The sequence below is a fragment of the Kocuria sp. HMSC066H03 genome, assembly GCF_001812045.1.
GTDB lineage: Bacteria > Actinomycetota > Actinomycetes > Actinomycetales > Micrococcaceae > Kocuria > Kocuria rhizophila.
In genome coordinates this window covers 55,876-171,218 of the sequence record NZ_KV807509.1, presented here as the reverse complement: position 1 = coordinate 171,218, position 115,343 = coordinate 55,876, and the positions used below count along the sequence as shown (strand labels likewise).

Sequence of the window (115,343 nt, the reverse complement as noted above, 5' to 3'; positions counted from 1 at the left end):
GCGCGCCACGGCCGTGACCGAGGCCGCCGAGACCCCGGACCGCGGCGGGCAGCCCGCCGACGGCCGCAAGGGCCGCCCCACGCCCACCCGCCGGGAGCAGGAGGCCGCGCGTCGTCGCCCCCTGGTTCCCGAGGACCGCAAGGCCGCCAAGGCGGAGTCCAAGCAGGCCGAGCGCCAGCGCCGCGCGCAGGCCCAGGCCGGCATGGCCGCCGGGGACGAGCGCTATCTGGGTCCGCGGGACGCGGGACCCCAGCGCCGCTTCGCGCGCGACTGGGTGGACGCCCGGTTCAACGTGGGCGAGTACGTGCTGATCTTCCTGCTGCTCGTGTTCCTCATCCTCTTCCTGCCGGTGCAGTCCCTGGCCATGACCCTGATCTGGGTCGTGTACGGGTACGTGGCGCTGAGCATCATCGACGCCGTGATCATGTCCCAGCGCATGCACAAAGCCATGCAGCGCAAGTTCGGCACCGTGCAGCGGGGCACACGCTGGTACGCGTCCATGCGAGCGTTCACGATCCGCCGGCTGCGCCTTCCCAAGCCGCAGGTGCGGCGGGGCGAACGTCCCGAGTGACGCCCGAACTCGAACGACAGGGGCCCGGACCACGGTGGTGGTCCGGGCCCCTGTCCTTCGCCGGGGCGGCGACGATCAGCGGGTGGTGCGCCGGGCCGCGCGCCGCAGGCCCTTGTTGATCCGTGCGGCCCAGAACGGCCCCTCGTAGAGGAACGCGGTGTACCCCTGCACGAGGGAGGCACCAGCATCCAGGCGCTCCACGACGTCCTCCGCCGTGGTGACACCGCCCACCGAGACGAGCACCAGACGGTCCCCCACGTGCGCCTTCAGCAGCCGGAGCACCTCGAGGGAGCGCCGACGCAGCGGGGCACCCGACAGGCCACCGGCACCGCAGCGCACGACCTCGTCCTGCTCCGTGGTCAGTCCCAGCCCGTCACGGGCGATCGTGGTGTTGGTGGCCACGATGCCGTCCAGCCCGAGGTCCATGGCCAGGTCCGCCACGGCGAGCACGTCCTCGTCCGCCAGGTCCGGGGCGATCTTCACCAGCAGCGGCACCCGCCGGGAGGTGACACGGTCCGCCTCGGCGCGCACGGCACGCAGCAACGGCCGGAGGGAGTCCAGCTCCTGGAGCTGACGCAGCCCGGGGGTGTTGGGCGAGGACACGTTGACCACCAGGTAGTCCGCGTAGGGGGCCAGCAAGCGCGTGCTGCGCACGTAGTCCTCGGTGGCGTGCTCCAGCTCCACCGCCTTGGTCTTGCCGATGTTCACGCCCACCACGGGACGACGCCGCCCGGTCCGGGCCGCCTCCTGCGCCAGGCTCTGCAGCGCAGCCGCCACGCGGGGAGCCACCGCCTGGGCTCCGTCGTTGTTGAAGCCCATCCGGTTGACCACAGCGCGGTCCCGCACGAGCCGGAACAGGCGGGGGCGGGGGTTGCCGGGCTGAGCATGCCCCGTGACCGTGCCGACCTCCACGTGGCCGAAGCCCAGATCGGTGAGGGCGTGAACTCCCGTGGCCCCCTTGTCGAAGCCGGCGGCCAGCCCGAAGGGCGAGGGGAAGGTCAGGCCCATCACGGTCACCTCGTTCCCGGCATCCGGGGCGGTGAACCGCGAGAGCACGCGGCCCAGTCCGCAACGACGGGTCAGCGAGATGCCAGCGAAACCCAGGGTGTGGGCAAGTTCGGGATCCATCCAGGAGAAGGCGGCCTTGAAGAAGGCGGGATACACGCGCATGGGTCCAGTTTCCCACACGGGCTCCGGGCCGAGATCGGTCTGCGTCGGACGGGGAGCCGCGGGAGCCACTGGGTGGCGTGATCGGTGCCTTAGTGCTTCAAGTTTCAGGTGAGTGTCACGGGTTGGCGCTCAAGTTTTGATGAAGACTTCCAGCATTGAGCCCGTCAGGATCCCTCCGGATTCACCGCCTGATCCACCGCTCCCCCGTAGCGCCGGTCCCGCTCCACGTAGTCCTGGACGGCTCGCCACAGCACCCGCCGGTCCATGTCCGGCCAGAGCACGTCCAGGAACACCAGCTCGGCGTAGGCGGACTGCCAGAGCATGAAATTGGACAGCCGCTGCTCCCCGGAGGACCGGAGGAACATGTCCACGTCCGGCAGCTGCGGCTCGTCCAGGTACCGCTGCACGGTGTCCTCCGTGATGGACCCCGGCTTGAGCAGACCCTCACGGGCGTCACGGGCCATGGCTGCGGCGGCGTCTGCAATCTCCGCCCGGCCGCCGTAGTTCACGCACATGGTCAGCGTGATGACGTCATTGCCCTCCGTTTCGCGCTCGGCGGTCTCCAGCCGCTTGATCACCGAGCCCCACAGCCGCGGGCGTCGCCCGGCCCAGCGGACCCTGATCCCCCACTCCTGGAACGTGGGCAGCTGGCGGGACATCACGTCCCCCGTGAAGTTCATGAGGAAGGCCACCTCGGACGGTGAGCGCTTCCAGTTCTCCGTGGAGAAGGCATATGCGGAGACGTTGGGGATGCCCAGCTCGATGGCACCGGCCACCACGTCCATCAGAGCCCGTTCCCCGGCCCTGTGGCCCTCCGTGCGCGGGAGCCCCCGCTGATTGGCCCACCTGCCGTTGCCGTCCATCACGAGCGCCACGTGCTGGGGAAGAAGGGCGGGGTTGATGTCGGGCGCGGTCTCCCCGCTGGAGTGCGGCGGCGGGGGGCTGAAGCGGTTCACGCGGTGGTCCTCTCGGAGCGACGGTCGGTACTCCCCCACCCTAGGACCTGGCACGGCCCACCCCGTGCGGGTCAGCGGTCTGCGGGGGCCTCCGGTGCTGCGTCCCAGGTTCACGCTCGCTCCACGAGAGCCAGGGCTCGCACGGTGCGCTCCATGTGCCACTGGACGTAGGTGGCCACGAACCCGGCCGCCGCACGCGCCGTCCGGGGATCGGCGGCGTCGATGGTGGGCCAGTGACCGCGCAGCAGACCGTCCAGCAGCTGGAACGTGGCGTCGCTCGGTGCGGCCGAGCCCGGGGGGCGGCACTGCGGGCACACGGCCCCGCCGAGTGCGGCGGAGAACGACCGGTGGGGCCCGGGAGCACCGCAGCGGGCGCAGTCCACGAAACTCGGCGTCCACCCCGCCAGGGAGACGGCCCGCAGCAGGTACGAATCGAGGATCCGCCCCGGTTCGTGAAGTCCCCGGGCCACCGCCGAGAGCGCTCCGACGAGCAGCTGGTAGTGCTGGGAGGAGGTGTCGTGGTCGTCCGACGTGAGTTTCTCCGCCGTCTCCGCCATGGCCGCCGCCGCCGTGTAGCGCTCGTAGTCGGTGGCGATCCGCTCCCCGTAGGACCGCTTGCCGATGGCCTGGGACACGATGTCCAGGGTGCGCCCGTGGACCAGCTGCACCTCGGCCACGTTGAACGGCTCCAGACGGGCCCCGAAGCGGGACGTGGTGCGCCGCACGCCCTTGGCCACCGCCCGCACCTGCCCGTGCTCGGCGCTCAGCAGGATCACGATGCGGTCCGCCTCACCCAGCTTGTAGGTGCGCAGCACCACGGCGTCGTCGCGGTAGCTGCGCGAGGCGAAGGTTGAACGGGACACGCGCGCCATTGTGCCACCACGCGCACCCTCCCGGCGCCCCAGCCTGGCCGGGTGGACCGCACGGGCGAGGCCCCGGCCAGCGTGACCGGGGCCTCGCCGAGGACGGGACCGGGGTGCCTGTGCACCCGGGAACGGCCGGGATCAGTCCTGCTCGGTGCCCTGGGCGTCCCGCACCGCGCGGTTGACGGCTGAGATCACGGCCTTGAGCGACGCGCGGGTGGTGTTGCTGTCCATGCCGGCGCCCCACAGCACCCGGTCCCCCACCGCCAGCTCCACGTAGCTGGCCGCCTGGGCGTTCGCGGAGGCGGACAGGGTGTGCTCGGTGTAGTCGAGCAGGCGCACGTCCACACCCTCCTGGTTGAACAGGTTGATCAGGGCGTCGATGGGACCGGTGCCCTGCGCGGTGCGCTCTCGGTGCTCACCGCCCACGTCCAGACCGATCTCCAGGACGGTGCCGCCCTCGTCCTCCGCGTGGGTGGAGATGGAGGTGATGCGGTAGTGGCCCCACCGGGAGGTGCCATCCGTGGTGGGCAGGTACTCGTCCGAGAAGATCTTCCACAGTTGCTGCGCCGAGACCTCGGAACCGGACGTCTCCGTGTACTTCTGCACGGCACCCGAGAACTCGATCTGGGCGCGGCGGGGCAGGTCGATCCCGTACTCGCTCTTGAGCAGGTAGGCCACACCGCCCTTGCCGGACTGCGAGTTCACGCGGATCACGGCCTCGTAGCTGCGCCCCACGTCCTCGGGGTCGATGGGCAGGTACGGCACCGCCCACTCGAGGTCGTCCACGCCCACGCCCTGCTGCTCGGCGTCGCGCTGCATGGCCTCGAAGCCCTTCTTGATGGCGTCCTGGTGCGAGCCCGAGAACGCCGTGAACACCAGGTCCCCGCCGTACGGGCTGCGCTCGGGGACGGGCAGCTGGTTGCAGTGCTCCACGGTGCGGCGGATCTCCTCGATGTCCGAGAAGTCGATCTGCGGGTCAACTCCCTGGGTCAGCAGGTTCAGACCCAGGGTCACCAGGTCCACGTTGCCGGTGCGCTCGCCGTTGCCGAACAGGCACCCCTCGATCCGGTCCGCCCCGGCCAGGTAGCCCAGCTCCGCGGCGGCCACACCCGTGCCGCGGTCGTTGTGGGGGTGCAGGGACAGGATGATGTCCTCCCGGTGGTACAGGTGACGGCCCATCCACTCGATGGTGTCCGCGTACACGTTGGGGGTGGCCATCTCCACGGTGGCGGGCAGGTTGACGATCATCTGCCGTCCGTCGCCGATCTCGAAGGTCTCGGCCACCTCGTTGCAGATCCGGGCCGCGAACTCCAGCTCGGTGCCGGTGTAGGACTCCGGGGAGTACTCGTACACCACGTTCGTGCCGCTGAGCTGCTCCTCGTACTTGCGGCACAGCCGGGCGCCGGTCAGGGCGATGTCCACGATCCCGTCCATGTCCTGCTGGAACACCACGCGCCGCTGCAGGGTGGAGGTGGAGTTGTAGAGGTGAACGATCGCGTTCTTGGCGCCGTCGATGGCCTCGTAGGTGCGTTCGATCAGGTGCTCCCGGGACTGGGTCAGCACCTGGATGGAGACGTCGTCCGGGATGTGACCGCCCTCCACCAGAGTGCGCACGAAGTCGAAGTCGGTCTGGGACGCGGACGGGAAGCCCACCTCGATCTCCTTGAAGCCCATGCGCACGAGCAGCTGGAACATCTTCAGCTTGCGGTGGGAGTCCATGGGGTCGATCAGGGCCTGGTTGCCGTCCCGCAGGTCCACGGCGCACCAGCGCGGCGCCGTGGTGGCCACCTTGTCCGGCCACGTGCGGTCGGACATGTCGAACGGGAAGTTCTGCTGGTACGGGGTGTACTTGTGGGCGGGCATGCCGGAGGGGCGCTGCAGGTTCTTCACGGGAGGGGCCTTTCGAGCTGTGACGTGGTGGCCGGCACCGGGCGACTCCGCAGCGGGTGCTCGGCCGTCGATCGTTGTGTCAGGCCCCGCTGCGGCACGTAAGCAGGAGTCGCTGCACGTTGGTCCGCATGTGATCCAACGTACCACCCGGGGTGGGCATCACCACAACGTCAGCCGTCCGCTGTGGCCTGGCACGTGAACTGCTCCGCCGTCTGGCCGTCGAGCCCGTCCGGCAGCTGCTGGTCCCGGGTCATCCGGTCCCCGCTCGTGAAGTCCTGCCCCACGGCCACCTCCACGCCCTCGACCTCGTAGGACGCCACCAGCTGACTGTCGGAGACGTTGAGCAGCCGCGCGACGTCGTCCGCGGCCACCGCCCAGTCCGGGTGGTAGAAGATCTGCGTGGCTGACAGCTGGGCGCCCGAGCGGCCGCTGCGGGTCTGCTCGTAGCCGGCCTTCTTCAGCACGGACACGAGCTGCGCGTCCCGCCCTCCCGCGTCCGAGCGGTTGATCACGGTCACGGGCACCAGGGCCGGGGCCACCGCGGGGGCGCTCGCGGAGGGCGTGGCGCTCGACGGCGCGGCGGCACCGGGTGCCGCCGGTGCGGCGTCGTCCGGTGTGGCGGGCGACGGCGCGGACGGGGAAGAAGAGCCCTGCGTGCCGCCCGTGACCCCGACGTCCTGCTGGAGGGTGGCGAACAGCTTCTGGGCCGGCTGCTCCTCGAGCTGCAGCCGGTTGGGGTCCTCCGGGTGCGGGTGCGTGGGGGCCGTGACGAACGCGATGCTGCCCGGGTCGATGCCGTTGAAGGTGCCCCCGATCTCCACGAGCGCGGGAATGGAGGTGAGCCCCTGGTCCACGTGCAGGTTCTGCGTCATGACCTCGGCGATGTGGTAGAGCTGCGGCAGGTTGGTGAGCGTCCCGTCCGCCTGGATCTTGCGTGTCAGGGACGCCAGGAAGGCCTGCTGGGAGCGGATTCTGGCCTCGTCCCCGCCGTTGCCGAACGCGGCGCGGGAGCGCAGGAACGCGAGGGCCTGCTCCCCCTCCACGGTGGAGATGCCGGCGGGCAGCTTCAGCCCGGACTTGGGGTCGTCCACGGCCTCGTTGACGCACACCTCCACGCCGCCCACGGCGGTGGAGAGCTCGGTGACGGCGTTGAAGTCCGCCAGCATGAAGTGGTCCACGTCCACACCGGTGAGCTTGTTGATGGCCGCGACCGTGCACCCGGGGCCGCCGCGCTCCACCGCGCTGTTGAGCATGTCCGTCCCGGCCGGGTAGACCTTCCCGGACTCGGGGTCGGTGCACTGCGGGATGTCCACCACGAGGTCCCGTGGGAAGGACACCACGGTCACGGCGTCCCGGGCCTCGGTGACGTGCACGAGCATCATCACGTCCGTGCGTCCCTCGGAGTCCTCGGCGCTGCCGTACTCGCTGTTGCCCTTGCCGCTGCGCGTGTCCGAGCCCATCACCAGGATGTCCAGCGGGCCACCCTCCACCGCCCCGGAATCCTCCGAGAGGTCCAGCGGGCTGGACGTCAGGTTGCTCGTGAGCCGTAGCGCCGCCACCCCGCCCAGTCCGATCACGCTGATCAGCGCCAGGACCACGAGGATCACGGCGATCCTGCGGGTCGAGGAGCGGTGCTCCCGGGCCCGGTGGTGGCGTCCCGTCTGACGGAGCTCGAACGGCTCCTCCGCCGGCGCGGCGCTCTGCGCGGGCTGGGAGGCCCACGGCGCCGCCGCACCGGGATCACGGCGGCTGCGGTGACTGGGACTGGGTTCCACCGGTGACTCCTGGGAAGTTGGTCTCGCGGGGTCGCGGCGCCGACGATCGCTCCGGCGCGGCGCGCCCCGCGGGGGACGGCGCGGACCGGGTCAGAACCCCAGCTTGGACAGCTGCCTGGGGTCCCGCTGCCACTCCTTGGCCACCTTGACGTGGAGGTCCAGGTAGATGCGGGTGCCGAGCAGCGCCTCGATCTGCTCACGGGAGCGCGTGCCGATCTCGCGCAGCCGCGCCCCCCGCTTGCCGATCACGATCGCCTTCTGGGACGGACGCTCCACGTAGAGGCTCGCGTGCACGTCCAGCATGGGGTTCTCGGGCGAGCGCCCCTCGCGCTCGGAGACCTCGTCCACCACCACGGCCAGGGAGTGCGGCAGCTCGTCCCGCACGCCCTCCAGGGCGGCCTCGCGGATGAGCTCGCCCATCATGGTGATCTCCGGCTCGTCCGTGAGGTCACCCTCCGGGTACAGCGGCGGGGAAACCGGCATGAGGGACACGAGCAGCTCGCCCAGCTCGTCCACCTGGTAGCCGTGCGCGGCGCTCACGGGGATCACGTGGGCCCAGCCGGCGTCCTCGTCCGACGCCGCATCCCGGCTCGGCGCGGAGGGGGGCCGTCCCGACGACGCGGCGTCGCGGCGTCGTTGGCGGGCCTCACGCTGGGCGCGCTCCGCGGTGACGACCTCGCGGCCCAGCTCGCTCACCGCGAGCAGCTGCTCCATGAGCCGGTCCTGCGGCACGAGGTCGGCCTTGGTCACGATCGCGACGACCGGTGTGCGCCCCACGGCGGCAACCACCTGCTGCGCGATGTAGCGGTCCCCGGGACCCACCTTCTGGTCGGCGGGAACGCAGAAGCCGATCACGTCCACCTCGCCGAGGGTCTCCGCGACCACGTCGTTGAGCCGCTGACCCAGCAGGGTGCGGGGCCGGTGCAGGCCGGGGGTGTCCACGAGGACCAGCTGTCCGTCCTGGCGGTGGACGATGCCGCGGATCGTGTGCCGGGTGGTCTGCGGGCGGTTGGAGGTGATGGCCACCTTCCGTCCCACCAGGGCGTTGGTGAGCGTGGACTTGCCCACGTTCGGGCGGCCCACGAACACCGCGAATCCGGCGCGGAAGTCCTGCTCGGCGGGGGTGCTGTCCTGGCTCATGCGACGTCCTCGGAAGATCGGTGCGTGGTGCGGTGCGGCGGGTGGGGGGTCATGACATCGTCTCCACGGGCGCGTCGCGGCCGAGGAACTCCTCGAGCAGTGCGCGCTGCGCGCGGAACATGCGCTCGCGCTCGTCCTCCTCCGCGTGGTCGTGGCCGAGCAGGTGCAGCAGGGAGTGGGCGGTGAGCAGGCACAGCTCGTCCTCGGTGCTGTGCCCCGCGGCCTCCGCCTGGCGCTGCGCCACCGGAGGGCACAGCACGACGTCCCCGAGCACTCCCAGGGAGGGCTCCTCCGGGGTGCCCTCCCGCAGCTCGTCCATGGGGAAGGACATCACGTCCGTGGCGCCAGGCAGCTCCAGCCACTGCTCGTGCAGCTGGGCCATCTGCTCCTCGTCCACCACGGCGATCGAGACCTCGGTGTCCGGGTGCAGGTGCCAGCGCCGGAAGGCGAGCTCCACGAGCGCGCTCAACTGGGCCGTGTCCACCGCGCGCCAGCACGGCGCCAGGACGGCCTGGTCCTCGGGGGTCTCCCACGGCAGGTCGAACGCGACGCTCACCGCGCGGACCCCTGTCCCGGACCGGCCTCCGCAGTCCCGTGGGCGGGGCGGGCGGCACGCCGGTCCTCCTTGCGCCGCGCGCGCTCCACGCGGTGCCTGTTGGTCGTGTCGAACTGGTCGTACGCGGCCACGATCTCCCCCACGAGCTCGTGGCGCACCACGTCCGCGGAGGTCAGCTCGCAGAACGCGATGTCGTCGATCCCGCCCAGCACGTGCTGGACCTGGCGCAGCCCGGACTTGGTGGCGCCGGGGAGGTCCACCTGGGTGACGTCACCGGTCACCACGATCCGGGAGCCGAAACCCAGTCGAGTGAGGAACATCTTCATCTGCTCGGGCGTGGTGTTCTGGGCCTCGTCCAGGATCACGAAGGCGTCGTTGAGCGTGCGCCCTCGCATGTAGGCGAGCGGTGCCACCTCTATGCTGCCGGCCTCCATGAGCCGCGGAATGGACTCGGGGTCCATCATGTCGTGCAGCGCGTCGTAGAGCGGGCGCAGGTAAGGGTCGATCTTGTCGTTGAGCGATCCGGGCAGGAACCCCAGCCGCTCCCCCGCCTCGACCGCTGGCCGCGTGAGGATGATCCGGTTGACCTCCTTGGCCTGCAGCGCGCGCACGGCCTTGGCCATGGCCAGGTACGTCTTGCCGGTGCCCGCCGGGCCGATGCCGAACACCACCGTGTGCTCGTCGATCGCGTCCACGTAGGTCTTCTGGTTCACCGTCTTGGGGCGGATGGTGCGCCCGCGCGTGGACAGGATGCTCGTGGACAGCGCGCTCGAGGGCCGCAGGTCCTGCGCGTCACGCATCATGCGGGCCACGCGCATCACGGTGCGCTCGGTGATCTCCGTGCCGCGCAGCGCCATGGCCAGCAGCTCCTCGAGCAGCGACGCCGCCAGGCGGGTGTCCGTCACGGGCCCCTCGAGCACCACGTCCAGGTCCCGCACGGTCATCCGCACGGCCGGGAACTGCTGCTCCAGCAGGCGCAGAGTGGTGTCCGCCTGGCCCAGGCAGCGGACGGCGGTGTCCCGGTCCGGCATGTGGACGCTCACACGGGTGGTCTCACGGCTGGGACGGGATGCGGTGGTCAGGGTGTTGTTGCCCTCGAGTGCTTCGGTCATCGCCCCCAGCCTATCCGCTCACAGCCCGGCCGGGGCCGCGGGTTGCAATCCGGTAACGGTCCCGTGCGCACGCGCGCAACGGTGGCACCGCACGTTTCTCCCCCGGTAGGTTGTGTCGTCGGCGGGACGCCCGCCACCACGACCACCGCCGGGCCGGGGACGGCAGCCACCGTCTCCTCGGTCCACGACGCCACCCGCGGCGTCGTACCGCCCGTCACGACCACTGCGACAGGCACCCAGGCGACGGAGAGGAACCCATGACGACCCGCATCCTGCACCGCGTCACCGCGCTCGCGGTGGCGGGCGTGCTCGCCGTCGGCGTCTCCTCGTGCGGCAATGCGGCAGACCGCCCGGACAACAAGTCCGCGGCCGCGCCGGGCATCGGCGCCGCGCCCGGCAGCACCAACGACTCCGTGGACGGTGTGGCCACGGAGCAGGCCCCCGTGTACTGGGTGGGCACCGGCGAGGAGTCGGACTACCTCCTCCGGGAGTTCCGCACCCCCGTGACGAGCGACATCGCAGATCCCGTGGCACGCGCGGCCCTCACCGTCACCGCGGCCGCGCCCTCCGACCCCGACTACCGCACACTGTGGTCCGCGGTCGACACCGTGGGAACCAGCGTCACCCCGGACGGCACCGTCACGGTGGACCTGCCGGCTGCGGCGTTCACCGCGCAGCTCTCCGAGCAGGACGCCCGGATGGCGCTGCAGCAGATGGTCTACACCGTCTCCGCCGCCGCGGTCACCGCGGGCCTGCTGGACTCCTCCACCGCCAAGGAGGTCCGCATCCTCGTGGACGGGCGCACGGGGTACCGAGCCTTCGGCGCGGTGACCCTGGACGACCCGCTCACGCGGGACCCCGCGCTCGCGGCGCCCATCTGGCTCATCGACCCCCAGACGGGCACGGATCCCGGCAGCCCGCTCACGATCTTCGCCCGCATCCTGCCCTCCGTGCACAACGTCCGGTGGGAGATCACCTCGGGCGAGCGGCGCGTCAAGGGCGACACCGTGGACGGACCCACGCCCGGCACCGATCCCACCACAGGAACGGAGCTGCGCACCGTCGTGGACCTGGATCCGGGGACCTACACCGTCCGGGTGAGCGGCACGGACGAGCAGGGCCACACGATCGCGGACGACCACGAGATCACGGTGTCCCCCGCGGACTGAGCACGGTCCGGAACCGTCCTCCTCAGTCCCACAGCCCCAGCACCGCGCTCAGCGCCGCGAGTGCCGCTGGACCGGCCGTGGAGGAGCGCATCACCGTGGCGCCCAGGCGCACGGGCCGGGCGCCGGCCGCGCACAGTGCTTCGAGCTCCCGCTCGCTGATCCCGCCCTCGGGACCGACGACCACCGCCACGTGCTCCTGCTCGCCCCAGGCGGCCACCTCGCGGGACGACCACGGGACGTTCGCGCTCTCGTGGAGCACGAGCCACAGCGTGCCCGGCTCGGAACGGATCAGCTCTGCCAGCCCGGCCGTGTCCACCCACGGTGCCAGTTCCGGCCACGTGGCCCTGCGGGACTGCTTGGCCGCGGTGGCCAGCAGCGACTCCCACTTGCCCATGGTCTTGGCGGCCCGCTCGGCCCGCAGGCGTACGATGCTGCGCTCTGCCTGCCAGGGCACCACCCGGGAGACCCCGAGCTCGGTCGCCGACTCGACGGCCTGAAGGTCCCGGTCCCCCTTGGCCAGTGCCTGCACCAGGCTCAGCAGAGGCCGCGGCTGCGGTTCACGCGCGACTGACTTCACGGCCACGGTCATCCGGTCCTTCTCACCGTCCCTGAAGGTGCACGTGGCGCGGGTGCCGTGGCCGTCCACGAGGTCGAGGAGCTCGCCGGCGCGAAGCCGGCGCACGGTCACCGCGTGGCGCGCCTCGGGCCCGTGCACGTCGAGGAGCTCCCCCGGACGGGCCCGGGAGAGCCCCTCACCGGGGTGGTGGAAGACGGGGTTGGTCACTGGTCGTTGAACCGCCCGCGCAGCCGGGAGAAGAATCCGCCCGAGCCGGTGGCGTTGACCGTGGTGCCGTCGTGGGCCTCCTCGTCCCGCAGCTGCGCCAGCCGCTGCACGAGCTCACGCTGCTCGCCCGTGAGGTTGCGGGGGGTCTCCACCTCGAAGTGGACTTGCAGGTTTCCGCGTCCCTTGCCGCGCAGGTGCGTCACGCCGAGCCCGTCGAGGGTCACGGTGGCACCTGACTGGGTTCCGGGCTCCACGGCCACGCTGCGGGTGCCGTCGAAGGTCTCCAGGGTCACGGTGGTGCCCAGGGCGGCCGCGGTCATGGGGATGCGCAGCCGGGCGTGGAGGTCGTCCCCCTCGCGGTGGAACGTGGGGTCCGGGTCCACCTTGAGCTCCACGAAGAGGTCGCCGTTGGGCCCACCGGCGGTGCCGGCCTCGCCCTGGCCGCCCAGGCGGATGCGGTTGCCGGACTGGATGCCGGCGGGGATCTTCACAGTGAGCGGGCGACGGTCACGCACCCGGCCCTCGCCGTAGCACTCGTGGCACGGGCTCTCGATCACGGTGCCGAAGCCGTTGCACTGCGAGCACGGGCCCTGAGTGGTGACCATGCCCAGGATGGACTGGCGCTGGTACTGCATGTGCCCCGAGCCGCGGCACATGCTGCACGTGGTGGGGCTGGTGCCGGGCTGGCAGCAGGAGCCCTCGCACGCGGGGCACACCACGGCGGTGTCCACGGTGATGTCCTTCTCCACCCCGAACACGGCGTCCTTGAGGGAGATGCGTACGTTGATCAGTGCGTCCTGGCCCTGCCGGGTGCGGGACTGCGGGCCGCGCTGGCCGCCCGCCCCCGCACCCTGGAAGAACGTCTCGAAGATGTCGGAGAAGCCGAACCCGGAGCCCGGGAAGCCACCGCCGAAGCCGGTGTCCGTGCCGTTCTCGTTGCCCGTGGCGTCGTAGACCCGGCGCTTGTCGGGGTCCGAGAGGACGTCGTTGGCGTGCGAGACGCGCTTGAACTCCTCCGCGGCCTCCGGTGACGGGTTGACGTCCGGGTGCAGCTTGCGCGCCTTCTTGCGGTAGGCGCGCTTGATCTCTTCGGCGCTGGCGTCACGGCTCACGCCGAGGGTTTCGTAGTGGTCGCTCACGATGTCGTCGCTTCTGCTTTCGTCGGGTCTGTGGTCTCGGTCGGGGCGGCGCCGGCGCGGCGCTCAGTCCCCCAGGTTCCTGGAGAGGTATCGGGCCACCGCGCGCACGGAGGCCATGGTGGTCGGGTAGTCCATGCGGGTGGGTCCCACCACGCCCACCTTGGAGGCGGCGCGCGGTCCGTAGCCGGTGGCCACCACGGAGGCTTCTGCCAGCGGGTCGTCGCACTCCTCGGAGCCGATCCGCACGGCCACCCCGCGCTCGTCCTGCTGCATCTCGGACAACAACCGCAGCATGGTCACTTGTTCCTCCAGGGCCTCCAGCACCGGGGAGATGCTCTGCGGGAAGTCGCCGCTGAACCTCGCGAGGTTGGCCGTGCCGGCCATCACCAGGCGGTGCTCGTCCGTGGCCGAGGCGAGCAGGGAGAGGGTCTCCCCGACGGCGTCCCCGGCCTCGCGCAGCTCCGCGGGCAGCGTTTCCCCCAGTCCGGCGACGGCGCTCGGCACGGCATCCAGCGCCTGTCCCAGTACCCGGGCGAGCACGCGGGCACGCAGCTCCAGCAGCTGGGGCTCGTCCAGCGCGGTGCGCAGCTCCACGGCCCGCTGCACCACGCGGCCCGAGGTGGGGATGAGGATGACCAGCACTGCCGCGCCCACGTCCACGAGCTCGACGTGGCGCACGGTGGTGCCCGTGCGCACGGGGTACTGGATCACCGCCGCCTGGTGGGTCAGCTGCGCGAGCAGGCGCACCGTGCGCTCCATGACGTCGTCGATGTCCTGCGCGTCCTCCAGGAACACCTGGATGGCGCGGCGCTGGGCCGGGCTCAGCGGCTGGACCGCGGCGATCTGGTCCACGAACACGCGGTAGCCCTGGTCGGTGGGGATCCGCCCGGAGCTGGTGTGCGGTGCCACGATGAGTCCGGCGTCCTCGAGGGCCGCCATGTCGTTGCGCACCGTTGCCGAGGACACGGGAAGCCGGTGGCGCTCCACGAGCGCCTTGGAGCCCACGGGTTCGCGGGAGTGGACGTAGTCCTCCACGATGGCCCGCAGGATCTGCACCCTGCGCGGATGGTCCATGGTCCTCACCTCCCGTGGCGTGTCGAGCAACGGGCCGTGCGCCCGTCGTGGCCGAGCACCAATTTTGGCACTCATCCAGTCACAGTGCTAATCCCCCAGTCTAGGGCGCAGGTGTCCCGGGGCCGCTTTGGTACGCTCGCGGCTGATCTGCCCGCGGCACCGAGGAGGAACCCGTGAACGCACCCGGCTGGGGCTGGGGTCCCCAGGACCTGGACAGCCCCGAGGTGTCCCGCACCCGGCCGAGGGCGCGCGAGGTCGCGGTGGCGCGCGACATGGTGCTGGAGGACGTCGAGACCGGGTGGGTGGGCGCCGTCGTCAGCGTGGAGGTGATCGGCGGCATGCGCGTGGTGGGGCTCGAGGACCGCCACGGCCGGGTCAAGACCTTTCCGCTGGGGCCGGGCTTTCTGCTGGACGGCGAACCCGTGCGGCTCACACCCCCGGCGCCGCGGACCGCGCCCACCGGCAAGCGCATCACGCGCTCCGGCTCCGTGGCGGTGGAGGGCCTCAGGGCGTCCGTGGCCAAGGAGTCCCGCGTGTGGGTCGAGGGCTACCACGACGCCGAGCTCGTGGCCAAGGTCTGGGGGCACGACCTCGCGGTGGAGGGCATCGTGGTGGAGCCCCTGCACGGCATCGACGACCTGCCCGCCGCCATCCGCGACTTCAACCCCGGCCCGCAGCGACGCCTGGGGATCCTGGTGGACCATCTGGTGGCCGGCTCCAAGGAGTCCCGCATCGCCGAGCAGGCACTGCGGGTTCCGGGTGCCGCGGACAACGTGCTGATCCTGGGACACCCCTACGTGGACATCTGGCAGGCCGTGAAGCCCTCCGCGCTGGGCATCCCCGCGTGGCCCGTGATCCCGCGCGGCGTGGACTGGAAGACCGGCATGGCCAAGGCATTGGGACTGCCCCACCGCACCCCGCAGGACGTGGGCCGCGCGTGGCAGCAGATCCTCACGCGCGTGAACACGTACGCGGACCTGGAGCCTGCGCTGCTGGGCCGCGTGGAGGAGCTCATCGACTTCCTGACCGCGGACCAGGGCACCGCGCGCTGAGCCGTCCCCGGACACGGGCGGCTGCAGGGGTCCCGCGGTGTGACGCACACCGTGGCAGGCTCCCAGACGGCCCCGGTATCATCGGGGGAACCAGACCCCCGCTCTCCCGTCTGGTCCGGCTACCGCCCCTGAAAGGGACACCCACTCGTGACTGACGTTGCCTCCACGCCCTCTGCCTCCGCCCAGGACTCCGCCGCGCCGTTCGAGTCCGTGCACCCGGTGGCCCAGCCCCTGGACGTCAACCAGGACCGCCAGTGGGCCACCCTGGCCCACCTCGGCGGCGTGGTGGGTGTGATCCCCAGCTACGTGATCCACCGCGTGTTCAAGGACCGCGGGCCGTTCACCGCGCAGGAGTCCCGCGAGGCGGCCAACTACACCATGCTCCCCAGCATCATCGTGCTGGGCGGCATCCTGCTGTCCCTGATCCCCGTGGTCGGCGGCGTGTTCTCCGTGGTCGCGGCCGTCACCTGGGTGCTCCTGGCGGTGACGTCGGTGCGCGCAGGCATCAAGGTCAACCGTGGCGAGCCCCACCAGTACCGCGCCAACACGCACCTCTACGACCGCTTCACCGGCCACCGCGGCTGACTCGGGGCACGTCCCGGCTGCGGTGGGCACGACGAGTGCCCGACGCCGCGTGGCGACCCTGCCGCCCTTGTCACCAGCCGAGCAGCCGCCGCGTCACGGCGTCGGCCATCAGGCGGCCCGCATCCGTGAGCACCGCCGTGCCCGCGAGGGCCGCGGGGCCGTCCAGCCAGCCGTCCGCAATCAGTCCGGCCACGGCACGGCGACCCTCCGGGCGCAGGGACGAGACCGGGATGCCCTCGCTGATCCGGATGCCGAGCATCACGTGCTCCACGTACTGGGTGTCGGCGTCCAGCGTCTCGCGACCCACCGCGGGTGAGACCCCCGCGCGCACCTTGTTCGTGTAGGGCAGCGGGTGCTTCAGGTTCCACCAACGCACCCCGTCCACGTGGGAGTGGGCTCCGGGGCCGATGCCCCACCAGTCCTGGTTGCGCCAGTAGGCGATGTTGTGCGCGCTGCGGTTCTGCTCCGCGGTGCGACCGTGCGCGTCCCGCGACCAGTTGGACACCTCGTACCAGGCGAACCCGGCACCGCGCAGCATTCGATCGGCGAGCGTGTACTTGTCCGCCTGGTCGTCCGGGTCCGGCTCGGGCACCTCGCCGCGGCGGATCTGGGCGGCCAGCCTGGTGCCGTCCTCGATGATCAGCGAGTACGCCGAGACGTGGTCCGGTTCCATGTCCAGCGCCGCCTCCACGGAGACCTCCCAGTCCCGCAGACTCTCCCCCGGAGTGCCGTGGATCAGGTCCACGCTCGTGCCCAGCCCGCGCTCCTTGGCCCAGCCGACGGCGCGCGGCACGTTCGCCGGGGTGTGCGTGCGTTCCAGCACCGCGAGCACGTGCGGCACCGCGGACTGCATCCCGAAGGACACGCGGGTCACCCCGGCCGCGGCGAGGACGTCGAAGGTCTCCTGCGTGACGGAGTCCGGATTCGCCTCGACCGTAACCTCCGCGTCCGGTGCCAGCCCGAAGCTCTCGGTGGCCTGCTCCAGCATGGCCGCGAGCTCCCGGGCGGGCAGCAGGGTGGGGGTGCCGCCGCCGAAGAACACGCTGTGCAGCGGCCGCGGCGGTGACCCGGCGGCGTCGAGCACCGAGCGTGCGAAACGGACCTCCGCGGCGGCGTCGGCGTGGTAGTCCGCGCGGGAGACGCCGTCCCCGAGCTGCTCCATGGTGTACGTGTTGAAGTCGCAGTAGCCGCAGCGCACGGCGCAGAACGGGACGTGGACGTACAGGCTCAGGGTGCGCTCCGAGGCGCGGGCCACCGAGGCGGCGGGCAGCGCACCGTCCTCCGGAGCCGGATCGCCCTCCGGTTGCGCGGGCACTACTTCTTCTTGTCCTTGCCGTTGTCCTCGTCCGAGGACAGTGCGGCCACGAAGGCCTCCTGGGGGACCTCCACGCGGCCCACCATCTTCATGCGCTTCTTGCCCTCCTTCTGCTTCTCCAGCAGCTTGCGCTTGCGGGAGATGTCGCCGCCGTAGCACTTGGAGAGCACGTCCTTGCGGATCGCGCGGATGTTCTCGCGCGCGATGATGCGCGAGCCGATGGCCGCCTGGATGGGCACCTCGTACTGCTGGCGCGGGATGAGCTTCTGCAGCTTGCCCGTCATCAGCACGCCGTAGGAGTAGGCCTTGTCCTTGTGGGTGATCGCGCTGAACGCGTCCACCTGCTCGCCCTGCAGCAGGATATCCACCTTGACGAGGTCCGCGGCCTGCTCGCCGTCCGCCTTCCAGTCCAGGGACGCGTAGCCGCGGGTCTTGGACTTGAGCTGGTCGAAGAAGTCGAACACGATCTCCGCGAGCGGCAGCCGGTAGCGCAGCTCCACGCGGTCCTCGGAGAGGTAGTCCATGCCCTTCATCTCGCCGCGCTTGGACTGGGAGAGCTCCATGACCGCGCCGATGAACTCGGAGGGCACCAGGATGGTGGCCGAGACCATGGGCTCGCGGATCTCCAGGATCCGACCCTCGGGGAACTCGGAGGGGTTGGTGACCTCCACCTCGGAGTGGTCCTCGAGCGTCACGTTGTAGGACACCGAGGGCGCGGTGGAGATCAGGTCCAGGTTGAACTCGCGCTCCAGGCGGTCCCGGGTGATCTCCAGGTGCAGCAGACCCAGGAAGCCGCAGCGGAAGCCGAAGCCCAGTGCCGCGGAGGTCTCGGGCTCGTAGACCAGGGCGGCGTCGTTGAGCTGCAGCTTCTCCAGGGCGTCGCGCAGCACCGGGTAGTCGGAGCCCTCCACGGGGAACAGGCCCGAGAACACCATGGGCTTGGGATCCTCGTACCCGCCCAGGGACTCCTGCGCGGGCTTCTGCTGGTTGGTCACGGTGTCGCCCACGCGGGACTGGCGGACGTCCTTCACACCCGTGATGAGGTAGCCCACCTCCCCCACGCTCAGCCCCTTGGACGGGATGGGCTCCGGGGAGATCACACCGATCTCGAGCATCTCGTGGGTGGCACCCGTGGACATCATCTGGATCCGCTCGCGCGGCACCAGGGTGCCGTCCACCACGCGCACGTAGGTGACCACGCCGCGGTAGGTGTCGTACACGGAGTCGAAGATCATGGCGCGCGACGGCGCGTCCTTCACGCCCTGGGGCGGGGGCACGTCCCGCACGATGCGGTCCAGCAGCTCCTCGACACCCTCGCCCGTCTTGCCGGAGACCTTCAGGACCTCCTCCGGCTCCACGCCGATGAGGTTGGCGAGCTCCGCGGCGTACTTCTCGGGCTGGGCGGCCGGCAGGTCGATCTTGTTGAGCACCGGGATGATCGTGAGGTCGTTCTCGATGGCGAGGTACAGGTTGGCGAGCGTCTGCGCCTCGATGCCCTGGGCGGCGTCCACCAGCAGGATGGTGGCCTCGCACGCGGCCAGGGAGCGGGAGACCTCGTACGTGAAGTCCACGTGCCCGGGCGTGTCGATCATGTTCAGCGCGTAGTCCGTGCCGTCCACGTTCCACGGCATGCGCACCGCCTGGGACTTGATGGTGATCCCGCGCTCGCGCTCGATGTCCATGCGGTCCAGGTACTGGGCCTTCATCTGCCGGGGTGTCACCACGCCCGTGGCCTGCAGCATCCGGTCCGCCAGCGTGGACTTGCCGTGGTCGATGTGGGCGATGATGCAGAAGTTCCTGATCACCGAGGGGTCGGTCGAGGCAGGTGCCGGTGGATTGACGGCCAACGGTGACACGGGCGGTCCTTTCGTTCTCAGGATGACTCCCCAGTTTCCCATGATCCCGGGCCGGGGGCGAACCGGTCCCCCTACGATGTCCCCATGGCCGACATCACTCGACTCCTGAACCAGGGGCTGCGCCTCGTCCGCATGTACCAGCGCTACGCGGGTTCCCGCGGTCCCGCCTCCCGTTCGTCACGCTCCGGGGGCACGACGCCGCCGCCCACCGTGGCCCACGAGAACGGCACCTCGAGCACCCGGCCGGGCACGGCGACGTCGCCCTCCGGCACCCGCGCCCCCGGCACCTCTTCGCCGTACCCCGGGGACTGGACGGGGCCCGTGAACCCGCGGTGGGCCGCGAAGCCGGACGGGCGGCCCGATCCCGGGGAGGTCGTGTGGACCTGGGTGCGCTACCAGGAGGACCACTCGCGCGGGAAGGACCGGCCCGTGCTGATCGTGGACCGCGCCGGCGAGCACCTGCTGTGCGTCATGCTGACCTCCAAGGACCACGACACCGCCCGCCACGACGACCCCTCGTACGTGGACGTGGGAGTGGGCGGCTGGGACCGTTCCGGGCGTCCCTCGGAGGCGCGGATCGACCGGATCATCCCGGTGCGGCCGGAGGACGTGCGGCGTGAGGGTGCGGTGCTGGACCGGTCGCGGTTCGACGCCGTGGCGGCGGAGCTGACGCGGCGGCGCTGAACCCGCCAGCGTCCTCGCAGCACCGAGACAGCACCCGGTGCCCGCCCTCGGACCGGCGCGCCGCGCCGGACATTCGTGGCGGCAGTCTGCTAAAGTAGTCCGCTGTGTGTCCGCGCTGGTCGTCGGGCACAGCGGATGGTTGCCACCGAGCATCCCCACTCTCACAACTCAGTCGATGACCATCCGTGAGCCCTCACTGACCTACTTCCGCAATCGTTCTAGGAGTTACACGTGGCCAACATCAAGTCGCAGAAGAAGCGCATCCTCACCAACGAGAAGGCTCGCCTGCGCAACAACTCGTACAAGTCCGAGCTCAAGACGCTCATCCGCAAGGTGGATGCCGCTGTGGAGTCCGGCAACAAGGACGCCGCTGCGGAGACCCTGCGCACCGCGTCCCGCAAGCTCGACAAGGCCGTGTCCAAGGGCGTTCTGCACAAGAACACCGCGGCCAACAAGAAGTCCGGTCTGGCCAAGAAGGTCGCCAAGATCTGAATCGGCTGACACCGTCTCACTGACGGAGCACACGGGCCCGGCACTCCTCGCGAGTGCCGGGCCCGTTGTCGTGTGCGGTGTGCTGCCGCTCGCTCAGCGGTGGCCGGACGTGGCGATCACCGTGATGGCGCGCTCCACCGCGAAGTACGGGGACCGGGACGCCCCCTTGACCTGGGCATCCGCCTCGGCGATGGCCTGCAGCGCCCGGGTGACGTCCTGGGCGGTGAACCGGCGCGCCTCGTTCTGGGCGCGCTCCACCTGCCACGGCGCGGCGCCGACGTCCCGGGCGATCTGCCCCGCTCCCCCGCGGGAACCGGCCGTGAGCGCGATCAGCCGCATCTTCGAGCCCAGCGTGGCCACCATGGGAACGGGGTCCACCCCCACGTCCACTGCCTGGCGCCACAGTTTCAGGGCCTGCTCGGCGTTGCCCGCCACGGCGGCGTCTGCCACGCGGAACGCGGTGACCTCCACGCGGCCGCCGTAGTACTTCTCCACAAGTTCGAGATCCACGGTCACGGGACCGTCCGCGATCAGCTGGGAGCACGCGGCGGCCATTTCGGCGGTGGAGGTGCCGACGGCAGCGGCGAGAGCGCGGGCGGCGTCGGGCTCGATGCGCTTGTTCTGCGCGCGGAACTCCGCGAGGACGAACGAGGACTTGTCCCGGTCGGTCTTGGGCGGGGTGCAGTCCAGGACGAGAGCCTTCTCCTTGAGGGCGTCCAGCAGCTTCTTGCCGCGGGTGCCCCCGGAGTGCTGCCACAGCACGGTGACGTCCGGGTCCGGGTTGGCCACGTAGGCCAGGGCGTCCGCCAGCAGGTGCTCGTTCATGCCCGCAAGTTCTTGGACGCACACGAGCTTGGGGTCGTCGAAGAGGGACGGGCTGGTGACCACGGCGAGCTGGCCCGGCTCGTAGTCCCCGGCCGCGATGTCCGTGACCTCGCACGCACCCCGGTCCGCGCGGATGGTGTCCCGGAGCGTCTCCTTGATGCGCTGCAGGATGTACTCGTCCGAGCCGGAGGCCAGCACAAGGGGTTGAGGTGTGGCCTCACGCCACGAGGTCTGCGGGGCCGAGGGCGCCTGGCGGCGGGAAGACGTGCGTGCCGGGGTCATGGTGCTCCTCGATCGTGGCCGACTGCTCGGGTGACGTCGCCGCCCGGGGCCGGGTACGTGCGCGCCGTTGCACCGGCATGTGCGGGGTCGGGACGCCGACGCTGCCTCCCCATGCTAACCGTGGGCGCAGACACCCCGGAGAGCCTGTGCAGGGCGGGCGACGCCGGGACACCGCGGGACGGTGCGGACGGGGCCCGGCAGCGCGCCGTCGTCCTTCGAACGTCGCATCCCCCGGACTCCTCGCTCAACTCCGCATCCCGGATCCGGTCGTGTCCCTCGAGCGCCCTGGCTCTCGTGCTCGGCGGCCACCGCCGAATCACGCTCAAGTCGCTGTCCGGCGAGCGCCCGGGCTCAGCGGGTGCGGGGCGGGCGGCGGTAGGCGCGTTCGTACTGGCCCGGGACCGGGAACTCCTGCACGCCCAGGGCACGGGCGGCGGTGAGCGCCACGTGGGGGTCACGCAGCGCTTCGCGGCCCATGAGCACCACGTCCGCGAGTCCGGTGGCGACGATCTGCTCGGCCTGCCAGGCGGTGTCGATCATGCCGACCGCGGCCACGGGCACCCCGGCGGTGGTCTTGATCTCGGTGGCGAGGGGCACCTGGTAGCCGGGTCCCACGGGGATCTCGGCGGGCACGTTGGCGGCGGAGGAGACGTCGATGAGGTCTGCACCGTGCTCGGCGAGCCACCCGGAGACGCGGGAGGTGTCGGCGACGGTGAGCCCGCCCTCGGTCCAGTCGGTGGCGGAGAGGCGCACGAGCAGGGGCATGTCCTTGGGGATCACGTCGCGGACGGCGTCGGTGACGCGCAGCAGCAGCCGGGCGCGGTTCTCCAGGGTGCCGCCGTATTCGTCCGTGCGCTCGTTGCTCAGCGGGGAGAGGAACTCGTGGAGGAGGTACCCGTGGGCGCCGTGGAGCTCCACGAAGTCCATGCCGGCCTCCACGGCACGGCGGGCCGAGGCGGCGAACGCGGCCACGACGTCGTCGATGCCCTGCTCGTCCAGTGCGACGGGCTCGGCGAGGCCAGGGAAGGCGACAGCGGAGGGGCCCACGGTCTGCCAGCCCCCGTCCTGCGGCGCGATGGACCGGCCGGGGTTCTCGGAGCCCCAGGCGGCCTCCGTGCTGGCCTTGCGTCCCGCGTGGGCGAGCTGCACGCCAATGGCCGCGCCCTGCTGGTGGGCGAAGTCCACGATCCGCACGAGGGCGTCCTGCTGCTCGTCGTTCCACAGTCCCAGGTCCCGGTTGCTGATGCGGCCCTCGGGCACGACGGCGCTCGCCTCCACCATCACGGCCCCCGCCCCACCGGCGGTGAGCGATCCGTAGTGCACGAGGTGCCAGTCGGTGGGCACGCCGTCCTCCCCGAACGCGGAGTACTGGCACATGGGCGGGATCCACAGCCGGTTGCGGACCGTGAGGCCGCGGAGGGTGATGGGTTCGAACAGGGTGGAGCGCATGGGAGTCCTTCCGTCGAGGGGCGCCACGCACGTGCCGCACCGGAGCGGTGTCCTGACGACGTACGGCCCCGGGGTGACCGGCGCGGATGCCCGGTGTTTCGTGGTGCACAACAGATCTTCCCCCCGCGATATTTCTGCTGGTGCTGCCCCGCTCAGCGTCGGGACACGACCATGCGCTCTCCTTCGCGGTGCACCCACAGGGCGCCGTTCTGGTCCGTGCGGGCCACTGCCGCGCCCACCTCCTGCAGCGCGGCAACCGTCTGGGGGTGCGGGTGGCCGTAGCTGTTGTCCTCCCCCACGGAGATCACCGCGAGCGCCGGGTGGGTGTCGTGGATGATGTCGGTGCCGCCGTTGCGGGCGCCGTGGTGGGAGACCTTGAGGACGTCCACGGTGGGTGGGTGCGCTCCGGGGAACGTGCGCAGGTCGCGGCGGTAGCCGTCCGCTTCGAGGTCTCCTGCACTGAGCCAGGTGGTGGTGCCGTCAGGGCCGTCGAGGGTCAGGAGCAGGACGAGGGAGGCGTTGTTCTCGTCCTCGGAGGTGACCTTGCGGTGCGCGGGGCGTGGTGACGTGCTGCCACTGGAGCCGGACGGCGCCGTGCCTGCCGTCGGGGTGCCATCGGGGGTGGTGGGCGGAGGTGCGGGAGCGAGAACCTCCACGGTGAGCGGCCCCACGTGCAGCTGCTCACCGGGAGCGGGGCGTGTGGCGATGTCCGCCCACTGGGTGAGCTCGTCCGGCAGGGTGTCCCCGGCGGCGGAGTACCAGACGCGGTCCACGTCCACGATCTCGGCGAGCCCCTCGAGCCCGGCGACATGGTCGGCGTGGTCGTGGGTGGCGATCACCGCGTCCAGGCGGGTGACGTCGGCGTCCCGGAGACACCGGGTCAGTGCGCGGGGGTCGGGGCCACCGTCCACGAGTACGGCACTGTGCTCCCCCGTGCGGTGCAGCACGGCGTCCCCCTGCCCCACGTCGCACACCACCGACTCCCACTCCGGGGGCGGGCGAAACCACCACATCACGGCGGTGACCAGGAGCATGACCAGGGCGAGGGATGCCGTGGCGGCGAGCAGGCGGCGTCGTGCCCGGAGGCGGTGTGCGCGGGCGCGCCACACGGCGTCCGGCACCGGGCGTTCGGCGGATGTGGGATCCGCGGTTCTGGCGGTTGGTTGCGGCCAGCGCATGCGCGCGTCCACCGTGTGCAGCACGGCGAGCGCGAGGACGGTCAGGACCGTGAGCAGCAGGAACCCCGGCACATCGGGTGGCCAGGGGACGTGCGCGCCGGGCAGGGAGGCGAAGGTGTCGGCGATCCACCCGATGGTGCGCGCCGGGTAGGAGGCGATGCCCACGGGCAGGCTCGCGGCGCGGTCCCAGCCCGCGAACGAGGCGGGGTCCGCCGCACCCGGCAGCGCCCAGGACAGCACGGGGTTCAGCAGGAGCCCGGTCAGCAGGACGCACACCGCGAGCAGTCCGGCCACGGTGACCACCGGCACCAGGGGTGCGGCGACCATGTTCGCGGGCAGGGAGTACAGCGGCAGGTCGGGGTTGAGCAGCAGCAGTGCGGGCCCGCACCACAGCTGGGCCACGAGCGGCACCGCGATGCACACGGCGAGCACTGTGGGCAGGCGGGTGCTGAGCACACGGGTGACGGGTCGGGCGCTGACCACGATGCCCGCGGTGGCCAGCACGGAGAGCACGAAGCCCATGTCCGTGGCCAGGTCCGGGCGCGCGAGCACCAGTCCGGTCACCGCCGCGCACAGGGCGTTGAGGCTCACCCCGGCGCGCCCGCTGAGCATGGCGAGCCCGCCCAGGGCCCCCATGACCCCGGCGCGCAGCACGGACGGGTCCGGGCCCACGAGCACCACGAAGCCCGCGAGAGCCACGAGACCCACCCTCACGCACGTGCGCCGGCCCGCCCCGAGGGACAGTGCGGTGAACCCGCTGAGGGTCATCACCAGGGCGCAGTTGGACCCGGACACCGCGATGAGGTGGGTGAGCCCGGTGTCCTTCATGCTCTGGGCGAGTGCGTCCGGCAGCTGGGAGGTGTCCCCCACGGTCATGCCGGGCACCAGGCCCGCACTTACGGCGCCGAAGCCCCCGGCGATGCGGGTGAGGTCCGCGCGGACGGCCTCCACCGGCCCGGGCTCGGGTCCGGCCTGTGCGTCCGTCACGGGCGGGGACGTGGCCCGGGCGAGCAGCCGGGCGGGGGTCGCGGTGCTCGCCACGGTCACGACGGCGCTCACGCGCTGCCCGTCGTCCAGGGCCTCCCAGCCGGGGTGGGTTGCGAACACGGTGAGCCCGGTGGCTGTGGCAGCGCCGTCCGCCGTTGCCACGCCCAGGGTGACCGCGACCCCGTGGGAGGCCTCCTGCTCCCCGTGCAGCGAGCGGGACGTGTAGGGGGACGGTGTCCCGGACACGCTCGCCTCCACCCGCACGACCGAGCCCTGCGGGTGCTCGTCCAGAAACGCCCGGGCCGGTGCCGTGGCGGCGAGCGCGCTCACGACTGCCGCCGCCCCCGCGAGGAGCACGAGGGCGGCCATGACGGGACGTGGAGGCGTGGGACGTCCGTTCGGGGCGGGGTGAGCGCGTCGTGACGCCCCACCACTCCCCCGGGACAGAGCAGAACGCGGGGACCGCGCGGTGTGAGGGGGCTGAGCGCTGAGTGGGCGCTGAGCATTGCGGTGAGACCGATCGCTGCGGTGGGGCCGACGAGCACGGCTCGGTGCAGTCCCGCCGCGGATCGCGCGGCCGAGGATCCCGGGGGTACCGACCCGGCGCACGCCCTGTGCCCACCCCCGCGTCATCCGGGCCCACTGTGGCACCCGGTCCACCACCGGGACCAGCACCGTGGCGATCAGCGCGCACGCCGCGCCCCCGGCCCACCCGGCGGCCATGGTCGCGGCGGCCGAGGCCCACACCGCGAGCGCCACGGGCAGCAGCCGCAGGTCCCACGTCACGCTCACACCGTGACCAGCGGCAGCAGTGCCTCCAGCATGGCGGGGCCCACTCCGCTGACGTCGTCCAGCTGCTGCGGGGCAGTGAAGGGACCGTGCTGGGTGCGGAACTCCACGATGCGCTGCGCGAGCACGGGCCCCACCTTGGGCAGCTCCTCCAGCTCGGCCTGGCTGGCGGTGTTGAGGTCCACCAGGGCCCCGGAGCCGGTGCCCGGTGCGCGCTGATCCCCTGTACCGGATGTCCGTTCCGAGGCCGACCCACCTTGCCCGGGCGCTCCGGCCCCCGCGGACCCGCCCGGAGAGGTCCCGCCCGCGGCGGATCCACCGGCAGTGGGCCCGGCAGACCGTGCCCCGGCACCCGGCGCGGCACCGGCGGCGAGCACCTCGTCCACGTTGGACCGGTTGGGAATCACGATCTGGGCGCCGTCCACCACGGGCTCTGCCAGGTTGATCCGGTCCTTCACGGCCCCGGGCGCAAACCCTCCGGCGGCCTGGACCGCGTCCATGACCCGGGCTCCGGGAGACAGGGTGACCACCGAGGGGTCTTTGACCTCTCCCACCACGTGGACGGTCACCACACCACCATCTGCGCCGGCCGAAGGTCTCGCGGTGCCGGTTCCACGGTCCGTACTGCTGCCCGGTCCGTTGGCTGCCCGGGAAGGCCCGGCGGACACGGTCCCGGCGTCTCCCGGGCCATCATCTGAGGCTTCAGCCCCCGTGGACGCGGTGGCCACCACCGCGTCCTCCCGCGACCCACCCGTGAGCAGACTCACGCACCCCACACCGAGCGCCACGAGCAGCACCACGCACAGCAGCAAGAGCGCCGGGCGGCTCAACCGGCGGCGCACGATCACGTCCTCGCGGTGCCGGGACCCCCCTGGGTCGGACCAGTCTCCGGAGTCGCCCGCGGATTCGGTCTCCGGGGCGGTTGGCGACCCGGGGCTGGAGTGGCTGGCCGCTGTCCCGGTGGAGGCGTGCGCCGCGTGACCCGCCGGCGCGCCCGACGACATGCTGGCCGCCCGCGAGACCGATCCGCCCGACACGTCCTCGTCATCCTGGTGGCCGGGCGCCGCCTGAGACGTCCCGCCCGCGCCGTTCTCGCGCAGCAGCGCGGTCAACCGCTCCGTGGCCTCGCTGTCCCGGAACCTGCGCCGCCCTCTGAACTCGATGCCACTCATGCCCCCACTCCACCGCGCCGCGCTCCCCCACCAGGGGCGTCACCGCGCCGATGTGGACCCGGTGCGGCACGCGGGAGTCAGGTGCCCGGCTGGGGAGCCCTCACACCGTGCGCGACCGGGCTGGAGGTGGGCCCCTCCACGATCGCCGCCTTCGTCCCCAGCCCCACGTGGGCGCTCAGCACCGGGGGCAGCTCGCTGACCACGAGCTCCGCGTCCGGGCGGTAGCGGTCCACGAGCACCTCCCCGATCTCCCGCGCCCGGTGCGGATCCGCCACGTGGTGCACGCACAGCACCGGGTGCTGCGCCTCGGAGTGCTCCAGCGCCTCCCCCACGAGCGTCATGAACCGCTGCTTCGCCCGCGGCAGGGACACCGGGCGCTCCACGGTCACGATCTTCCCCTCGGCCAGGCTCAGCAGCGGCTTGATCTGCAGCATGGTGCCCACCATCGCCGTGGTCGGGTTCACCCGCCCGCCGCGGCGCAGGGTGTCCAGGGAGCGCACCTGGATCAGCACCTGCACCCGTTCGGCCGCCTCGGTGGCCGCGCGGGCGACGTCCTCGATCCCCGCTCCCGACGCCGCCGCCCCCAGGGCCGCGCGCACGCCCAGTCCCTGCGCCAGACCGGCGCTGCGGGTGTCCACGATGCGCACCGGGATCCCGATGTCCTGCCGCGCGATCCTCGCCGCCCCCACCGTGCCGGAGAGCTCACCCGAGAGGTGCACGGACACGACGGCCTCGAAGCCTGCCTCCTCGAAGCTCCGATAGGCCGCGCGCAGCCGTCCCGGGGCGGGGCGGGAGGTGGTGACCGGGCGGCCCTCGGCCAGGGCGACCACCAGGGAGGAGAGCCGGTCCGCCTCGTCCTCGGTGTGGAGCTGCCCGCCGATGAGCACGGGCATGTCCACGAGCGCGAACCCGCCGGAGCCCTCCCAGTCCTCGAGCCAACCCTGCGGCGGGGCGGCGGCACTGTCGGTCACCACCGCGACCCTGCGGCGACCGCCCCCGCGCAGGCTCCTCCGGTCGGCCGGGTGAGCGGGGCTCCCCCCACTGACGCCAGCTTCCGCTCCGCGTCCCGCGCGGTGCTCCCGAGGACCGGCAGCAGCACCGTGTCCCCCGTCAGCGTGGCGCGGCGCGGCGTCGTCGTCCGGGCCTCCTGCGGGGGAGGCGGGCGGGGCGGGTGCGTCCCCCGCGTGCGCGCTGCCGTCCGTGCGCAGCCCCGGGAACGGACGGAGCCCGCCCTCCGGCTCGTGCGAGTCGGGGGACGGGCTCCGGGAACCGTGGGCGGTCATCAGACCACGATGTTCACGAGCTTGGGAGCGCGCACGATCACCTTGCGCACCGTGGCGTCCGCGAGCAGCCGCTGGACCGTCTCCGATGCCATGGCCGCGGCCTCCAGGTCCGCCTCGGTGATGTCCGCGGGGACCTCCAGGCGGTCGCGGACCTTGCCCTTGATCTGGACCACGGCGGTCACGGTGTCCTGCACCAGCAGCGCGGGGTCCACGGTGGGCCACGGGGCGCGCACCACGGTGTCCTCGTGGCCGATCAGGTGCCACATGTCCTCGGCGGTGTACGGCGCCACGAGGCTCAGCAGGATCGCGACGGCCTCCACGGCCTCGCGCACGGCGGGATCCGCCGGGCCGCAGCCGGTGTCGATGGCCTTGCGCACCGTGTTCACCAGTTCCATGGTGCGGGCGATGACCACGTTGAACTTTCCGGAGTCCAGCAGCTGCTCGGCGTCCGCCACCGTGCGGTGCGTGGCGCTGCGCAGCGCCTTGTCCCCGTCCGCGAACGACGCCGCCGGGTCCGCCGTGCAGTCCTGGGCCAGGCGCCACGCGCGGGCCAGGAACTTTTGGGAGCCCTGCGGGGAGACGTCCGCCCAGTCCACGTCGTCCTCGGGCGGGGACGCGAACACCATGGTGAGGCGCACGGCGTCCACGCCGAAGGCGTCCAGCTGCTCGCCCAGGTCCACGCCGTTGCCCAGGGACTTGGACATCGCCTTGCCGCCGTTGAGCACCTGGCCCTGGTTCAGCAGCGCCTTGAACGGCTCGGTGAAACCCACCAGGCCGAAGTCGTAGAGGGCCTTGGTGAAGAACCGCGAGTACAGCAGGTGCAGGATCGCGTGCTCCACACCGCCCACGTACTGGTCCACCGGCAGCCAGCGGTCCACCGCCGCACGGTCGAACGGGGCGGCGTCGTCCTGCGGGGACGTGTAGCGCAGGTAGTACCAGGACGAGTCCACGAACGTGTCCATGGTGTCAGTGTCACGCTTCGCGGCCCCACCGCACGCGGGGCAGCTGACGTTCACCCAGTCTGACGCCGCCGCGAGCGGGCTCTGCCCCTTGGGCGCGAGCTGCTCACCGCGCAGGTCCTCGGGCAGCCGCACGGGCAGCTGATCCTCGGGCACCGGCACCTCGCCGCACGAGGCGCAGTGGATGATCGGGATGGGGGCACCCCAGAAACGCTGCCGGGACAGCAGCCAGTCCCGCAGCCGGAAGTTCACGAAGCGCTCGCCGGTGCCCGCCTCGGTGACGATCTCGATGGCCTTTTCCAGGGCCTCCGCCTTGGGCAGCCCGTCCAGAGGACCCGAGTTGATCAGGGTGCCGTCCCCGACCGCGGCGACGCCGGAGACCGCGGGATCCTCCTCGCCGGTGTCCAGCACGGTGCGGATCGGCAGGTCGAAGGCGCGGGCGAAGTCCAGGTCACGCTGGTCGTGGGCGGGCACCGCCATGATCACGCCCGTGCCGTAGTCCGCGAGCACGTAGTCCGAGGCCCACACCGGCAACTTCTCGCCCGTCAGGGGGTTCACCGCCCAGCGGCCCAGGAACACGCCGGTCTTCTCGCGGTCCGAGGACTGCCGCTCGATGTCCGACAGCGCCTTGACCTGCTCGCGGTACTCGGCGAGCGCCGCGGCCTGCTCGGGGGCCACGACGTCCTGGGCGATCTGTGCGTCCGCGGCCACCACGCAGAACGTGGCGCCGTAGAGGGTGTCCGGGCGAGTGGTGAACACGGTGACGGTGCGCCCGGAGGTGTCCGAGGCGTCGGCACCCTCGGCGGGAGCGCCCTCGATCACGAAGTTCACGTGCGCACCCTCGGAGCGCCCGATCCAGTTGCGCTGCATGGCCAGCACGCGCTCGGGCCAGTGGCCCTCCAGCTCGCTCATGTCGTCCAGCAGGCGCTGGGCGTAGTCGGTGATCTTGAAGTACCACTGGTTCAGGGACTTCTTGGTCACGGGGGTGTGGCAGCGCTCGCAGGCCCCGTTGACCACCTGCTCGTTGGCCAGCACGGTCTGGTCCTTGGGGCACCAGTTGACCGGGGAGTCCTTCCGGTAGGCCAGCCCGTGGGAGTAGAACTGCAGGAACAGCCACTGGGTCCAGCGGTAGTACTCGGGGTCGGAGGTGTGGATCTCCCGGTCCCAGTCCGCGCTGATCGCGTAGCGCTTGAAGGACTCGCGCTGGGTGTCGATGTTGCGGTAGGTCCACTCCGCGGGGTGGGCGTCGCGCTTGATCGCGGCGTTCTCCGCGGGCAGCCCGAACGAGTCCCAGCCCACGGGGTGCATCACGTCGTAGCCGCGGTGCCACCAGTAGCGGGCCACCACGTCACCCATGGCGAACGCCTCGGCGTGGCCCATGTGGAGGTCACCGGAGGGGTAGGGGAACATGTCGAGCACGTAGCGCCGTTCCGCGGAGCCGTCGTCGGCGGGCGCGTAGACGCGGTTCTCGTCCCAGTAGCCGGACCAGGTGGCCTCGATGCGCTGGACGTCGTACTCGGTGCCCGCCTCCGGGGTGCTGTGCTCGCTCACGTGCCTCGCCTTCAGGTTCACGGGGCCGGGCGGGTGCCGGGGCCGGGGTTCCGGGGCGGCAGCGCGGTCCCCCGCGTGGATGTGTGGGGATCCCTCCCAGTTTAGACCAGCGGCCGTCACGGCCCGCGTGCAGGGGGCCCGGCTACCATGGGGGCGCCCGATGACGCACGGATGGAGGCCCGGTGGACAACCCCTACGCAGAACGCCGCAGCGTGGTACTGGACGGGTACCGCGTGCGGTACTGGTTCTACGACGCGGACAAGCAGCGCAAACCTCTGCTGGTCATGCTCCACGGCTTCCGCGGTGACCACCACGGGCTGCAGCTGATCGCCACCGCACTGCGGGAGAAGTACCACGTGGTGGTCCCGGACCTGCCCGGCTTCGGCCGCTCCGAACCCTTCCCGCAGCGCGAGCACTCCGTGGACGAGTACGTGCGGTTCACCCGGGACTTCATCACCGCCCTGACCGACGGCGCCGTGACCCCGGACTCCGGCACGGGCGTGGTGCTCGCGGGACACTCCTTCGGCTCCATCCTGGCCGCGCACTTCGCCGCCGAGCACCCCTCCATGGTGGAGCGGCTGGTGCTCATCAACCCCATCTCCCAGCCCGCGCTGAGCGGGTCGCAGAAGTCCCTGACCAAGCTCACCCGGCTGTACTACGGCGCGGGTTCCACCATGCCCCGCCGGCTGGGCACCCGGCTGCTGTCCTCCAACGCCGTGGTCAAGCTCATGACGGACGTGATGATCAAGTCCGAGGACCCCGAGATCAAGCACTACGCGCTGCGCCAGCACCAGGCGTACTTCAACACGTTCGCCAACCGGGACGTCCTCACCCAGGCCTACGACGCCTCGATCTCCCGCACCGTGGCCGAGGTGGCCATGAAGCTCACCATGCCCACCCTGCTGATCGTGGGCGAGCTGGACGACCTCGGCTCTGTGGACTCCCAGCGCACCATGGCGTCCTGGATCCGCAGCCACAGCCTGCAGATCATCCCCGGGGTGGGCCACCTGATCCACTACGAGGCGCCGCAGACCGCCGCGCGGATGATCGAGGACTTCCTGGAGTCCCCCGCCCCCGAGCCCCTCGAGGGCTACGACCAGCTGCCCCACGCGGACACCACCGTGTCCACCCCCGACCAGCTCACCGGCATGCTCCCCGCCGTGGACCCCGCGGCGAGCGCCGCGCAGTTCCGGCGGGAGACCCGGGCGCGTGGCCTGTCCGGGGAGTCCGAGCGGTGAAGCTGCTCTTCGACGCCCGCTACATCCGCACCGACCACCACGACGGCATCAGCCGCTACAGCGCGGAGCTGCTCGCCGCGACCGCCCGAGAGGTGCGGCAGGATCCGCGGGTGCGGCTGTGCGCGCTGGTCAGCGACCCCGCCCAGCGGGCGTTCGTGCCCGAGGACGTCGCCACGATCACGGGCCCCTCGGTCACCTCGCCCGCGGAGGTTCTCACGGCGCTCGCGGTCAACCGCTTCGACCCGGACGTGGTGTTCTCCCCCATGCAGACCATGGGCTCGCTGGGGCGCCGGTACCGGTTGATCCTCACGCTGCACGATCTCATCTACTACGAGCACCCGCAGCCCCCGGGCGACCTGCCGCTGCCGGTGCAGTGGGGCTGGCGCGCGTACCACAAGGCCTGGTGGCCCCAGCGGCTCACGCTCAACCGCGCCGATGCCGTGGCCACGGTCTCGCAGACCTCCCGGCAGCAGATCCTGGCCCGCCGCCTCACGAAGCGGGACGTGCGCGTGATCGCCAACGCGGCGCCGTCGGCGGGGATCCCCGAGGACGAGGCGTTCGCCCGGCTTCCGCGCCGCGGCACGGACCTGGTGTACATGGGCTCGTTCCTGCCGTACAAGAACGTGGAGACCCTGTTGCGGGCCATGGCCCACCTCCCCGGGCACACCCTGCACCTGCTCTCGCGCATCTCCCCCGCGCGCCGCGCCGAACTCCAGGCCCAGGTGCCGGCCGGGGCCCGCGTGGTTTTCCACGGCGGCGTGGGCGAGGAGCAGTACCGCGAGCTGCTGTCCTCGTGCGCCGCGCTGGTCACGGCGTCCCGCGCGGAGGGCTACGGCCTGCCGCTCGTGGAAGCCTTCGCCGAGGGTGCGCCCGTCGTGTGCTCCGAGCTGCCGATCTTCCGCGAGGTCGCCGGGGACGCCGCCGGCTACGCCCCGGTGGACGACGACGCCGCCTTCGCCGCCCGGGTGCGCGAGCTCACGGACCCGGGTCTCGCCCGGCAGCGCGTCCTGGCGGGGCTGGAACGGATCCGCGAGCACACGTGGGCGGACTCCGCGCGGGACCTGCTGGACCTCGCACGCGAGCTGCACCAGCGCGGCTGAACGCCCCGGGGAGATGGCCCGAGGACTCGCTCGTGGCACTTCTGGTGCCCGCGGGACCGCATCCGGCGGCAGATTCCCCGTTCTCCGGGACGGCGACACGAAAGCCGCCGCCCCGGACCGCTGGGCTCGCCGGGTGGTTCAGAGCAGGTCGGCGACGTCGCAGCGCACGTTCACGGGCGCGTGCTCCCGCAGGGCCGAGGCCCGGGCCTTCTCCGCGCGCAACGCCGCGGTGATCTTGGGCGCGATCCCGAACCCGAAAAACAGCAGGGCGCGGTACGGCCGGTCCTCGCCGGATCCTGCGCCCGCCCGGCCCGGGCGCGCGGTCTCCGCGGAACCCGCACGCGCGAGCCCGTCGAGAGTGCCATCGGACGTCTCCCCGGTCTCGTTCTCCGCGACGTCAGCGCCATTGCCGGGTGTGTTCTCGACCGGGGCGGGCCCCACCACGCGCACCCGCTCGGGCAGCTGGAGGTCCCGCAGGGTGGCCGCGAGCGCCCCGCGGGGACCCGTGAGCGCCGCGGTGCGCACCGCGGGGGGCAGGCCCAGCTCGTGGCGCTCGTGCAGCTCCCGCTCCGAGTGCCCGGCGGGGTCCCAGCGCACGAGCGCGGACACGGCGCGGTCCTGGTCCGCGGTGACCACCACTGTGCCGCCGTGCTCTGCCGAGCGCACGAGGGCGGCGGCATTGAACCACCGGCGCAGGGTCTGCTCCTCGGCGCGCAGCCACGGGCGGGCGAGCATCTGGTTGCCGTCCAGCAGCAGGGCCGCGGCGTACCCGCCCTCGGCCACCGGTTCCGCCCCGGGGGTGGCCACCACGAGCGCGGGAGCGGACCCCACGCGCGCCCGGACCGTGTGCTCGGAAGACGAAATCACAGGCACCTGCGGGAAGGCCCTCCCGAGTTCCTCGGCGGTGCGCCCGGCACCGACGGAACTCAGGCGCACCCTGGTGAAGCCGCACTCCGCGCAGCTCCACTCGTGCGCCTGGCGACCGCACCACGTGCACACCGGCACGGCGTTCGCCGAGGACAGGGCGAGCGGCCCGTCGCACGCGCGGCAGCGCGCCGGTGTGCGGCACCGCTGGCAGGCGAGGACCGGCGCGTAGCCCTTGCGGGCCACCTGCACGAGCACCGGTCCCTTCTCGAGGGCCGCGCGCGCCACCCGGAACGCCTCGTGCGGCAGCCGCGCGCGGGCCGCGAGCGGATCGCGGGCCGTGTTGTAGGAGTCCGAGGTCGCCTCGATCCGCGGGGAGCACCTGCGCAGCTCCGTCCGGTCCGGGGCCAGCCGCACGGCCCACCCCGTGCTCACGAGGCGCTGGGCCTCCGGGCTCACGGCGTAGCCGGTGAACAGCGCGGCCAGGTTCTGCTGCTGGGCCCGCAGCAGCAGGACGTCCCGGGTGTGCTGGTAGGGGGCGCGCTGCTCCACGAAGTTGACGTCCCCGTCGTCGTGGCAGCACACCAGGGCGAGGTCCTGCACCGGTGCATAGGCCGCCGAGCGCGTGCCCACGGCCAGCCGCTTGCGGCCCAGCGCGAGCTCCAGGAATCCGCGGTAGCGCGGGGTGGGGCCGTCCCCGGCGTGCAGCCGCACCACGGCGTCCTCCCCCACCAGCTCGTGCAGCGCGGTCTCGAGCCGTTCTAGAGCCTTGTGGTCCGCCACCACGCCCACAGCCCCGCGGCCGGCGGCGTACGCGGTGGCCATGGCATTCGCGGTCAGGCGCGCCCAGTCGTGGTCCTCGGCGGACGGCAGCACCTCGACGACGCCGCGCACCGGCCTCCCGGACGCCACCGCCGCGATGAACTCGGGGCCGTGCTCGTAGTGCTCCCAGACCTCGGGCGACGGGGCGACGGCGTCTTCGCCCTCCCTGTCCTGTTGCCCGGGTGACGGCTGCTCCTCGGTGGCGTTTGACGGTTCCTCCACCGGTGCGGGCGTGGCGTCCCCCGCGGCGAACTCCTTGTCCACGCGTGCCACCCGGGGCGCGATGGCCACGCGCAGCACGTCCGCTGCGGTCCCCGCGCAGCGCTGGGCCACGGCCTCCGCGAGGTCCACGATCTCCGGGGCGGCCACCGGCAGCGGTGAGAGCACCCGCCGGATGGGCAGCAGCCGTTCTCCCGGAACGTCGGTGTGCGCCACCCTGTCCACGACCCACCCGGACATCTTGCGCCCGGAGAAGATCACGGACACCTTGGACCCCACCACGGCCTGCTCGTGCAGGGCGGCACTCACGCGGTAGTCGAACACCCGGTCCAGGTGGGGGACGTAGGCCTCCAGCAGCACCCGGGCAACGGGGTTCTCGGCGGCCACGCCCTCGGAGCCCAGGGCGGCGCCCCGTGGGCGGGGCCCCGCCTCTCGCGTGCCGGCGGAACCACCCGAGCGCGCGGCGCGGGGCTCCGGCGCCGGGGAAAGGCCCGCGAGCGTGAGCTGCTCGCCGGAGGTGTTCTCCGGTTCCGAGGTGGCCCCCGGCCCGGGAGTGTGCTCGCGTTCCGGGGTCTCCGCTGCATCCGGGGTGCCCGCCGGGCCAGGAGGGTTTCCCACTGCGGGAGCCTGCTCCGGGGTGTCCCGCCCGGGGGTCACAGCCCCGCGGCGGAACGCAGCTCCTGCACCCGGTCGGTGCGCTCCCACGTGAAGTCGGGGTCCGTGCGGCCGAAGTGCCCGTGGGCCGCGGTCTTGGCGTAGATGGGCCGCTTGAGGTCCAGGTCCTCGATGATCGCGAGCGGACGCAGGTCGAAGACCTCGGTGATCGCGTTCTCGATGCGCACGGGATCCACGGTCTCGGTGCCGAACGTCTCCACGTACAGACCCACCGGGTGGGCCTGGCCGATCGCGTAGGCCACCTGGACCTCCGCGCGGCGTGCGAGCCCTGCGGCCACCACGTTCTTGGCCACCCAGCGCATCGCGTACGCGGCGGAGCGGTCCACCTTGGAGGGGTCCTTGCCGGAGAACGCGCCACCGCCGTGGCGGGCCATGCCACCGTAGGTGTCCACGATGATCTTGCGCCCGGTGAGCCCGGCGTCCCCCACGGGCCCGCCGCGCACGAAGTTGCCCGCGGGGTTCACGATGATCCGCGTGCCGGAGAGGTCCAGGCCGGAGTCGCCCAGGACGGGCTCGATCACGCACGTGGTGATGTCCCGGGTGAGCTGGTCGAGGTCGTAGTTCTCCGCGTGCTGGGAGGAGACCACCACGGTGTCCACGGAGACGGGGGTGTGGCCGTCGTAGCCCAGGGTCACCTGGGTCTTGCCGTCCGGGCGCAGCTCGGGCAGCACGGCGGTCTTTCGCACGCGCGTGAGCTGCTCGGAGAGCCGGTGCGCCAGGAGGATGGGAGCGGGCATGAGCGCCTCGGTCTCGTCCGAGGCGTAGCCGAACATGATGCCCTGGTCCCCCGCACCCTGGGCATCCCGCGGGTCCTTGGCGATCCCCGTGCGCTCCTCCAGGGAGTTGAAGACGCCGTCGTAGATCTCGTTGGACTGCTCACCCACGCTGATGGACACGCCGCAGAATTCTCCGTCGAAGCCGTGCACCGCGGAGTTGTAGCCGATGTCCAGCAGGGTCTTGCGCACGATGTGCGGGATCTCCACGTACGCGTCCGTCTTGACCTCCCCGGCCACGTGCACGAGACCGGTGGTGACCATGGTCTCCACCGCCACGGAGGACTGGGGGTCCTCACTGAGCAGCGCGTCCAGGATGGAGTCCGAGATCTGGTCGCAGATCTTGTCCGGATGGCCCTCGGTCACGGACTCGGACGTGAAGATTCTCAGGTGCTCAGTCGATGCGCTCACGCCACCACATTACCCGGCGGCGCCGACACCCTCTTCCCGAGCGATGCGCTCCACCACGAACCGGGCGACCTCGTCCTTGCTCCCCCGCGTGGACGCCTCCTCGGCACCGCGGGCGGAGAGCACGACCACCTCGTTCTCGTCCCGGCCGAAGACCTTGTCGGTGCCCACCTCGTTGAGCACCAGCAGGTCGCAGCCCTTGCGGACCAGCTTGGCGCGGGCGAAGTCCAGCACGGAGTGCTCGGCGTCCCCGGTCTCCGCCGCGAAGCCCACCACGAGCTGGTCCAGGCCGCGCTCATCCCGCTGCGCCACCACGGCGCGCAGGATGTCCGGGTTGCGCACCAGCCGGATCACGGGGTCCGTGCCGTCCTCGGACTTCTTCATCTTGTGCTCCCCCACGGTGTCCGGGCGGAAGTCCGCCACGGCCGCGGCCATGATCACGACGTCGCTCCCGGCCGCCGCCGTCAGCGTTGCCTCCTCGAGCTCGCGCGCCGAGGACACGCGGGTGGTGCGCATGCCGTGCGGAAGATCGGTCTCCACGTGGGCCGCAATCAGGTGGACGTCCGCGCCCGCTTCGCGTGCCGCCCGGGCCAGGGCAACGCCCTGCTTGCCCGACGAGCGGTTGCCGAGGAAGCGGACGGGGTCCAGAGCCTCACGGGTGCCACCCGCGGTGACCAGCACGCGACGTCCGGCCAGCACCCCGGGGTCGGAGCCGACGTGGTCCGTGGTGGGGGCCCCGGCAGGCGCAGCCGCGACGGTGGACGGTGCGGCGTCGGGGGTGCTCGCGGAGCCGGTGGACGCGGCGTCGGAGGGCCCCGCGCTGGAGGGAGCCGTCCGAGCGGCAAGGGCCAGTGCGGCGTCGACGATGTCCTGCGGCTCGGGAAGCCGACCAGGGCCGCTGTCGGTTCCGGTGAGCCGGCCCGTGGCGGGCTCCATCACGGTGTGGCCGTGCTCGCGCAGCAGGGCCACGTTGCGCTGGGTGGCCGGGTTGAGCCACATCTCCGTGTGCATGGCCGGCGCCAGGAGCACGGGCGCGGACGTGGCGAGCACGGTGGTGCTCAGCAGGTCGTCCGCGTGGCCGTGCGCGATGCGGGCCATGAGGTCCGCGGTGGCCGGCGCGATCACCACGAGGTCCGCGGCCTGGCCCTGGGCCACGTGGTTCACGGTGTCCACGCGGTCGAAGACGGACTCCGAGACGTGCTCCCCCGTGAGGGCCTCCCACGTGGGCGCACCCACGAACTCCAGCGCCGCCCGGGTGGGCATGGGCACCACGTGGTGCCCCGCCTCGGACAGCAGCCGGGAGACGAGCGCGGCCTTGTATGCGGCAATGCCCCCGCCCACACCCAGCACCACGCGCAGGGGCGCGGGCCGGGCGGGGACGGGGGCGTGGCCGGAGTGCGGCTCAGTCACTGCTCGGTGGGCTCCGCGGAGTCCTCGGTGGTCTCCTCGACAGCAGTCTCCGCGGTCTCCGCGGAGTCCTGCGCGAGGGTCTCCTCCGAGGCCGGCAGCTGGGTGCCGTCCGAGAACATGGCGGTGGAGTCCTGCTCCTCGCCCTGGGCGAAGAAGTCACCGGTGAACATGTCCGTGGCGGTGGGCTCGTCGCTGACCATCTGGCCGTTGGGGGTGAACCCGGCGTGGGCCACGTGGTCGGCCTCGATCAGCCCCTCGTCGATCTCGCGGAACGCGATGGACAGCGGCTTCTCGTTGAGCTGGGTGTCCACCAGCGGACCCACGTACTCGAACAGGCCCTCGTGCAACTGCGAGTAGTACGCGTTGATCTGACGGGCGCGGCGGGCCCCGAAGATCACGAGTCCGTACTTGGAATCCGTCTTGTCGAGCAGCCGATCGACGGGCGGGTTGACGATGCCTTCGTTGTTCGTGCTCACGTGCTTCATGACTCCTGTGGTGGACGTAGATGTCGGTGGCGTGCGGGGCGCTCCGCGGTGGTGGGCCAGGATGGCGAGGCGCTCAGCGCCCCTGCTCACCCGGCAGCCCCATGAGTGCCACAAGCTCTGCGGCGGCGCGCTCCACGGTGTCGTTGACGACCGTGTGATCGAACTCGGACTGCGCCGCAAGTTCCAGTTTAGCCGTTTCCAGCCGACGCTGCTGCTGCTCGGGCGTCTCGGTGCCCCGGCCGACCAGCCGGTGCACCATCTCGTCCCAGCTGGGCGGGGCCAGGAAGACGAACTGCGCCTCGGGCATGGCCTGCCGGATGCTGCGCGCTCCCTGCAGGTCGATCTCGAGCAGCACGCTGCGCCCGGCGGCCAGCGCCTCCTCGACCTTGTGCCGCGGGGTGCCGTACCGGTGGAGGTTGTGCACAACGGCCCACTCGAGAAGGTCGTCCTCGTCGATCATGCGGTCGAACTCGTCGTCGCGGACGAAGAAGTAGTGCACGCCGTCCACCTCGCCAGGCCGGGGAGCGCGGGTGGTGGCCGAGACGGAGAGCCACACGTCCGGGTAGTGGTCCCGCACGTACGTGGACACGGTGCCCTTGCCCACGGCCGTGGGCCCGGCCAGAACGGTCACGGTGGGCGATGCGGGCACGAATACCTCCGGGGGTGCGGCGACGGTCGGGTCGAACTCGTCCGTCACTGTACCAACCGGGAGCCACCGCCCGCGCGGTGGTTCCTCAGCGGTCCAGGTACTCCACCAGCGCGCGGCGCTGGTGCTGGCCCAGCCCGCGCACGCGGCGGGTGGGGGCAATGCCGATCTGCTCCATGATCGCGGCGGAGCGGACCCTGCCGATCCCGGGGGTGGACTCCAGCAGCTCGGTGACCTTGAGGCGGCTCACGGCCTCGTCCTCGTCGCCGCGGCGCAGCACCTCGGCCACGGAGACGGTGCCGTCCCGCAGCCCCTTCTTGATCTCGGCGCGCACGGACCGGGCCGCCGTCGCCTTCTCCCGCGCCCTGGCGCGCTCGTCATCCGTCAGTGGCCGCAGTGCCATTCCCAGCTCTCCTCGTGGTAGCCCGACGGCCCGACCGGTCGCGCGAGAGGGGGGTGGCGAACGGGGCCGTCTCCCACCGAAAGTACCCGAGGACTTTGCGGGGGGTAAATGCACGACCGTCCCCTGACGAGCTCCGGGGCTCGCGTTCCAGGGGGCGGTCGTGCCGGGGGTCAGACGCGCTGCAGGTGCTCCGCGAGCTCCTCCGCCGAGCGCGTGACGGCCTCCCCCAGGGCACGGACGTCCGGGCCGTGAGCGAGCACGTCACGGGACGAGTTGGCCAGCACCGTGCCCCTGACCTGGGAGAACACCGAGGCGACGGCGGCCGCGTCCGCTCCCTGCGCACCGTATCCCGGAGCGAGGACCGGCCCGTTCAGCTCCCGGAGGTCGATCCCGAGGCGGCTCATGGCCTCGCCCACGGTGGCTCCGATCACCACCCCGCACGAGCCCAGCCCGCCCGTTCCCGCCGACGTCACGATTTGATCACGATCGTCCGTGTGACGTGCCGGGCCCTGTCCGGATGCCTGGGCGGACGACGACGCCGCGGGGCCCCGCGCGCCCGGCGCCCGGTTCTCGTGGGCCACGGCGGAGAGGATGCCCGCGGCCACGGAGTCCTCACCGCCCACGTGCTGCACGCTGGCGCCCTCCGGGTTGGAGGTCAGGGCGAGCACGAAGGTCCCCCGGCCGGTGGCGCGCGCCAGGTCCAGCGCGGGGCGCAGCGACTCGAAGCCCAGGTACGGGCTCAGGGTCACGGCGTCCGCCGCGAGGGGCGAGTCGTCGGAGAGCCACGCCGTCGCGTAGGCCGCCATCGTGGAACCGATGTCACCGCGCTTGGCGTCCGCGATGCTGAGGACCCCCGCGGCCGTGGACTCCGCGAGCACGCGTTCGAGCACCGCGATGCCCGCCGAGCCGAGGGCCTCGAACAGCGCCACCTGCGGTTTGAGCGCCGCGGCCCGGCCGGCGGCGGCCTCCACGACCCGCAGGGAGAAGGTCTCGAGCCCCTGCGCGGTGCGCGGCAGACCCCAGGCGTCGAGCAGCCCCGGGTGGGGGTCGATGCCCACGCACAGCGGCCCCCGCTCGGCCATGGCCCGCTGCAGCCGGACCCCGAAGGGCTCGCGCCCCGAACCCGCGGCGGGCTCGCCGCGGTGCGCGGGCGGCGTCGTGGGGCGGTGGGCGCCCATGGCGGGCACGGCGGCGTCGGGCGGGGTGGGTGCGCTGTGGCGCCCGTGGGAGGGCTCAGTCACGGGAGGCCCCCTGGGCGGCACGCTCACGCAGGGTCTGCTCGTGCTCCTGCAGGGAGGTCACGGACCACGAGTACTGCCGCTGCGCGGTGATGGCCTGCAGCGCGGCACCGAGCTCCGAGACCGTGGTCATCATGGGGACACCCACCGAGGTGGCCGCCGCGCGGATCTGGTAGCCGTCCCCGCGCGCCGCCTGGCCGCCGGAGGGGGTGTTGAAGATCAGGTCGATCTTCCCGTCCGTGATCAGGTCCGCCACGGTGGGCTCGTCGCCCTCGGCGTCCGCGATCTTGGCCACCACCGTGGACTCGATGCCGTTGCGGCGCAGCACCTGCGCGGTGCCGCCCGTGGAGACGATCTCGAAGCCCAGGTCCGCGAACATCTTGACCGGGATCACCGCGGAGCGCTTGTCCTTGTTCGCCACCGAGACGAACAGGGATCCCGAGGTGGGCAGCGGACCGCCCGCGGCGGCCTGCGCCTTGGCGAACGCGGTGTCGAAGTACTTGTCCACGCCCATGACCTCGCCCGTGGAGCGCATCTCGGGACCGAGAAGCGAGTCCACCACGGTGCCCTCCGGCGTGCGGAACCGGGCGAACGGCAGCACGACCTCCTTGACCGCCGTGGGCGTGCCCTCGGGCAGCGTGGTGCCGTCGTGGTCCGCGGGCAGCACACCCTCGGCGCGCAGCTGCGCCACCGTGCGCCCCGTGCCGATCAGCGCGGCGGCCTTGGCCATCTGCACGCCCGTGGCCTTGGAGACGAACGGCACCGTGCGCGAGGCGCGCGGGTTGGCCTCGATCACGTACAGCACGTCCGAGGCGAGCGCGAACTGCAGGTTGATCAGACCCTTCACGCCCACGCCGCGGGCAATGGCCTCGGTGGCCTCGCGCACGCGCTCGATGACGTCCGGGGCCAGGGTGATGGGCGGCAGCACGCACGCGGAGTCGCCGGAGTGGATCCCGGCCTCCTCGATGTGCTCCATGATCCCGCCCACGTAGCAGTCGCGGCCGTCGAACAGCGCGTCCACGTCGATCTCGATGGCGTCCTCGAGGAACTTGTCGATCAGCGCGGGGCGGCTGGGGCTGACCTCCGTGGCGTTCTCCAGGTAGGTCTTCAGGGAGGCCTCGTCGTAGACGATCTCCATCCCGCGGCCACCCAGCACGTACGAGGGGCGCACGAGCACGGGGTAGCCGATCTCGTGGGCGATCCGGCTGGCCTCCTCGAAGTCGTACGCCGTGCCGTTCTTGGGCTGGCGCAGACCAGCTTCCGTGAGCACGCGGGCGAACTCCCCGCGGTCCTCCGCGAGGTCGATGGCCTCGGGGCTCGTGCCGAGGATCGGCACCCCCGCGGCCTTGAGGTCCGCCGCGAGCTTGAGCGGGGTCTGACCGCCCAGCTGCACGAACACGCCCAGCAGTCCGCCGGAACGGCGCTCGGCCTCCACGACCTCCATGACGTCCTCGAAGGTCAGCGGCTCGAAGTACAGCCGCGTGGAGATGTCGTAGTCCGTGGACACGGTCTCCGGGTTGCAGTTGACCATCACGGTCTCGTACCCGGCCTCGCGCAGCACCATGGAGGCGTGCACGCACGAGTAGTCGAACTCGATGCCCTGCCCGATCCGGTTGGGACCGGAGCCCAGGATCATCACCGAGGGCTTCTCGTGCGGGGCCACCTCCGTCTGCTGGTCGTACGAGGAGTAGTGGTACGGGGTGAACGCCTCGAACTCCGCGGCGCACGTGTCCACCGTCTTGTAGACCGGGCGGATGTCCAGGGCGTGGCGCACGCCGCGCACCACGGACTCGTCCAGGTGCACGAGCTCCCCGATCTGGGCGTCCGAGAAGCCGTGGCGCTTGGCCTCGCGCAGGGTCTCCGGGTGCAGGTCCGGGTCCTCACGGATCATGTCCGCGATCTCGTTGAGCAGCTGGATCTGGTCCAGGAACCACGGGTCGATGGACGTGGCCTCGAAGACCTGCTCCACCGTGGCGCCTGCCAGCAGCGCGCGCTGCACGTTGCGCAGCCGCTCGGTGGTGGTCTCCTCGGTCCTGGAGACCAGCCGGGCCACCGTGTTGGGGCCGGGCGCCACGGCCGGGCGCGCGAAGCTGAAGGAGGACCCCTTCTGCTCGAGCGAGCGCATGGCCTTCTGCAGCGCCTCCGTGAAGTTGCGCCCGATCGCCATGGCCTCGCCCACCGACTTCATGGTGGTGGTCAGGGTGGGGTCCGCCGCCGGGAACTTCTCGAACGCGAAGCGCGGGACCTTGACCACCACGTAGTCCAGCGTGGGCTCGAAGCTCGCCGGGGTCTTGCGGGTGATGTCGTTGGGGATCTCGTCCAGCGTGTAGCCCAGGGAGAGCTTGGTGGCGATCTTGGCGATCGGGAAGCCCGTGGCCTTGGACGCGAGTGCCGAGGAGCGGGACACGCGGGGGTTCATCTCGATCACCACGATGCGCCCGGTGGACGGCTCCACGGCGAACTGGATGTTGCACCCGCCGGTGTCCACACCCACCTCGCGGATCACGGCGATCGCGATGTCGCGCATGCGCTGGTACTCGCGGTCGGTGAGGGTCAGCGCGGGGGCCACCGTCACGGAGTCACCGGTGTGAACGCCCACGGGGTCCACGTTCTCGATCGAGCACACGACCACCACGTTGTCGTTGGCGTCGCGCATCATCTCCAGCTCGTACTCCTTCCACCCCAGGATGGACTCCTCCAGGAGCACCTCCGAGGTGGGCGAGTACTGGATGCCGGCGCCCGCGATGCGGTGCAGGTCCGTCTCGTTGTACGCGAGCCCGGAACCGAGCCCGCCCATGGTGAACGACGGGCGCACCACCATGGGGTAGCCCAGCTGCTCGGCGGCGGCGAGCGCCTCATCCATGGAGTGCACGATCACGGAGCGCGCGGACTCGGCGCCGCAGCGCTCGACGACGCCCTTGAACGCCTCACGGTCCTCGCCCAGGTTGATGGCGTCCACGTCCGCGCCGATGAGCTCCACGCCGTACTTCTCCAGGGCGCCGTTGGCGTCCAGGGCGAGCGCGGTGTTCAGGGCGGTCTGCCCGCCCAGGGTGGGCAGGACGGCGTCGGGCCGTTCCTTGGCGATGATCTTCTCGACCGTCTCCGGGGTGATGGGCTCCACGTAGGTGGCGTCCGCGAACTCGGGGTCGGTCATGATGGTGGCCGGGTTGGAGTTCACCAGGATGACGCGCAGCCCCTCGTCCTTGAGCACACGCAGGGCCTGGGTGCCGGAGTAGTCGAACTCGGCGGCCTGCCCGATCACGATGGGCCCGGAGCCGATCACCAGGACGCTGTTGAGGTCTTTCCTGCGGGGCATCAGTTGTCTCCTGCTTCCGAGCCGGAGCCCTGGGAGGCCCGGCCCATCATGTCCACAAAACGGTCGAAGAGGTACGCGGAGTCGTGGGGCCCCGCGGCGGCCTCTGGGTGGTACTGCACGGAGAACGCGGGGATGTCCTCGCAGCGCAGGCCCTCCACCACGTTGTCGTTGAGCCCCACGTGGGACACCGAGACACGCCCGTAGCGCTGCTCCGGTGCGGTCACGGTCTCCCCCACGGGCGCGTCCACCGCGAAGCCGTGGTTCTGGGAGGTGATCTCCACGGTGCCGGTGGCCAGGTCCTTGACGGGCTGGTTGATGCCCCGGTGGCCGAAGGTGAGCTTGTAGGTCCCGAAGCCCAGCGCACGGCCCAGCAGCTGGTTGCCGAAGCAGATCCCGAAGAACGGGATGCGGGCGTCCAGGACCTCGCGCAGCAGCTCGACCTGGTCCTCCGCGGTGGCGGGGTCCCCCGGGCCGTTGGAGAAGAACACGCCGTCCGGGCCCAGCTCGCGCAGCTGCTCGAAGGTCGTGGCCGCGGGCACCACGTGCACGCGCACGCCGCGCTCGGCCAGCCGCTGCGGGGTCATGGACTTGATGCCCAGGTCCACGGCGGCGACCGTGTGCTTCACGGGTGCGTCCCAGCCGTGCTCGGCGGGCTCCACCGTGTAGGACTCGTCCGTGCTGACCTGCTCGGCGAGCGCCCGACCGGCCATCGCGGGCTGCTCCGAGACCAGCCGCACGAGCTCGGGGACGGGCCGTGCGGCGTCGTCGCCCGAGAAGATCCCGGCGCGCATCGCACCCTTGTCCCGCAGGTGGCGCGTGAGGGCGCGCGTGTCCACGCCCTGGATGCCGGTGACGCCCTGTGCGGCGAGCTCCTCGTCCAGCGTGCGCTCGCTGCGCCAGTTGGAGGGGCGGCGCGCGGGGTCGCGCACCACGAAGCCGTTGACCCAGATCCGCCGGGACTCCATGTCCTCGGTGTTGATTCCGGTGTTGCCGATGTGGGGTGCGGTCTGGATGACGATCTGACCCGCGTAGGAGGGGTCGGTGAGGGTCTCCTGGTAGCCGGTCATGCCGGTGGCGAAGACGGCCTCCCCGAACGCCGTGCCGGGAGCACCCCAGGCGCGGCCCTCGAAGGCGGTGCCGTCCTCCAGCACCATCACGGCCGGTGCGTTGCGTGGTGAGTTCATGGCGAACTCCTTTCGTTCAGCAGGTGTGGTCTCGAGCCGGTGCCGCCGTGGGGCGGCGCCGGTGCGGGGTTCTCAGGCGTTCAGCAGGGCCGACGCCGCGTCCTCCAGTTCGTGCGACCCCTCGCCCGTGCGGGCGCGGAAGCCGGTGTCCACGCGCGTGTCCCCGAGGTCCCAGGTGAACACCACGAGCCCGTCACGCTCCACGAACTTGCCCACCATCCCGGAGGTGGTGGACACGGCGCGCAGGTCGCGGCGCGGGATGAACACGTCCGGGGCGCCCTGGCGGTTGATGAACACGCCGTCCGGGGCCACCACGGCCTCGGCGTTCGTGCGCACCCCCAGGCCGTGGCGCGCAATGCGCTCGAGCGGCTGGTCGGTGTAGGTGGTGACCACGTACATCCCGTCCACCCGTGTGGTGGCCCGGCTCATCAGGTCCCGGGGTGCGGGCGTCACCTCGGCGACGTCGGACTGGCGCCGCACACGGCCCCGCCAGCCCCACCAGATCAGGGCGAAGAGCACCACCACGATGACCAGGGTGAGCAGGGTGGGGACGAGCTTGTCCGACATGGGGAGACAACCTTTCAGGGAGGACGGTGCGGATCAGCGGGCCACGGGGGTGGTCAGCTCACCGTCACGGACCACGGGGTGGCCGCGGTAGAAGGTGGCGCGCACCCCGCCCGGGAGGGTCATCCCCCGGTACGGGCTGTTGCGCGCCTTGGAGGCGTGGTGCGCCGGGTCCACGGGGGTGGCGCCGGCGGGGTCCCACAGCACGATGTTGGCCACGGAGCCGGGGGCGAGGTCCTGGCCCTGGTCCGTGAGACCGAGGATCTGCGCGGGGCGGCGGGACATGATCTGCGCGACCCGCTCCCACCCGATCATCCCGGTGTCCACGAGGGCGTGCTGGACCACGGCCAGGGCGGTCTCCAGCCCCGTCATGCCGTGGGCCGCGCAGCTCCACTCGCACTCCTTGTCCTCCGTGGTGTGCGGGGCGTGGTCCGTGCCGATCACGTCGATCGTCCCCTCGGCCACCGCACGGCGCAGGGCCTGGACGTCCTCGTCCGTGCGCAGCGGCGGATTGACCTTGTAGACGGGGTCGAACGTGCGCACCAGCTCGTCGGTGAGCAGCAGGTGGTGCGGGGTGGCCTCGGCGGTCACGGTCACGCCGCGCTCCTTGGCCCACCGCACGATCTCCACGGACCCGGCCGTGGAGAGGTGGCAGATGTGCAGCCGGGAGTCCACGTGCTGGGCCAGCAGGACGTCGCGGGCGATGACCGCCTCCTCCGCGACGGCGGGCCAGCCGGTGAGCCCGAGGTCCGCGGACACGGTGCCCTCGTTCATCTGGGCGCCCTCGGTCAGGCGGGGCTCCTGGGCGTGCTGGGCGATGATGCCGTCGAAGGCCTTGACGTACTCCAGGGCCCGGCGCATCAGGACGGGGTCGTGCACGCACTTGCCGTCGTCGGAGAACATCCGCACCCCGGCGCGGGACTCCGCCATCGCGCGGATCTCGGACAGCTGCTCGCCCTCCAGCCCCACGGTCACCGCGCCCACCGGGTGCACGTCCGCCCAGCCGGCGTCCCGGCCCAGCTGCCAGACCTGCTCGACCACGCCGGCGGTGTCCGCCACGGGGTTCGAGTTGGCCATCGCGAAGACCGCCGTGTACCCGCCCCGGGCCGCGGCCCGGGTGCCGGACTCCACGGTCTCGGCGTCCTCCCGGCCCGGCTCGCGCAGGTGGGTGTGCATGTCCACGAGGCCCGGCAGGGCGATGAGCCCGGAGGCGTCGAGGACCTCGGCGTCCGCGGGGACGTCCAAGGAACCGGGGACGCCCACGGCGGCGATCCGCCCGTCCACGACGAGCAGGTCCGCGGGGTCACCGCCCTCGGGGCGGGCCTTGCTGATCAGGTGGCAGCTCATGAGGACCTCAGTTCTCGCTCGGGTTCGGGGTGCTCTCGTCGCCGGAGAGCAGCAGGAAGAGGACGGCCATGCGCACGGACACGCCGTTGGCCACCTGCTCCAGCACGGTGGAGCGCGGGGAGTCGGCGGCCTCGGAGGAGATCTCCAGCCCGCGGTTCATGGGCCCGGGGTGCATGAACACGGTGGGTGCCCCCATGGCCTCGAGGCGGTGCACGCGCTGGGCGGTGAGCCCCCAGCCTCGCGTGTACTCGGCCTCGCTCGGGAAGAACGCCGCGTTCATCCGCTCGCGCTGCAGCCGCAGCATCATCACGGCGTCCGGTGCCTCGGCCAGCACGGCGTCCAGGTCGTAGCTGATCTCGCACGGCCACGTGTCCGTGGCCACGGGCACCAGGGTGGGCGGGGCCACCAGCGTGACCCGCGCGCCCAGGGTGGTCAGCAGCCACACGTTGGAGCGGGCCACGCGGGAGTGCAGCACGTCCCCCACGATCACCACGTGCATGCCCTCCAGGTCCATGCCGGTGCTCGCCACGCCCGTGGCGCGCGAGCGGACTCGACGCAGGGTCATGGCGTCCAGCAGGGCCTGGGTGGGGTGCGCGTGCTTGCCGTCCCCGGCGTTGACCACGGCGGCGTCGATCCACCCGGAGTCCGCGAGCTGCTGCGGGGCACCCGAGGAGCCGTGGCGGATCACCACCGCGTCCGCGCTCATGGCCATCAGCGTCTGGGCGGTGTCCTTCAGCGACTCGCCCTTGGACACCGAGGAGCCCTTGGCGGAGAAGTTGATCACGTCCGCACTGAGCCGCTTCGCGGCGGTCTCGAAGGAGATCCGCGTGCGGGTGGAGTCCTCGAAGAACAGGTTCACCACGGTGCGCCCGCGCAGAGCGGGCAGCTTCTTGACCTCGCGGGAGGACACGGCGGCCATCTGGTCCGCGGTGTCCAGGATCCGCACGGCATCCGCGTACGACAGGTCGGTGGTGCTCAGCAGGTGCTTCACGCGCGCTCACCCGCCCGTCCCGGCACGGGCGACGACGCCGCACGCCCGGGTGCGCGGGCGACGTCGGCATCCGAGGCCACCGGCGCGTCGATGACCACGCAGTCCTCGTGACCGGCGTCCCGGGATCCGGGGTCGGTCTCGCGCAGCAGCACGCGCACCTTCTCGCGGGAGGACGTGGGGAGGTTCTTGCCCACGTGGTCCGCGCGGATGGGCAGCTCGCGGTGACCGCGGTCCACCAGGACCGCGAGCCGCACCACCGTGGGGCGCCCGAGGTCCACGAGGGCGTCGAGGGCCGCGCGGATGGTGCGCCCCGAGCACAGGACGTCGTCCACGAGCACCACGGTGCGCCCGTCGATCCCGGCGTCCGGGATCAGCGTGGGCTGCGGGGTGCGGGCGGGATTCCTGCGCAGGTCGTCCCGGTACATGGTGATGTCCAGCTGACCGGTCGAGGTGGCGGCGTGGAAGCCGGGGTCGATCTTCTCCAGCCGGGCCGCCAGGCGCTGCGCGAGCGGGTAGCCGCGGCGGGCGATGCCCAGGAGCACGAGGTCCTCGGGGCCCCTGTTGGACTCCAGGATCTCGTGGGCGATCCGGGACAGGGCCCGGTCGATGTCGGACGTCGAGAGGATCACGCGGGAGGTGGTGGCCTCCGGTGCGCTCTCGGCGTGTTCGGGCACGCTCACGTGCCGCCTCCTTCCCCGCCTCACGGGACGGAATTTAAAGGGTGCGATCGGTCCTGAAGCTACCACACGCGAAACCCCGGCCCGTGGGAACCACGAACCGGGGCATCGTCTCAGTCGTCCAACAACGAGGGCTTGACCTTCTGCAGCCGCCCCAGCAGCCCGTTGACGAACCGGGGAGAGTCGTCGGTGGAGAGCTCTCGGGTGACGGCCACGGCCTCCGCGACGGCCACGCCGTCCGGGATCTCCGCGTTGTAGAGCAGCTCCCACGCACCCACGCGCAGGGCGTTGCGGTCCACCGCGGGCATGCGCCCGAGCGCCCAGCCCTGCGAGTAGGTCTCCAGGAACTCGTCGATGTCCTCGCGGCGCTCGTCCACGCCCTCGAGGATCTCCACGGTGTACGGGTTGATGGGCGAGGACGAGTTCTCGCGGCGGCGCACCAGGGCGTCCCGCACGGACTCGTTGCGCTGCTCGGCCTCGAAGAGGATCTCGACGGCGCGCACCCGCGCCTTGCTCCGTGCGCCGCTCACTCGTTGACGCGTCCCAGGTAGTCACCGGTGCGGGTGTCCACCTTGACCTTGGTGCCCTGCTCGAGGAACAGCGGGACCTGGATCTGGTAGCCGGTCTCCACGGTGGCGGGTTTGGTGCCGCCCGTGGAGCGGTCGCCCTGCAGACCGGGCTCGGTGTAGGTGATCTCCAGCACCACCGACGGCGGCATCTCGATGTACAGCGGCGCGCCCTCGTGGATGGCCACGGTCACGTTCTGGTTCTCGAGCATGAAGTGGGCGGCGTCCCCGACCACCACGCCGGGCACGGTGATCTGGTCGTAGGTGGAGTTGTCCATGAAGACGTAGTCGTCGCCGTCCTGGTACAGGTACTGGTACTCGCTGCGGTCCACCGTGGCGGTCTCGATCTTGGCACCGGCATTGAACGTCTTGTCCACCACCTTGCCGCTGGTCACGTTGCGCAGCTTGGTGCGCACGAACGCGCCACCCTTGCCGGGCTTGACGTGCTGGAACTCGATGGTCTGCCAGAGGTTGCCGTCGAGCTTGAGGATGGTGCCGTTCTTGATGTCGTTGCTGGTTGCCACGGTGTCACTTTCTCGTCGGGTACGTCGCCGCACTGGGTCCGGCTCGTGGAGCCGGACCAGTCTACCGCGTGCGGCCGGATCCCCCGGTGCGGGGGCGTGGGCCGGGCAGGGCCCCTCGCGTCAGTCGGCGATCTCCTGGTAGCACGCGAACAGGATGGCGGGGTCCGGGACCTCCATGGTCCGGGGGGCGCCGATCCGGTCCAGGACCACGAAGCGCAGCAGGTTGCCGCGGGTCTTCTTGTCCCGCTTCATGACCTCCAGCAGCCGGGGCCACTGGTCGGCGCGGTACGAGACCGGCAGGCCCAGGGAGGTGAGGATCTCGCGGTGCAGGGCCACGGCGTCGTCGGACAGGCTGCCCGCGGCCCGGCCGAGCTCCGCCGCGAAGACCATGCCCACGGACACGGCCGCGCCGTGGCGCCACTGGTAGCGCTCGTTGTGCTCGATCGCGTGGCCCAGGGTGTGGCCGTAGTTCAGGTGCTCGCGCCGCCCGGACTCGCGCAGGTCCGTGGAGACCACGTCCGCCTTGACGCGCACGCTGCGCTCCACGAGCTCTCGCACCACGGCGGAGGAGCTGTCCCGGACCTCGGCGGGGTGCTCCTGGATCAGGGTGAGGATCTGCGGGTCCGCGATGAACCCGCACTTGACCACCTCGGCCATGCCCGTGAGCAGCTCGTTCTCGGGCAGGGTGGCCAGGGAGTCGAGGTCGCACACCACGGCGGCCGGCGGGTGGAAGGAACCCACCAGGTTCTTGCCCTCGGCGGTGTTGATCCCGGTCTTGCCGCCCACGGCCGCGTCCACCATGCCCAGCAGCGTGGTGGGCAGGTGCACCACCCGCACACCCCGCAGCCACGTGGCGGCCACGAAGCCCGCGAGGTCGGAGACGGCACCGCCGCCCACGGAGACCACGGCGTCGGTGCGCGTGAAGTCGGACTGGCCCATGATCTGCCAGCAGAAGGCCGCGACCTCCACGCGCTTGCCCTCCTCCGCGTCCGGGATCTCGGCCACGAAGCTCTGGATCCCCGCGGCACGCAGATCCTCCTGCACCACGTCGCCGGTGGCGCGCAGCGCGCGGGGGTGGATGATGAGCACCTTCTTGACGCGCTCCCCCAGCAGCTCGGGGACGCGGCCCAGCAGACCGTGGCCCACCAGGACGTCGTACTGGTTCTCGGGGGTGTCCCCTCGGACGGGGATCACGGTCTCGTTCATGCGGTGTGGTCCTTTCCTGGCTCGGAGCGCGCGGCGGCGCCCAGGGCGGTGTGCAGGTCGTGGGCGATCTGGGACGCCGAGCGCGGCGCGCGGGCGTCCAGGGTGATCGTGGCGAGCCGCTCGAACGTCTCACGGCGCTCGGCCATGATCTGGCTCCAGCGGGTCTCGGGGTCCGGCTGCAGCAGCGGGCGTGACGCGCCGCCCCGGATGCGGGGGCGCACCGTGGCCAGGTCCACGTCCAGGTACGCGACCGTCCGGCCCTCGAGCAGCGGCTGCACGAGCGGGGACATGGGTGCGCCGCCGCCCAGGGAGATCACGCCCTCGGCGTAGCGGGGGTCGTCCAGCAGCTCCGCCACGACCGCCGCCTCGAGGCGGCGGAACTCCGCCTCGCCCCGCTCTCGGAACAGCCTCGCAATGGCACCGTGGCGCGCCTCGATGACCTGGTCCGAGTCCGCGTGCGCCATGCCGTAGCGCCCTGCCAGGCACCGCGCCACCCGGGACTTCCCCGCCGCCATGGGCCCGATCAGCACCACGGGCAGGGGCGCCCGTGTCACGAGAGGTCCCCGCGCACCTCGTCCAGGGCGGCCAGTGCGGCGGGGTCCGCGAGCTCGGGCGAGGTCCGCAGCGCCTCCGGGATGGCCTCGAGGTAGGCGTCCCGGTTGCGCACCATCTCGGCGGCGGAGTCCCCGCCGAACTTCTCGAGGGCGGCCTCCGCGAGGACGAGCGCGACCATGGCCTCCGCCACGACTCCCGCCGCGGGCACGGCGCACACGTCCGAGCGCTGGTGGTGGGCCCGGGCGGGTTCGCCCGTGGCCACGTCCACGGTGTGCAGCGAGCGGGGCACCGTGGCGATCGGCTTCATGGCCGCCCGCACGCGCAACAGGTCGCCCGTGGACATCCCGCCCTCTATGCCGCCGGCGCGGTTGCTCACGCGGTGCACCGCGCCGTCGGCCCGGAGGGTCTCGTCGTGCGCCTGCGAACCCGGTCGCTCGGCCGTGCGGAAGCCGTCCCCGACCTCCACGCCCTTGATGGCCTGGATGCCCATGAGCGCCCCGGCCAGCCGCGAGTCGAGCCGCCGGTCCCAGTGGACGTAGGAGCCGAGCCCCGGGGGCATGCCCTCGGCCAGAACCTCGACGACCCCGCCCAGGGTCTCCCCGGCCTTGTGGGCGGCGTCCACCGCGGCGACCATCCGCTCGCTCGTCCCGGCGTCGAAGCAGCGCAGCGGATCCGCATCCAGCGCGGCGACGTCCCCGGGGCCGGGCAGCGGCGCACCGTCCGGCACGCGCACGTCCGCAATGGCCGTGGTGTGGGAGACCAGCCGGATGCCCAGTGCGGCGAGCACCTGCGAGGCCACCACGCCGACCGCCACCCGGGTGGCGGTCTCACGGGCCGAGGCGCGCTCCAGCACCGGGCGGGCCTCGTCGAAGCCGTACTTCTGCATGCCCGTGAGATCCGCGTGCCCCGGGCGCGGCCGGGTGAGCGGCGCGTTGCGGGCGCGGCCCTCCAGGACCTGCGGGTCCACGGGATCGGAGCTCATCACGTCCTGCCACTTGGGCCACTCCGTGTTGGCGATCTCGATGGCCACCGGGCCGCCCTGGGTGACGCCGTGGCGCACACCGCCCAGAACACGCACGCGGTCCTGCTCGAACTTCATGCGCGCCCCGCGGCCGTAGCCCAGACGGCGGCGGGCCAGGGCGTCCTGGACCATCCCGGTGGTCAGTTCCACACCGGCGGGCACGCCCTCGACGATCCCCACGAGCGCCTCGCCGTGGGACTCCCCGGCCGTGAGCCAACGCAACATCCAAGTCTCCAGTCCTCGAGGGGGATCCGGCGGATCCCCCGGTGGTCTTCAATCCGGCGGTCGAAAGATCGGAGGAGAACCCGTGGAACCCTCCGAGAGGTCCCGAGCACTGCGCGTCCGGCACCTGCCGGGCACCGGCGCTGCCCGACTCTGCGTTCTGCGGCTCAGGTGGAGCCGCTCGTCCGGGCTCCGGCGCTGGCCAGTTCTCCGGCTCTAGGCACGCCGTGCAACCGACGCGCCCGTTCACTCGGGCCGACGACGCTCCTGCGCGCGGCGCACCCGTTCCGGCACCGTGCGCTCCGGGCGGCCGACCGCGCGGCACATGGCCGCGGTCACGCATGCTTCCCGGGGCAGCTCCTGGTGGGGCCCGCCCCCGACGAACCAGCGCAGCTGGTCCACCGCCTGGAAGATCAGCATATCGACACCCGGTGCGATCGCTCCCCCGGCGTGCTGCCACTCGGCGGCCAGCTCGGAGGGCCACGGGTCGTACGCGACGTCCAGCAGCACCCCGTGCACGCTGGGCCGGGTTGCACGCCACAGCCGGGCGAGGTCGTCGGCGGCACGCGGCGGCAGGGTCGAGACCACCACGTCCGCGTGCCGGAGCAGCTCGGGGGCCGCGGACCACGGCCGGACGTGCACCGTGGCGCCCAGCGCACCGGCCACGCCGTCGAGGGAGCGGGCGCGGGATGCCGTGCGCACCGCCACGTCCACCGCGGGCGCCCCCAGGGCCTGCAGGGCGGCCACCGCGGCATGCGCGGTGGCTCCCCCGCCCAGCACGACGGCGCGGGGCGCCTCCGGAACCGGCCCCGCGGCACACAGCGCGGCCATGATCCCCATGACGTCCGTGTTGTCCGCCACGGAACCCTGCGGGGTGAGGGTCAGGGTGTTGGCTACCCCGAGGGCTTCCACCAGCGGGGTCACCCGGTCCGCGTCCCGCGCGGCCAGGGGCTTGAGGGGCATGGTCACGGAGAACCCGCTCCACCCGCCGTCCTCGCGGGCTCCCGCCCAGAACACCTCCCACCCGGACTCGGGAACATCCACCCGGGTGTAGTCGGTGCTCAGACCCAGGGCCTCCCCGGCCGCGGTGTGCAGCGCCGGGGACAGGGAGTGAGCCACCGGGTGGCCGAGGACGGCCGCCCGCAGCCTGGAGGGTGTCACCGGGGGCACGTCAGGAGCACTTGCCCTCGTTGTCCGCGCACCACTGCTGGTACTCCTGCACGTACTTCTGGTGCTCCTCGTACGTCTTGGCGAACTTGGTCTCACCCGTGTCCAGGTTCACGGTCACCCAGTAGTAGTAGTCGTTCTTCTCCGGGTTGGCCGCCGCCGCAATGGCGTCGTCGCTCGGGGACCCGATCGGACCGACCGGCAGACCGGGGTTCGCGTAGGTGTTGTACGGGTTGGACTTGTCCTTCTTCTCCTCCTCCGTGAGGTGCACGGTCTTCTTGCCCAGTCCGTAGGTCACGGAGGCGTCGGACTGGATGAACCCGCTGGTCTCGCCGTCCGGGTTGTTCATGCGGTTCTCGATGGCTCCGGCCACGGAGGGGTAGTTCTGCGGGGTGCCCTCGAACTCGACGATCGAGCCGACGGTGAGCACCTCGAACCAGCGGTCCTCGGGGACGTTGTTCTTCTCCAGGGTGGCCCGGGTGCGGTCCACCATCTCCTGCAGGATCTGCTCGGCCGTGGCGTCCAGGGGGAAGTGGTACTCGCCCGGGTGCAGCCAGCCCTCCAGGTTGGGGAACTGCTCGGGGATCCCGAACGTCTCCTTCTGCTTGGCGAGCTTCTCGAACTCGGAGCGGTCGATGCCGGTGGCCTCGCTCAGGGCGGTGAAGGTGTCGTCCATCCGCTGGGTCTTGGGGATCGCCGCGTAGTGCGTGGCGGCTTCCTTCTCCATCAGGGAGTTGACCACGTCCTCGGAGCTCATCCTGGTCTTGAGCTGGTACTCACCGGGCTGGATGAAGTCCTCGGGGTACTTCTTCTGGAACGTGGACACGAACGTGGAGGCGTCCGCCACGATGTCCTGGGACTCGAGATCCTGCGCGATCTGCCCCGTGGTGCTGCCGTCCGCCACGGAGAACGTGACGTCCTGGTCCCCCGAGCCGTGGTAGTCCTTGCGCTCGAAGAGCCCGAACGTGGAGCCGAGCACCGCCACCACCACGATCAGCGCCGCGACGAACAGGGCGATGGCCGTGGTCATGGACGCGCGGGAACGGGCCTGGCGGCGCTTGCGCTGCTCCGGCGTCACCTCGTGGTGCTCGAAGGAGCCGACCAGCTGGGAGTGGGAGCCGCCGTCAGAGGCGTGCGAGGAGCTCAGCCCATCACCGTTAGACCCGTGCGGGGTGTTCCCGTCACCGGTTGCGTTGTCCCGCGGCTCATCGCTCACGAATACTCTCCGTCCGCCGTTCTGGTGGTCTTGGGGGCATCCCCCTGTGGGGAGGTCACCTGCCCCTCGGTGCACTGCTGCGCCTGTTCCACGGCCCCGACCCGCTCGCCCGGCTCCACGCCGGTGCCCAGGCCCTGGTCCACCGCAGTCTGCAGGAAGGTCACGGCGGCCGCCTGGTCGACCCTGTCCATGTGGTCCCTCCGGGAGACCCCGGAGTCCAGCATCGACTGGTGGGCAGCGACCGTGGACAGCCGCTCGTCCACCAGGCGCACCTGCGTGGTGCACCCCCGTGAGCCTAGCCGACGAACGAGCATCGCGGCGTAATCCCTGGCCATGACGGTCGAATCGTTCTCACGTCCGTCCAGGCTGCGCGGCAGGCCCACGTACACCGTGCGCACGTCCCGCTCCTCGCAGAGCCTGGTGATGATCTTCACGTCGAAGGCCTTGCGGGGGTTGGAGTCCCGCGCGAGCGTCTGGTGCGGCGTGGCCAGGACGCACCCGGGGTCGGTCAGGGCGACGCCCACCCTGACCTTCCCCACGTCCACGCCCATGCGCACGGCACGCTCGAAGGACTCTGACATCAGCTCGCGGAGTCCTGGATCTGCCGCCGCACCGCCGCCAGCGCATCGGGGATCCGGGCGGCGTCGGAGCCGCCGCCCTGGGCGACGTCCGGCTTGCCGCCGCCACCGCCACCGAGGACCGTGGCCGCGGTGCGCACGAGCTGGCCGGCCGCGAGACCTGCCTGCCGGGCGGCGTCGTTGACGGCCACCACGATCAGCGGACGGTCGTTGGCGACGCCGGTCACGGCCGCGAGCGCGGGGTCGGAGCCCAGGCGGGTGCGTAGGTCCAGGGCGAGGGTGCGCAGCGCGTCCGCGGAGGCGATCTCCCCGGCGTCGTGCAGCACGGCCGTGACCGTCCCGATGCGCTCGGCGTCCTGGGCGAGCTGGCCGGCCTGAGCCTGCAGCTGCTGCTGGCGCAGACCGGCGAGCTGGCGCTCGGTCTCCTTGAGCTTGTCGAGGGTGGCCGCGAGGCGCTCCGGCAGCTCGTCGCTGGACTGCACCTTGAGCATTCCGGTGAGCTGGTTGACCAGCGTGCGCTCGGCGGCCAGGTGGTTGAACGAGTTCAGGCCCACGAGCGCCTCCACGCGACGGTTGCCCGAGCCCACGGACTGCTCCGAGACCAGGGACAGCGAGCCCAGCTGGGACGTGGAGCCCACGTGGGTGCCGCCGCACAGCTCACGGGACCACGGGCCGTTCATCTCGACCACGCGGACCTCGTCCCCGTACTTCTCGCCGAACAGGGACATGGCCCCGAGCTTCTTGGCCTCGGCCAGCGGCATCTCGCGGGTGACCACCTCGAAGTCGTCGCGGATGGCGGTGTTGGCGATCTGCTCGATCTCCTGGATCTGCTCCGCGTTCAGGGCCTCCCCGTGGGAGAAGTCGAAGCGGAGGTAGCCCTCCTTGTTGAACGAGCCGCGCTGGACCGCGTCCGGGCCCAGGACGTCGTGCAGGGCAGCGTGGATCACGTGCGTGCCGGAGTGGGCTGCCTCGCCGTCGTGGCGGCGGCGGGAGTCCACGCGGGCGGTGACCTCGTCCCCCACGACCACCTGGCCGGAGGCGACCGTGACCTTGTGCACGGACAGACCCTTCACGGGCTGCTGGACGTCCTCCACGCTCAGGCGCAGCCCGTCCGCGGAGTCGATGGTGCCCACGTCCGCGGCCTGGCCACCGGCCTCGGCGTAGAACGGGGTGCGCTCGAGCACGATCTCCACGTGCTCGCCCTCGCTCGCGGCGGGCACGGAGACGCCGCCCGAGAGGATGGCGCGCACCGTGGTGGGTGTGACCAGTTCGGTGTAGCCGGTGAACTCGCTGCCGTGGTCGTCAAGCATGCGGCGCAGCTCGGAGAGGTCCGCCATGGCGCCCTTCTTGGCGCGGGCGTCCTCCTGGGCGCGCTGGCGCTGCTCGGCCATGAGCTCGCGGAACGCCTTCTCGTCCACGGCGACGCCGGCCTCGCCGGCCATCTCCAGGGTGAGGTCGATCGGGAAGCCGAAGGTGTCGTGCAGGGCGAAGGCGTCCGCCCCGCTCAGCGCGCGCTTCTCCCCCTTGGCCACGTCCACGGCGTGCTCCAGGCGGGTGGTGCCGGACTCGATGGTCTTCAGGAAGGCCCGCTCCTCGGCGTACGCGATCCGCGAGATCCGCTCGAAGTCCTCGGCCACCACGGGGTAGACGCCCTTCATGGCGTCCCGTGACTCCGGCAGCAGCACGGGCAGGCAGGGCTCGGTGACCCCGAGCAGGCGCATGGCCCGCACGGCACGGCGCAGCAGCCGGCGCAGGATGTAGCCGCGGCCCTCGTTGCCGGGCGTCACGCCGTCGGCGATGAGCATGAGCGAGGAACGGACGTGGTCGGCGACCACGCGCATGCGGACGTCGTCCTCGTAGCCCTCCTCGCCGGCCTTTTCGGCTCCGTGGTAGGTGCGCCCGGAGAGCTTGGCCGCGGCGTCGAGCACGGGTCGGACCTGGTCCGTCTCGTAGAAGTTCTCCACGCCCTGCAGCAGCATGGCCAGACGCTCCACGCCCAGGCCGGTGTCGATGTTCTGCTGCGGCAGGTCGCCCAGGATCTCGTAGTCCTTGCCGTTGCCCTCGCCGCGCTGGTACTGCATGAACACGAGGTTCCAGATCTCGATGTAGCGGTCGTCGTCCACCGCCGGACCGCCGTCCTTGCCGTAGCGCGGGCCGCGGTCGTAGAAGATCTCGGAGTCGGGACCCGCGGGCCCGGGCTGGCCGGTGTCCCAGTAGTTCTCGTCACGGCCCATGCGCTGGATGCGCTGGGCGGGCAAACCCACGGTGTCGTGCCACAGGTCGTAGGACTCCTGGTCCCCCTCGTACACGGTGACCCACAGCCGCTCCGGGTCCAGCCCGAAGCCGCCGTCGGCCGCGGCAGTGGTGAGCAGCTCCCAGGCCATGGGGATGGCCTGGGACTTGAAGTAGTCGCCGAAGGAGAAGTTGCCGGCCATCTGGAAGAACGTGCCGTGGCGGGCGGTCTTGCCCACCTCGTCGATGTCCAGGGTGCGGATGCACTTCTGCACGGAGGTCGCCCGGCGGTAGGGAGGGGTCTCCTGGCCCAGGAAGTACGGGATGAACGGCACCATGCCGGCGATCGTGAACATGGCACCGGGCTGCTGGGACACCAGGGACGCCGAGGGCACCACGTGGTGGCCCTTGGCCTCGAAGTAGCTCAGCCAGCGCTGGGTGATCTCGTGAGAGAGCATTACCGCTCGTTTCCTTCCGAAGGGGTGTGTTCGATGACCCGGGCCCGGGGGTCCTCCGGGTCGGTCGAGGAGTCGTGGGACGTGACCGGGTGCCACGGGACACCGGCGGGGGGCACGGCGTCGTCGGGCGCCGCCGGGTGGTTGGCGGTGTGGTCCACGGGAGAGCGCACGCCGAACTGCTGCTGCAGCTGCGCCTCGCGCTCCTCCATGCCCGCACGGACCCGTGCCGTGAACTCCCCTAAGCGCCGGGCCGCGGTGCGCAGGGTGTCCACCGCGGCGGGTCGGGCGCGGTGCGCCACGTCCCCGTGCGGCGCGCGCGCCACGGCCGTGCTCTCGGGAGTCCCCTGGATGGCCCGGGACAGGGACTGCCGGGCCGCGGGATCGGAGGCGACGCGGGTGGCCGCGCCGCCCACCAGGGCGCCGGCGGCGAGCAGGGCGAGTTTGGACCACATTCCCATGGTCAGCTCCTGGTGTCCGTGGGTCCGGAACCATCAGCGGATGGCTCGTGCCCGGTGTGGTCCGCGGGGACACCGGAGGCGCCCCGGGGCTGGGAGGACGGTGCGGAGCCGGGACGGGTCCCGGCTCCCCCGGCGGCGCCCGGTGCCCCGGGCTGGGGCGAGAAGGCGCGGCGCAACCCGTGGGAGAAGGACGCCACCTTGATCAGGGGCTGCCCCACGGTGGAGGCCACGAGCGAGGACAGTGCCGACACGTTCGCCGAGGCGTCGGAGACGTTCGAGGTGATCCCGTCCACCTTCTCCAGCTGCGTGTTCGTGGTGGTGACCGTGCGTGTCACCTCGTCGATCAGCGGCGTGGTGCCGTCGTTGATCGAGCGGATGGTCAGGCGCAGCTCGTCGAACACCCGCCCGAGCTTCACGATGGGCAGCGCGAGCAGACCCACGAGCACCGCGAACACCAGCACCGCGAGCAGCCCGGCGATATCTCCACCGTCCATGGGTGACCATCACTTCCGTCCGTGTGTCGTCGTCGAGGTCGGCGCGAAGGACCGACCGAAGCGCAACTCTACCCAACAACCCGGACACGACCGAGCACCGAGGAGCAACCCCGCGGCACCGTGCGGACCCGTGAGCGGGCGCCGGTCGGCGGTGCAGGCAGCCGGCCACTGCCCGCTCGTCCGGATCCAGGAACGCGGACAGCCCGCGGGGTGACCCCGCGGGCTGTCCGGTGGCCGAGCGCTGGGCGGTCGGCCGCACACGAATGATCAGGCCATGCGTGCGTAGTACTCGACCACGAGCTGCTCCTCGCAGGTCACGGGGACCTCGGAGCGCTCGGGCTTGCGCGAGAGCGTGGCCTGCAGCCGGTCGATCGTCACGTCCAGGTACGGCGGGGTGTCCGGCAGGACATCCTGGTTCGCACCGGTCGCGGCGATCTGGAACGGGACCATCTTCTCGGAGCGCGGGTGCACGTGGATCATCTGACCCGGGCGCACGCGGTACGAGGGGCGGTCCACGCGCTGGCCGTCCACCATGATGTGGCGGTGCACCACGGCCTGGCGGGCCGCGGCCATCGTGCGGACAAAGCCCGCGCGCAGCACGAGGGCGTCCAGGCGGGTCTCGAGCAGGGCGATGAGGTTCTCACCGGTCTGGCCCTCGACGCGCTTGGCCTCCACGTAGGCGCGGTGCATCTGCTTCTCGCGGATGTTGTACTGCGCGCGCAGCCGCTGCTTCTCGGTCAGGCGCACCTTGTAGTCGGAGTCCTGCTTGCGGCGGGCACGGCCGTGCTCACCGGGGGCGTACGGGCGGCGCTCGAAGTACTTCTCGGCCTTCGGCGTCAGCGCGATGCCGAGGGCACGGGACTTGCGCACCTGGCGGCGCGCACGGGAGCTGTTGTTCTGGGACAAAGCATGCCTTTCATGCGGTTCGACGGCGTACGGGCACAGCCCGCGTTCCGTTCTGGGTGGTACTGGCCTCCTGCGCGGGGAAATCGGTTCCCGCGGGAGAGGTGCGGATCAGCCGCAATCCGACGGACCTAGCGTCCACCGTGTGCTCACCGGGCCCTTGAGGGTGTCAGGGGCGCCGAAGGTCCACCGGGGACGTGCCAGCCAGCGTTCCACTATAGCGGATTCAGTCCACGTCCTCGTTCACCCAGTCCAGCGACTTGGTCACTGCCTTGCCCCAGTTGCGGAACAGCTTCTCCTGCTGCTCACGGTTCCCCTCGGGCTCCCAGCGCTTGTCCTCGGCCCAGTTCTGGGTGATCTCGTCCAGGTCCGCCCAGAATCCCACTGCCAGCCCGGCCGCGTACGCGGCGCCCAGCGCGGTGGTCTCCGTGATCTCGGGGCGGATCACGGGCACGCCCAGCTGGTCCGCCTGGAACTGCATGAGCAGCCCATTGGCCGTCATGCCGCCGTCCACGCGCAGCTCCACGAGGTCCTGCTGCGAGTCCTTGTTCATGGCCTCCACGACCTCGCGCGACTGGTAGGCGGTGGCCTCCAGCACGGCGCGGGCGATGTGCTCCTTGCGCACGTAGCGGGTCAACCCCACCAGCGCACCACGGGCGTCTGGGCGCCAGTGCGGGGCGAACAGACCCGAGAACGCGGGCACGAAGTACGCCCCGCCGTTGTCCTCGACGGCGCGCGCGAGCGGCTCGATCTCCTTGGCGTCCTGGATGATGCCGAGGTTGTCCCGCACCCACTGCACGAGCGAGCCCGTGACGGCGATCGAGCCCTCGAGCGCGTAGACGGGCTTCTCGCCCTCGATCTGGTAGCACACCGTGGTGATGAGCCCGTGCTCCGAGCGCACCGGGGTCTCCCCCACGTTCATCAGCAGGAAGCTGCCCGTGCCGTAGGTGTTCTTGCCCATGCCGGGCTCGAAGCACGTCTGACCGAACATCGCGGCCTGCTGGTCACCCAGGATGCCCGCGATCGGGACCTGCTTGAGGAAGCCTCGGGCGCGGCCCTTGCCGTAGACCTCGGAGCTGCAGCGGATCTCGGGAAGCATGGACATCGGGATGCCCAGCGTCTCGCAGAGGTCCTCGTTCCAGTCCAGGGTGTCGATGTTCATGAGCAGCGTGCGGGACGCGTTGGTCACGTCCGTCACGTGCACGCCCTCGTTGGTGCCCCCCGTGAGGTTCCACACGAGCCAGCTGTCGGTGGTGCCGAACAGCAGGTCACCCGCCTCGGCCTTTTCGCGAGCGCCCTCCACGTTGTCCAGGATCCACTTGACCTTGGGGCCGGCGAAGTAGCTCGCCAGGGGCAGCCCGGTGAGGTCCCGGAAACGTTCCTCACCGCCGTCCTCGGCCAGCTCGTCCACGATCTCCTGGGTGCGGGTGTCCTGCCACACGATCGCGTTGTAGACGGGCTCGCCGGTGTTCTTGTCCCACACCACGGTGGTCTCGCGCTGGTTGGTGATGCCCACGGCGGCGAGGTCCTCGCGGGTCAGCTCGGTCTCGGCGAGCGCGTCCGCCACGCAGCGGCGGGTGTTGCGCCAGATCTCCTGGGCGTCGTGCTCCACCCAGCCCGCGCGCGGGAAGATCTGCTCGTGCTCGTACTGGCCCAGGCCCTTGATCTTCCCGGAGTGGTCGAAGACGATGGCGCGCGTGCTCGTGGTGCCCTGGTCGATGGCCATCACGTACTGGGGTTCGCTCATGGGGTGACTCCTTCGTCAGTTGTGTGTCGTGCTCGGGTGCGGTGCGCTCAGCCGATGAGGTGGGCCGCCACACCGGCGAGCACACCGCCCACCACGGGGCCGAGCACCGGGACCCAGCTGTAGGACCAGTTGCTGCCCGGCTTGCCGGGAATGGGCAGCACCGCGTGCGCGATGCGGGGGCCGAGGTCGCGGGCAGGGTTGATGGCGTAGCCCGTGGGGCCACCGAGGCTCATGCCGATCGCCACCACCAGCACGCCCACGGCCAGGGGTCCGAGCTCGCTCGGGGTCTCCCCGAAGACGAGGATCACGTACACGAGCACGAAGGTGGCGATGACCTCGGTGAGGAAGTTCCAGCCGTGGCTGCGGATCTCGGGCCCGGTGGAGAAGACGTCGATCGTGGGCACGCCCTCGCGCCCGGCGGCGTCGAAGTGCTTCTTGTAGGCGAGCCAGCACACGACGGCACCCACGAAGGCACCCACCATCTGCGCCACGATGTAGACGAGGGTGCTTGCGACGCTGATGGCCACCCCGGGTGCGTACTCGGGCTCCTGGCCCGCGAGCATGCCCAGCGTCACCGCGGGGTTGAGGTGCGCTCCGGAGGCGTGGCCCACGTACACGCCGGCGAAGACGGCGAAGCCCCAGCCGAAGCTGATGAGCAGCCAGTCCGCGCCGTTGCCCTTGGTGCGCGGGAGCACCACGTTGGCCACCACGCCGCAGCCCAGCAGCACGAGCACGGCCGTGCCGAAGGCCTCCGACATGAAAACGGTGGACAGCGCCACCTCGGTCACTTCATTCACAGCACCCTCCATTGGGTGTTCGGGGGCCCGGACTGTCCCGGGCCCGAGATCTTCTTTCAGCCCCGCTGCTGCGGGTACGGGTTGCCCGCGCCCTCGCGCAGCCGCTGGGCGGTGTCCTCGTCGTTCTCCTGCAGGGCGGCCTGCTCGGCGCGGCGCATCTGCTCGTAGAGATCCACCTGGCGTGCGCGCTCGGCCTCGTCCCAGCCGAGGACGTCACCCATGATGCGGGCGATCTCCGGGGCCGCGGCGGAACCGCCGTCGCGCTGCTCGTAGTTCAGGTGGGTGCGCCGGCACATCACGTCCTCGAGGTCCAGGGCGCCCTCGTGGGTGGCCGCGCGCTGGATCTCGATCTTGAGGTACTGCTCGGCGCCGGGGACGGGCTCCCCCAGTTCGGGGTGGTCCGTGATGGTGTCGATCATCTCCAGCGTCTCGTCCCCGTAGCGGTTGAGCAGACGCTCGACCACAACCTGCTCCATACCGGCGCGGGCGGCCAGGTGCTCCGACTGGTTCATCAGCCCGGACCAGCCCTGCGCCCCCAGGAGCGCGACGTGCTCGGTGATGGACGGGTTCTCCTTGGCGGCCTTCTTGCCCAGGGCCGCGTCCACGGCGTCCTTGCCCATCACGCGGTAGGTGGTGAGCTTGCCGCCGGCGATGGTGAACAGACCGGGCGCGGCCTCCACCACGGAGTGCTCGCGGGAGATCTTGGTCGAGGGCGTGGTCTCGCCCTTGGTGCCCGGCTGCACGAGCGGGCGCAGCCCGGCCCACGTGCCGATCACGTCGTCCATGGTCAGCGGGTCCCTGAGGATCTTGTTCGCGTGGTCCAGCACGTACTGGGCGTCCTCGCGCGTGGCCGTGGGGGTGGCCAGGTCCCGCTCGTACGGGGTATCCGTGGTGCCGATGACCCAGTAGTTGTCCCACGGGATGATGAACAGCACGGACTTCTCCGTCTGCAGGATGATGCCGGTGGAGCCGTCCAGGCGCTCCTTGGGGACCACGATGTGGATGCCCTTGGAGGCCAGCACCTTCAGGCCGGTCTCGGACTCCGCGAGGTCCTGGACCGGCTCGGTCCACACACCGGCGGCGGAGATCACGACCTTGGCGCGCACCTCGCGGGTCTCCCCCGTGGTGAGGTCCTCGATGTGGGCCCCGACCACGCGGCCGGAGTCGTCACGGATCAGGTTGCGGGCCGCGGCGCGGTTCGCCGCGAGGGCCCCGTAGCGCTGGGCCGTGCGCACGAGGTCCAGGGTCAGGCGGGCGTCGTCCACGCGACCGTCCCAGTAGGCGATGGCGCCCACGGCGGCGTCGTCGCGCATGGCCGGGAAGGTCTTGCGCACGCCGGCGGCGCTGAGGTGGCGCTGGATGGGCAGGGACTCGGCCTTGGCGCCCACGTGGGCGAGGGTGTCGTACATGCCGATGCCCGTGGCCACGAAGGGGCGTTCCCAGCCCTTGTGGGTCAGCGGGTACATGAACTGGATGGGCTTGACCAGGTGCGGGGCCAGCCGGTGCATCAGGAGGTCGCGCTCCTTGAGGGCCTCCGCCACGAGCGCGAAGTTCAGCTGCATGAGGTAGCGCAGCCCGCCGTGCACCAGCTTGGACGAGCGCGAGGAGGTGCCCTGGGCCCAGTCCTGCGCGTCGATGATGGCGGTGGACAGACCACGGGTGGCCGCGTCCAGGGCGATCCCAGCGCCCGTGATGCCGCCGCCGATCACCAGGACGTCCACGGGGTGCTCCGCCATGGCGCGGAGGTCGTTGTTGCGCTGCTGTGCGTTCAAAGAGGTCAGTGGCACGGTTGCCGCTCCTGTCTACCGGTGGGTAGCTGACGATCGATTCGGGTGAGAGTCACAATAGTCCTCACTCCGTGACACGGAAAACAGCGGCCGTGGCGAGGGGTGCGCGGCGGCCGACCTGACCGGCTCAGTCCCCGCGCCGGGTGCCCCGCACCATGGACCGCAGGATGCCCAGCCGGTGGGCCAGCTCTTTCTCGTGGCCGTAGGGCGTGGGCCGGTAGTAGTCCCTGCCCACGAGCTCGTCCGGCGGGTACTGCTGGGTGGCCACGGCACTGGGGGCGTCGTGGGCGTAGCGGTAGCCGTCACCGTGGCCGAGCCCCGCCGCTCCCGGGTAGTGGGAGTCCCGCAGGTGCGCAGGCACGGGACCGGCACCCCCGGCCCGGACGTCGGCGATCGCGGCGTCCACCGCCAGGTAGGCGGCGTTGGACTTGGGGGCGGTGGCCAGGTGCGCCACGGCCTGGGCGAGCGGGAGGCGGCCCTCCGGCATGCCGATCAGCTGCACGGCCTCGGCGGCCGCCACGGCGGTCTGCAGCGCGGTGGGGTCCGCCATGCCGATGTCCTCGGACGCGGAGATGATGAGCCGGCGTGCGATGAACCGGGGGTCCTCCCCCGCCTCGATCATCCGGGCGAGGTAGTGCATCGCGGCGTCCACGTCCGAGCCCCGGATGGACTTGATGAACGCGCTCACCACGTCGTAGTGCTGGTCGCCCTGCTTGTCGTAGCGCACGGCCGCACGGTTCACGGCCTCCTCGGCGTGCGCCAGCGTCACCGTGGCGGGACCGCCGGTGGTGGCGCCGGTGGTGGCGCCGGGCTGCCCGGCGCCGGTCCGCTCCGCTGCGCGGGCCTCGTCCGTCGTGGCACCCTGCCCCGCGGCACGGTCCTGTTCCGCGGCGTCGTCCTCGTGTGCCACGGCGCCCCCGGCGACCGGGCCGTCTTGGTCCGCCGCGCCGTTCTCGTCCGCCAGCCCGCCCGCGTCTGCCGTGCCGTCCGCGTGTGCCGCGCGGTTCCCCTCGTCCGCGCCCTCCCGGTCCCTCCCGTCGACGCCGCCCGCGTGGGACAGCGCGACACCGGCCGCAGCCTCGAGTGACGTGAGGGCCTTGCGGGCGTCTCCCCCGGCCACGTCCAGCAGGTGCTCCCGGGCCTGCGGGGAGAGGACCACCGCGCCGTCCAGTCCGCGGGGATCCACGACCGCCCGGTCCAGCAGCTCTCCGATGTCCTGGCGTTCGAGCGGCTGCAGCGTGAGTAGCAGGGAGCGGGAGAGCAGGGGTGAGATCACGGAGAAGGACGGGTTCTCGGTGGTGGCCGCCACGAGGATGACCCACCCGTTCTCCACCCCGGGAAGCAGGGCGTCCTGCTGCGCCTTGGTGAAGCGGTGGATCTCGTCCAGGAACAGCACCGTGGTGCGTCCGTGCAGGTCCCGCGCGGTGAGGGCCTCGTCCATGACCCGGCGGACGTCCTTGACGCCGGCCGTGACGGCGGAGAGCTCCACGAACGTGGTGCCGTGCCCGCGCGCGATCACCTGCGCGATCGTGGTCTTGCCCGTTCCGGGCGGGCCCCACAGGATCACCGAGGACGGCGCGGCCGGCCCCGACCGGCCGGTGACCAGTGCGCGCAGCGGGGACCCTGCCCGCAGCAGGTGCTTCTGCCCCACCACCTCGTCCAGCGTGCGTGGGCGCATCCGCACGGCGAGCGGGGCGCGGGTACGGCCCCGCGGCCCGGAGTGGTGGGCGGTGGGATCGGACGTGGCCGAGCCGTCACCGCTGAGCGGGTCCGGCAGGTCGAACAAGGAGGTGCTCACGCCCCGACAGTACTGCCCGCCCCGGACAGGCAGAACTCTGCTGGAGGCCGCGTGCCGCCCGTCCCCGTCAGGGGCACCCGCGGGCCCGTGGCGACCCGGCGGCGTTCACCCCCGGCGGGGCCGGTCCAGCTCCTCGCTGTCCACGAGGACGGTCACGGGCCCGTCATTGACGAGCGAGACCTCCATGTGCGCCCCGAAGCGCCCCGTCTCCACGGGGATCCCGCGCCCGCGCAGCGCCCGGACGAACTCCTCGAACAGGGGTTCGCTGACGTCCCCGGGGGCGGCCCTGGACCACGAGAGCCGGCGTCCCTTCCGCACGTCCCCGTACAGGGTGAACTGGCTGACCACGAGCACGGGTGAGGGCCCGTCCGCGCACGAGGTCTCCCCCGGCAGGATCCGCAGTCCCGCGACCTTCTCCGCGAGCCGGGCGGCGGTCTCCGGGGTGTCCGTGTGCGTGACGCCCACGAGCGCCAGCACACCCGGGCCCTCGATCTCCCCCACGGTCTCCCCGGCCACGGTCACGGCGGCACGGGACACGACTTGCAGCACGATTCTCATGCGCCCAGTCCACCACACACGCCCCGCGGCGTGCCTCCCGGGTGGCGGTCGACGACGCCGCCCGAAGCCGTCGCGGCCGACCGCCCCGGGAGCGCCGGGACCGCCAGTGACGCACGGAGGGTCACCGTGCGGCGTCGTCCTCCATGAACCGGTGGCGTCCGGTCATGAGGATGCCCGCGCCGAGCACCACGAGCATGAGCCACAGGTAGCCGAAGGACGGCCACCAGGACCCGGTGACGCCGAACAGCAGACCGAAGGCCAGCGGCCCCAGCGAGCCGGCCAGGTAGCCGAGGCCCTGGCCGAAGCCGGAGAGCGAGCCGGCGCCCGCGGTGGTGCGCGTGCGGGCGTTGATCAGCGTGATGGCCAGCGGGAAGGACGCCTGCGCCAGGCCGAACACCGTGATCCACACCCAGACCAGGCGGAAGTCCCCCCACGTGGCGTGCGGCCACAGCAGCACCGCGAGGTAGCCCAGGGCGTACAGCACCACGGTGGACAGCCCCAGGACCACGGTGTTTCCGAACCGGCGGACCAGGAACGGGACCGCGAAGCTCACCGGCACGGCCAGGATGGCGTAGTAGGAGAGCATCAAGCCGGCCTCGTGCTCGGAGAACCCGGTGTCCGTGAGGAAGCGCGGCAGCCACAGGAACATGGAGAACGTGTTGGCGGACGTGCCGGTGAACATCAGCACCACGCCCCACCCGATCCTGGAGTGCCACGGCTTGACCCGTGCGGTGGAGGCGGGGGCCACCACGGCGTCCGGCAGCACGGTCAGGTCGGGGGTCTGCTCGGCGGGCGGCTGGGTGCGGCGTCGGGCTCCCACCCACAGCACGAGCCACGGCACGAGGGCGGCGAGGGAGAACACGGCCCACGACCCCACGGACACGCGCCACCCGGCGGCGTCCGCGAGCGGGACCGCGAAGAAGGGTGCGGTGGCCGTGGACATGCCCAGCAGCATCGAGTAGATCGCGGACAGGGCCGCGATGCGGTGCGGGAAGTACTTCTTGATCACGGGTGGCAGGACCACGTTGCCCATGCCCAGACCACACATGATCACGAAGGTGAGGACCACGAAGCCCACGTCCCCGGGGGACGCGGCGCGCGCGAGGGTGCCGAGGGCGGCGAGACCGCACGAGACCATCAGCAGCGCCTCGAGGCCCACCCGCCGCATGGCCAGGGTGGTGAGGATCCCGGTGAGCGCGAAGCCCAGCGAGGGCATCATCGCGAGCAGTCCCGCCTCGGCGGGTGACAGGTGCAGGTCCTGGGTGATGCGCCCCAGCACGGGTGAGACCCCGGAGACGGCCAGACGGAGGGTGAAGGCGGTGACAACGACACCGGCCAGGGCCACGAGGCCCTGGCCGGTGCGACCGTGCGGTGCAGCGGAGCTCAGTGTGATGACCCTTCCGGAGCGTCGGGGGCGGTGGTCGGCGCGGCGGCCTGGGCGCGCGGTTCGGGCTTGGCGTCCACCCCGGCCTCCTTGCGCTGCTGCGCCGTGATGGGCGCGGGCGCGGCGGTCAGGGGGTCGTAGCCGTTGCCGGTCTTGGGGAACGCGATGACGTCCCGGATGGACTCGGTGCCCGCGAGCAGCGCGACCACGCGGTCCCAGCCGAACGCGATGCCGCCGTGCGGGGGCGCGCCGAACTGGAAGGCGTCCAGCAGGAAGCCGAACTTCTCGCGGGCGTCCTCCTCGCTCAGTCCCATCACCCGGAACACGCGGTCCTGCACGTCCCGGCGGTGGATGCGGATGGAGCCGCCGCCGATCTCGTTGCCGTTGCACACGATGTCGTACGCATAGGCCAGCGCGGAGCCGGGGTCCGTGTCGAACGTGTCCATGAACTCGGGCTTGGGCGAGGTGAACGCGTGGTGCACCGCGGTCCAGGCGCCGGAGCCCACGGCCACGTCACCGGACTCCACGGCGTCGGAGGCGGGCTCGAAGAGCGGGGCGTCCACGATCCACACGAAGGCCCAGTCGTTCTCGTCGATCAGGCCCACGCGGTGGCCGATCTCCACGCGCGCGGCACCGAGCAGCGCGCGGGAGGTCTTCACACCGCCCGCGGCGAAGAACACGCAGTCGCCGGGCTTCGCGCCCACGGCCTCCGCGAGTCCGGCCTTCTCCTCGTCGGAGATGTTCTTGGCCACGGGCCCGGCGATCTCCCCGTCCTCCTTGAACAGCACGTAGGCGAGGCCCTTGGCGCCGCGCTGCTTGGCCCACTCCTGCCACGCGTCGAGCTGGCGGCGGGGCTGGGACGCGCCGCCCGGCATGACCACGGCACCCACGTACGGGGCCTGGAACACGCGGAACGGGGTGTCCTTGAAGTACTCGGTGAGCTCCGTGATCTTGAGGTCGAAGCGCAGGTCCGGCTTGTCGGAGCCGTAGTCCGCCATGGCCTGGGCGTAGGTCATGCGGGGAATCGGGGTGGTGATCTCCACGCCGATCAGCGCCCACAGGGATTTCACGATCTGCTCGCCCAGCGCGATGATGTCGTCCTCCTCCACGAAGGAGGCCTCGACGTCCAGCTGGGTGAACTCGGGCTGGCGGTCCGCGCGGAAGTCCTCGTCCCGGTAGCAGCGGGCGATCTGGAAGTACTTCTCGATCCCACCGACCTGCAGCAGCTGCTTGAACAGCTGCGGGGACTGCGGCAGCGCGTACCAGGACCCCGGGGACAGCCGTGCCGGTACCACGAAGTCGCGCGCGCCCTCGGGGGTGGAACGGGTCAGGGTGGGGGTCTCCACCTCGGTGAAGCCCTGCTCGTGCAGCAGGGTGCGGGCCACCCGGTTGACCTCGGAGCGCAGCCGCATGATGCGGGCGGGCTCCGGGCGGCGCAGGTCCAGGTAGCGGTACTTTAGGCGGGCTTCCTCCCCCACCTCCACGTGCTCGTCGATCTGGAACGGCAGGGGGGCCGCAGTGTTGAGCACGGTGAGCTCGTCCACCATGACCTCGACCTCCCCGGAGGGCAGGTTGGGGTTCTCGTTGCCCTCGGGGCGGCGCTCCACGGTGCCGGTGGCCTGAAGGACGTACTCGTTGCGCAGCTGGTGGAACTGCTCCTCGTCACGCACCACGATCTGCGCCACGCCGGAGGCGTCTCGCAGGTCCACGAACGCGACACCGCCGTGGTCACGGCGGCGCCCCACCCAGCCGGCCAGCGTGACGGTCTCTCCGATGTTCTCGGCACTCAGGGCGCCGAGCTCGTGTGTTCGCAGCACGTGCATCCACCTTCTTGTTCGTTCGTGATCGGGGTCGCGCACCCCGGAAGTCCTGGCTCCCGCGGCTCGCGGGGCCCCGGCCACCGCGGACGACGCCGCTGGGCCGGGTTCTCGTTCCCCGCGAGTCTACAAGCGCGCCGGGTCCGCCGAGCGCGCGGGAGATCCCGCTCACAGCGGGAGGCGCAATCAGCCCTCGGTCTGCTCCGCGGTGAGAACCGTGGCGCGAAGGTCCTCGGCCGGCGGCTGCCAGCGGGTGGGGTCCGCGGACACCTGCTCGCCCGAGCGGATGTCCTTGACCTCGTGGACCACGGAGCCGTCCTCGGCCACCGAGGAGAACCACACGAAGGGAATCCCGCGGCGCTCGGCGTAGCGGATCTGCTTGCCGAACTTCTGGGCGGTGGCCGCAACCTCGGTGGCGATCCCGCGGGCGCGCAGCGCGGCGGCGACGTCCTGCGCGGCGGACCACGAGGCGTCGTCGTTGAGGGCCACCAGCACGGCAGAGGGCACGGCACGGGACGCCCGGGCCATGGACTGGGACAGGATGCGGGTGACCAGGCGGGTCACGCCGATGGACAGCCCCACCCCCGGGTACGTCTTCTTCCCGTTGCTCGCGAGGGACTCGTAGCGCCCGCCAGAGCACACGGAGCCGAGCTTCTCGTGGCCCACCAGCACGGTCTCGTAGACGGTGCCGGTGTAGTAGTCCAGACCGCGGGCGATCGAGAGGTCCGCCACGACCTTTCCGGGGGCGCGGCGGGCGGCCTCCCCCACGACCTCCGCAAGCTCCGCGAGGCCCTCCTCGAGCAGCTCGTTGGACTGGCCGAGTTCACGCACGCGCTCCACGAAGGAGGTGTCCGCGGTGCGGATCGCGGCGAGCGCGAGCGCGGCCTGCGCCTGCTCCGGGGTGGCACCCACGTGCTCCTGGAGGTTGCGGGACACGGCGTCCGCGCCGATCTTCTCGAGCTTGTCGATCTCGCGCAGCACGGCGGGGGCGTCGGTGAGGCCCACGGCGCGGTAGAAGCCCTCGGCGAGCTTGCGGTTGTTCACGCGAAGCACGAACGGCGGGATGGGCAGCTGGGACAGCGCGTCCACGATGACGAGTGCCAGCTCCACGTCGTAGCGGAACGGGAGCGTGCCGTCCCCCACCACGTCGATGTCCGCCTGCGTGAACTCCCGCGCGCGCCCCTCCTGGGGGCGCTCGCCGCGCCAGACCTTCTGGATCTGGTAGCGGCGGAACGGGAACGTGAGGTGCCCACCGTTCTCCACCACGTAGCGCGCGAAGGGCACGGTGAGGTCGAAGTGCAGGGCCAGGGCGCCCTCGGGGCTGGTCTCGTCCGCATCCTGGTGCAGGCGCGAGACGCCGTAGACCTCCTTGTCGATCTCACCCTTGCGCAGCAGCTGCTCCACGGTCTCCACCGCACGGGTCTCGATCGAGGAGAAGCCGTGCAGCTCGAAGGTCCGCCGCAGGGAGTCCATCACGTGCTGCTCCACGATCCGCTCCTCGGGGAGCCACTCGGGGAAACCGGACAGTGAGGTGGTGCGGGCCATGGGTGGAACTCCTCGGTTGCTGAGCGGGGCGGGACGGGCGCCCGCGTGCTCCCCGGGCGGCGGGGCGTGGCGGAGCGGCCGTGCGCCGCGGGGTGTCTGCTGGTCATTCTAGGACCCGGGCATCGCTAGGATGGCCGTGTCCACCAATGGAGCCCCCGCCCGGTGACGAGCACCACACCGGCGAGGCCGTGCAGAGAGAGTTGTAGCGGTGACAGAACGTCCTGAATCCGACGACCGCCGTCCCCTCCCGGGACCGCCCGCCCCCCACGCGCCCGAGGAGCGCGCCGACGCACCGGCCCCCGCGCCCGCCGCGCACGACGCCGCCCCGCACCCGGGTGCCCCTGACGCACCCGCCCCGGGTCCGGCGTCGTCGATGTCCGAGGGCCCCGCACCCGCAGCCCCTGCGGGAGCGTCCGCGCCCCAGGGTGCTCCGGCACCGAAGGCTCCGTCTGCACCCAAGCCGCCGGCCGCGCCCCAGCCCCCGGCAGGTCCGAAGCCGCCGGCGGCTCCCAAGGCGCCGCCCGCTCCCCACGCTCCGGGCGCGTCGCACTCGGCGGACGCCGCACACCCCGCCCTCGCCCCGGCCGAGTCCGTGGCGCGCGCCAGGAAGTTCGGCCGTGCGGACGAGAACGGCACCGTGTACGTGACCGTGCGGGACGCGGAGCACGAGTGCGGCCAGTTCCCGGACGCCACCCCGGACGAGGCGCTCGCGTACTTCGCGCGCAAGTTCGACGACGCCGAGGCGCAGGTCGCGCTGCTCGAGCAGCGCATCGCGGCCAGGGCTCCGGCCGGTGAGATGCGCAAGACCGTGGCGCACGTGCGCGAGCAGGTGGACGCGCACACCATGGTGGGCGACCTCGTGGACCTCTCCACCCGCCTGGACACGCTCGAGGACGCGATCCGCGTGGCCCTGGACCGTGAGCGCGAGGAGGCGAAGGCCCACAAGGCGGAGCAGCTCGCGCGGCGCACCGCCATCGTGGAGGAGGCCGAGAAGGTGGCGGGCCAGGACCCGGAGAAGACGCAGTGGAAGCACTCGTCCTCCCGCATGGCCGAGCTGTTCTCGCAGTGGCAGGAGCACCAGAAGTCGGGCGGCCGGCTGGCCAAGGCGGACGAGGACGCCCTGTGGAAGCGCTTCCGCAAGGCGCGCACCACGTTCGACCGCCACCGCAAGGCGTTCTTCTCTTCCCTGGACGAGACCAACGCCAAGGCCAAGCGCGTCAAGGAGGCCCTGATCGCGGAGGCCGAGGCGCTCTCCTCGTCCACGGACTGGGGCGAGACCGCCGGGAAGTACCGCGAGCTCATGGACCGCTGGAAGCAGTCCCCGCGCGCGTCCCGCAAGGACGACGACGCCCTGTGGGCCCGGTTCCGCGCCGCCCAGGACGTGTTCTTCGACGCCCGCACGGCCGCGAACGAGCAGATCGACAAGGAGTTCGAGGGCAACCTGAAGGTCAAGGAGCAGCTGCTCACGGAGGCCAGGCAGATCCTGCCCGTGAAGGACCTGGCCGCCGCCAAGAAGCAGCTCGCGTCCATCCAGCAGCGCTGGGAGGAGGCGGGCAAGGTGCCCCGCGCCCACATGCGCCGCGTGGAGAACGAGCTGCGCTCCGTGGAGGACGCCGTCAAGAAGGCCGAGGACGAGAAGTGGCGGCGCACCGACCCCGAGACCAAGGCCCGCTCCAACTCCATGCTGTCCCAGCTGGAGAACAAGATCGCGGACCAGCGGGCGGCTGTGGAGGCCGCCCGGGCCGCGGGCAACGAGAAGAAGGCCGCGTCCCTCGAGAAGGACCTCGCCACGAGCGAGCAGTGGCTCGCCACACTGCAGGCCTCCGCATCCGAACTCGGCTGAGCTCAGCCTCGACCCCGCGTCACCAGCGCCCCCGCACGGAACGGTGCGGGGGCGCTGCCCGTCCGTTCTCCACAGGTGCTCGCGTTGCCTGCCGTGACGGCCCGCCGTGCGGTGGGATGGGGGCATGACGTCCCTCGCAGCCCCGCCGCCCGCCACCGGCACCCGGCAGGACACCGCGGTCGCGGTGTTCCTCCCGGGCCACCCGTTCAGCCGGGCCGAGCTGCACGCCATGACGGTGGACGGTGTGCTGCGCCGTGAGCTGCTGGGCGCGCACGTGCACGCGTGGCAGCCCGTCTCCCACGGCCTTCGTGCCGCGGTCCTGGGCCGGGTCCTGCCCGGTCACCTGCAGCGCCGGGGTGTCCTCGGCCGGATGGGGGCCGCGTGGTTCTACCGGTGCGCACCGGAACCGGATCCCGTGCCCGTGCTGGTGGACAAGTCCGCGCGCACCACCACCACGGTGCCCGCAGGAATCGTGCTGCACCAGACGAGCTTCGCCCCGGAGGACCTGGTGGTCCACCACGGCATCACGCTCACCACACCGCGGCGCACCGCGCTGGACCTGGCGCTGCACGTTCCGGGTCCGCCCGGCGACGCCGCCCTGCTGGCCATGCTGGGACACGAACGGCTGTCGTGCTCGTCCGCCCAGCTCATCGGTGACCTGGAGACGATGCCCAAGACCCCCGGCCGCCGCGCCGCCCTGGCCAGGGTGCGCAAGCTCGACCGGGCGCTCGGCGGGTGCACCGCGGCGCCACGCAGCGGCCGCGCCCCGGCGTGAGGTGCGCCCCCGGCGTGGCTCGGCGCGCGCATTCCGGTGCGTGGTGCCAAGGCCGGCGGAGTGCGCTCAGCAGGGTGCGCTCAGCAAGACCTGGTGCGGGCACCGCGGCACCGCTGGCGCCCACGGGGTACGAGGGCCCAGGGGGGGTGCGAGGGCCCACCGCGCGTTCCCTCAGGAGGCGACGGGGCGGTGGCCCGACACGCGGTAAACGTCGTACACGCCGTCGATGCGCCGCACCTGGTTGAGCACGTGGTCCAGGTAGCGGGTGTCCCCCATCTCGAACGAGAACCGGGAGATCGCCAGGCGCGCCCGGGAGGTGTGCACCTGCGCGGAGAGGATGTTCACGTGGTTCTCGGACAGCACCCGGGTCACGTCGTACAGCAGGGACTTGCGGTCCAGCGCCTCCACCTGGATCTCCACACGGAACAGGGAGGACTGGGTGGGCGCCCACGCCACGTCCTTGACGCGGTCGTCGCCCTCGGGGACCACCTTCATGTTCGCGCAGTCCCTGCGGTGCACGGAGATCCCGGAACCGCGCGTCACGAAGCCCACGATCTCGTCCGGCGGCACCGGGGTGCAGCACCGGGCGATCTTCACGTAGACGTCCGATGCTCCCTGCACCACGACGCCCGCGTCCGTGGCACCGGCGCGCACGGGCTGGGTGACCCGGGTGTTCTCGGCCAGGTCCTCCTCGGTCCCCTCCGCACCGCCCAGGTGCTCCAGCAGCTTCTCGACCACCTGGTGGGTGCTGACCGCGTCCGAGCCGAGGGCCTCGTAGAGCGCCGCGACGTCCCCGCGGTTGAAGTCCTGGGCCACCGCGAGCAGGGACTCGCTCGTCACGGTGCGCTGCAGCGGCAGGTGGTGCTTGCGCAGCGCCTTGGTCAGCAGCTCCTTGCCGCGCTCGATCGCCTCCTCACGGCGCTCCTTGGAGAACCACTGCCGGATCTTGGTCCGCGCGCGCGGCGATCCCACGAACTTGAGCCAGTCCTGGGAGGGCGCGGCCTGCTCGGACTTGGAGGTGAGGATCTCCACGCGGTCGCCGTGCTGCAGCTGCGAGGACAGCGGGGCCAGTTTGCCGTTGACCCGGGCGCCGATCGTGCGGTTGCCCACCTCCGTGTGCACCGCGTAGGCGAAGTCCACCGGGGTGGACCCCGTGGGAAGGGCCATGACCTCGCCCTTGGGCGTGAACACATACACCTCGGCGGTGTTGATCTGGTACCGCAGGGAGTCCAGGAAGTCCGAGGAGTCCTTGGCCTCCTCCTGCCACGAGACGAGCGAGCTGAGCCAGTTCAGCTCGCCCTCCTTGGCCTTGGGCGTGGCGGAGTTCGCCTGGTTGACCTTGTCCTTGTACTTCCAGTGCGCGGCCACGCCGTACTCGGCGCGGCGGTGCATCTCGTGGGTGCGGATCTGGATCTCCACCGGGCGCCCGTTCGGACCGATCACCGTGGTGTGCAGCGACTGGTACATGTTGAACTTGGGCATCGCGATGTAGTCCTTGAACCGCCCGGGCAGCGGCCGCCACTTGGCGTGCAGCACACCCAGTGCCGCGTAGCACTCGCGCACCGAGTCCACGAGCACCCGCGCGGCCTGCAGGTCGTGGATCTCGTCGAAGTCCTTCCCGCGCACGATCATCTTCTGGTAGATCGAGTAGTAGTGCTTGGGTCGGCCCGTGATGGTGGCCTCTATCCCGGAGCCCTCCAGGGCCTCCGCGATCTGACCCCGGATCTCCGCGAGGTGGCGCTCCCGCTCGGGCGTTCGCTCCCCCACCATGCGCACGATCTCGTCGTACACCTTGGGGTACAGCGCCGCGAAGGAGAGGTCCTCGAGCTCCCACTTGATGGTGTTCATGCCCAGCCGGTGGGCCAGCGGCGCGAAGATCTCCAGGGTCTCCCGCGCCTTGCGCCCCGAGGACGCGGAGGACACGAAGCGCCACGTCCGCGCGTTGTGCAGCCGGTCCGCAAGCTTGATGACCAGAACGCGGATGTCCTTGGCCATGGCCACGATCATCTTCCGCACGGTCTCGGCCTGAGCGTTCTCCCCGTAGTGGATCTTGTCCAGCTTGGTCACGCCGTCCACCAGGGCGGCGACCTCCTCCCCGAACTCCTCGCGCAGCTCGTCCAGGGTGTAGGGGGTGTCCTCCACGGTGTCGTGCAGCAGACCCGCCACGAGCGTGGCCCCGGTCATCCCGAGCTCCGCGAGGATCGTGGTCACGGCCACGGGATGGGTGATGTACGGGTCACCGGACTTGCGCTTCTGACCCTCGTGGTGGGCGTCCGCCACCTGGAAGGCGCGTTCCAGGACCGTGAGGTCCTCGTCCGGGTGGGTGCTCTGCACGGTGCGCAGCAGGGGCACCAGGATGGGCGAGCTGGGCACGGACTCCCCGCTCAGCACGGACAGCGTGGACCGTGTGCGCTCGCTGCGCCCAGGGAAGACCGCGCGGCCGAAGACCGGCCGTGATGCCGGCAGCACGTAGTGGGTGCCGCCCGCGGGGGTGCTTCCCGCCCTGCGTGACGGGATCGGCGCGCGGAGCGGCTCGGTCGCGCGCTCAGGCGCCTGGCCCGAGGTGGCGTGGTCGTCGCTGGAGGCGGACTCGTCCACCGCGGCACGGTCGACCCGGGGATCGGACTGGCTGGACATGATCCGTCGCCTCCTTAGCGTGGCCGCGGTGGCCGAGGACGTGGTGGGCCTGATCTGCGCGGCTGATGGTCCAGTCTAAGGCCGTGGCCCCCGTGCACTGTGCACGGGGGCCACGGTCACCGCGCTCGCGGTGTCGAGGGGTCGGGGCGGACGCCCGGTCTCACGCGGAGACCGGGTCCGAGCTGACCGGGGGCGCGTCGGTGGTGCGCTGCTCGAGCACCTCCCGGCTCTGCTGCCGCACGGCGGGCTCACGGTCCCGCAGCCACGAGTACAGCGGCGCGGCCACGAACAGGGTGGCCAGCGTGCCCACGATGATGCCCACGAACAGGGACAGCGAGAGGTCCTTGAGCGTTCCTGCACCCAGCAGGTAGGCACCGATGAACAGGATGGAGCCCACGGGCAAGATGCCCACCACGGACGTGTTGATCGAGCGCACCAGCGTCTGGTTCACGGCCAGGTTCACCTGCTCCGCGTAGGTGCGCTTCTTCCGCTCCCCCGGCGCGGTGCCGTCCAGCAGCCCGGAGGTGTTCTCCCGCACCTTGTCGAAGACCACCACGGAGTCGTACAGCGAGTAGGAGAGCACCGTGAGGAAGCCGATGATCGCCGAGGGCGTCACCTCGAAGTCCACGAGCGCGTAGATCCCCGCGGTGATCACGATCGTGGTCAGCATGGCCGCGATCGCGGAGACCGACATCTTCCACGTGCGGAAGTACAGGGCCATCAGGGCCAGCGCCAGCGCCACGAACACGAGCAGACCCCACAGCGCCTGCTGCGTGACGCCCTGGCCCCACGTGGGACCCACGAAGGTGGAGGTGACCTGGTCCTCGCCCACCCCGTACGCGTCCTGCAGCTCGTGCTTCAGCGCGAGCGTCTGGTCGTCGTCCAGCTGCTGGGTCTGCACCCGGACGGTTCCGGGGGCGATGTTGGTCACGGTGGCCTCCTGCGTGCCCGCCGTGTCCGCCACGGCCCGCTCCCCCACGGAGGCGTCCGGGTTCTCCACACCGGAGACCGTGAACTCGGACCCGCCCGTGAAGTCGATGCCCAGGTTGAAACCGCCCTTGACCACGGGAATCAGGATGGAGACCACGATCAGGGCGAGGCTCACAGCCAGCCAGAGACCACGCTTCTGCACGAAGGGGTAGGACGTGCGACCACTGTGCAGGTCGTTGCCGAAACGCGCGAGACGGTTGCTCATCGCTGGTCCTCCTGGGGGTCGGTGCGAACGGCGGAGGAACCCGCCCGGTCGGTGCCCTCGGTGGGCGACGCCGCGTCAGCCGTGGGCGCGCCGGCCCCGGTGCCGCTGCCCGCACCACTCGCGCTCGCGGCGCCGTCGTGCGGTTTTGTGCCGTCGGTGGCGGGGTGGGCGGCGGTCTCCGTGCCGCTGCTCTGCTGGGCAGCGCGGCGGCGTCGTTCGGCGATGGTGAGACCGTCCGAGTCCTCCGGCGTGCGGATCCTGCCGGCGCCGCGGTACAGCGGCACGGCGTCGAGGGCCTCGGGGTCCAGCCCCGAGTTCTTGGCGCCCGATCCGAAGTACCGGGTGCGTGCCAGCAGCACCATCACGGGGTGGGTGAACAGGAACACGACCATGAGGTCCGCGATGGCCGTCAGGCCCAGGGTGAAGGCGAAGCCGCGCACGTTGCCCACGGCCACGAAGTACAGCACCACCGCGGCCAGCAGGTTCACGGCCTTGGAGGCGAGGACCGTCTGACGGGCCCGCTGCCAGCCGTGGTCCACGGCCGCGGGAATGGTGCGCCCGGCCCGGATCTCGTCGCGGATGCGCTCGAAGTACACGATGAACGAGTCCGCCGTCTGACCGATCGCGACCACGAGGCCCGCCACGCCGGCCAGGGACAGCCGGTAGTTGGCGCCCCAGCCCAGCAGGGTGATGGCGAGGTAGGTGATGACACCGGCCACCACGAGCGAGGCGATGGTCACGAGGCCCAGCCAGCGGTACTGGAACAGGGAGTAGATGCAGACCAGCGCCAGGCCGATCAGACCGGCGATGATGCCCATCTGCAGCTGGTTGCTGCCCAGGGTCGCGGAGACCTGCTGCTCCGACTCGATGGTGAAGGAGACGGGCAGCGCGCCGTACTTCAGCTGCTCGGACAGGAACTTGGCCTCGTCCTCGGTGAAGTCACCCGTGATCTGGGCCTTGCCGTCGGAGATCACGGAGTTCATGGTGGGCGCGGAGACCACCGAGCCGTCCAGCACGATGGCGAACTGCGAGCGGGGGTCCTGCTGGCCGCCCTGGCCGTAGCCGTAGAGCCGCTCCGAGAGCTGCTTGAACGTCTCGGTGCCCTGCTCGTTGAACTGCAGGTTCACCGCGTAGCCGCCCGTGGCGTTGCCCTGCGAGTTCGTGGCCGGGGCGTAGGAGGCGTCCTCGATGTCCGTGCCGGGGATCTCCACCGGGCCCAGGATGTACTTGGCGTTGCCCTGGGGATCGCACGCCACGGTGGCCTTGTCCTGAGGCTGGGTCTCCCGGTCCTTCTGCGGCTGGGGTGCGCTGCAGTCGAGGGCTTCGTACTGGGCGAACAGCTCGGGGGTGATCCAGCGGGGGTCCGAGGAGTTCTCGGGGGCCGACTTGGCCTTGGGCACGTCCTTGGGGTCCGTGCGCTGCTCCTTGGGGGTGGCCTCCCCCGGGCCCGTGACGATGACCGGCCGGAACGCCATCTGCGCCGAGGTCTGGATGAGCTCACGGGTCTCCGCGGACGGCGTGCCCGGCAGGGACACCACGATGTTGTTGCCGGACTGGGTGGTGATCTCCGCCTCGGAGACACCCGCGCCGTCCACGCGCTGGCGGATGATCTCCACCGCCTGGTCCAGCTGCTCCTGGGTGATCTCCTGCCCCGCCTGCTCCCCCTGCAGGGACGGCGTGAGCACCATCTGCGTGCCGCCCTCGAGGTCGAGGGCGAGCTTGGGGGCCCAGCCGGTGCGGTCGGTCGTGACGCCGTACACCAGCAGCCCGGCCAGCAGGGCGATGACCGCCACCAGCGCCACGAGGGACCCGCGGGCCCTGGCCGCCGCCGCGGCGGCCCCGGTGCGAGGCTTCCTGGTCCGGGGTGACGACGTGGACTTCCGGGCGGATCCGGAGTCCTCGGCGGAGCCCTTGCGCCGCCGCCGGGATGACGTCGAGGCCTTCGGAGTCTCCGAGGTCTCCGAGCTCTTCTTCTGTGCTGCCATTGCCGTCCTTCGGGGAGACCGTGACCGGACGCGCACGCCGGTCACCACATGAGAAACGGGCCGAGGTCCTCGGCCCGTCTCTCATCGGGGGGATGTCAGATGGTGGGGTTGCCGTGCTCGCCGCGGCCGCGGGGGTCGGTCCCGTTCCCGGGCTCGGCGCGGTCCACGCCGTCAACCGTGGGAGCGGAGCCGCCCGTGACGTCACCGTGGGAGGAGGTGCCGCGGGTCGGGTCGTCGTGCATCGGGGCGTCGTGCTCGGCCGCGGTGCCGTGGGTGGAAACGGCGTCCTGCTCGGCGTGTGCGGCGGTGGAGCCGTCGGCGGGGAGCTGGGCGGCGTGGTGCTCTGCGGCGTCCGTCTCCGGGGTCTCGTCCACCACGGTGGTGACGGTCTGCGAGTGGACGGTGACGAGCTGCCCCGGGGCAATCTCCAGGACGGCCTTGTTGTTCTCGCGGTCCATCTCGTGCAGCGTGCCGAACAGTCCGAAGCTCGTCATCACCTGTGTGCCGGGGCCCATGCTGGCCTGCTTGGTCTTCATCTCGGCCTGGGCCTTCTTCTGCCGCCGCATGGGCAGCCACAGCAGCAGCACCATGGCCAGGAGCATGACGGGAAGGAACCAGGCACTCCCGCCGCCGGTGGCTGCCTGCTGGGTCTCTGCGAGGATGGTCACGGAGAATCCGATCTGTCGAGGGATGAGGGACTCGGGTGCACGGACCCCGGGACACACCGGTGCCGACCGGGCCCACACACCAATTCCTCCCAGCTTAGGGGATGGATCTGGTCACCCGCTGGATGCATCTCCCGGTGACGGGTCTGCGGCGAGCGCGGACCTCAGAGAGGGATCCTTGAACGCGGCGTGCTCGGGAACCTCCAGGTCCAGGTGCTCCCACGCCGCGGCCATGGCGATCCTGCCCCGGGGCGTGCGGCCGAGCAGGCCCTCACGGACCAGGAAGGGTTCGGCGACCGTCTCCACGGTCTCGGTCTCCTCCCCCACCGCAATGGCCAGGGTGGACAGGCCCACCGGGCCGCCGTTGAACTTGCCCACCAGCGCTGAGAGCACGTTGCGGTCCAGCCGGTCCAGCCCGCGGGCGTCCACCTCGTACATGTCCAGGGCGGCCCCGGCCGCGCGGGCGTCGATGCGCTCCACACCGTGCACGAGTGCCCAGTCCCGCACGCGGCGCAGCAGCCGGTTGGCGATGCGGGGGGTGCCGCGCGAGCGCGAAGCCACTTCCGTGAAGGCCTCGGAGGTCATGGTGAGGTCCAGCAGACCCGCGGAGCGGCGCAGCACGAGCTCGAGCTCCGGGACCGAGTAGAACTCCAGGTGCCCGGTGAAACCGAAGCGGTCCCGCAGCGGCCCGGGCAGCAGGCCGGCACGCGTGGTGGCGCCCACGAGGGTGAACGGTGGCAGGTCCAGGGGAATGGAGGTGGCTCCGGCGCCCTTGCCCACCACGATGTCCACGCGGAAGTCCTCCATGGCCATGTAGAGCATCTCCTCCGCCGGGCGGGACATCCGGTGGATCTCGTCCAGGAAGAGCACCTCCCCGTGGGTCAGGGAGGAGAGGATGGCCGCGAGGTCCCCCGCGTGCTGGATGGCGGGGCCCGAGGAGATCCGCAGCGGGACCTCCAGCTCCTCCGCGATGATCATGGCCAGGGTGGTCTTGCCCAGACCCGGCGGCCCGGAGAGCAGCACGTGGTCCGCGGTGCGCCCGCGCAGCTTGGACGCCTCGAGCACCAGCGAGAGCTGCGCGCGCACGCGCTTCTGCCCCACGAAGTCGTCCAGCGTGCCCGGCCGCAGCGACGCCTCCAGCTGCTGGTCGTCGTAGTCCCCCTCGGCGCCCACGAGGCGCTGCCGCCCCGCAGCTCCGCGCTCCTCCACGGCCATGCTCAGCGCCTCCCGGTGGGCGCGTGCGTGGTGCCCTTGGACGTGCCGAGCCACGACAGCACGGCGCGCAGGATCTCGGCCACGTTGCCGGAGTCACCGAGCTCGGGCTGGGTCTGCAGGGCGTCCTCGATGCCGCGGACGGCGTCCTTCTCGTTCCACCCCAGGCCCGTGAGGGCATCGACCACCTGGTCCCGCCACACCGGCATCTGCGGCTGGGCGGCCTGCTGGGCGGGAGGCTCGGGGAGCACGAGCTTGTCCGCGAGCTCCAGCACGATCCGCCGCGCGGACTTCGGCCCGATGCCCGGCACGGCCGTGAACGCCTTGTCGTCCCCGGCCGCGATGGCCCGGCGGGCATCGTCGGGCCCGAGCACGGAGACGGCCGCGAGGGCGGTGCGCGGCCCCACGCCGGAGACTCCCAGCATGACCGAGAAGATCTCCTTCTCGTCCGCCTGGGCGAAGCCGAACAGCAGCGGCGCCTCGTCCTTGCGGGCGATGTACGCGGTGTGCAGCCGCGTGGTGGCTCCCACCCGCAGTCCGGACAGGGTGTGCGGGCTCGCGTGGACCTCGATGCCGAAGCCCGAGACCTCCACCACGGCCAGGGTGGCGCCCACGAAGGCCACCTCACCGGTCACCGAGGCAATCACGGCTGCTCCCCTCTTCCGGCCGGGGCCGGGCTCGTGCGCCCACCGGTTCCGGGGGGCTGGGTGGTGCGGGGGCGGCTGCCCCGGCGCTCGGGCGCGGCCGGTGCCGCGTCGGATTCGAACACGTGTGCGAACGGTTCTGGGCCACTGTACCAACGGGGGCGCCGCAGCGGGGGGACGGTGCAACGGGGCGTGGACCACCGCCACCCGTGGGACACCGGGGCGGGCGAGAACGGTGCAGCCGGCGGCGGTCCCGCTCGACCGCGGACAGGCCCTCGGAGCCTTCCACAGGCCCCTCTCAGCCGCGTCTGCCCCGTGCGGGGCTGCCGCCGCGGGCCCCCGGAGCGCGCGAGGCCGACTCCGCCCGGCGCCACGCCTGCTGGGCCGGTGTCAGCGCGGTGGTACCGGTGGTGCCGGTGGACCGTGACGGACGGGACCCGGAGTGGGTGGAGGTGGCCGCCACCGCGTTCATCCCTGCCACCCCGCCGCGCCAGCCGTGGCACACGGCCAGCGCGAGCGCATCCGCGGCGTCGGCCGGGCGGGGCGGGGCGTCCAGTTTCAGGATGCGCACGACCATCCGGTTCACGGACTCCTTGTCCGCGGAGCCGTCCCCGGTGACCGCGGCCTTGACCTCGGAGGGGGTGTGCCACGCGACCGGGATGCCGCGCCGGGCCGCCGCCGCGATGACCACGCCGGTGGCCTGGGCGGTGCCCACGACCGTGGGCGCGTTGTTCTGCGCGAACACGCGCTCCACCGCCACCACGTCCGGGCGGAAGCGCTCCATGAGCTCGTCCGCGGCCTCCATGACGGTCAGCACGCGGTGCTCGAGCGCCTCGTGGGCGCGCGAGCCGCTCACCTGCACGTGCACGAACGTGCCCGTGCGCTGGGCGGACATGTCCACCACGGCGAAGCCGCACCGGGTGAGTCCGGGGTCCACCGCGAGCACGCGCTGGGAGCCTGCCGCCTGCGGACGGGCCACGGGCCTACTCGTCGTCCTCGAGCTGGGCCATCACGTCCGCGGGGATGTTCGCGTTGGAGTAGACGTTCTGCACGTCGTCCAGCTCCTCGACCGCGTCCGCGAGCTTGAGGAACTTGCGTGCCCCGTCCGCGTCCAGGTCCACCTTCATGGTGGCGCGGAACTGGGGGTCGTCGTTGTTGTACTCCAGACCGGCCTCGTCCAGCGCCGCGCGGATCGCGGGCAGGTCCGTGGCCTCGCTGACCACCTCGAACACGTCCGACTCGTCCAGGACCTCGTCCGCGCCGGCGTCGAGCACGGCCATCAGGACGTCGTCCTCGGTGAGGCCGTCCGTCTTGGCCACCTCCACCACGCCCTTGCGCTCGAAGAGGTACGCCACCGAGCCGGAGTCCGCCATGGTGCCGCCGTGACGGGTCACGGCCACGCGCACCTCGGAGGCCGCGCGATTCTTGTTGTCCGTCAGGCACTCGATGTACAGCGCGGTGCCCTGCGGGCCGCGGGCCTCGTAGAGGATCTCGGTGTAGTCGATCGTCTCGCCGGTCAGGCCCGCTCCGCGCTTGATCGCGCGGTCGATGTTGTCGTTCGGCACGGAGTTCTTCTTGGCCTTGGACACCGCGAGCTCGAGCGCCGGGTTGCCGGAGGTGTCCGCGCCGCCCATGCGCGCCGCGACCTCGATGCCCTTGATGTACTTGGCGAACGCCTTGGCCCGCTTGGCGTCGATCGCCGCCTTCTTGTGCTTGGTCGTGGCCCACTTGGAGTGACCTGACATGAATGACCTCCTCGAAAGAGTGCGTCCGGCCGTGCTCGGGCCGGACGCGGTGGTGGATTGACTGCCATGATACCGAGCGCGCCCCGTGCCCTGTCACACCGGGACGCGCCCCCGCACCGTCCAGGGGACTTCGCGGCGCCGCCGGTGCTCGCCGAGCCGCTGGTGCGGGGACACGGTTCGCCGCGGCGACAGACCCGGTCGACGACGCCGCGCGCTCGCCCCGCGAGGGCAGCGCGAGGCTGCCACCGCGCCGCCGGTGGTCGCGGTTCGACGGGCCGCCGCGGCACGCCCAGATGACGACGCCGCCAGCCCGGCCCCCTGCCAACGGCTGGGGCACCCCGGGCGAGCCTCGGCACGCGCGGCTGCGGGCGGCGTCGTCGTCCGCCGGTCCCTCAGCGGGGGCGGGAGGCGGCGACCTCGCGAGCGCGCTCGGCCAGCGTGTCGTCGGGGCCGACCTCCGGCAGGGACTCCCCGCGCAGGGCGAGGGCCTGACCGAGCAGGAAGTCCGCCACGCGCGGGTTCTTGGGAAGCAGGGAGCCGTGCAGGTAGCTGCCGAGCACGTTGTGGGTGCGGGCTCCCTCCGTGCCGTCCTCACCGTTGTTGCCGGCGCCCGAGACGACCGTGGCCAGGGGCTCCTGCCCCGCGCCCAGGTGGGTGAGCCCGGAGTGGTTCTCGTAGCCCACGATCCGGCCCAGCTCCGGGGACTCGGTGACGATGTTGCCGATCAGCCGCTCGGTGCCCGCCACCGTCTCTAGGTCGAAGACCCCGATCCCGGACAGGGTCTCCCCCGCCCCGGTGCGGAAGCTGCGGCCGAAGAGCTGGTAGAGCCCGCAGATCGCGAGCATGGGCACGCCGCGTTCCACGGCCTCGTGCAGCCGCGGCGCCACGGCCGCGAGGTCCTCGGCCACGCGGAACTGCCCCGAGTCCTGGCCACCACCACCCACGAAGAGGTCGGCGTGCTCGGGCCACTGATCACCAGGATCGTAGTCCACGATCTCGGTGTCCAGACCGTAGCGCTCGGCGCGGCGCTTGAGGGTCAGGGTGTTGCCCCAGTCGCCGTAGATGTTCATGTCCCGGGGGTAGAGCTGCACGATGCGCAGCGGCCCGGAGGTGTTCTCAGCCACGGTGTTCTCCTAGATGGCGGCCACGTGCGTCATGCCGCCCAGGATCTTGCGCAGGGACAGCATGGCCGTGTAGGTGCAGAAGATGCGCATGGGGCGGTCCCCGGACTGCGCGATGAACTGCTTCAGCGCATCCTCCAGGTCCGGTTCCACCCCGCCCACGCGCACGAGGTCGTAGTCCAGCCGCAGGGCCATGTCCCACGCGCGCACTCCGGAGACGAGGTCCACCCCGCCCTCCCGGAGGCTGTCGAAGTCCACGTCCCACAGCCAGGAGACGTCCCGGCCGTCCGCGTACTGGTCGTTGATCGCGATCATGGTCGCGTAGTCCTGCGAGGACGCGGACGCCAGGGAGAGCCGGAAGCCCGCGGGGTTCTTCACCAGCAGCAGCTGCAGGGGCTTGCCGTCCACCGTGATGGTCTCGCCGCGCCCGAAGGCGGGCGTCACGTTGCCGAGCTCGGCCACCAGGGCGGGGACGTCGGCGTCGTCCCCCAGCACCTGCAGGCTCACGGCCAGGGCGGCCGCCGCGTTGTACTGGTTGTAGACGCCGTAGAGGTCCACCGTGGCCTCGTGGCTCGTGCCGCGCACGTCCAGCTCCACGCTGCGGGCGTTGACCGCCTCCAGCACGACGTCCGCGTCCGGGCGCCGGGCCGAGGGCACCTCGGAGTCCTGCTCCCCCGGGTCCACCTGGCGCAGGCCCTCGCGCATGTCGTCGTCGGACGGGAACATGGGGCGCAGCGCGTCCGAGAGCCCGAACCAGGACACGGCCGTGCCCTCCGGGAGGTCCCCGGCGAGACCGGCGATCCGCGGGTCCTCGCGGTTGAGCACCACGGTCTCCGTGGTGGCGCGGGCCACCTGGCGCAGCATCCGGCGCGTGGTGTCGATCTCCCCGAAGCGGTCCAGCTGGTCGCGCATCACGTTGAGCAGCAGGCTGATCCGCGGCTGCACCTGCTTCACGAAGTGCACCGCGTGGGCCTCGTCCAGCTCGAGTACCGCGACGTCCGCGGCCAGACGGCCAAACGCGTCCATCTCCGCGAGCAGGGAGGCCGCCACACCGCGCACGAAGTTGGAGCCCGTGCGGTTGGTGAACACGCGCAGGCCCTGGGAGCGCAGCAGCTGCACGGTCATCTTGGTGGTGGTGGTCTTGCCGTTGGTCCCGCTGATCACCACCACGCCGCGGGGCAGCTTGGCGAGCTCCTCGGCCACGAAGCCGGGGTGCAGCTTCTCCATGAACAGGCCGGGGAATGCGGAGCCGCCGCCGCGCAGGCTGGACGCCCAGCGCACCCCCTGGCCGAGGACGCGTACGAGAGGTCGGGACATGGTCTCCATCCTAGTGAGCGGGTGCGGGCACCCGGGTGGTGAACGTGTGCGGGCACCCGCGGTCGCGGACCGGTGGGCCCGCGGGCCGTCAGTCCCCGGGCCAGGCCGCGGCGATGTCCTCGCGCGTGGCCCCCAGGGTCTGGATCAGCGGTTTGGTCTGCGCGATCACGGGCATGAAGTTGGCGTCACCGGTCCACCGGGGCACCACGTGCTGGTGCAGGTGGGCGGCGAGCGACCCGCCCGCGGCGGAGCCCAGGTTGAGCCCCACGTTGAACGCCGCGGGACTCGCGACCTCCCGGATCACGCGCACCGCCGTGCGGGTCAGGGTGTTGAGCTCCCACAGCTCGTCGTCCGTGAGCTCATCCAGGTCCGCCACGTGCCGGTACGGGCACACCAGCACGTGGCCGGGGTTGTACGGGAAGAGGTTGAGCACCACGAAGCAGTGCTCACCGCGGTGCACGATCAGCGAGTCCTCGTCGCAGCGCTGCGGCGCGGTGCAGAACGGGCATCCCGGCGGCTGCTCCACCGAGGTGTCCTCCCCGCGCACGTACGCGAGCCGGTGCGGGGTCCACAGCCGCTGGAAGCTGTCCGGAACCCCCGGGACCTCGAACTCGTCCCGGACCACACCGTCCCCGTCTGGCGCCGCGGCGCCCCGCCCGGTCACGGCTGCTCCGGCGCCCGGGTCTGCTCCGACGACGCCGCCGTGGCCGGCTCCTCGACCACGGTGGCGCCCACCTCGAGCTCCTCGGCCGGGGCCGTCGGATCCTCGTTGGCGCGTGAGGCCACGTGGCGGGCAATGAGCTCCACGGCCTCCGCCCGGCTCACGCCGTTGTGCTGGGAGCCGTCGCGGAAGCGGAACGACACGGTGCCCGCCTCGGCGTCCTCGCCGCCGGCGATGACCACGAACGGGATCTTGTCCTTGGACGCCGTGCGGATCTTCTTGGGGAAGCGGTCGGAGGAGGTGTCCACCTCCACCCGGATCCCGCGCTCGCGCAGGGACTGGGCGAACTCGTCCAGGTAGTCGTTGAACGCCTCGGCCACGGGGATGGCGCGCACCTGCACGGGAGCCAGCCACGCCGGGAACGCGCCCGCGTAGTGCTCCGTGAGCACGCCCATGAAGCGCTCCACGGAGCCGAACAGTGCTCGGTGGATCATCACCGGGCGCTGCCGGGTGCCGTCCGAGGCCTGGTACTCCAGGTCGAAGCGCTCCGGCAGGTTGAAGTCCAGCTGGATGGTGGACATCTGCCACGTGCGCCCGATCGCGTCCCGGGCCTGCACGGAGATCTTGGGCCCGTAGAACGCGGCGCCCGCGGGGTCCGGGACCAGCTCCAGCCCGGAGTCCTCCGCCACCTCCCGCAGCGTGCGGGTGGCCTCCTCCCAGATCTCGTCCGAGCCCACGAACTTGTTCGGGTCCTTGGTGGAGAGCTCCAGGTAGAAGTCCTCCATGCCGTAGTCCTTGAGCAGGGACAGCACGAAGTTCAGCGTGCCGGTCAGCTCGTCCTTCATCTGCTCGCGCGTGCAGTAGATGTGCGCGTCGTCCTGGGTCATGCCGCGCACGCGCGTGAGACCGTGGATCACGCCCGACTTCTCGTAGCGGTACACCGCCCCGAACTCGAAGAGCCGCAGCGGCAGCTCCCGGTAGGACCGTCCGCGGGAGCGGTAGACCAGGTTGTGCATCGGGCAGTTCATGGGCTTGAGGTAGTAGTCCTGGCCCGGTTTGGTCAGCTCACCCGTCTCCGGGTCCCGCTCCTCGTCCACGTGCATCGGGGGGAACATCCCGTCCCGATACCAGTCCAGGTGCCCGGAGACCTCGTACAGGTGGCCCTTGGTGATGTGCGGGGTGTAGACGAACTCGTACCCGGCGCGGGCGTGTCGCTCGCGCGAGTAGTCCTCCATCTCCTTGCGGATGATCCCGCCCTTGGGGTGGAACACGGGCAGCCCGGAGCCCAGCTCGTCCGGGAAGGAGAAGAGGTCCAGCTCCACGCCCAGCTTGCGGTGGTCGCGGCGCTCGGCCTCGGCCAGACGCTCCTTGTATGCCTTCAACTCGTCCTTGGAGGGCCAGGCCGTGCCGTAGATCCGCTGCAGCTGCTGGTTCTCCTGGTTGCCGCGCCAGTACGCCGCGGCGGAGCGCATGAGCGCGTAGCCGTTGCCGATGTGCTTGGTGTCCGGCAGGTGCGGGCCGCGGCACAGGTCGCGCCACACCACGTCCCCGCTCTTGCGGTCCACGTTGTCGTAGACCGTGAGCTCGCCACCGCCCACCTCCACGGACGCACCCTCGGCGGACTCCTCCACGGCACCGGAGCCCGGCCCGCCGGCCAGGTCGATGAGCTCCAGCTTGTAGGGCTCGTCGGCCATCTCCGCGCGCGCCTCGTCCTCCGTGACCGTGCGGCGGCGGAAGATCTGGTTCCTGTTGACGATCTTCAGCATCGACTTCTCGAGCTGCTTGAGATCCTCGGGAGTGAACGGCTCCGCGACGTCGAAGTCGAAGTAGAAGCCGTCCGTGATGTACGGGCCGATCCCCAGCTTGGCGTCCGGACGCAGCTCCTGCACCGCCTGCGCCATCACGTGCGCCGTGGAGTGGCGCAGCACCTCGAGCCCTTCGGGATCACTCACGAGCACCCGTTCCACGACGTCCCCGTCCTGCAGGGGCGTGGACAGGTCCTTGAGGACACCGTTGACGTGCGCCACCACCACGTCCCGCTGCTCGGCGTAGAGCTCGGCGGCCGTGGTGCCCGGCTCCGTGGTGCGGGCCTCGCCGTCCACGGTGAGCTGCAGTGCTGGGGCATCCGTCATGGTGTGTCTCCTCGTCAGTTCTGTGTGTGCCCGCCCGTACCGGGGGCGCGCGTTCCGCGGACGTGCCGTGCACGCCCGTGACCTCCCCGATGCTACCGCCCACCTGCCGCGGACGGCACGGGACGGCGCGCCCTGCGGGCGGATCGTGAGTCCGCTCACGCGCTGGCACCCTGGGCACGACGAAGGGTGTGCCTCGAGCCGGAGCCCGGGGCACACCCTTCAGTGTTCACGCGAGGTCACTCGCGTGGACGGCTTCAGCGGCGGGGAGCCTCGCCGTTGCGACCGAGGTCGTCACGGCCCAGGCCGTCACGATCGACATCGGTCTCCACGTCGACCTGTTCCTTCTGGACGTCGGCCTCCACGCGCTGGGTCTCGCGGACGGTCTGCTTGTTCATCCCGACCTCCTCGACGGCCACGGCTTCCTTCTCGACGACGGGGCGCTCCTCGTGCAGAGTCACGTCCACCTCTTCCTCGCCGATCCGGCCGGTGCCCGCGTGGGCCTCGGTGCCGTTGAACGGGGTGCGCTCCACGGTGACCTCTTCGCGCTCGACCGGGACGTCGACCGTCTCGTGGTCGGTCACGACGTACTTGCGCAGGCGGGCGTGGCCGGCCTCGCGCTCCTGGGTGCCCACGTTGAGGCGCTCCTCGTGACGGGTCACGGAGGCGTTCTCACCGGCGGCCACGTGGCGGTCCTGGTCCACACCGGCGCGGTCGCGGTCGGTGAGGTCGCGGTCACGGTCCGCGGCGAGACGGTCACGGTCGGCGACGTCGCGGTCGGCGTTCGCGTGACGGTCACCGGTGGCGGCGCCGGCCACACCGGCGGTGCCCGCGGCGGCGGCGTTGCGGTCACGATCGGCGCCCGCGGTGCGGCCGTCGTCGTAGTTCATCTCGTAGTAGCGGTACAGCTCCTCCTCCTCGGCGGGGGACAGGTGCTGGTCCGCGTCGACCTTCGGAGCGTCCTTGATGACGTCCTTGGTGTAGGGAAGAACCACGCGGTCGCCGTCCTGACGGGCGCCCTTCACGGGAACGAAGTTCTCCTTGGCACCGAACAGACCGGTGTTCACGGTCAGGAAGGTGGGCTCGCCGGAGTTGTCGTCCAGGAACACCTGCTCGACCTTGCCGATCTTGTCGCCGTCGGAGCCGTAGGCCGTGCTGGACAGAATTGCATTCACGTCGAACGTGGACATCGCATTAACTCCTCAGTAAGTCTCTGCTGCCGGTGCACGGGTTGTGCACCGGAGGCCGCCGCACCCGCAGTGGGTGTGCGGTCTGGCTTCGTGACACATATTACGGCCATCAGCACACTGCGCTACCAATTTCTCTCACGGAAAAACCGGCGCGCCGATGCCCCTCCGCGCCGCAGACCTGTGGTGGTCGGGCCGGGCGGGCGCCGCCTGCGGGGTCACGGGGGTGGCGTGGGGCACAATGGGCAGGACCAACCGCTGTGGGTTCTCCGGAACCGTTCGGGCGATTCACACGGAAACGGCAGCGCAACAGAGGACGGAGCTCCGACGTGTGGGATGCACTGGTCACCAATCCATGGATCTTCTGGTTGATCATCATGCTGGCCCTGGCGGCCATCGAGATGCTCACCCTGGACTTCCTGTTCCTCATGATGTCCCTCGCGGCGCTCGTCGCCGCCGGCGTGAGTCTCGTGGTGGACAGCTTCACCGTGCAGGTGGTGCTCTTCGCGGTCGTCTCGGTGCTGCTCATCTTCGTCATCCGCCCGATCGCCCTGCGCCGCCTCAACCGGTCCACGCCCACCACGCGCTCCAACACGGACCGGCTCATCGGGCTGCCGGCCACCGTGCTCGAGCCCGTGACCCAGCACAGCGGGCTGGTCCGGCTGGAGGGGGACGTCTGGACGGCCCGATCGTCCGTGGGAGCGGCCCTGCCGGAGGGCCGCGAGGTGTTCGTCCACCGCATCGACGGCGCCACCGCCGTGGTCTCCGACGTAGCCCCGGCCCACGCACCGGGCACCGACGGCGGGCGCGGCACCCACCGCTAGGCCCCCACCACGGCAGACCGTAAGCGCGCAGCACTCGCGGACGCGCCCCCCGCCGAGACACTCGAGCCCCCACCGAAAGGACGTCATGTCAATCGTCATCCTCATCCTGCTGATCGTGGTGGTGCTCGCCGCGGTCATCGCCCTCATCAAGGCGGTGCGGATCGTTCCGCAGTCCCGCGCCGGCATCGTGGAGCGGCTGGGCAAGTACCAGTCCACCCTCAACCCGGGACTGCACTTCCTGATCCCGTTCATCGACCGGCTTCTGCCCCTGATCGACCTGCGCGAGCAGGTGGTGCCGTTCCCGGCGCAGTCCGTGATCACCGAGGACAACCTGGTGGTGGGGATCGACACGGTCGTGTACTTCCAGGTCACCGATCCGCGGGCCGCCACCTACGAGATCACCAACTACATCCAGGCCGTGGACGAGCTCACCAGCGCCACCCTGCGCAACGTGGTGGGCGGGCTGAACCTCGAGGAGACCCTGACCTCCCGCGACAAGATCAACGCCGAGCTGCGCGGGGTCCTGGACTCCACCACGGGGCGCTGGGGCATCAGGATCTCCCGCGTGGACATCAAGGAGATCACTCCCCCACCGTCCATCCAGGACTCCATGGAGAAGCAGATGCGCGCCGAGCGCGACCGCCGCGCCGCGATCCTCACGGCCGAGGGCGAGAAGCAGTCCCAGATCCTCACCGCCGAGGGTGAGCGCCAGGCCGCCGTCCTCTCCGCCGAGGGTGACGCGAAGGCCGCCATCCTGCGCGCGGACGGCGAGGCCCAGGCCATCGCCAAGGTGTTCGACTCGATCCACCGCGCCAAGCCCACGCAGAAGCTTCTGGCCTACCAGTACATCCAGACGCTGCCCAAGGTGGCGGAGGGCACGGCCAACAAGGTCTGGATGATCCCCGCCGAGCTCAGCACCGCACTGCGGGGCGTGGGCTCCTACCTCAACCCGGGCGCCTCGGACTCCCCCGAGGACGACGCGTGGGAGGAAGAGGACGCGGCCGCCCGCCGCTTGCAGCAGGACGAGCCGATCGTCGCGCACGAGACGGTGAAGGTGACGGAGGAGGACCTCGAGCCCGATCTCACCCTCACCGACCCCAGTGAGTTCGAGATGCCCGACTCCCGCTACTCCTCCCCCATTGCCGAGCAGGCACGGGACCCGCACGTGGGTGAGACCCCGGCCTCCAACTCCCCGTCGAACCAGCAGCCGGGTTCCACGGCCCGCCACCCGCAGCCCGAATCCCCCGAGGGTCCGCGCACCGGGGAATGAATCGCGGGTTCGAGCGGTTGTGGCTCGTGAAGAAGTCGGTCCGGCCCCGGAACTCCGTGCTCGCGGAGGTCTCAGCCGGTCGAGTGTCCGTTCGTCAGGAAGGATCGTTGCGTGAGTGATCGCAGCCTACGAGGCATGCGCCTGGGTTCCCAGTCCATGGAGACCGAAGCCGGTGTGGAGCCCGCCCCGCGCCAGCGCGTGGAGTACCGCACGGCGGACGGCGAGTCCGTCTCCGTGATGTTCGCCGCGGAGGCCGAGATCCCGCCGGTGTGGACCACCAAGACCGGCCAGGAGGCCATCCTGGTCAACGGTGAGAAGCCGGAGAACCCCAATGAGAAGCACCAGCGCTCGCACTGGGACATGCTGCTCGAGCGCCGCAGCGTGGAGGAGCTGGAGGAGACGCTCCAGCAGCGCCTGGAGTTCTACAAGGAGCAGCACGCGCTCTGATCCGACCCCGTGCACGACTGTGGCCCCCGTCCTCCGACGGGGGCCACAGTCATCCGCGCCGCCCCTCCGTGCAGACCGGATTGGCAGCAGACCGGCTCGGCACGGGAGCCGGAGCGCGGGGCAGACCCGCACGGCCGCGCCCACGCCCGTTCCGGGACGCCGAGAGGCCGGGCAGGGACGAGGTCCGTGCTCCGGTCAGGGGACCGGCGCGCGGACCGGGAGCCGTCAGCCGCGGCGGCCGAGCTTGCGGGCGAGCGTCTGCGCGCGGGCGGTGAGCCCCCACTTGGCCACGCTCGTGGCCGCCTCGATGGTGACGTCGTTGCTCATCTTGGACACGCCCTCCTCACGCTCCACGAACGTGATGGGGACCTCCACGATCCTGAAGCCCAGGCGCTCGGCACGCCAGCCGAGGTCGATCTGGAAGCAGTAGCCGCGCGAGCGCACGGAGTCCAGGTCCAGCGCGCGCAGGGTGGTGTCCCGGTAGGCGCGGAAGCCTCCCGTGATGTCGTGGATGCCGGTTCCCAGCAGGATCCGCGAGTACAGGTTTCCGCCGCGGGAGATCAGCTGGCGCTGCAGCGGCCAGTTCTCGGTGCGTCCTCCGGGGACGTAGCGGGAGCCGATGGCCATGTCCGCGCCACGCTCGACCGCGTCCAGCAGCAGCGGGAGCTGCTCGGGCTGGTGCGAGCAGTCCGCGTCCATCTCCACGAGGACGTCGTAGCCGTGCTCCAGTCCCCAGGCGAAGCCGGCGAGGTACGCCGGGCCCAGGCCCTCCTTGCGGGCACGGTGCAGCACGTGGATGTTCGCATCCCGTGCTGCGAGGGAGTCTGCGAGGTCCCCGGTGCCGTCGGGGCTGTTGTCGTCCGCGATCAGGACGTGGGCGTCCGGCACCGCCGCTCGCAGCCGCGTGATGACCGTGGGCAACGACTCACGTTCGTTGTACGTGGGAATGATGGTGAGAACTCGCACCGGGCGTCCTTTCATGCCGCAGGTAGCCGGGCACCGGGCCCGGACAGACCACTGGGCAGGCCCATCCGCCTTCGGACCAGAGAGGACACGAGGTCGATCTCTGTTTTCTAAGGACGGATGGACCCACCCGGCAGTAAGAACTCAGTCTAACCTCAGGGGAGGTCAGGGCCAACACGGCGCCCCCGTGCTCAGGGGCGCGGCTCGTCCCCGCTCACCAGGGTCCCGGCGACCACCGTGGCCTCGCAGCGGGGCAGCCGGGCATCGTCGAGCGCGGGAAGCACGGGCGTCCGTGCGCGCGGGTCCGTGCTCCACGAGGATCCCGTCCCCTCGGCCTGCTGCACCATCACGGACTCCGCGTCCCAGACCGCAAGGGTCGCCTCGGATCCCGGCGCGAGCTGCCCCGCCAGCGGGACCGCCCCGGGCTGGACGCGCCACGCGCCACGTGTCAAGGCCAGGAAGGCGGCCCGCGCCGAGGTCCGCAGCCGCTCGTGAGGTGCCTCCAGGGCGGACTTCACGGCGGACCAGGGGTTCGCCGCGTCCGTCATCAGCGTCACGGGCACCCCCGCTCGAGAAAGTTCGCGCAGAGGCGCGACCCCGGCGTGGCAGGACGCCGCGAGGCCAAGGGTCGCGAGCCGTTCGCACTGGGCGTCGTCAAGGGCTCCCACCCCCACGAGGCGGTGCCCGCGTGCCCGGAAGGCCCGCTGTCCCGTGCTGTCCTGCGCCTCGGCGGCCGCGTCCAGCAGCGCGTCCACGCGTGCCCCGGCCGACGACGCCGCCCCGCCCGCCGCCGTCTGCGCGGGGAACTCCACCGGCTCGGAGGCGTGCGGGAGGAGGAGGACCGCCTGCAGCCCGGCACACGTGCAGGCCAGGAGGTGTTCGCGAGCTGCCGTGCGCAGCGAGTCCGTGTCGTCGAAGGCCGCGGCGTCGAAGCCGAGCGAGGCCGAGGGCAGCGTGGAGGGATCGAGGGCTTCCTGGGACGAGGCGGTCCTGATGAGGATGGGCAGGGGCCGGACCCCGTCGGCCGCGACGCGTGCCGACGCCTGGTCCAGTGCGCGGTGATCGCAGCTCACGAGCTCCACGGCTCCGTAGCCCTGGCAGGCCCGGGGCAGCGCGTGCGGGTCCAGGATGCCCTCGGCAGCTGGACAGGCCGGGCCCCCCTCGGAAGCAGGGTGGGCCGGTTCGCCCGCGCCGGGAGCACCATCGGCTCCGTCCCGACCGGCGGTGCCCTGCGCGGCAGCACCTCCGGTCTCCGCGCTCCGGTCGTCCACGCCGGACGTGGCGCGCTCCATCGGCGGGACGCGGTGGTGCCCCACGAACGCCGGGGTGACCACGGCCGCCCGCAGGTCCCCCGGGGTCACGTCCGGGCCCGCCATGGCCCGGGCGGCGTCGTCGGAACCGACCCACGCCACGGTGGGACCGGAGATGAGGATGGCCGTGGCGAACGGGTCCGCCGGCGAGTACACCGAGCCGTTGGTCCAGACACGGGTGCGGGATGGGGGTGCGGTCACGTGATTCCCTTCGGTCCGGCGCGGAGGGTGACCCGGCGCCGGTTGCTGGTTACTGTTCAAAGACGCTGTACTCGACCACGCCGCGGCGCACGGACTCGATGGCCTCGTGGGCTGTGTCCCGCAGCGCGGGGTCCAGCCCGTGCACGCCGCGCAGCTGGTCCAGGACGTCGATGGTCTGCTTGGCCCAGCGGACGAAGTCGCCGGCCGCGAGGTCCGTGCCCGTGAGGGTCCGCGTGAGGGTCGCCCCGCGCGCCCAGCGGTGCATGGCCTCCGCGAGTCCCAGCTCGGGGGCCGCGGTGACGGGCAGCCGGTGCTCGGCCTCCTGGGCGCAGAGCACGGACCAGTTGTGCAGCAGGGTCTGGACGGCGGCGTCCATGTGGGCGGTGGGCAGCTGGGGGCGCGCCCCCTGGTCCTCCCGCCGGGGCTGGTACACCAGGGCCGTCATGACCCCGGCGAGTCCGGGGGCGTCCAGCCCGTCCAGGAAGCCGTCCCGCAGGGAGAGCGCGAGCAGCAGGTCACGCTCGCCGTACAGGCGCCGCAGCTGCTCTCCCGCGGCGGTGGGCTGCAGCTGCCCGGACTCGTCCTCCCGGAGGTAGGCGAAGTGCGAGAGCACCGCGCACACGCGGTCGAACGTCGCCGCGATGCTGCCCGTGCGCCCGGCGATCTGCCGGCGCAGGCCCTCGGTCTCCTTCTCCAACTTCCATGCGCGCTCGGCCCAGCGGGCGTGGTTCTCCCGGTCCGAGCAGCCGTGGCACGGGTGCGCCCGCAGCCGGCGCCGCAGGTCCTCGATGCGGTGGTCCCGTGCGGAGGTGCCGCGGTCGAAGCGGATGGAGTGGCCCCCGGACCCGGCCCGGGCGGGGCGGTGCTCCCGCAGCGCGGCCCGCACCGTGGAGGCCAGGTCCTTGCGCTCCTGGGGCGACTTGCCCGAGAAGTTCTTGGGGATCCGGATCCGGGACTCCGGCTGCAGGGAGCCGTCGAGGTCGTTGACGCCCACGCGACGCAGCTTGCCGTCCACCGTGAGGATGTGCGGCCGGGGGTCGAACGGGTGGGCGTCCGCCCGCAGCACCACGGCCCAGCCCGCGTTGCGGCCCTGGGGGATGTCGATCACGTCACCCGGCAGCAGGTCCTGCAGGGCCACGGCGGCGTCGTTTCGCTCCCGTGCGGTGCGGGACCTGCTCGCGGACTTCTCCTCGGCGGCGAGCTCGCGGCGCAGCGCGGCGTACTTCCCGAAGTCCCCCAGGTGGCAGTCCATGGCCTCGCGGTAGGCCGTCAGGGTCTTCTCCTGGGAGCGCACGCGTCTGGCAATGCCCACCACGGAGCGGTCGGCCTGGAACTGGGCGAACGAGGTCTCCAGGATCGAGCGCGAGCGCTTGGCGCCGTAGCGCGCGATCAGGTTGGTGGACATGTTGTACGTGGGACGGAAGCTCGAGTTCAGGGGGTAGGTCCGGGTGGAGGCGAGCCCCGCGACGGACTGGGGGTTCATGCCGTCGCGCCACAGCACCACGGCGTGGCCCTCGACGTCGATGCCCCGCCGGCCGGCGCGACCCGTGAGCTGGGTGTACTCCCCCGGGGTGATGTCCACACGGGCCTCGCCGTTGAACTTGTCCAGCCGCTCGAGCACCACGGAGCGGGCGGGCATGTTGATCCCCAGCGCCAGGGTCTCGGTGGCGAAGACGGCCTTGATCAGCCCCTCCGAGAACAGCTGCTCCACCACTTCCTTGAACACCGGCAGCATGCCGGCGTGGTGGGCGGAGACACCGCGGATCAGCCCGTGGTACCAGTCCTCGTAGTTCAGCGCCGCGAGGTCCGCGGTGGACATGTGCGCGGTGGCCTCCGCCGCGTAGGCCTTGATGGTGCGCTGCTCCTGGGGCGTGGTGAGCCACAGGTCCGCGGCCACGCACTGGCCCACGGCGGCGTCGCACCCGGCACGGGAGAAGATGAAGGTGATGGCGGGCAGCAGCGCTTCCGCGTCCAGTCTGCGCAGCAGGTGCGGGCGCGAGATCCGGTCCTGACGGCCGGTGCGCGGCTCCTGCCGGTGCCCGCCGCCGCGGCGGCGGTTGCGGTGGCCCGGGCCCCGGCCGCCGGAACGCCCGCCACGGGGATGCTGGGTGCGGAAGAGCCGCAGCAGCTCGGGGTTCACCGCGGGCTCGTCCCGGTGCTTGTCCGAGTGGCGCTGGGCTGCCTCCTCCACTGTGGTGTCGTCGACGAACAGGTCCATCAGCTGCGGGCCCACCTGCACGTGCTGCCACAGCGGCACCGGACGGTGCTCGGAGACCACCACGTCCGTGCTGCCGCGGACGTCGTCCAGCCACGCGCCGAACTCTTCCGCGTTGGAGACGGTGGCGGACAGCGACACCAGCTGCACGTGCTCCGGGAGGTGGATGATGACCTCTTCCCACACGGCGCCGCGGAAGCGGTCCGCGAGGTAGTGGACCTCGTCCATGACCACGAAGCCCAGGTTGCTGAGCGTGGCCGAGCCGCCGTAGAGCATGTTGCGCAGCACCTCGGTGGTCATGACCACCACGTCCGCCTCGGAGTTCACGGACGTGTCCCCCGTGAGCAGGCCCACGCGCGCGGAGCCCCAGCGGCGGGAGAACTCGTGGAACTTCTGGTTGCTCAGCGCCTTGATGGGCGTGGTGTAGAACGCCTTCTTCCCCTGCTGCAGGGCCAGGTGGATGGCGAACTCCCCCACCACGGTCTTGCCCGCACCCGTGGGCGCGGCCACGAGCACGCCCCGCCCCTCTTCGAGGGCCCTGCACCCCTGGAGCTGGAACGGGTCCAGCTCGAAGTCCAGGGTGTGCTCGAAGGCCGAGAGTTCGGTGCTGGCGTGGGCCGCGCGAGCCTTGGCGGCCGTGTACCGGTCGGCGGGGGAAGACATGGCCCCAGCCTACGCGGTGGACCAGACACCCTCGACGCCGCGACGGGTCCCGTGGGAGCGCTCAGCCCTCCACGGCGGTGCTGCCCAGGGAGCGCAGCTCCTCCGCCGAGGTTCCGCGGTCGGCACTCGCCCCCGTGGCCTCGGCCTGCCGCGCCTGGCGCCTGGCCTTGCGCCGGTCCAGGTAGAGGCACAGCCCGGCGGCCACGAAGAACAGCGCGAGCAGCGGCACGGCCAGGTACACCATGGTGATGGGGTCCGGACCCGGTGCCGCCATGGCCGCGATCACGAGCACGATCACCACCACGATCCGCCAGGACCTGATCACGGAGCGCCCGGAGAGCAGGCCCATCATGTTGAGCCCCACCAGCAGGACCGGGATCACGCACGAGATGCCGAACGTGAGGATGAGCTGGAGGAAGAACCGCAGGTAGGTTCCGGCCTCCACGAAGTTGGCGCCGCCCTCGGGGGTGAACGCCGTGAGGGCGTAGACCGCGGTGGGCAGGGTGATGATGGCGATCGCGCAGCCACCCAGAAACAGGGGGATGGCCGCGGCCAGGAAACCCAGGGCGTAGCGGCGCTCCTTCTTGTGCAGCGCCGGGGTGATGAACGCCCACAGCTGGTAGAGCCACACGGGTGAGGCGATGATGAGCCCCAGCACGATGGAGACCTCGACCATGGTGTTGAAGGAGCCGCCCACCGAGGAGTAGTTGATGGTGGCGGTGCGTCCGGACTCGGCGAGGCGCTGCAGCGGTTCCGTGATGTACCGCATGAACGGCTCGTACACCATGAATCCGAGCACGGCCCCCACCACGGTGGCCGCCGCGGACTTGAACAGCCGGTTGCGGAACTCCCTCAGGTGCTCCTTGAGGGCCATCTGGGCCTGGGGGTTGTGCCGCCGGGACGTGACCTTGCGGCGGTCACGGCGTGATGGACGCGCGGCCCGTGCCGGGGTCTCGGAGTCCGTGCTGGACATGGGTCCCTGCCTTCTCTGCCGGGCCGTCCACCCGGGCTGCCGGAGCGTTCTGGTCATGCACACGGGGCCGAGCCGTGCGGCTCGGCCCCGTGACCTGCGAGGCTGCGCCTCAGGCGGTGGGCCGCTGGTTCTGGTCCACCACGGGTGCCTGCTGGGTGGCCTGAGGCTGGACCGGTGCGGCCGGCTGGGCGGGAGCCTGCGGCTGCGCGGGCGCCGCCTGCTGGGCCGGGGCGCCAGCCACGGGCTGGCCGTCCGCGGCGGGCTGGCCGTTGACGGTCACGTTCGGGTCGTCGTCCTTCTTCATCTCCTTGACCTCGGACTTGAAGATGCGCATGGACTGGCCCAGGCTGCGGGCCATCCCGGGGAGCTTGGGCGCACCGAAGAGGAGCAGGACGACCACGAGGATCAGGATGATGGTGATGGGGCTGTCAGCCAGACGACCGAACATGGCGGAGTCCTTTCTGTTCGGCTCGCAGGACGTCCCGGTAGCGCTGTGGCAGTCCCTGGGCGTCCTTGCGCTGCATCCGGCGGATGAGGCGAGCCGTCTGTCGTTGGTCCCGGCCGCTGCGGTACGCGGCGCGGGTGTCGTTCACCGGGGTGAACATGGCGGGTGGTGCGGGTGCGCGCAACGGCGCGGGCTGCCCCTGGGAGGCGGAGTTCCAGCGCTCCGAGAACTCGGTGGCGCTGCGCTCGAGCTCGTCCAGGGCGGGCACCACGTGCCGCGTGAGCAGCCGGTAGAGCAGTCCTGCGACGAATGCGGCGCTGGCCAGGACCACCACGGTCCACAGCACGATCCACATCCACCAGAGCATGCTCATCAGTATAGGCACCAGGGCGTCAGCTCGGCTGCGTGGTGCCGCCCGGACCACTGCTGTTCAGCCACTGTTCAACAGCGGCCACGGCCTCGGGCGGGGACACCACGCCCACGTGTCCGGCGTGGCGGGTGACCAGCGACGACAGGGCATCGAACGTGGGGAAGTCCACCTCAGCCGCCACATACTCCGGCAGCGGACGCGGTCCCCGGGGTGCCCTCGGCCGTGCCGCGCCCCCCGCCTGGGAACTCGCCGTGGATGCCGTGGCGGCACGTGCGGCCGCCTCCCCGGATGCTCCGGCGGCCGCGGGCCCGTGGGTCGGGGCGAGCTCCGGCACGGAGACCTCCACGTAGCGCTTGGCGTGGTAGTGCTCCACGATCCACCGGCCCCGGCGGTCGGTGACCACCACGGCTTGCACCGGGCGGCGCTTGGCGGGCTGGATGCTCGAGCGCACCTCGGACTCCATGCGGGGGTGGGCCTCGGCCTCCCCCGCGTCCTCGCAGCCCACGATCCGGTCCGCCCGGAAGGTGCGCGGCCCGTTGGCCTGCAGGCACCACCCGCGCAGGTACTGGTGACCGTCCGAGAAGATCATCCGCACCGGGTCCACGAGCCGCTCCGTGACCTCGTCGCGCGAGGCCACGAGGTAGCGCAGCCGCACCCGGCGGCCCTCGGCGATCGCACGGCGCAGCTCGGCGACGAGCGCGCTGTCCCGCGGCTCCGCGGCGGCGTCGCCCTCCGGTGCCGCGAGCGCGTCCGCGAGCGGGAGGGCGTCCGCGGCCGTGGCGACCTTCTGCATGGCGGAGCGGACCACGCGGCTGTCGCCGCCGGGCACCGCCTGCAGGGTCTGCAGGCCCATGAGCAGGGCGCTCGCCTCGGGGACCGTGAGCCGCACCGGCTCGGAGAGCTCCTGTGCGTTGCCCAGGTAGATGTGGCCGTCGTCCCACGAGGCGTCGATGAGCTGGTCCGGGAGGTGCCCGGGGCGCCCGCACACGAACAGGGTCTGCAGGTCGTTGACCAGCTCGGCGTCCGTGATGCCGAAGTGCCGGGCCGTCTCCTCGAGCTCGGCGCCCTGGTGGGCGTAGACGTGGCGCACGATGTGCAGCAGCCGCGCGAGGTGGTGCTCGGTGCTGGCCTTGGCCGCGCCCTGGCGGCGCTGCTTGCCCCAGTGCACGGACACGCCGCCCATGCGGGCCTGGAACGCGCGGGCGTCCTCGAGCCTGCGGGCCACGGCCTCTGCCACCACGGCCTGGGTCTCCTCGTCCACGGTGCACGCGGCGTCCTCGGGCGCGGAGGAAGTGCGCGGGACCCACGCGTCCGGGCCGGCGGCGCACACGTGCTCGGCGGCGGACTCGGTGTCGTGGACGGCCAGCTCCACGGCGTCGAAGCCCTCGGGTGCGCGCCAGCACGACGCCGCCGCGGGCGTCGCGATCCGGCGCAGCAGCTGCCCCGCGCCCTGCCTCACGAACACGACCACGCGCAGCTGCGGCGGCTGGCTGACCATCCGGGCCAGCTGCCCACCCATCGAGAAGTCGCGGGGCGGCTCGAACCCCTCGCGGGTCACCGCGACCTCGGAGATGATCCGTGAGAGACGGAACGTGCGCTGGGCACCCCGGTCCGTGTCCCAGCCCGCGAGGTACCACGCGCCGTAGCGCGAGCCCACGCCCCACGGCTGCACGGTGCGCCGCGAGTAGGCCCCCGTGCGGTCCACGTAGTCGAAGCGCACGGTCCGGTGCGCGAGCACTGCCGAGAGCAGTGGCTCGAACGCGGGGTCCGCGACCGCCACGGTGGGCTGGACGTCCCGCCCGGGCGTGACCTCCGCACTGAGCGCGGGTTCGAGCTTGTCCAGGGCACGCCGCGCGAGCCGGTCCTGGGCGGCGTCGTTCCAGGCGTCCGCGGCGACGGCGAGCACCGCCGACTCCTCCGCGCTGAAGCGCACCTCGGGGAGGTTGTAGGAGCCGCGGGGCACGCGGTAGCGCGGGGTCAGCTGGGCGTCGGAGGCCCAGGGGTCGTCGTCGGGGATCTCCTCGACCGGGTACCCCAGGGACCGCAGGTGGGCCTTGTCGCGCTCGAACATGCGCTCGAACGCGTCCTGGTTGCCCGCACGGTCGTAGCCGGGCACGATGGCGCGCAGCTGCTCGCGCGTGTAGCCGGACTCACGGTCCAGCAGCGCGATCAGCAGGTTCAGCAGACGCTCGGCGGACGCCGTGGTCGAACGGCGTGCCGCCTCGCCGGTGTGGCGCGGCATTCAGCGGACGTCGAGCAGGTCCACCACGAAGATCAGGGCCTCGTCGGGGCCGATCTGCGCCCCCGCGCCGCGCTTGCCGTACGCCATCTCGGAGGGGATCTCCAGACGACGCCGCCCGCCCACCTTCATGCCCAGCAGACCCTGGTCCCAGCCCTGGATGACCTGGCCGATGCCCACCGTGAAGTCCAGGGGCTCGCCGCGGTTCCAGGAGGCGTCGAACTCCTCGCCGCCCGAGTAGGTGACACCCACGTAGTGGCAGGACACGGTGACGCCGGGGGTGGCCTCCTTGCCCGCGCCCTGGATCTCGTCCACGATCCGCAGCTCGGTGGGCACGGGGTCCTGGGGGAAGTCGACCTCGGGCTTGGAACGATCAAGCTTGCGCTGTCCGAATGACACGGGCTCTACCTTTCGTCGAGGACCCCGGCGGTGCGGGGCGTTGCCGAGGGCCTAGTGTAGCGGCCCTCACCTGCCGGAGGAGGACGCCCCCGCGCTGGGTTCCGAGCTCGCGGACGGGGCCGCGCTCGGCGACTGCTTCGCGGGATCCGGGGTGTCCGTGCGTCCGAGGATGTCCACCACGAACACGAGGGAGCCGGCGGGGTACTGCGCGTCCTTCCCGAGCTCCTTCTCCGTGCCGTAGGCCTTGGACGTGGGGATCACGATCTCCACGCGGGAGCCCACCTTCTGGCCGGCGAGACCCTCCTTCCAGCCCACGATCACGTTGTCCAGGGGGAAGGACACGGGGGTGCCCTTCTCGTAGGAGGAGTCGAAGGGCTTGCCGTCCTCCCAGCGCACCCCCACGTAGTTGGCCACCACGGTGTCGGAGGCGGAGACGGTCTCGCCGTCGCCCTCGATCAGCACGTCCGTGGCGAGCTTCGTGGGCTCGGGGCCGGAGGGCTTCTGGATGGTGGGGGTGCCCTTGTCGTCCTGCGTGACCTTGGGCATGCCCTTGGCCGGAGTCTTCATCTCCTCGTTGAGGGGCGGCAGCAGCTTCTTGGTCACCTCGTACACCTCGACCGAGGTGGAGTCGTCGCCGTCCTCCGCCTTGCCGCTCGTGTCCGGTGAGCTGTAGGCGATGACCTCGCCCTCCTGCGCGTTGGACAGCGCGTCGTACATCTGCGGCAGGGACTCCTTGAGCTGGTCGTTGACCGTGAGCACCTGACCGGCGCCCTTGCTGTAGGTGTCCCCCAGGGAGGAGCCGTCCGAGCCCTTGTAGAGCGCGGCCTGGAGCATGATGTTGTCCCCGGCGTCGATCTCGGACCCGCCGCCCTCCTTGAGGACCTTGGTCTGCGTCTCCTCGACCTTGATGGGGGTCTCGAAGGTCACGGCGGGGGCCTTGCCCGGAGCGGGGTCCTCGGTCATCTCCACGGAGTCCCAGCCGGAGGAGCCGCAACCGGTGAGCAGCAGTGACATGGCGACGGCGGTGGCGCCGGCGGGGATGATCTTTCGCAAGACGGGGTGACCTTTCGTCAACGGGGTGTGGCTGCGGTCCAATGTAGAGGACTCGTGTGGTGCGTGGCTGGGAACGCGCACGGAACCAGGCCGCGCGCGTGGCGCGGGGTGCTCAGACGGCCCCGGTCCCGAGGTCCCGGATCATCTCCTCGACGTCCGGCTGCGTGGTGGCGAACGGGTCCTTGCACGTGCTGGTGCGCTGCGAGTTCGGGCCGTTGAGCTTGAGGTGCACCCAGTCCACCGTGTGGTTCACGTCGGCGGCGTGGGCCGCGGCCACGAAGCGCCCACGGAGCCGGGCCCGGGTCTCCGGTGCCTGTTCCACGGCGCGCGAAACGTCCTGGGGGGTCACGAAGGACTCCACCGCACCCCGGCGCTCGAGCATGTGGAACAGCCCGTGCGTGGCGGAGGTGTCGTGGTAGGCCAGGTCCAGCTGCGCGATGCGCGGGTGGGACAGGTCCATGCCGTGGGAAGCCGCGTAGGAGTCCAGCAGCTTCTTCTTCACGGCCCAGTCCAGCTCCCGGTCCACGAGGCCGGGGTTCTGCTCGGACACGGCTCGCAGCCCGCGCTCCCAGAGCTCCAGCACCCAGCCCAGACGGTCGTGGTGCGCCCCGTGCCGCTCCGTGAAGCGGGAGACGGCCTCCAGGTACTCGTGCTGCAGCTCGAGTGCCGAACGGGTCGAGCCGTCCGCGAGCTCCAGCCGGGCGGTGCCCGTGAGGTCGTGCGAGACCTGGCGCAGCGCCGATGCCGGATCCGCGAGCGTGCGGTCCGGGAGGATCTGCCCCGCCTCGATCATGCGCAGCAACGCGTCCGTGGCCCCGATCTTCAGCGCCGTGGTGGTCTGGGACATGTTCGAGTCGCCCGTGATCACGTGCAGCCGGCGGTAGTGCTGGGCGTCCGCATGGGGCTCGTCCCGGGTGTTGATCATGGGCCGCGAGCGCGTGGTGGCGGAGGACGACCCCTCCCAGATGTGGTCCGCGCGCTGTGAGAACGAGTAGCTCGCGGAACCGTCCCCCGGAGCGAAGGCACCGAAGGCCGGCGGGCCGGACGGGTGCACCTTCCCGGCGCCCACCAGGATCTGGCGGGTCACCAGGAACGGCAGCAGGTGCTGCACCAGCCGGGAGAACTCGGTGCTGCGCCCGATCATGTAGTTCTCGTGGGAGCCGAAGGCGTTGCCCGCGGAGTCCACGTTGTTCTTGAACAGGTGCACGGTACCGGCCACGCCCTCGGCGTCGAGCGACTCCTGAAGCTGGGCGCGCAGCTCGTCCACGATGCGCTCCCCCGCGGCGTCCTGGGCCACGACGTCGTGCAGCGTGGCGGCCTCGGCGGTCGCGTACTCGGGGTGGGAGCCCACGTCCAGGTAGAGCCGCCCGCCGTTGGGCAGGAACACGTTGGAGGCCCTCCCCCACGCGAGTACGGGCGCGAACAGGCGCCGGGCGGCGTCGTCGGCGCTCAGTGCTGGGCCCTCGGGGGCGCTGTGGGTCAGGCCGAACTCGGTCTCGATGCCGTAGATCCTGCGGTCCACGGCGTCACTGACCGCCCTTCTGCACGAAGCCCTTGACGAAGGCCTCCGCGTTGGTCTCCAGCACACCGTCGATCTCGGCGAGCAGGTCGTCCGTGCCCTGGGTGTCCCGCTGCGCCTGCGCGGCGCCGGAGACGGGCGGGTCCACCGGACCCGGGGTCTCGGGCTCCTCCTCGCGGCGCGAGCCGGTGCCGAAGATGCGTTCCTGTGCCATGTGTCCTCCTGGGTTGCTGGTGGTCGTGGGTGGGGCGGGGTTCGTGCGGCCGTCCCGGGCCCGGGGTTCCCGAGCTCCGTGCCGCCGCGCCCCGCGGGGAGCCGCGGTTCCTGCCGCGTGGCGTCCCCCGGTGCGGCGGGCCTGCCGTGTGACGGGCGGCCCGCAGGCTACCCGCCGGGCGGGCCGATATCGCTGCCCGTGACGAGCGCGGGCCGGTGGCGTGCCACCGTGCGCACCCACTGCTCGGCGTCTGGAGCGTCGAACCACGGCGCGCTCACGTCACGGGTGAGGTCCCGGGGTTCGGGCATCGCGATCCGCGCACCGCGCCGGATGCCGGGGAAGGTGACGTTGACGGTGTCCCAGCCCACGCCCGCCACGGCCTCCGGGTAGCGCTCCACCGCGGTGCCGCGGAAGTACGCGCGGGTGTCCGCGGGTGGGGTGTCCGCAGCCGCTTCGATCCGCTCGGCGGACACGAGGGTGCGCATCCTCCCGGAGGCCACCAGCCGGTGGTGGAGCCCCTTGTCCGGGCGCACGTCCGCGTACTGGAGGTCGATGGCCACGAGGCGCGGATCGTCCCACGCCAGCCCGTCCCGCGTGCGGTACGCGTTGAGCAGGGCGTACTTGGCGGCCCAGTCCAGCCGGTCGGCCAGGCGGGCCGGGTCCGCGGCAAGGTCGGTGAGCACCTCGTCCCACAGGGCGAGCACCTGCGCGGTGTCCTCGTCCAGACCCTCGGGGGCGAGCTCGCGCTCCAGCTCCGCGCAGGCGTCCAGGTACGCGCGCTGCAGCGCCACCCCCGTGAGCTGACGGCCGTCCCGCAGGGCCACGGTGGCGCCCAGGGTGGGGTCGTGGCTGATGGCCTGCAGCGCGGCCACGGGGTCCACGAGCTCGAGGTCCGGGACGCGGTCGTGCTCCACCAGGTTCAGCACCAGGGACGTGGTCCCGAACTTCAGCAGCGTGGCCGTGTGGGAGAGGTTGGCGTCCCCGACGATCACGTGCAGCCGGCGGTAGCGGGAGTCGTCCGCGTGGGGCTCGTCCCGGGTGTTGACCATGGGGCGGTGGATCGTGGTCTCCAGGCCCACCGTGCGCTCGAAGAAGTCCGCGCGCTGGCTCAGCTGGAAGCCCGGGCGGGAGCCGTCCACGCCGAGGCCCACGCACCCGGCGCCGCAGACCACCTGGCGGGACGCGAAGAACGGCAGCAGCGCCGCCGTGATGCGCTCGAAGGGCACGGCGCGGTCCACCGTGTAGTTCTCGTGCGCGCCGTAGGACACGGACTTGTTGTCGGTGTTGTTCTTGTAGAGGTTCACGGGCGCTGACCCCGAGCCCGCAGCCTGCTCCGCGAGCGCCTGCACGGCGCGGTGCGCCACCACGTCCCCAGCGGCGTCCCACGTGAGCGCGTCCAGCGGGCTGGTGACCTCCGGAGACGAGTACTCGGGGTGGGAGTGGTCCACGTAGACCCGCGCGCCGTTGGGGATCACGGTGTTCATGACCACCCGGCGCCAGTCCATGTCCTCGGTGTAGAGCGCGGACTCGCTGATGGCCTCCGCCGCGATCTGCTCCGCGGTCAGCTCGGGTGCCTCGTCCGTGAGCTGCGAGGGGTGGGCGTCCTCGCGGGCCACCGTGAAGCCCCGGGCGTCCGCGAGCGGGGTCTCGGAGCCGTAGTCCCACCCCGTTCTCACGACGCCGCCCGGCCCGGCCCCGTGCGTTGCCGCACCGGCGCGCGCTGTCTCCGAGCGGCGTCGTGCGACCCACGAGGCGTAGCCGGTGACCACGCGCGTGGAGAGCACCGTGGCGTTCGCGTCCGGCTGGCCCTGCGCGAGCACCCCGAACTCGGTCTCGCTGCCCATGATCCGCCGGACCGTCATGCCTGCTCCCCCGTCGCGTCCGCACGGTGGGTGACCATCCGCACGCTCTCGATCGAGTCCGCGCGGCGCCCGGTGAGCCGGGCCCGGTCCTCGGGGTCCTCGGTGTTGGGCAGATCCTGCTGCTCGTGGAACTCCTCGTCCACGGCCGCCACCAGGTGCTGTGCGGTGATCCCCCGCCGACCGGTGGTCAGCAGCGTCTTGACGGCCTGCTTCTTGGCGCGGTCCACCACATTGCGGATCACCGCTCCGGAGGCGTAGTCGGCGAAGTAGAGGGTCTCGTGGGTGCCGTCCCGGTAGGCGATGCTCAGGAACTCGGTGCCCGGCTCCCGCGCGTACATCCGCTCCACCGCGGCACTCACCAGCTCCTGGGCCGCCCGGGCGCGCGAACCGGCCCGGGCCACGTCCTCGTCCCGCAGCGGCAGGTCCTCGGTGAGGTAGAGGGAGAAGATCTCGCGCGCACCCTCACGGTCGGGGCGGTCGATGCGGATCTTCACGTCCAGGCGGCCGGGGCGCAGCACGGCGGGGTCGATCATGTCCTCGCGGTTGGTGGCACCCACCACCATGACGTTGTCCAGCTGCTCCACGCCGTCGATCTCGGTGAGCAGCTGCGGCACGATCGTGGTCTCCACGTCCGAGGACAGCCCCGAGCCGCGCACGCGGAACAGCGAGTCCATCTCGTCGAAGAACACCACCACGGGCACACCGCGGGCCGCCTGTTCACGGGCGTTGGCGAAGATCGAGCGGATCTGGCGCTCGGTCTCCCCCACGTACTTGTCCAGCAGCTCGGGGCCCTTGATGTTGAGGAAGTACCCCTCGGCCCGCGAGCGCCCGGCCTTCGCTGCGGAGCGCTCCGCAAGGGAGCGGGCGACGGCCTTGGCGATCAGGGTCTTGCCGTTGCCCGGGGGGCCGTAGAGCAGGATGCCCTTGGGTGGGCGCAGGCCGTGCTCACGGAAGATCTCGGGGTGCACGTAGGGCAGCTCCACGGCATCGCGGATCGCCTCGATCTGGGGACCGAGACCTCCAATGTCCGTGTAGCGGACCTCAGGAACCTCCTCGAGGACGAGCTGCTCGACATCCGTGCGGGCCACGGGTTCCAGGGCGAATCCGGTGCGGTGGTCCACGGTCACGGCGTCCCCGGGCTTCGGGCGCTCGCGCCGCAGCCGGCCGGACAGCAGCAGCACGCGCTCCTCGTCCGAGCGGCCCACGGTCAGCACGCGGTCGTGGTCCACGACCTCTTTGACGGTGGCCACCTCGCCGGTGCGCTCGTAGTCGAGCAGTGCCACCACCACGTAGTTCTCGTTGAGCAGCACCCCGAGACCGGGCTCGCACGCGCCGAACGAGACGAGCGGGCTCACGGCCACGCGCATCCGGCGCCCGGCGGCCAGCACGTCCACCGTGGGGCCCGTGACCACGGGTCCGTCCCCGGTGGCCTCTCCCACGGGCCGGCGGCCGTGGTTGACCTGCAGGACCACGGCGTACGTGGCGGGCGGCTCGGCCTCTGCGGCCAGGGTCTTCTTGAGGCTGACGATCTCCTGCCGGGAGGCGTTGAGCAGCCGAACGAGCTTCTGGTTCTGCGTGCTCAGCTCGGCGGCCTGCCTGTCCAGGTTCCGCTTCTGGTCCCGCAGCAGGTTGACCTGGCGCTGCACGGGGTCGGTGGCGGGTGGCCGCGGGGCGGCGGAACCGCTCTCGTGGCTGGGCTCAGTCATCACGGCCCCGTTCGCCGTCGGACTCCCGTCCGTCCGTCCGATCGTGCGCGCCCTGCGCGCCACGATCGTGCTCGACGTCGTGCGTCCCCTCGGCCGGGGTGACGGCAGGCTCCCCGCGGTCCACGGTGGGTGCGGCGCTCGGGGCGGTCCGGGCGTCGTCGTCCGCGGCGTCGATCTGCTGGTGCGCGCGGGCGGCGTGCTGCGCCAACGACGCCGCGTCCCGGCCCGCGCGGCGCAGCTTGCGGTCCGAGACGATCCGCTCACCCAGTGCCACCGGGGTCCAGGCCTGCAGGTCCTCCTCCGTGTACTCGCTCTTGGACGCGCGGCGCTTGGGGGCCAGGCGGGGCGAGCCGTCCGCGAGGCGGCGGGACTGGATGAGGAAGCCCGTGTGGGCCACCATGCGGTGGTCGGGGCGCACCGCGAGACCCTCGACGTGCCAGCCCCGCACCATGGTCTCGGACGCCTCCGGCTCGGTGAAGCGGCCGTCGGCCCGCATGGCCTCGGCCACGCGGGAGAGCTGCGGCACGGTGGCCACGTAGCAGATCACCACACCGCCCGGGGCGAGAGCCGTGGCCACGGCGTCCAGGCACTCCCAGGGGGCGAGCATGTCCAGGATCACGCGGTCCACGGAGCCGGGCTCCTCGGTGGCGCCGAGCTCCTCCGCGAGGTCACCGAGGCTCAGCTCCCACGCGGGGTGCGGGCCGCCGAACATGGTCTCGATGTTGCCGCGCGCGATCTCCGCGAACTCCTCACGGCGCTCGAACGAGTGCACGCGGCCCTCGTCCCCCACGGCGCGCAGCAGGGAGATGCTCAGCGCACCCGAACCCACCCCGGCCTCGACCACGCGGGCGCCCGGGAAGATGTCCGCCATGGTCACGATCTGACCCGAGTCCTTGGGGTAGATCACCGCCGCGCCGCGGGGCATGGAGAGCACGAAGTCCTTGAGCAGGGGGCGCAGCGCCTGGTACTGGATGCCGGCGGTGTTGCTCACCACGGTCCCCTCGGGCCGCCCGATCAGCTGGTCGTGCGTGAGCACCCCGCGGTGCGTGTGGTGCTCCCCGCCGTCCACCAGGGTGATGGTGGTCATCTTCCCGCTCTCGTCCGTGAGCTGGACGCGCTCCCCCGAGCGGAACGGCCCGCGCCGGTTGGCCGCGCCGCGCACGGGCGCTGCGGTGGAGGGGGTGGCGGTTTCGTGGGGTCGCTGCTCGGTCATCTGCTCGCTTTCGCGCGGGGTCGACAGGGATGCTGTCCGGTCTGTGGCGCGGTCCCCCGCGTGGGGGCCGCCTCTGCTGCCATTCTCCCACCGTAGCCCGACGCCGCACGCCACCTCCACGGCCCAGCCCCACCTCCGGGTGGGCACCACCGCCGCAGGGTCGTCTCAGGAGCGAAGGGCGTAGCGCGCGATGTCCTCGTGGTGGACCACCCCGGTCACGTGTCCCGCGCCGTCCAGCACCACCAACCAGGGGAAGTGGCGGGACTCCATGACCCGCACCAGCTGTCCCCCGGCCTCGTGCGGCGCGGCGCGCGCGGCCTCCGGGAACCAGTCGGCCACGTCCCCCACGGCCACTCGGGTGCGGTCCGTGCCCTGCACGTGCGCCGAACGGGCGGGGCTGAGCAGGCCGACGGCCCGGCGGGCGGAGTCGCGCACCACCACGTCCGGGGTCCAGCCGCGGTAGCCGTCAGTGGTGGCCGCGTGCACCGTGGCGTCCACGAGCGAGAGCGGCGTGGTGGGGGCGAACTCGAGAGCGGGGCGGGCGATGCCACCGGCCCGCACGGCGTCGAGAACCCCCAGGAGACGAGCCTGCTTGAGGGCCTGTCCCGCCCCCAGGACAATGAACCCCGCCACGAGCAGGATGACCGCGAGCACCAGGGGATCGCGCCACTGCCCGGTCCACAGCGCCCACAGCACCACGAGCACGGCGATGACGCGTCCGCACCACGCGGCCACCACGGTGCCCCGGGTCTCCGAGCCCGTGACGGCCCACACGAGGGACTCGACCACGCGCCCACCGTCCAGCGGCAGGCCGGGGAGCAGGTTGAACAGTCCGAGCACCCAGTTGGCGAGCACGAGCAGCTGCAGCAGCGCCCACCCGGGGCCGGCAGCGGTGGCCGGCGCGCAGGTCATGGCGACCTCCCCCAGCAGCGCCACCGCCACGTTGGAGAGCGGTCCCACCAGGGACACGAGCGCCGTGGGCAGAGCGCGGGTGTGCACGGTGCCGAACGCCGTGTGCCCACCCATGAGCGTGAGCACGATCCGGGACACGGGCCATCCCGCCGTCCTGCCGGCCACCGCGTGGGCGAGCTCGTGCACGAGCACGCTCAGCGCCAGCCCCACCGCGAACCCGAGGGCGAGCACCAGGTTCAGCCACCCCAGCCCGGGGTAGAGCCGCCACAGCACGGGCCCGTACATGGCCACGGTCAGCACCGCGATCACGAACCACGAGCGGTCCAGGACCAGCTCCACCCCCGCGACGCGGCCCAGCCACACCCCGCGGGTGCGCGGGCCTGCGGTGCCGCCGGGAACGGGAGCGGGGCCGCCGGAGGGCTCGGGGCGTGGGGAAGCGGACATGGTGCTCATGGTAGGGCGCGAGCCCCGGTGCGCGCTGGGCGCGGGCACGTGGAGCCCGCCGCGGCGGGCACCGTACAGTAAGACGGGTGAGCACGTTGGACAGCAATTCGCAGCAACCCGGCACCGGCCCGTTCGGCGTGGTGCGCGACGGCCAGGACGAGGAGACCGTCACGGTCCTGATCGCGGCGTTCGAGGGCTGGAACGACGCCGGGGACGCGGCCACCGACTCCCTCAAGCTCATCCGCGAGCACCTGGATGCGCGCGAGGTCTTCGAGGTCGCCTCCGACGACTACTACGACTACCAGTACTCCCGCCCGGTGGTCCGCCGGTCCCTGACCGGGGAGCAGAAGCTGCACTGGCCCTCCACGCGGCTGTCCCGGGCCTCGGTTCCCGGCACCAACCTGGACCTCGTGCTGCTCCACGGCTGGGAACCCTCCTACCGCTGGCGCACGTTTACTGCGGAGCTGCTGGAGCAGGCCGCCGCCCTGGACGTGGACTTCGTGATCATGCTGGGCTCCCTGCTCGCGGACGTTCCGCACACCCGACCCATCCCCGTGACCCTGACCTCGGACACCGAGGAGCTGCGCGAGCAGCTGGACGCGGAGGCACCCCAGTACGAGGGCCCCACGGGCATCGTGGGGGTGCTCTCCCACATGGCCGCCCTCGCGGGCCTGCCCACGCTCAGCATGTGGGCGGCCGTCCCCCACTACGTGGCCCACTCCCCCTCGCCCAAGGCCCAGCTGGCGCTGCTGCGCCGCCTCGAGGACCTGCTCGGTCTGTCGCTGCCCCTCGATCCGCTGATCGAGGACGCCGAGGCGTGGGAGCGCGGCGTTGACGAGCTGGCGTCCGAGGATCCCGAGGTGGCGGACTACGTGCAGCAGCTCGAGGAGGCCAAGGACACCGTGGACCTCCCGGAGGCCACCGGGGACGCCATCGCGCGGGAGTTCGAGCGCTACCTGCGCCGCCGCGACGACCGGGGCTGAGACCAGCCCGCCGGGCGCCTCAGAGCACGATCCCCAGCAGCGCCTCGACGGTGTCCCGCGCCAGACGCGTGTCCTCCGACGACGCCGCACGGCCCCGTGCCGCGGCTCCACCCAGGTTCCGGGCCGCCCACGCATCCACGGCGATCAGCGCGGCCGGCGCGTTGAGGTCTTCGCCCAGCGCCGCACGCACGGCCGCGAGCATGGCGTCCGCACCCGCCGTTTCCGGCTTCGCCGCGGCCTCGCGCCACGTGGCGAGCCGTCGCCGCGACTGCTCCAGCAGGTCCTCGGTCCAGAACCAGTCCGTGCGGTAGTGGTGGGAGAGGATGGCCACGCGGATGGCCGCGGGGTCCACCCCCTGCTCCCGCAGAGCGGACACGAGGACCAGGTTCCCCTTGGACTTGGACATCTTCTCGCCGTCCAGACCCACCATGGCCGTGTGCACGAAGTGCTCCGCCATGGGCTCGCCGGACAGGGCGTACGAGTGTCCCGCCCCCATGTCGTGGTGCGGGAACGCGAGGTCCGAGCCGCCGCCCTGGACCGTGAACGGGCGGGGCAGGTGCCGCAGGGCGATCACGCTGCACTCGATGTGCCAGCCGGGGCGTCCCGCACCCAGCGAACCACCGTCCCACGCCGGCTCGCCGGGGCGCTCCACGCGCCACAGCAGCGGATCCAGCGGGTCGCGCTTGCCCGTGCGGTCCGGGTCTCCCCCGTGGCCGGTGAACAGGGGCAGCATGTGCTCCCGGTCGCCCTCCAGTCGGCACGTGCTGCCCACGACCCACGCGTCAGGGTCCTCGGCACGCAGCGCATCAGCCGCGGCGACGTCGAAGTACACGTCCCCGGCGGGGGCCGGTTCCCCGTCCTGTCCCGTGCCGGCGGGGACACGGTAGGCCAGACCCCGTTCGACGAGGCCCTCGACCGCCGTGACGATCCAGTCGACGGCCTCGGTGGCACCCACGTAGTGGTCAGGGGGAAGCACGTTGAGCGCCGTCATGTCCGTACGGAAGAGCTCGGTCTGGGACGCGGCCAGCTCTCGCCAGTCCACCCCGGTGGCATTCGCACGCTCCAGGAGGGGGTCGTCCACGTCCGTGACGTTCTGGACGTAGTCCACCTCGTGGCCGGCGTCGCGCCACACGCGGTGGAGCAGGTCGAAGTTCACATACGTGGCGGCGTGGCCCATGTGGGTCGCGTCGTACGGGGTGATCCCGCACACGTAGAGACTGGCCCGGCCGTCACGGGCCGCGAGGGGCTCCGGGGCGCCGGTTCTCGTGTCGTGCACCCGGGGAGTTCCGGATGTGCCGGGCAGGGTGGGCACCGGGCGGGAGGTCCAGGACTTCATGGTCACCTTCGTGTCGACGGGCGGGTGTTGTCGTGTGCGGCAACCGGTGTGGCGGGCCGGCTATTCCGCCCCGGTTCCGGCTCCCCCGCTCCGGGTTCGGCGGCGTGGGAGACGGGCGGGGCGCTCGAGGCCGATCTCAGGGGGTGAGGACGCCCAGGCCCAGCATCACGAAGACCAGGGCACCCAGGGCGATGCGGTACCAGACGAACAGGCTGTAGCTGCGCTCCGAGATGTAGTGCATGAACCAGCCGATAATCAGGTAGCCCACCGCGAAGGCGATCAGCGTGGCCACCGCGGTCTGGCCCATGGTGTACATCCCCGCGGGAACCTTGCCCGACACGACCTTGTAGAGCTCGTAGAGTCCCGAGGAGAACACGGCCGGGATGGCCAGCAGGAACGCGTAGCGCGCGGCGGCCGCACGGGTGTAGCCCATGAGCAGCCCAGCGGTGATCGTGCCACCGGAGCGGGAGACCCCGGGAATCAGTGCCAGCGCCTGGGCGAAGCCGAAGCCCACCGCGTGCTTCATGGTGAGGTCCTCCAGGTGGCGCTCCTGCTTGCCCACGTGGTCCGCGACCGCCAGGAAGATGCCGAAGAGCACCAGCATGGTGGCGG

96 protein-coding genes (2 of these 96 only partly in view) are annotated in these 115,343 nt (G+C 71.7%); 14 read left to right on the top strand and 82 right to left on the bottom strand.

The genetic code is table 11. The features are described from left to right. Window positions 1–571, top strand: the 3' portion of a protein-coding gene (locus HMPREF2833_RS09625) for a DUF3043 domain-containing protein (protein ID WP_029603120.1). The gene continues 47 nt to the left of window position 1, outside the view; 571 of the gene's 618 nt are visible here — the last part of the coding sequence; its start codon lies beyond the left edge, outside the window; it ends in the stop codon at window positions 569–571. 75 nt (window positions 572–646) lie between these two features. Here the strand turns inward: HMPREF2833_RS09625 and HMPREF2833_RS09620 are convergent, their stop codons facing one another. The 8 genes from HMPREF2833_RS09620 to HMPREF2833_RS09585 all read right to left on the bottom strand — a co-directional run bounded on the left by HMPREF2833_RS09620 (window position 647) and on the right by HMPREF2833_RS09585 (window position 10,036). Further along, entirely contained in the window at window positions 647–1,741 is a 1,095-nt protein-coding gene (locus HMPREF2833_RS09620) for a quinone-dependent dihydroorotate dehydrogenase (RefSeq protein ID WP_019309226.1), read from the bottom strand. 164 nt (window positions 1,742–1,905) lie between these two features. After that, window positions 1,906–2,697: an isoprenyl transferase gene (locus HMPREF2833_RS09615; RefSeq protein ID WP_070637796.1), complete on the bottom strand. Its 792-nt coding sequence runs from the start codon at window positions 2,695–2,697 to the stop codon at window positions 1,906–1,908. Window positions 2,698–2,807: 110 nt separating this feature from the next. Beyond that, window positions 2,808–3,560 (bottom strand): DNA repair protein RecO, encoded by a 753-nt coding sequence (gene recO, locus HMPREF2833_RS09610; protein WP_180956187.1) that lies wholly within the window; start codon window positions 3,558–3,560, stop codon window positions 2,808–2,810. A 141-nt stretch (window positions 3,561–3,701) separates the two neighbouring features. Further along, window positions 3,702–5,453, bottom strand: a complete 1,752-nt coding sequence (gene leuA, locus HMPREF2833_RS09605; RefSeq protein WP_070637792.1) for a 2-isopropylmalate synthase — start codon at window positions 5,451–5,453, stop codon at window positions 3,702–3,704. 170 nt (window positions 5,454–5,623) lie between these two features. Further along, window positions 5,624–7,228 carry an LCP family protein gene (locus HMPREF2833_RS09600; RefSeq protein WP_039101163.1) on the bottom strand — a complete coding sequence of 535 codons (1,605 nt, stop codon included), beginning with the start codon at window positions 7,226–7,228 and terminating at the stop codon, window positions 5,624–5,626. A gap of 90 nt (window positions 7,229–7,318) precedes the next feature. Continuing rightward, window positions 7,319–8,368 carry a GTPase Era gene (locus tag HMPREF2833_RS09595; protein WP_039101162.1) on the bottom strand — a complete coding sequence of 350 codons (1,050 nt, stop codon included), beginning with the start codon at window positions 8,366–8,368 and terminating at the stop codon, window positions 7,319–7,321. Between the two features lie 49 nt (window positions 8,369–8,417). Beyond that, window positions 8,418–8,873 (bottom strand): rRNA maturation RNase YbeY, encoded by a 456-nt coding sequence (ybeY, locus tag HMPREF2833_RS09590; RefSeq protein WP_180956188.1) that lies wholly within the window; start codon window positions 8,871–8,873, stop codon window positions 8,418–8,420. 47 nt (window positions 8,874–8,920) lie between these two features. Next, on the bottom strand, window positions 8,921–10,036 hold the full coding sequence (locus tag HMPREF2833_RS09585; protein ID WP_039101160.1) for a PhoH family protein: 1,116 nt from the start codon (window positions 10,034–10,036) through the stop codon (window positions 8,921–8,923). Window positions 10,037–10,293: 257 nt separating this feature from the next. Here HMPREF2833_RS09585 and HMPREF2833_RS09580 point away from each other — a divergent pair, with 257 nt between their 5' ends. Further along, on the top strand, window positions 10,294–11,205 hold the full coding sequence (locus HMPREF2833_RS09580; RefSeq protein ID WP_070637790.1) for a GerMN domain-containing protein: 912 nt from the start codon (window positions 10,294–10,296) through the stop codon (window positions 11,203–11,205). A 22-nt stretch (window positions 11,206–11,227) separates the two neighbouring features. Here HMPREF2833_RS09580 and HMPREF2833_RS09575 read toward each other — a convergent pair whose 3' ends face one another. The 3 genes from HMPREF2833_RS09575 to hrcA form a co-directional block, all read right to left on the bottom strand. Next, the gene (locus HMPREF2833_RS09575) at window positions 11,228–11,989 is read right to left on the bottom strand and encodes a 16S rRNA (uracil(1498)-N(3))-methyltransferase (RefSeq protein ID WP_059281552.1); all 762 of its coding nucleotides are present in this window, start codon (window positions 11,987–11,989) and stop codon (window positions 11,228–11,230) included. Continuing rightward, window positions 11,986–13,128 carry a molecular chaperone DnaJ gene (gene dnaJ / locus HMPREF2833_RS09570; protein ID WP_019309236.1) on the bottom strand — a complete coding sequence of 381 codons (1,143 nt, stop codon included), beginning with the start codon at window positions 13,126–13,128 and terminating at the stop codon, window positions 11,986–11,988. The genes HMPREF2833_RS09575 and dnaJ overlap by 4 nt, the downstream gene beginning before the upstream one ends. A 63-nt stretch (window positions 13,129–13,191) precedes the next feature. Further along, window positions 13,192–14,202, bottom strand: a complete 1,011-nt coding sequence (gene hrcA, locus HMPREF2833_RS09565; RefSeq protein WP_070637788.1) for a heat-inducible transcriptional repressor HrcA — start codon at window positions 14,200–14,202, stop codon at window positions 13,192–13,194. Between the two features lie 173 nt (window positions 14,203–14,375). On the opposite strand from hrcA, the gene HMPREF2833_RS09560 reads away from it, so the two are divergent. Further along, window positions 14,376–15,254, top strand: a complete 879-nt coding sequence (locus HMPREF2833_RS09560) for a DUF3097 domain-containing protein (protein WP_070637786.1) — start codon at window positions 14,376–14,378, stop codon at window positions 15,252–15,254. A 147-nt stretch (window positions 15,255–15,401) separates the two neighbouring features. After that, on the top strand, window positions 15,402–15,839 hold the full coding sequence (locus tag HMPREF2833_RS09555) for a DUF4870 domain-containing protein (protein WP_019309239.1): 438 nt from the start codon (window positions 15,402–15,404) through the stop codon (window positions 15,837–15,839). Between the two features lie 70 nt (window positions 15,840–15,909). On the opposite strand, the gene hemW is transcribed toward HMPREF2833_RS09555, so the two are convergent. Together hemW and lepA are read right to left on the bottom strand one after the other, a co-directional pair. After that, on the bottom strand, window positions 15,910–17,154 hold the full coding sequence (hemW, locus tag HMPREF2833_RS09550) for a radical SAM family heme chaperone HemW (protein WP_070637784.1): 1,245 nt from the start codon (window positions 17,152–17,154) through the stop codon (window positions 15,910–15,912). Next, the gene (gene lepA, locus HMPREF2833_RS09545) at window positions 17,154–19,010 is read right to left on the bottom strand and encodes a translation elongation factor 4 (RefSeq protein WP_059281550.1); all 1,857 of its coding nucleotides are present in this window, start codon (window positions 19,008–19,010) and stop codon (window positions 17,154–17,156) included. The genes hemW and lepA overlap by 1 nt, the downstream gene beginning before the upstream one ends. Before the next feature lie 84 nt (window positions 19,011–19,094). On the opposite strand from lepA, the gene HMPREF2833_RS09540 reads away from it, so the two are divergent. After that, window positions 19,095–19,694: a type II toxin-antitoxin system PemK/MazF family toxin gene (locus HMPREF2833_RS09540; protein ID WP_070637782.1), complete on the top strand. Its 600-nt coding sequence runs from the start codon at window positions 19,095–19,097 to the stop codon at window positions 19,692–19,694. Window positions 19,695–19,925: 231 nt separating this feature from the next. Then, window positions 19,926–20,186 carry a 30S ribosomal protein S20 gene (gene rpsT, locus HMPREF2833_RS09535; RefSeq protein WP_012398375.1) on the top strand — a complete coding sequence of 87 codons (261 nt, stop codon included), beginning with the start codon at window positions 19,926–19,928 and terminating at the stop codon, window positions 20,184–20,186. Window positions 20,187–20,279: 93 nt separating this feature from the next. Here rpsT and holA read toward each other — a convergent pair whose 3' ends face one another. From holA to leuS, 6 genes are all read right to left on the bottom strand, one after another. After that, window positions 20,280–21,293, bottom strand: coding sequence for a DNA polymerase III subunit delta (holA, locus tag HMPREF2833_RS09530; protein ID WP_070637780.1), 1,014 nt, complete (start codon window positions 21,291–21,293; stop codon window positions 20,280–20,282). Window positions 21,294–21,644: 351 nt separating this feature from the next. Continuing rightward, window positions 21,645–22,742, bottom strand: a complete 1,098-nt coding sequence (locus HMPREF2833_RS09525) for an NADH:flavin oxidoreductase/NADH oxidase (protein WP_070637779.1) — start codon at window positions 22,740–22,742, stop codon at window positions 21,645–21,647. 152 nt (window positions 22,743–22,894) lie between these two features. Further along, window positions 22,895–25,276, bottom strand: coding sequence for a ComEC/Rec2 family competence protein (locus HMPREF2833_RS09520; RefSeq protein ID WP_070637777.1), 2,382 nt, complete (start codon window positions 25,274–25,276; stop codon window positions 22,895–22,897). A 419-nt stretch (window positions 25,277–25,695) separates the two neighbouring features. Further along, window positions 25,696–26,868 (bottom strand): ComEA family DNA-binding protein, encoded by a 1,173-nt coding sequence (locus HMPREF2833_RS09515; RefSeq protein ID WP_019309263.1) that lies wholly within the window; start codon window positions 26,866–26,868, stop codon window positions 25,696–25,698. A gap of 77 nt (window positions 26,869–26,945) precedes the next feature. Further along, window positions 26,946–27,839 carry a DegV family protein gene (locus HMPREF2833_RS09510; protein WP_237708699.1) on the bottom strand — a complete coding sequence of 298 codons (894 nt, stop codon included), beginning with the start codon at window positions 27,837–27,839 and terminating at the stop codon, window positions 26,946–26,948. A 311-nt stretch (window positions 27,840–28,150) separates the two neighbouring features. Then, window positions 28,151–30,661, bottom strand: a complete 2,511-nt coding sequence (gene leuS, locus HMPREF2833_RS09505; protein ID WP_029603123.1) for a leucine--tRNA ligase — start codon at window positions 30,659–30,661, stop codon at window positions 28,151–28,153. Between the two features lie 182 nt (window positions 30,662–30,843). Here leuS and HMPREF2833_RS09500 point away from each other — a divergent pair, with 182 nt between their 5' ends. Next, window positions 30,844–31,899, top strand: a complete 1,056-nt coding sequence (locus HMPREF2833_RS09500; protein WP_039101146.1) for an alpha/beta fold hydrolase — start codon at window positions 30,844–30,846, stop codon at window positions 31,897–31,899. Further along, entirely contained in the window at window positions 31,896–32,999 is a 1,104-nt protein-coding gene (locus HMPREF2833_RS09495) for a glycosyltransferase family 4 protein (protein WP_070637773.1), read from the top strand. The genes HMPREF2833_RS09500 and HMPREF2833_RS09495 overlap by 4 nt, the downstream gene beginning before the upstream one ends. Before the next feature lie 138 nt (window positions 33,000–33,137). Here the strand turns inward: HMPREF2833_RS09495 and HMPREF2833_RS09490 are convergent, their stop codons facing one another. The 33 genes from HMPREF2833_RS09490 to hisS form a co-directional block, all read right to left on the bottom strand. Then, window positions 33,138–35,522, bottom strand: a complete 2,385-nt coding sequence (locus HMPREF2833_RS09490; RefSeq protein WP_246829112.1) for a primosomal protein N' family DNA-binding protein — start codon at window positions 35,520–35,522, stop codon at window positions 33,138–33,140. A gap of 35 nt (window positions 35,523–35,557) precedes the next feature. Then, window positions 35,558–36,763 (bottom strand): methionine adenosyltransferase, encoded by a 1,206-nt coding sequence (metK, locus tag HMPREF2833_RS09485; RefSeq protein WP_019309269.1) that lies wholly within the window; start codon window positions 36,761–36,763, stop codon window positions 35,558–35,560. A 9-nt stretch (window positions 36,764–36,772) separates the two neighbouring features. After that, entirely contained in the window at window positions 36,773–38,170 is a 1,398-nt protein-coding gene (locus tag HMPREF2833_RS09480; RefSeq protein ID WP_168165728.1) for a bifunctional phosphopantothenoylcysteine decarboxylase/phosphopantothenate synthase, read from the bottom strand. After that, the gene (rpoZ, locus tag HMPREF2833_RS09475) at window positions 38,167–38,655 is read right to left on the bottom strand and encodes a DNA-directed RNA polymerase subunit omega (RefSeq protein WP_019309271.1); all 489 of its coding nucleotides are present in this window, start codon (window positions 38,653–38,655) and stop codon (window positions 38,167–38,169) included. The genes HMPREF2833_RS09480 and rpoZ overlap by 4 nt, the downstream gene beginning before the upstream one ends. A 73-nt stretch (window positions 38,656–38,728) precedes the next feature. Continuing rightward, entirely contained in the window at window positions 38,729–39,352 is a 624-nt protein-coding gene (gene gmk, locus HMPREF2833_RS09470; protein WP_019309272.1) for a guanylate kinase, read from the bottom strand. A 37-nt stretch (window positions 39,353–39,389) separates the two neighbouring features. Then, entirely contained in the window at window positions 39,390–39,704 is a 315-nt protein-coding gene (gene mihF / locus HMPREF2833_RS09465; protein WP_039101143.1) for an integration host factor, actinobacterial type, read from the bottom strand. Between the two features lie 170 nt (window positions 39,705–39,874). Then, window positions 39,875–40,786 carry an orotidine-5'-phosphate decarboxylase gene (gene pyrF / locus HMPREF2833_RS09460; RefSeq protein ID WP_035885018.1) on the bottom strand — a complete coding sequence of 304 codons (912 nt, stop codon included), beginning with the start codon at window positions 40,784–40,786 and terminating at the stop codon, window positions 39,875–39,877. Between the two features lie 151 nt (window positions 40,787–40,937). Next, entirely contained in the window at window positions 40,938–44,258 is a 3,321-nt protein-coding gene (gene carB / locus HMPREF2833_RS09455; protein ID WP_070637769.1) for a carbamoyl-phosphate synthase large subunit, read from the bottom strand. Beyond that, on the bottom strand, window positions 44,258–45,442 hold the full coding sequence (gene carA, locus HMPREF2833_RS09450; RefSeq protein ID WP_070637767.1) for a glutamine-hydrolyzing carbamoyl-phosphate synthase small subunit: 1,185 nt from the start codon (window positions 45,440–45,442) through the stop codon (window positions 44,258–44,260). Before carA ends, carB begins: the two co-directional genes overlap by 1 nt. Before the next feature lie 72 nt (window positions 45,443–45,514). Continuing rightward, window positions 45,515–46,009, bottom strand: a complete 495-nt coding sequence (locus HMPREF2833_RS09445) for a PH-like domain-containing protein (protein ID WP_059281859.1) — start codon at window positions 46,007–46,009, stop codon at window positions 45,515–45,517. Between the two features lie 33 nt (window positions 46,010–46,042). After that, window positions 46,043–47,353, bottom strand: a complete 1,311-nt coding sequence (locus tag HMPREF2833_RS09440; RefSeq protein ID WP_070637765.1) for a dihydroorotase — start codon at window positions 47,351–47,353, stop codon at window positions 46,043–46,045. Between the two features lie 7 nt (window positions 47,354–47,360). Further along, a complete protein-coding gene (locus tag HMPREF2833_RS09435) occupies window positions 47,361–48,344 on the bottom strand; it encodes an aspartate carbamoyltransferase catalytic subunit (protein WP_059281858.1) in 984 nt (327 codons plus the stop codon). Further along, window positions 48,341–49,024 carry a bifunctional pyr operon transcriptional regulator/uracil phosphoribosyltransferase PyrR gene (gene pyrR / locus HMPREF2833_RS09430; RefSeq protein ID WP_070637763.1) on the bottom strand — a complete coding sequence of 228 codons (684 nt, stop codon included), beginning with the start codon at window positions 49,022–49,024 and terminating at the stop codon, window positions 48,341–48,343. The genes HMPREF2833_RS09435 and pyrR overlap by 4 nt, the downstream gene beginning before the upstream one ends. Before the next feature lie 110 nt (window positions 49,025–49,134). Next, window positions 49,135–49,551: a transcription antitermination factor NusB gene (gene nusB / locus HMPREF2833_RS09425; protein ID WP_019309281.1), complete on the bottom strand. Its 417-nt coding sequence runs from the start codon at window positions 49,549–49,551 to the stop codon at window positions 49,135–49,137. Next, the gene (gene efp / locus HMPREF2833_RS09420) at window positions 49,548–50,111 is read right to left on the bottom strand and encodes an elongation factor P (protein WP_059281856.1); all 564 of its coding nucleotides are present in this window, start codon (window positions 50,109–50,111) and stop codon (window positions 49,548–49,550) included. The genes nusB and efp overlap by 4 nt, the downstream gene beginning before the upstream one ends. 120 nt (window positions 50,112–50,231) lie before the next feature. Further along, entirely contained in the window at window positions 50,232–51,317 is a 1,086-nt protein-coding gene (gene aroB, locus HMPREF2833_RS09415; RefSeq protein ID WP_047978679.1) for a 3-dehydroquinate synthase, read from the bottom strand. After that, window positions 51,314–51,871 carry a shikimate kinase gene (locus HMPREF2833_RS09410; RefSeq protein WP_059281854.1) on the bottom strand — a complete coding sequence of 186 codons (558 nt, stop codon included), beginning with the start codon at window positions 51,869–51,871 and terminating at the stop codon, window positions 51,314–51,316. Before HMPREF2833_RS09410 ends, aroB begins: the two co-directional genes overlap by 4 nt. Then, window positions 51,868–53,118, bottom strand: a complete 1,251-nt coding sequence (gene aroC, locus HMPREF2833_RS09405; RefSeq protein ID WP_070637761.1) for a chorismate synthase — start codon at window positions 53,116–53,118, stop codon at window positions 51,868–51,870. The genes HMPREF2833_RS09410 and aroC overlap by 4 nt, the downstream gene beginning before the upstream one ends. Before the next feature lie 243 nt (window positions 53,119–53,361). Then, window positions 53,362–54,276 carry a shikimate dehydrogenase family protein gene (locus HMPREF2833_RS09400; RefSeq protein ID WP_070638519.1) on the bottom strand — a complete coding sequence of 305 codons (915 nt, stop codon included), beginning with the start codon at window positions 54,274–54,276 and terminating at the stop codon, window positions 53,362–53,364. A gap of 10 nt (window positions 54,277–54,286) precedes the next feature. Beyond that, window positions 54,287–55,498 (bottom strand): endolytic transglycosylase MltG, encoded by a 1,212-nt coding sequence (mltG, locus tag HMPREF2833_RS09395; protein WP_083311004.1) that lies wholly within the window; start codon window positions 55,496–55,498, stop codon window positions 54,287–54,289. Next, window positions 55,495–56,079: a Holliday junction resolvase RuvX gene (gene ruvX / locus HMPREF2833_RS09390; protein ID WP_070637759.1), complete on the bottom strand. Its 585-nt coding sequence runs from the start codon at window positions 56,077–56,079 to the stop codon at window positions 55,495–55,497. The genes mltG and ruvX overlap by 4 nt, the downstream gene beginning before the upstream one ends. Beyond that, window positions 56,079–58,766, bottom strand: a complete 2,688-nt coding sequence (gene alaS, locus HMPREF2833_RS09385; protein ID WP_070637757.1) for an alanine--tRNA ligase — start codon at window positions 58,764–58,766, stop codon at window positions 56,079–56,081. Before alaS ends, ruvX begins: the two co-directional genes overlap by 1 nt. Then, window positions 58,766–59,224: a hypothetical protein gene (locus tag HMPREF2833_RS09380; RefSeq protein ID WP_070637755.1), complete on the bottom strand. Its 459-nt coding sequence runs from the start codon at window positions 59,222–59,224 to the stop codon at window positions 58,766–58,768. Before HMPREF2833_RS09380 ends, alaS begins: the two co-directional genes overlap by 1 nt. 2 nt (window positions 59,225–59,226) lie before the next feature. Beyond that, on the bottom strand, window positions 59,227–59,718 hold the full coding sequence (locus HMPREF2833_RS09375) for a DUF948 domain-containing protein (protein ID WP_070637753.1): 492 nt from the start codon (window positions 59,716–59,718) through the stop codon (window positions 59,227–59,229). A 267-nt stretch (window positions 59,719–59,985) separates the two neighbouring features. After that, entirely contained in the window at window positions 59,986–60,624 is a 639-nt protein-coding gene (rpsD, locus tag HMPREF2833_RS09370) for a 30S ribosomal protein S4 (RefSeq protein WP_012398417.1), read from the bottom strand. 223 nt (window positions 60,625–60,847) lie between these two features. Beyond that, window positions 60,848–62,368: a glycerol kinase GlpK gene (gene glpK / locus HMPREF2833_RS09365; protein ID WP_070637751.1), complete on the bottom strand. Its 1,521-nt coding sequence runs from the start codon at window positions 62,366–62,368 to the stop codon at window positions 60,848–60,850. A 47-nt stretch (window positions 62,369–62,415) separates the two neighbouring features. Beyond that, on the bottom strand, window positions 62,416–63,165 hold the full coding sequence (locus HMPREF2833_RS09360) for an MIP/aquaporin family protein (RefSeq protein WP_039101137.1): 750 nt from the start codon (window positions 63,163–63,165) through the stop codon (window positions 62,416–62,418). Window positions 63,166–63,221: 56 nt separating this feature from the next. Then, window positions 63,222–64,952 (bottom strand): glycerol-3-phosphate dehydrogenase/oxidase, encoded by a 1,731-nt coding sequence (locus HMPREF2833_RS09355; protein ID WP_070637749.1) that lies wholly within the window; start codon window positions 64,950–64,952, stop codon window positions 63,222–63,224. Between the two features lie 127 nt (window positions 64,953–65,079). Then, window positions 65,080–66,750: a replication-associated recombination protein A gene (locus HMPREF2833_RS09350; RefSeq protein WP_070637747.1), complete on the bottom strand. Its 1,671-nt coding sequence runs from the start codon at window positions 66,748–66,750 to the stop codon at window positions 65,080–65,082. 105 nt (window positions 66,751–66,855) lie between these two features. Next, window positions 66,856–67,308, bottom strand: a complete 453-nt coding sequence (dtd, locus tag HMPREF2833_RS09345) for a D-aminoacyl-tRNA deacylase (RefSeq protein WP_070637745.1) — start codon at window positions 67,306–67,308, stop codon at window positions 66,856–66,858. Window positions 67,309–67,429: 121 nt separating this feature from the next. After that, entirely contained in the window at window positions 67,430–68,653 is a 1,224-nt protein-coding gene (locus HMPREF2833_RS09340; protein WP_070637743.1) for an MFS transporter, read from the bottom strand. 38 nt (window positions 68,654–68,691) lie between these two features. Continuing rightward, window positions 68,692–70,509 carry an aspartate--tRNA ligase gene (aspS, locus tag HMPREF2833_RS09335; RefSeq protein WP_070638513.1) on the bottom strand — a complete coding sequence of 606 codons (1,818 nt, stop codon included), beginning with the start codon at window positions 70,507–70,509 and terminating at the stop codon, window positions 68,692–68,694. A gap of 186 nt (window positions 70,510–70,695) precedes the next feature. After that, window positions 70,696–72,054 (bottom strand): histidine--tRNA ligase, encoded by a 1,359-nt coding sequence (gene hisS / locus HMPREF2833_RS09330; RefSeq protein WP_070637741.1) that lies wholly within the window; start codon window positions 72,052–72,054, stop codon window positions 70,696–70,698. Window positions 72,055–72,646: 592 nt separating this feature from the next. On the opposite strand from hisS, the gene HMPREF2833_RS09325 reads away from it, so the two are divergent. Together HMPREF2833_RS09325 and HMPREF2833_RS09320 are read left to right on the top strand one after the other, a co-directional pair. After that, the gene (locus HMPREF2833_RS09325; RefSeq protein ID WP_070637739.1) at window positions 72,647–73,897 is read left to right on the top strand and encodes a DUF349 domain-containing protein; all 1,251 of its coding nucleotides are present in this window, start codon (window positions 72,647–72,649) and stop codon (window positions 73,895–73,897) included. A 124-nt stretch (window positions 73,898–74,021) separates the two neighbouring features. After that, complete coding sequence (locus HMPREF2833_RS09320) at window positions 74,022–74,672, top strand: type IV toxin-antitoxin system AbiEi family antitoxin (protein WP_070637737.1); 651 nt, start codon at window positions 74,022–74,024, stop codon at window positions 74,670–74,672. Window positions 74,673–74,843: 171 nt separating this feature from the next. On the opposite strand, the gene HMPREF2833_RS09315 is transcribed toward HMPREF2833_RS09320, so the two are convergent. The 13 genes from HMPREF2833_RS09315 to HMPREF2833_RS09255 form a co-directional block, all read right to left on the bottom strand. Then, entirely contained in the window at window positions 74,844–77,309 is a 2,466-nt protein-coding gene (locus tag HMPREF2833_RS09315) for a RelA/SpoT family protein (protein WP_141756178.1), read from the bottom strand. A gap of 160 nt (window positions 77,310–77,469) precedes the next feature. Beyond that, window positions 77,470–78,504 carry a protein translocase subunit SecF gene (gene secF / locus HMPREF2833_RS09310; RefSeq protein WP_070637736.1) on the bottom strand — a complete coding sequence of 345 codons (1,035 nt, stop codon included), beginning with the start codon at window positions 78,502–78,504 and terminating at the stop codon, window positions 77,470–77,472. Next, window positions 78,501–80,489 carry a protein translocase subunit SecD gene (secD, locus tag HMPREF2833_RS09305; protein ID WP_070637734.1) on the bottom strand — a complete coding sequence of 663 codons (1,989 nt, stop codon included), beginning with the start codon at window positions 80,487–80,489 and terminating at the stop codon, window positions 78,501–78,503. The genes secF and secD overlap by 4 nt, the downstream gene beginning before the upstream one ends. A gap of 95 nt (window positions 80,490–80,584) precedes the next feature. After that, window positions 80,585–81,157 carry a preprotein translocase subunit YajC gene (yajC, locus tag HMPREF2833_RS12735; protein WP_246829110.1) on the bottom strand — a complete coding sequence of 191 codons (573 nt, stop codon included), beginning with the start codon at window positions 81,155–81,157 and terminating at the stop codon, window positions 80,585–80,587. A gap of 111 nt (window positions 81,158–81,268) precedes the next feature. Beyond that, a complete protein-coding gene (gene ruvB / locus HMPREF2833_RS09295) occupies window positions 81,269–82,369 on the bottom strand; it encodes a Holliday junction branch migration DNA helicase RuvB (RefSeq protein WP_019309306.1) in 1,101 nt (366 codons plus the stop codon). 2 nt (window positions 82,370–82,371) lie between these two features. Further along, window positions 82,372–83,013, bottom strand: a complete 642-nt coding sequence (gene ruvA, locus HMPREF2833_RS09290; RefSeq protein WP_019309307.1) for a Holliday junction branch migration protein RuvA — start codon at window positions 83,011–83,013, stop codon at window positions 82,372–82,374. A 295-nt stretch (window positions 83,014–83,308) separates the two neighbouring features. After that, window positions 83,309–83,989 (bottom strand): crossover junction endodeoxyribonuclease RuvC, encoded by a 681-nt coding sequence (ruvC, locus tag HMPREF2833_RS09285; RefSeq protein ID WP_070637732.1) that lies wholly within the window; start codon window positions 83,987–83,989, stop codon window positions 83,309–83,311. A 4-nt stretch (window positions 83,990–83,993) separates the two neighbouring features. Then, window positions 83,994–84,755 (bottom strand): YebC/PmpR family DNA-binding transcriptional regulator, encoded by a 762-nt coding sequence (locus HMPREF2833_RS09280; RefSeq protein WP_070637729.1) that lies wholly within the window; start codon window positions 84,753–84,755, stop codon window positions 83,994–83,996. Window positions 84,756–85,147: 392 nt separating this feature from the next. Then, on the bottom strand, window positions 85,148–85,879 hold the full coding sequence (locus HMPREF2833_RS09275; RefSeq protein ID WP_070637727.1) for a type 1 glutamine amidotransferase: 732 nt from the start codon (window positions 85,877–85,879) through the stop codon (window positions 85,148–85,150). 9 nt (window positions 85,880–85,888) lie between these two features. Further along, window positions 85,889–87,202 carry a Mur ligase family protein gene (locus tag HMPREF2833_RS09270; RefSeq protein WP_070637724.1) on the bottom strand — a complete coding sequence of 438 codons (1,314 nt, stop codon included), beginning with the start codon at window positions 87,200–87,202 and terminating at the stop codon, window positions 85,889–85,891. A 79-nt stretch (window positions 87,203–87,281) separates the two neighbouring features. After that, window positions 87,282–87,857 (bottom strand): HIT family protein, encoded by a 576-nt coding sequence (locus tag HMPREF2833_RS09265; RefSeq protein ID WP_070637722.1) that lies wholly within the window; start codon window positions 87,855–87,857, stop codon window positions 87,282–87,284. Next, entirely contained in the window at window positions 87,854–89,986 is a 2,133-nt protein-coding gene (thrS, locus tag HMPREF2833_RS09260) for a threonine--tRNA ligase (RefSeq protein ID WP_070637720.1), read from the bottom strand. Before thrS ends, HMPREF2833_RS09265 begins: the two co-directional genes overlap by 4 nt. Before the next feature lie 254 nt (window positions 89,987–90,240). Beyond that, window positions 90,241–91,173, bottom strand: a complete 933-nt coding sequence (locus HMPREF2833_RS09255; protein WP_070637718.1) for a DUF2382 domain-containing protein — start codon at window positions 91,171–91,173, stop codon at window positions 90,241–90,243. Between the two features lie 326 nt (window positions 91,174–91,499). Here HMPREF2833_RS09255 and HMPREF2833_RS09250 point away from each other — a divergent pair, with 326 nt between their 5' ends. The 3 genes from HMPREF2833_RS09250 to HMPREF2833_RS09240 all read left to right on the top strand — a co-directional run bounded on the left by HMPREF2833_RS09250 (window position 91,500) and on the right by HMPREF2833_RS09240 (window position 93,711). Next, window positions 91,500–91,994: an NfeD family protein gene (locus tag HMPREF2833_RS09250; RefSeq protein WP_083311003.1), complete on the top strand. Its 495-nt coding sequence runs from the start codon at window positions 91,500–91,502 to the stop codon at window positions 91,992–91,994. A gap of 85 nt (window positions 91,995–92,079) precedes the next feature. Next, window positions 92,080–93,264 (top strand): SPFH domain-containing protein, encoded by a 1,185-nt coding sequence (locus HMPREF2833_RS09245; protein WP_083311002.1) that lies wholly within the window; start codon window positions 92,080–92,082, stop codon window positions 93,262–93,264. A 111-nt stretch (window positions 93,265–93,375) separates the two neighbouring features. Beyond that, window positions 93,376–93,711, top strand: a complete 336-nt coding sequence (locus HMPREF2833_RS09240; RefSeq protein ID WP_019310634.1) for an RNA polymerase-binding protein RbpA — start codon at window positions 93,376–93,378, stop codon at window positions 93,709–93,711. Between the two features lie 225 nt (window positions 93,712–93,936). Here the strand turns inward: HMPREF2833_RS09240 and HMPREF2833_RS09235 are convergent, their stop codons facing one another. From HMPREF2833_RS09235 to HMPREF2833_RS09165, 15 genes are all read right to left on the bottom strand, one after another. Next, window positions 93,937–94,677 carry a polyprenol monophosphomannose synthase gene (locus HMPREF2833_RS09235; RefSeq protein ID WP_029603418.1) on the bottom strand — a complete coding sequence of 247 codons (741 nt, stop codon included), beginning with the start codon at window positions 94,675–94,677 and terminating at the stop codon, window positions 93,937–93,939. Window positions 94,678–94,865: 188 nt separating this feature from the next. Next, window positions 94,866–96,185: an amidohydrolase family protein gene (locus HMPREF2833_RS09230; RefSeq protein ID WP_070637716.1), complete on the bottom strand. Its 1,320-nt coding sequence runs from the start codon at window positions 96,183–96,185 to the stop codon at window positions 94,866–94,868. Between the two features lie 49 nt (window positions 96,186–96,234). After that, complete coding sequence (locus HMPREF2833_RS09225; protein ID WP_070637715.1) at window positions 96,235–99,063, bottom strand: DEAD/DEAH box helicase; 2,829 nt, start codon at window positions 99,061–99,063, stop codon at window positions 96,235–96,237. A 61-nt stretch (window positions 99,064–99,124) separates the two neighbouring features. After that, window positions 99,125–100,036 carry a twin-arginine translocase subunit TatC gene (gene tatC, locus HMPREF2833_RS09220; protein WP_083311001.1) on the bottom strand — a complete coding sequence of 304 codons (912 nt, stop codon included), beginning with the start codon at window positions 100,034–100,036 and terminating at the stop codon, window positions 99,125–99,127. A gap of 109 nt (window positions 100,037–100,145) precedes the next feature. Next, window positions 100,146–100,484: a Sec-independent protein translocase subunit TatA gene (gene tatA, locus HMPREF2833_RS09215; RefSeq protein ID WP_070637712.1), complete on the bottom strand. Its 339-nt coding sequence runs from the start codon at window positions 100,482–100,484 to the stop codon at window positions 100,146–100,148. Further along, window positions 100,465–100,848 carry a hypothetical protein gene (locus HMPREF2833_RS09210; protein WP_047978915.1) on the bottom strand — a complete coding sequence of 128 codons (384 nt, stop codon included), beginning with the start codon at window positions 100,846–100,848 and terminating at the stop codon, window positions 100,465–100,467. Before HMPREF2833_RS09210 ends, tatA begins: the two co-directional genes overlap by 20 nt. A gap of 25 nt (window positions 100,849–100,873) precedes the next feature. Continuing rightward, window positions 100,874–103,093 (bottom strand): WYL domain-containing transcriptional regulator, encoded by a 2,220-nt coding sequence (locus HMPREF2833_RS09205; protein WP_059281683.1) that lies wholly within the window; start codon window positions 103,091–103,093, stop codon window positions 100,874–100,876. Further along, window positions 103,094–103,489: an FKBP-type peptidyl-prolyl cis-trans isomerase gene (locus tag HMPREF2833_RS09200; RefSeq protein WP_059281684.1), complete on the bottom strand. Its 396-nt coding sequence runs from the start codon at window positions 103,487–103,489 to the stop codon at window positions 103,094–103,096. Between the two features lie 66 nt (window positions 103,490–103,555). Continuing rightward, window positions 103,556–104,542 carry an FKBP-type peptidyl-prolyl cis-trans isomerase gene (locus tag HMPREF2833_RS09195; protein ID WP_070637710.1) on the bottom strand — a complete coding sequence of 329 codons (987 nt, stop codon included), beginning with the start codon at window positions 104,540–104,542 and terminating at the stop codon, window positions 103,556–103,558. Window positions 104,543–104,654: 112 nt separating this feature from the next. Next, a complete protein-coding gene (gene pafA, locus HMPREF2833_RS09190) occupies window positions 104,655–106,064 on the bottom strand; it encodes a Pup--protein ligase (protein WP_059281686.1) in 1,410 nt (469 codons plus the stop codon). A 4-nt stretch (window positions 106,065–106,068) separates the two neighbouring features. Beyond that, window positions 106,069–106,275: a ubiquitin-like protein Pup gene (locus HMPREF2833_RS09185; RefSeq protein WP_029603423.1), complete on the bottom strand. Its 207-nt coding sequence runs from the start codon at window positions 106,273–106,275 to the stop codon at window positions 106,069–106,071. A gap of 167 nt (window positions 106,276–106,442) precedes the next feature. Next, the gene (dop, locus tag HMPREF2833_RS09180; RefSeq protein WP_070637708.1) at window positions 106,443–108,137 is read right to left on the bottom strand and encodes a depupylase/deamidase Dop; all 1,695 of its coding nucleotides are present in this window, start codon (window positions 108,135–108,137) and stop codon (window positions 106,443–106,445) included. Then, the gene (arc, locus tag HMPREF2833_RS09175; protein ID WP_059281700.1) at window positions 108,134–109,843 is read right to left on the bottom strand and encodes a proteasome ATPase; all 1,710 of its coding nucleotides are present in this window, start codon (window positions 109,841–109,843) and stop codon (window positions 108,134–108,136) included. Before arc ends, dop begins: the two co-directional genes overlap by 4 nt. Further along, a complete protein-coding gene (locus tag HMPREF2833_RS09170; protein ID WP_047978906.1) occupies window positions 109,836–111,056 on the bottom strand; it encodes a tRNA (adenine-N1)-methyltransferase in 1,221 nt (406 codons plus the stop codon). The genes arc and HMPREF2833_RS09170 overlap by 8 nt, the downstream gene beginning before the upstream one ends. Window positions 111,057–111,221: 165 nt before the next feature. Further along, window positions 111,222–112,412: a site-2 protease family protein gene (locus tag HMPREF2833_RS09165; RefSeq protein WP_070637706.1), complete on the bottom strand. Its 1,191-nt coding sequence runs from the start codon at window positions 112,410–112,412 to the stop codon at window positions 111,222–111,224. A gap of 86 nt (window positions 112,413–112,498) precedes the next feature. Here HMPREF2833_RS09165 and HMPREF2833_RS09160 point away from each other — a divergent pair, with 86 nt between their 5' ends. Then, on the top strand, window positions 112,499–113,395 hold the full coding sequence (locus HMPREF2833_RS09160; RefSeq protein ID WP_070637704.1) for a PAC2 family protein: 897 nt from the start codon (window positions 112,499–112,501) through the stop codon (window positions 113,393–113,395). 19 nt (window positions 113,396–113,414) lie between these two features. Here the strand turns inward: HMPREF2833_RS09160 and mshC are convergent, their stop codons facing one another. Both mshC and HMPREF2833_RS09150 read right to left on the bottom strand, forming a co-directional pair. Continuing rightward, window positions 113,415–114,731 carry a cysteine--1-D-myo-inosityl 2-amino-2-deoxy-alpha-D-glucopyranoside ligase gene (gene mshC, locus HMPREF2833_RS09155; protein WP_070637702.1) on the bottom strand — a complete coding sequence of 439 codons (1,317 nt, stop codon included), beginning with the start codon at window positions 114,729–114,731 and terminating at the stop codon, window positions 113,415–113,417. Between the two features lie 136 nt (window positions 114,732–114,867). After that, window positions 114,868–115,343, bottom strand: partial view of an undecaprenyl-diphosphate phosphatase gene (locus HMPREF2833_RS09150; RefSeq protein WP_070637700.1) — the 3' portion only. Its footprint extends 358 nt past the window's final position; the window shows 476 of its 834 coding nt (coding positions 359–834); the start codon falls outside the window, past its right edge; the stop codon is at window positions 114,868–114,870.

Excerpts from the sequence above, each read along its gene's own strand:
- HMPREF2833_RS09205 (WP_059281683.1), bottom strand. The coding sequence starts at position 103,093 with ATGCCGCGCCACACCGGCGAGGCGGCACGCCGTTCGACCACGGCGTCC.
- carA (WP_070637767.1), bottom strand. The coding sequence starts at position 45,442 with ATGAACTCACCACGCAACGCACCGGCCGTGATGGTGCTGGAGGACGGC.
- HMPREF2833_RS09520 (WP_070637777.1), bottom strand. The coding sequence starts at position 25,276 with ATGGCCGCCCTCGTGCTCCTCGCGGGGGCGGCGGCAGTCGTGAGCGCG.
- carB (WP_070637769.1), bottom strand. The coding sequence starts at position 44,258 with ATGCCCCGCAGGAAAGACCTCAACAGCGTCCTGGTGATCGGCTCCGGG.
- HMPREF2833_RS09185 (WP_029603423.1), bottom strand. The coding sequence starts at position 106,275 with ATGGCACAGGAACGCATCTTCGGCACCGGCTCGCGCCGCGAGGAGGAG.
- holA (WP_070637780.1), bottom strand. The coding sequence starts at position 21,293 with ATGACCCCGGCACGCACGTCTTCCCGCCGCCAGGCGCCCTCGGCCCCG.
- HMPREF2833_RS09380 (WP_070637755.1), bottom strand. The coding sequence starts at position 59,224 with ATGGGAATGTGGTCCAAACTCGCCCTGCTCGCCGCCGGCGCCCTGGTG.
- hisS (WP_070637741.1), bottom strand. The coding sequence starts at position 72,054 with ATGGCCCGCACCACCTCACTGTCCGGTTTCCCCGAGTGGCTCCCCGAG.
- rpoZ (WP_019309271.1), bottom strand. The coding sequence starts at position 38,655 with ATGAAGCACGTGAGCACGAACAACGAAGGCATCGTCAACCCGCCCGTC.
- HMPREF2833_RS09245 (WP_083311002.1), top strand. The coding sequence starts at position 92,080 with ATGTCAATCGTCATCCTCATCCTGCTGATCGTGGTGGTGCTCGCCGCG.
- aroB (WP_047978679.1), bottom strand. The coding sequence starts at position 51,317 with ATGAACGAGACCGTGATCCCCGTCCGAGGGGACACCCCCGAGAACCAG.
- tatC (WP_083311001.1), bottom strand. The coding sequence starts at position 100,036 with ATGTCCAGCACGGACTCCGAGACCCCGGCACGGGCCGCGCGTCCATCA.
- HMPREF2833_RS09280 (WP_070637729.1), bottom strand. The coding sequence starts at position 84,755 with ATGTCAGGTCACTCCAAGTGGGCCACGACCAAGCACAAGAAGGCGGCG.
- HMPREF2833_RS09515 (WP_019309263.1), bottom strand. The coding sequence starts at position 26,868 with ATGAGTGGCATCGAGTTCAGAGGGCGGCGCAGGTTCCGGGACAGCGAG.
- HMPREF2833_RS09585 (WP_039101160.1), bottom strand. The coding sequence starts at position 10,036 with ATGACCGAAGCACTCGAGGGCAACAACACCCTGACCACCGCATCCCGT.
- HMPREF2833_RS09595 (WP_039101162.1), bottom strand. The coding sequence starts at position 8,368 with ATGAGCCAGGACAGCACCCCCGCCGAGCAGGACTTCCGCGCCGGATTC.
- HMPREF2833_RS09620 (WP_019309226.1), bottom strand. The coding sequence starts at position 1,741 with ATGCGCGTGTATCCCGCCTTCTTCAAGGCCGCCTTCTCCTGGATGGAT.
- HMPREF2833_RS09270 (WP_070637724.1), bottom strand. The coding sequence starts at position 87,202 with ATGGAGACCATGTCCCGACCTCTCGTACGCGTCCTCGGCCAGGGGGTG.
- ruvX (WP_070637759.1), bottom strand. The coding sequence starts at position 56,079 with ATGTCAGAGTCCTTCGAGCGTGCCGTGCGCATGGGCGTGGACGTGGGG.
- thrS (WP_070637720.1), bottom strand. The coding sequence starts at position 89,986 with ATGACGGATGCCCCAGCACTGCAGCTCACCGTGGACGGCGAGGCCCGC.
- alaS (WP_070637757.1), bottom strand. The coding sequence starts at position 58,766 with ATGCTCTCTCACGAGATCACCCAGCGCTGGCTGAGCTACTTCGAGGCC.
- HMPREF2833_RS09320 (WP_070637737.1), top strand. The coding sequence starts at position 74,022 with ATGACGTCCCTCGCAGCCCCGCCGCCCGCCACCGGCACCCGGCAGGAC.
- HMPREF2833_RS09165 (WP_070637706.1), bottom strand. The coding sequence starts at position 112,412 with ATGTCCGCTTCCCCACGCCCCGAGCCCTCCGGCGGCCCCGCTCCCGTT.
- HMPREF2833_RS09445 (WP_059281859.1), bottom strand. The coding sequence starts at position 46,009 with ATGTCGGACAAGCTCGTCCCCACCCTGCTCACCCTGGTCATCGTGGTG.
- dop (WP_070637708.1), bottom strand. The coding sequence starts at position 108,137 with ATGACGGTCCGGCGGATCATGGGCAGCGAGACCGAGTTCGGGGTGCTC.
- HMPREF2833_RS09440 (WP_070637765.1), bottom strand. The coding sequence starts at position 47,353 with ATGAGCTGCCACCTGATCAGCAAGGCCCGCCCCGAGGGCGGTGACCCC.
- glpK (WP_070637751.1), bottom strand. The coding sequence starts at position 62,368 with ATGAGCGAACCCCAGTACGTGATGGCCATCGACCAGGGCACCACGAGC.
- HMPREF2833_RS09540 (WP_070637782.1), top strand. The coding sequence starts at position 19,095 with ATGGCCGACATCACTCGACTCCTGAACCAGGGGCTGCGCCTCGTCCGC.
- HMPREF2833_RS09580 (WP_070637790.1), top strand. The coding sequence starts at position 10,294 with ATGACGACCCGCATCCTGCACCGCGTCACCGCGCTCGCGGTGGCGGGC.
- secF (WP_070637736.1), bottom strand. The coding sequence starts at position 78,504 with ATGAGCAACCGTCTCGCGCGTTTCGGCAACGACCTGCACAGTGGTCGC.
- HMPREF2833_RS09210 (WP_047978915.1), bottom strand. The coding sequence starts at position 100,848 with ATGCTCTGGTGGATGTGGATCGTGCTGTGGACCGTGGTGGTCCTGGCC.
- HMPREF2833_RS09170 (WP_047978906.1), bottom strand. The coding sequence starts at position 111,056 with ATGACCGAGCAGCGACCCCACGAAACCGCCACCCCCTCCACCGCAGCG.
- HMPREF2833_RS09315 (WP_141756178.1), bottom strand. The coding sequence starts at position 77,309 with ATGTCCAGCCAGTCCGATCCCCGGGTCGACCGTGCCGCGGTGGACGAG.
- HMPREF2833_RS09525 (WP_070637779.1), bottom strand. The coding sequence starts at position 22,742 with ATGCGCTCCACCCTGTTCGAACCCATCACCCTCCGCGGCCTCACGGTC.
- HMPREF2833_RS09255 (WP_070637718.1), bottom strand. The coding sequence starts at position 91,173 with ATGTCCACGTTCGACGTGAATGCAATTCTGTCCAGCACGGCCTACGGC.
- arc (WP_059281700.1), bottom strand. The coding sequence starts at position 109,843 with ATGACTGAGCCCAGCCACGAGAGCGGTTCCGCCGCCCCGCGGCCACCC.
- mshC (WP_070637702.1), bottom strand. The coding sequence starts at position 114,731 with ATGAAGTCCTGGACCTCCCGCCCGGTGCCCACCCTGCCCGGCACATCC.
- dtd (WP_070637745.1), bottom strand. The coding sequence starts at position 67,308 with ATGAGAATCGTGCTGCAAGTCGTGTCCCGTGCCGCCGTGACCGTGGCC.
- mihF (WP_039101143.1), bottom strand. The coding sequence starts at position 39,704 with ATGGCACTGCGGCCACTGACGGATGACGAGCGCGCCAGGGCGCGGGAG.
- aroC (WP_070637761.1), bottom strand. The coding sequence starts at position 53,118 with ATGTTGCGTTGGCTCACGGCCGGGGAGTCCCACGGCGAGGCGCTCGTG.
- tatA (WP_070637712.1), bottom strand. The coding sequence starts at position 100,484 with ATGTTCGGTCGTCTGGCTGACAGCCCCATCACCATCATCCTGATCCTC.
- ruvB (WP_019309306.1), bottom strand. The coding sequence starts at position 82,369 with ATGGCCGTGGAGGAGCGCGGAGCTGCGGGGCGGCAGCGCCTCGTGGGC.
- secD (WP_070637734.1), bottom strand. The coding sequence starts at position 80,489 with ATGGCAGCACAGAAGAAGAGCTCGGAGACCTCGGAGACTCCGAAGGCC.
- hrcA (WP_070637788.1), bottom strand. The coding sequence starts at position 14,202 with ATGGACCATCCGCGCAGGGTGCAGATCCTGCGGGCCATCGTGGAGGAC.
- HMPREF2833_RS09225 (WP_070637715.1), bottom strand. The coding sequence starts at position 99,063 with ATGTCTTCCCCCGCCGACCGGTACACGGCCGCCAAGGCTCGCGCGGCC.
- HMPREF2833_RS09375 (WP_070637753.1), bottom strand. The coding sequence starts at position 59,718 with ATGGACGGTGGAGATATCGCCGGGCTGCTCGCGGTGCTGGTGTTCGCG.
- pyrF (WP_035885018.1), bottom strand. The coding sequence starts at position 40,786 with ATGGCCGAGCGGGGGCCGCTGTGCGTGGGCATCGACCCCCACCCGGGG.